The organism is Mesorhizobium ciceri biovar biserrulae WSM1271 (assembly GCF_000185905.1).
Lineage (GTDB): Bacteria > Pseudomonadota > Alphaproteobacteria > Rhizobiales > Rhizobiaceae > Mesorhizobium > Mesorhizobium ciceri.
This window is the reverse complement of sequence record NC_014923.1, coordinates 678,269-793,611: the sequence shown is the minus strand read 5'-3', so window position 1 is coordinate 793,611 and position 115,343 is coordinate 678,269. Positions and strand designations below refer to the sequence as shown.

105 protein-coding genes (2 of these 105 running past the window's edge) are annotated in these 115,343 nt (G+C 64.2%); 58 read left to right on the top strand and 47 right to left on the bottom strand.

The window, feature by feature from the left end; translation table 11 throughout:
• From cysK to MESCI_RS03680, 7 genes are all read left to right on the top strand, one after another.
• Positions 1-814: the 3' portion of a cysteine synthase A gene (gene cysK, locus MESCI_RS03710; RefSeq protein ID WP_013528610.1), read on the top strand. 275 nt of this gene lie to the left of the window's left edge; 814 of the gene's 1,089 nt are visible here — the last part of the coding sequence; the start codon falls outside the window, past its left edge; its stop codon occupies positions 812-814.
• A 13-nt stretch (positions 815-827) separates the two neighbouring features.
• On the top strand, positions 828-2,315 hold the full coding sequence (locus MESCI_RS03705) for a pyridoxal phosphate-dependent decarboxylase family protein (RefSeq protein WP_013528609.1): 1,488 nt from the start codon (positions 828-830) through the stop codon (positions 2,313-2,315).
• 49 nt (positions 2,316-2,364) lie between these two features.
• On the top strand, positions 2,365-2,721 hold the full coding sequence (locus tag MESCI_RS03700; RefSeq protein WP_013528608.1) for a hypothetical protein: 357 nt from the start codon (positions 2,365-2,367) through the stop codon (positions 2,719-2,721).
• A 127-nt stretch (positions 2,722-2,848) separates the two neighbouring features.
• Complete coding sequence (locus tag MESCI_RS03695) at positions 2,849-3,220, top strand: hypothetical protein (RefSeq protein WP_013528607.1); 372 nt, start codon at positions 2,849-2,851, stop codon at positions 3,218-3,220.
• A gap of 114 nt (positions 3,221-3,334) precedes the next feature.
• Positions 3,335-3,961, top strand: coding sequence for a CDGSH iron-sulfur domain-containing protein (locus MESCI_RS03690; RefSeq protein WP_013528606.1), 627 nt, complete (start codon positions 3,335-3,337; stop codon positions 3,959-3,961).
• A gap of 121 nt (positions 3,962-4,082) precedes the next feature.
• Positions 4,083-6,125, top strand: coding sequence for a hydantoinase/oxoprolinase family protein (locus MESCI_RS03685; RefSeq protein ID WP_013528605.1), 2,043 nt, complete (start codon positions 4,083-4,085; stop codon positions 6,123-6,125).
• A 98-nt stretch (positions 6,126-6,223) separates the two neighbouring features.
• Positions 6,224-8,392, top strand: a complete 2,169-nt coding sequence (locus MESCI_RS03680) for a malate synthase G (RefSeq protein ID WP_013528604.1) — start codon at positions 6,224-6,226, stop codon at positions 8,390-8,392.
• A 66-nt stretch (positions 8,393-8,458) separates the two neighbouring features.
• On the opposite strand, the gene MESCI_RS03675 is transcribed toward MESCI_RS03680, so the two are convergent.
• From MESCI_RS03675 to gshB, 3 genes are all read right to left on the bottom strand, one after another.
• Positions 8,459-8,998 carry a J domain-containing protein gene (locus MESCI_RS03675; protein WP_013528603.1) on the bottom strand — a complete coding sequence of 180 codons (540 nt, stop codon included), beginning with the start codon at positions 8,996-8,998 and terminating at the stop codon, positions 8,459-8,461.
• A gap of 273 nt (positions 8,999-9,271) precedes the next feature.
• Positions 9,272-10,804, bottom strand: a complete 1,533-nt coding sequence (locus MESCI_RS03670; protein WP_013528602.1) for a YifB family Mg chelatase-like AAA ATPase — start codon at positions 10,802-10,804, stop codon at positions 9,272-9,274.
• A 174-nt stretch (positions 10,805-10,978) separates the two neighbouring features.
• On the bottom strand, positions 10,979-11,920 hold the full coding sequence (gene gshB, locus MESCI_RS03665) for a glutathione synthase (protein WP_013528601.1): 942 nt from the start codon (positions 11,918-11,920) through the stop codon (positions 10,979-10,981).
• Between the two features lie 300 nt (positions 11,921-12,220).
• On the opposite strand from gshB, the gene MESCI_RS03660 reads away from it, so the two are divergent.
• The 6 genes from MESCI_RS03660 to MESCI_RS03635 all read left to right on the top strand — a co-directional run bounded on the left by MESCI_RS03660 (position 12,221) and on the right by MESCI_RS03635 (position 18,272).
• On the top strand, positions 12,221-13,570 hold the full coding sequence (locus MESCI_RS03660; protein WP_013528600.1) for a putative bifunctional diguanylate cyclase/phosphodiesterase: 1,350 nt from the start codon (positions 12,221-12,223) through the stop codon (positions 13,568-13,570).
• A gap of 267 nt (positions 13,571-13,837) precedes the next feature.
• Positions 13,838-14,605, top strand: coding sequence for an SDR family NAD(P)-dependent oxidoreductase (locus MESCI_RS03655; protein ID WP_013528599.1), 768 nt, complete (start codon positions 13,838-13,840; stop codon positions 14,603-14,605).
• A complete protein-coding gene (locus tag MESCI_RS03650; protein WP_013528598.1) occupies positions 14,602-15,555 on the top strand; it encodes a 2-dehydro-3-deoxygalactonokinase in 954 nt (317 codons plus the stop codon). The genes MESCI_RS03655 and MESCI_RS03650 overlap by 4 nt, the downstream gene beginning before the upstream one ends.
• Entirely contained in the window at positions 15,552-16,193 is a 642-nt protein-coding gene (locus tag MESCI_RS03645; protein WP_013528597.1) for a 2-dehydro-3-deoxy-6-phosphogalactonate aldolase, read from the top strand. The genes MESCI_RS03650 and MESCI_RS03645 overlap by 4 nt, the downstream gene beginning before the upstream one ends.
• Positions 16,190-17,071 carry an SMP-30/gluconolactonase/LRE family protein gene (locus MESCI_RS03640; protein ID WP_013528596.1) on the top strand — a complete coding sequence of 294 codons (882 nt, stop codon included), beginning with the start codon at positions 16,190-16,192 and terminating at the stop codon, positions 17,069-17,071. Before MESCI_RS03645 ends, MESCI_RS03640 begins: the two co-directional genes overlap by 4 nt.
• Positions 17,072-17,198: 127 nt before the next feature.
• The gene (locus tag MESCI_RS03635) at positions 17,199-18,272 is read left to right on the top strand and encodes a D-alanine--D-alanine ligase family protein (protein WP_013528595.1); all 1,074 of its coding nucleotides are present in this window, start codon (positions 17,199-17,201) and stop codon (positions 18,270-18,272) included.
• A 43-nt stretch (positions 18,273-18,315) separates the two neighbouring features.
• Here the strand turns inward: MESCI_RS03635 and MESCI_RS03630 are convergent, their stop codons facing one another.
• The 9 genes from MESCI_RS03630 to dnaK all read right to left on the bottom strand — a co-directional run bounded on the left by MESCI_RS03630 (position 18,316) and on the right by dnaK (position 25,592).
• Complete coding sequence (locus MESCI_RS03630) at positions 18,316-18,726, bottom strand: GFA family protein (protein WP_013528594.1); 411 nt, start codon at positions 18,724-18,726, stop codon at positions 18,316-18,318.
• A gap of 41 nt (positions 18,727-18,767) precedes the next feature.
• Entirely contained in the window at positions 18,768-19,232 is a 465-nt protein-coding gene (locus MESCI_RS03625) for an SRPBCC family protein (protein ID WP_013528593.1), read from the bottom strand.
• Positions 19,229-19,549: an ArsR/SmtB family transcription factor gene (locus MESCI_RS03620; RefSeq protein ID WP_013528592.1), complete on the bottom strand. Its 321-nt coding sequence runs from the start codon at positions 19,547-19,549 to the stop codon at positions 19,229-19,231. The genes MESCI_RS03625 and MESCI_RS03620 overlap by 4 nt, the downstream gene beginning before the upstream one ends.
• A 246-nt stretch (positions 19,550-19,795) precedes the next feature.
• On the bottom strand, positions 19,796-20,083 hold the full coding sequence (locus MESCI_RS03615) for a DUF1330 domain-containing protein (RefSeq protein WP_013528591.1): 288 nt from the start codon (positions 20,081-20,083) through the stop codon (positions 19,796-19,798).
• Between the two features lie 32 nt (positions 20,084-20,115).
• Positions 20,116-20,814 carry an orotidine-5'-phosphate decarboxylase gene (gene pyrF / locus MESCI_RS03610; RefSeq protein WP_013528590.1) on the bottom strand — a complete coding sequence of 233 codons (699 nt, stop codon included), beginning with the start codon at positions 20,812-20,814 and terminating at the stop codon, positions 20,116-20,118.
• Positions 20,811-21,407: an NADPH-dependent FMN reductase gene (locus MESCI_RS03605; RefSeq protein WP_013528589.1), complete on the bottom strand. Its 597-nt coding sequence runs from the start codon at positions 21,405-21,407 to the stop codon at positions 20,811-20,813. The genes pyrF and MESCI_RS03605 overlap by 4 nt, the downstream gene beginning before the upstream one ends.
• Positions 21,408-21,559: 152 nt before the next feature.
• Positions 21,560-22,165 carry a phospholipid N-methyltransferase PmtA gene (gene pmtA / locus MESCI_RS03600; RefSeq protein WP_013528588.1) on the bottom strand — a complete coding sequence of 202 codons (606 nt, stop codon included), beginning with the start codon at positions 22,163-22,165 and terminating at the stop codon, positions 21,560-21,562.
• Between the two features lie 167 nt (positions 22,166-22,332).
• The gene (gene dnaJ, locus MESCI_RS03595) at positions 22,333-23,463 is read right to left on the bottom strand and encodes a molecular chaperone DnaJ (RefSeq protein WP_013528587.1); all 1,131 of its coding nucleotides are present in this window, start codon (positions 23,461-23,463) and stop codon (positions 22,333-22,335) included.
• 212 nt (positions 23,464-23,675) lie between these two features.
• A complete protein-coding gene (dnaK, locus tag MESCI_RS03590) occupies positions 23,676-25,592 on the bottom strand; it encodes a molecular chaperone DnaK (protein ID WP_024502156.1) in 1,917 nt (638 codons plus the stop codon).
• Positions 25,593-25,805: 213 nt separating this feature from the next.
• On the opposite strand from dnaK, the gene MESCI_RS03585 reads away from it, so the two are divergent.
• The 5 genes from MESCI_RS03585 to MESCI_RS03565 all read left to right on the top strand — a co-directional run bounded on the left by MESCI_RS03585 (position 25,806) and on the right by MESCI_RS03565 (position 35,646).
• Entirely contained in the window at positions 25,806-28,049 is a 2,244-nt protein-coding gene (locus MESCI_RS03585; RefSeq protein ID WP_164919845.1) for an NHL repeat-containing protein, read from the top strand.
• A gap of 10 nt (positions 28,050-28,059) precedes the next feature.
• Entirely contained in the window at positions 28,060-31,905 is a 3,846-nt protein-coding gene (locus tag MESCI_RS03580; RefSeq protein WP_013528584.1) for a DUF7929 domain-containing protein, read from the top strand.
• A gap of 222 nt (positions 31,906-32,127) precedes the next feature.
• Entirely contained in the window at positions 32,128-32,805 is a 678-nt protein-coding gene (rpe, locus tag MESCI_RS03575; protein ID WP_013528583.1) for a ribulose-phosphate 3-epimerase, read from the top strand.
• Positions 32,806-33,213: 408 nt separating this feature from the next.
• On the top strand, positions 33,214-33,954 hold the full coding sequence (locus MESCI_RS03570; RefSeq protein ID WP_013528582.1) for a GntR family transcriptional regulator: 741 nt from the start codon (positions 33,214-33,216) through the stop codon (positions 33,952-33,954).
• 177 nt (positions 33,955-34,131) lie between these two features.
• Positions 34,132-35,646 (top strand): malonate--CoA ligase, encoded by a 1,515-nt coding sequence (locus MESCI_RS03565; protein WP_013528581.1) that lies wholly within the window; start codon positions 34,132-34,134, stop codon positions 35,644-35,646.
• Between the two features lie 27 nt (positions 35,647-35,673).
• On the opposite strand, the gene MESCI_RS03560 is transcribed toward MESCI_RS03565, so the two are convergent.
• Genes MESCI_RS03560 through MESCI_RS03540 form a run of 5 tightly spaced genes read right to left on the bottom strand, consistent with a single transcriptional unit; the run spans position 35,674 to position 41,652 of the window.
• Positions 35,674-37,713 (bottom strand): ABC transporter ATP-binding protein/permease, encoded by a 2,040-nt coding sequence (locus MESCI_RS03560; RefSeq protein ID WP_013528580.1) that lies wholly within the window; start codon positions 37,711-37,713, stop codon positions 35,674-35,676.
• Positions 37,714-37,764: 51 nt separating this feature from the next.
• The gene (nagA, locus tag MESCI_RS03555; protein WP_013528579.1) at positions 37,765-38,943 is read right to left on the bottom strand and encodes an N-acetylglucosamine-6-phosphate deacetylase; all 1,179 of its coding nucleotides are present in this window, start codon (positions 38,941-38,943) and stop codon (positions 37,765-37,767) included.
• A complete protein-coding gene (locus tag MESCI_RS03550) occupies positions 38,940-39,974 on the bottom strand; it encodes an SIS domain-containing protein (protein WP_024502148.1) in 1,035 nt (344 codons plus the stop codon). Before MESCI_RS03550 ends, nagA begins: the two co-directional genes overlap by 4 nt.
• A gap of 17 nt (positions 39,975-39,991) precedes the next feature.
• A complete protein-coding gene (locus MESCI_RS03545) occupies positions 39,992-40,774 on the bottom strand; it encodes a GntR family transcriptional regulator (protein WP_013528577.1) in 783 nt (260 codons plus the stop codon).
• Positions 40,771-41,652, bottom strand: coding sequence for a glucosamine kinase nucleotide-binding domain-containing protein (locus MESCI_RS03540; RefSeq protein WP_013528576.1), 882 nt, complete (start codon positions 41,650-41,652; stop codon positions 40,771-40,773). Before MESCI_RS03540 ends, MESCI_RS03545 begins: the two co-directional genes overlap by 4 nt.
• Positions 41,653-41,851: 199 nt before the next feature.
• On the opposite strand from MESCI_RS03540, the gene MESCI_RS03535 reads away from it, so the two are divergent.
• The 7 genes from MESCI_RS03535 to MESCI_RS03505 all read left to right on the top strand — a co-directional run bounded on the left by MESCI_RS03535 (position 41,852) and on the right by MESCI_RS03505 (position 48,632).
• Positions 41,852-42,811 (top strand): N-acetylmuramic acid 6-phosphate etherase, encoded by a 960-nt coding sequence (locus MESCI_RS03535; protein ID WP_013528575.1) that lies wholly within the window; start codon positions 41,852-41,854, stop codon positions 42,809-42,811.
• A 2-nt stretch (positions 42,812-42,813) separates the two neighbouring features.
• Positions 42,814-44,073 carry an ABC transporter substrate-binding protein gene (locus MESCI_RS03530; protein ID WP_013528574.1) on the top strand — a complete coding sequence of 420 codons (1,260 nt, stop codon included), beginning with the start codon at positions 42,814-42,816 and terminating at the stop codon, positions 44,071-44,073.
• 244 nt (positions 44,074-44,317) lie between these two features.
• Positions 44,318-45,247, top strand: a complete 930-nt coding sequence (locus tag MESCI_RS03525; RefSeq protein WP_013528573.1) for a carbohydrate ABC transporter permease — start codon at positions 44,318-44,320, stop codon at positions 45,245-45,247.
• Positions 45,248-45,257: 10 nt separating this feature from the next.
• Entirely contained in the window at positions 45,258-46,097 is an 840-nt protein-coding gene (locus tag MESCI_RS03520) for a carbohydrate ABC transporter permease (RefSeq protein ID WP_013528572.1), read from the top strand.
• A complete protein-coding gene (locus MESCI_RS03515; protein WP_013528571.1) occupies positions 46,094-46,561 on the top strand; it encodes a DUF4304 domain-containing protein in 468 nt (155 codons plus the stop codon). The genes MESCI_RS03520 and MESCI_RS03515 overlap by 4 nt, the downstream gene beginning before the upstream one ends.
• 1 nt (position 46,562) lies before the next feature.
• Entirely contained in the window at positions 46,563-47,618 is a 1,056-nt protein-coding gene (locus MESCI_RS03510) for a Gfo/Idh/MocA family protein (RefSeq protein ID WP_013528570.1), read from the top strand.
• 15 nt (positions 47,619-47,633) lie between these two features.
• A complete protein-coding gene (locus MESCI_RS03505; protein ID WP_013528569.1) occupies positions 47,634-48,632 on the top strand; it encodes an ABC transporter ATP-binding protein in 999 nt (332 codons plus the stop codon).
• A gap of 166 nt (positions 48,633-48,798) precedes the next feature.
• Here the strand turns inward: MESCI_RS03505 and MESCI_RS03500 are convergent, their stop codons facing one another.
• The 5 genes from MESCI_RS03500 to MESCI_RS03480 all read right to left on the bottom strand — a co-directional run bounded on the left by MESCI_RS03500 (position 48,799) and on the right by MESCI_RS03480 (position 55,255).
• Positions 48,799-49,644 (bottom strand): fumarylacetoacetate hydrolase family protein, encoded by an 846-nt coding sequence (locus tag MESCI_RS03500; protein WP_013528568.1) that lies wholly within the window; start codon positions 49,642-49,644, stop codon positions 48,799-48,801.
• Between the two features lie 219 nt (positions 49,645-49,863).
• Positions 49,864-50,595 carry an SDR family oxidoreductase gene (locus tag MESCI_RS03495; RefSeq protein ID WP_013528567.1) on the bottom strand — a complete coding sequence of 244 codons (732 nt, stop codon included), beginning with the start codon at positions 50,593-50,595 and terminating at the stop codon, positions 49,864-49,866.
• Positions 50,596-50,781: 186 nt separating this feature from the next.
• Positions 50,782-53,154, bottom strand: a complete 2,373-nt coding sequence (locus MESCI_RS03490; protein WP_013528566.1) for an aldehyde dehydrogenase family protein — start codon at positions 53,152-53,154, stop codon at positions 50,782-50,784.
• A gap of 72 nt (positions 53,155-53,226) precedes the next feature.
• Positions 53,227-54,276: a deoxyribose-phosphate aldolase gene (gene deoC, locus MESCI_RS03485; RefSeq protein WP_013528565.1), complete on the bottom strand. Its 1,050-nt coding sequence runs from the start codon at positions 54,274-54,276 to the stop codon at positions 53,227-53,229.
• 151 nt (positions 54,277-54,427) lie between these two features.
• Entirely contained in the window at positions 54,428-55,255 is an 828-nt protein-coding gene (locus MESCI_RS03480; protein ID WP_013528564.1) for a ferredoxin--NADP reductase, read from the bottom strand.
• Positions 55,256-55,476: 221 nt separating this feature from the next.
• On the opposite strand from MESCI_RS03480, the gene MESCI_RS03475 reads away from it, so the two are divergent.
• The 4 genes from MESCI_RS03475 to MESCI_RS03460 all read left to right on the top strand — a co-directional run bounded on the left by MESCI_RS03475 (position 55,477) and on the right by MESCI_RS03460 (position 61,490).
• The gene (locus MESCI_RS03475) at positions 55,477-57,561 is read left to right on the top strand and encodes a hydantoinase/oxoprolinase family protein (protein WP_013528563.1); all 2,085 of its coding nucleotides are present in this window, start codon (positions 55,477-55,479) and stop codon (positions 57,559-57,561) included.
• A 1-nt stretch (position 57,562) separates the two neighbouring features.
• Complete coding sequence (locus tag MESCI_RS03470) at positions 57,563-59,305, top strand: hydantoinase B/oxoprolinase family protein (RefSeq protein WP_013528562.1); 1,743 nt, start codon at positions 57,563-57,565, stop codon at positions 59,303-59,305.
• Positions 59,306-59,428: 123 nt separating this feature from the next.
• Complete coding sequence (locus MESCI_RS03465; protein WP_013528561.1) at positions 59,429-60,205, top strand: ABC transporter substrate-binding protein; 777 nt, start codon at positions 59,429-59,431, stop codon at positions 60,203-60,205.
• A gap of 154 nt (positions 60,206-60,359) precedes the next feature.
• Positions 60,360-61,490 (top strand): aminomethyl transferase family protein, encoded by a 1,131-nt coding sequence (locus tag MESCI_RS03460; protein ID WP_013528560.1) that lies wholly within the window; start codon positions 60,360-60,362, stop codon positions 61,488-61,490.
• Between the two features lie 34 nt (positions 61,491-61,524).
• On the opposite strand, the gene MESCI_RS33145 is transcribed toward MESCI_RS03460, so the two are convergent.
• Complete coding sequence (locus MESCI_RS33145) at positions 61,525-61,944, bottom strand: hypothetical protein (protein ID WP_338048503.1); 420 nt, start codon at positions 61,942-61,944, stop codon at positions 61,525-61,527.
• Between the two features lie 10 nt (positions 61,945-61,954).
• Between MESCI_RS33145 and MESCI_RS33140 the strand changes: the two genes are divergently transcribed.
• On the top strand, positions 61,955-62,269 hold the full coding sequence (locus MESCI_RS33140) for a Fic family protein (protein WP_338048502.1): 315 nt from the start codon (positions 61,955-61,957) through the stop codon (positions 62,267-62,269).
• Between the two features lie 78 nt (positions 62,270-62,347).
• On the opposite strand, the gene MESCI_RS03450 is transcribed toward MESCI_RS33140, so the two are convergent.
• The 6 genes from MESCI_RS03450 to MESCI_RS03425 all read right to left on the bottom strand — a co-directional run bounded on the left by MESCI_RS03450 (position 62,348) and on the right by MESCI_RS03425 (position 69,457).
• Positions 62,348-63,004: a methionine ABC transporter permease gene (locus tag MESCI_RS03450; protein WP_013528559.1), complete on the bottom strand. Its 657-nt coding sequence runs from the start codon at positions 63,002-63,004 to the stop codon at positions 62,348-62,350.
• The gene (locus MESCI_RS03445; RefSeq protein WP_013528558.1) at positions 62,985-64,082 is read right to left on the bottom strand and encodes a methionine ABC transporter ATP-binding protein; all 1,098 of its coding nucleotides are present in this window, start codon (positions 64,080-64,082) and stop codon (positions 62,985-62,987) included. Before MESCI_RS03445 ends, MESCI_RS03450 begins: the two co-directional genes overlap by 20 nt.
• A gap of 91 nt (positions 64,083-64,173) precedes the next feature.
• Positions 64,174-65,028: a MetQ/NlpA family lipoprotein gene (locus MESCI_RS03440; protein WP_013528557.1), complete on the bottom strand. Its 855-nt coding sequence runs from the start codon at positions 65,026-65,028 to the stop codon at positions 64,174-64,176.
• Between the two features lie 244 nt (positions 65,029-65,272).
• On the bottom strand, positions 65,273-66,760 hold the full coding sequence (locus tag MESCI_RS03435) for an aldehyde dehydrogenase (RefSeq protein ID WP_013528556.1): 1,488 nt from the start codon (positions 66,758-66,760) through the stop codon (positions 65,273-65,275).
• Entirely contained in the window at positions 66,757-67,959 is a 1,203-nt protein-coding gene (locus MESCI_RS03430) for a cytochrome P450 (RefSeq protein ID WP_245268585.1), read from the bottom strand. Before MESCI_RS03430 ends, MESCI_RS03435 begins: the two co-directional genes overlap by 4 nt.
• Positions 67,960-68,008: 49 nt before the next feature.
• Positions 68,009-69,457, bottom strand: a complete 1,449-nt coding sequence (locus tag MESCI_RS03425; protein ID WP_013528554.1) for an APC family permease — start codon at positions 69,455-69,457, stop codon at positions 68,009-68,011.
• Between the two features lie 172 nt (positions 69,458-69,629).
• Here MESCI_RS03425 and MESCI_RS03420 point away from each other — a divergent pair, with 172 nt between their 5' ends.
• The 6 genes from MESCI_RS03420 to MESCI_RS03395 are packed head-to-tail and all read left to right on the top strand — an operon-like array spanning position 69,630 to position 76,060.
• Positions 69,630-70,400, top strand: coding sequence for an IclR family transcriptional regulator (locus tag MESCI_RS03420; RefSeq protein ID WP_013528553.1), 771 nt, complete (start codon positions 69,630-69,632; stop codon positions 70,398-70,400).
• Positions 70,400-71,680 carry a Tm-1-like ATP-binding domain-containing protein gene (locus MESCI_RS03415; protein ID WP_013528552.1) on the top strand — a complete coding sequence of 427 codons (1,281 nt, stop codon included), beginning with the start codon at positions 70,400-70,402 and terminating at the stop codon, positions 71,678-71,680. The genes MESCI_RS03420 and MESCI_RS03415 overlap by 1 nt, the downstream gene beginning before the upstream one ends.
• Complete coding sequence (locus MESCI_RS03410) at positions 71,677-72,345, top strand: HAD family hydrolase (protein WP_013528551.1); 669 nt, start codon at positions 71,677-71,679, stop codon at positions 72,343-72,345. The genes MESCI_RS03415 and MESCI_RS03410 overlap by 4 nt, the downstream gene beginning before the upstream one ends.
• A gap of 19 nt (positions 72,346-72,364) precedes the next feature.
• A complete protein-coding gene (locus MESCI_RS03405) occupies positions 72,365-73,714 on the top strand; it encodes an aminotransferase class III-fold pyridoxal phosphate-dependent enzyme (protein ID WP_013528550.1) in 1,350 nt (449 codons plus the stop codon).
• Positions 73,715-73,748: 34 nt separating this feature from the next.
• Positions 73,749-75,041, top strand: a complete 1,293-nt coding sequence (locus MESCI_RS03400) for an aminotransferase class III-fold pyridoxal phosphate-dependent enzyme (protein WP_013528549.1) — start codon at positions 73,749-73,751, stop codon at positions 75,039-75,041.
• A complete protein-coding gene (locus MESCI_RS03395; RefSeq protein WP_013528548.1) occupies positions 75,038-76,060 on the top strand; it encodes a phosphotransferase enzyme family protein in 1,023 nt (340 codons plus the stop codon). The genes MESCI_RS03400 and MESCI_RS03395 overlap by 4 nt, the downstream gene beginning before the upstream one ends.
• A 28-nt stretch (positions 76,061-76,088) precedes the next feature.
• Here the strand turns inward: MESCI_RS03395 and hpaH are convergent, their stop codons facing one another.
• From hpaH to MESCI_RS03370, 5 genes are all read right to left on the bottom strand, one after another.
• Positions 76,089-76,895: a 2-oxo-hept-4-ene-1,7-dioate hydratase gene (gene hpaH / locus MESCI_RS03390; protein ID WP_013528547.1), complete on the bottom strand. Its 807-nt coding sequence runs from the start codon at positions 76,893-76,895 to the stop codon at positions 76,089-76,091.
• Complete coding sequence (locus MESCI_RS03385) at positions 76,892-77,764, bottom strand: fumarylacetoacetate hydrolase family protein (protein WP_013528546.1); 873 nt, start codon at positions 77,762-77,764, stop codon at positions 76,892-76,894. The genes hpaH and MESCI_RS03385 overlap by 4 nt, the downstream gene beginning before the upstream one ends.
• 235 nt (positions 77,765-77,999) lie before the next feature.
• Positions 78,000-78,980 (bottom strand): 3,4-dihydroxyphenylacetate 2,3-dioxygenase, encoded by a 981-nt coding sequence (gene hpaD, locus MESCI_RS03380; RefSeq protein WP_013528545.1) that lies wholly within the window; start codon positions 78,978-78,980, stop codon positions 78,000-78,002.
• 14 nt (positions 78,981-78,994) lie between these two features.
• The gene (gene hpaE, locus MESCI_RS03375; protein ID WP_013528544.1) at positions 78,995-80,512 is read right to left on the bottom strand and encodes a 5-carboxymethyl-2-hydroxymuconate semialdehyde dehydrogenase; all 1,518 of its coding nucleotides are present in this window, start codon (positions 80,510-80,512) and stop codon (positions 78,995-78,997) included.
• A gap of 11 nt (positions 80,513-80,523) precedes the next feature.
• Entirely contained in the window at positions 80,524-80,910 is a 387-nt protein-coding gene (locus tag MESCI_RS03370) for a 5-carboxymethyl-2-hydroxymuconate Delta-isomerase (RefSeq protein WP_013528543.1), read from the bottom strand.
• Positions 80,911-81,125: 215 nt separating this feature from the next.
• Between MESCI_RS03370 and hpaR the strand changes: the two genes are divergently transcribed.
• Entirely contained in the window at positions 81,126-81,521 is a 396-nt protein-coding gene (hpaR, locus tag MESCI_RS03365; protein WP_224620863.1) for a homoprotocatechuate degradation operon regulator HpaR, read from the top strand.
• A gap of 29 nt (positions 81,522-81,550) precedes the next feature.
• Here the strand turns inward: hpaR and MESCI_RS03360 are convergent, their stop codons facing one another.
• Both MESCI_RS03360 and MESCI_RS03355 read right to left on the bottom strand, forming a co-directional pair.
• Entirely contained in the window at positions 81,551-82,060 is a 510-nt protein-coding gene (locus tag MESCI_RS03360) for a flavin reductase (RefSeq protein ID WP_013528541.1), read from the bottom strand.
• Positions 82,061-82,066: 6 nt separating this feature from the next.
• Entirely contained in the window at positions 82,067-83,611 is a 1,545-nt protein-coding gene (locus MESCI_RS03355; protein WP_013528540.1) for a 4-hydroxyphenylacetate 3-hydroxylase N-terminal domain-containing protein, read from the bottom strand.
• A gap of 92 nt (positions 83,612-83,703) precedes the next feature.
• On the opposite strand from MESCI_RS03355, the gene MESCI_RS03350 reads away from it, so the two are divergent.
• The 16 genes from MESCI_RS03350 (at position 83,704) to MESCI_RS03275 (ending at position 100,003) form a co-directional block, all read left to right on the top strand.
• Positions 83,704-84,573, top strand: a complete 870-nt coding sequence (locus tag MESCI_RS03350; RefSeq protein ID WP_013528539.1) for a helix-turn-helix domain-containing protein — start codon at positions 83,704-83,706, stop codon at positions 84,571-84,573.
• A gap of 206 nt (positions 84,574-84,779) precedes the next feature.
• Positions 84,780-85,268, top strand: coding sequence for a hypothetical protein (locus MESCI_RS03345; protein WP_013528538.1), 489 nt, complete (start codon positions 84,780-84,782; stop codon positions 85,266-85,268).
• Between the two features lie 178 nt (positions 85,269-85,446).
• On the top strand, positions 85,447-86,541 hold the full coding sequence (locus MESCI_RS03340) for a transporter substrate-binding protein (RefSeq protein ID WP_013528537.1): 1,095 nt from the start codon (positions 85,447-85,449) through the stop codon (positions 86,539-86,541).
• Entirely contained in the window at positions 86,538-87,155 is a 618-nt protein-coding gene (locus MESCI_RS03335) for an ANTAR domain-containing response regulator (protein WP_013528536.1), read from the top strand. Before MESCI_RS03340 ends, MESCI_RS03335 begins: the two co-directional genes overlap by 4 nt.
• A gap of 19 nt (positions 87,156-87,174) precedes the next feature.
• Positions 87,175-88,041 carry an ABC transporter permease gene (locus MESCI_RS03330; protein WP_128278528.1) on the top strand — a complete coding sequence of 289 codons (867 nt, stop codon included), beginning with the start codon at positions 87,175-87,177 and terminating at the stop codon, positions 88,039-88,041.
• Positions 88,038-88,958 carry an ABC transporter permease gene (locus tag MESCI_RS03325; protein WP_013528534.1) on the top strand — a complete coding sequence of 307 codons (921 nt, stop codon included), beginning with the start codon at positions 88,038-88,040 and terminating at the stop codon, positions 88,956-88,958. Before MESCI_RS03330 ends, MESCI_RS03325 begins: the two co-directional genes overlap by 4 nt.
• Positions 88,959-88,991: 33 nt before the next feature.
• Entirely contained in the window at positions 88,992-90,635 is a 1,644-nt protein-coding gene (locus MESCI_RS03320; RefSeq protein ID WP_013528533.1) for an ABC transporter substrate-binding protein, read from the top strand.
• A complete protein-coding gene (locus MESCI_RS03315) occupies positions 90,625-91,569 on the top strand; it encodes an acetamidase/formamidase family protein (RefSeq protein WP_013528532.1) in 945 nt (314 codons plus the stop codon). Before MESCI_RS03320 ends, MESCI_RS03315 begins: the two co-directional genes overlap by 11 nt.
• Positions 91,570-91,615: 46 nt before the next feature.
• Positions 91,616-93,379, top strand: a complete 1,764-nt coding sequence (locus MESCI_RS03310) for an ABC transporter ATP-binding protein (RefSeq protein WP_013528531.1) — start codon at positions 91,616-91,618, stop codon at positions 93,377-93,379.
• A gap of 206 nt (positions 93,380-93,585) precedes the next feature.
• Positions 93,586-94,794, top strand: coding sequence for an ABC transporter substrate-binding protein (locus MESCI_RS03305; RefSeq protein ID WP_013528530.1), 1,209 nt, complete (start codon positions 93,586-93,588; stop codon positions 94,792-94,794).
• 12 nt (positions 94,795-94,806) lie between these two features.
• Positions 94,807-95,586 (top strand): ABC transporter ATP-binding protein, encoded by a 780-nt coding sequence (locus MESCI_RS03300; RefSeq protein ID WP_013528529.1) that lies wholly within the window; start codon positions 94,807-94,809, stop codon positions 95,584-95,586.
• On the top strand, positions 95,579-96,289 hold the full coding sequence (locus tag MESCI_RS03295; RefSeq protein ID WP_013528528.1) for an ABC transporter ATP-binding protein: 711 nt from the start codon (positions 95,579-95,581) through the stop codon (positions 96,287-96,289). The genes MESCI_RS03300 and MESCI_RS03295 overlap by 8 nt, the downstream gene beginning before the upstream one ends.
• A gap of 7 nt (positions 96,290-96,296) precedes the next feature.
• A complete protein-coding gene (locus tag MESCI_RS03290) occupies positions 96,297-97,184 on the top strand; it encodes a branched-chain amino acid ABC transporter permease (RefSeq protein ID WP_013528527.1) in 888 nt (295 codons plus the stop codon).
• Positions 97,185-97,206: 22 nt separating this feature from the next.
• A complete protein-coding gene (locus MESCI_RS03285; protein ID WP_013528526.1) occupies positions 97,207-98,178 on the top strand; it encodes a branched-chain amino acid ABC transporter permease in 972 nt (323 codons plus the stop codon).
• A 27-nt stretch (positions 98,179-98,205) separates the two neighbouring features.
• Complete coding sequence (locus MESCI_RS03280) at positions 98,206-98,853, top strand: class I SAM-dependent methyltransferase (protein WP_013528525.1); 648 nt, start codon at positions 98,206-98,208, stop codon at positions 98,851-98,853.
• A gap of 91 nt (positions 98,854-98,944) precedes the next feature.
• Positions 98,945-100,003 (top strand): aminopeptidase, encoded by a 1,059-nt coding sequence (locus tag MESCI_RS03275; RefSeq protein ID WP_013528524.1) that lies wholly within the window; start codon positions 98,945-98,947, stop codon positions 100,001-100,003.
• An 82-nt stretch (positions 100,004-100,085) separates the two neighbouring features.
• On the opposite strand, the gene MESCI_RS03270 is transcribed toward MESCI_RS03275, so the two are convergent.
• The 9 genes from MESCI_RS03270 to MESCI_RS03230 all read right to left on the bottom strand — a co-directional run bounded on the left by MESCI_RS03270 (position 100,086) and on the right by MESCI_RS03230 (position 109,079).
• The gene (locus MESCI_RS03270) at positions 100,086-100,319 is read right to left on the bottom strand and encodes a hypothetical protein (protein ID WP_013528523.1); all 234 of its coding nucleotides are present in this window, start codon (positions 100,317-100,319) and stop codon (positions 100,086-100,088) included.
• Positions 100,320-100,422: 103 nt separating this feature from the next.
• On the bottom strand, positions 100,423-100,806 hold the full coding sequence (gene gloA2, locus MESCI_RS03265; RefSeq protein ID WP_013528522.1) for an SMU1112c/YaeR family gloxylase I-like metalloprotein: 384 nt from the start codon (positions 100,804-100,806) through the stop codon (positions 100,423-100,425).
• Positions 100,807-100,901: 95 nt separating this feature from the next.
• Positions 100,902-101,882, bottom strand: a complete 981-nt coding sequence (locus MESCI_RS03260; RefSeq protein ID WP_013528521.1) for a 2-dehydropantoate 2-reductase — start codon at positions 101,880-101,882, stop codon at positions 100,902-100,904.
• Between the two features lie 2 nt (positions 101,883-101,884).
• Positions 101,885-103,411 (bottom strand): acyl--CoA ligase, encoded by a 1,527-nt coding sequence (locus MESCI_RS03255; RefSeq protein ID WP_013528520.1) that lies wholly within the window; start codon positions 103,409-103,411, stop codon positions 101,885-101,887.
• An 88-nt stretch (positions 103,412-103,499) separates the two neighbouring features.
• Positions 103,500-105,086, bottom strand: coding sequence for a gamma-glutamyltransferase (ggt, locus tag MESCI_RS03250; RefSeq protein ID WP_013528519.1), 1,587 nt, complete (start codon positions 105,084-105,086; stop codon positions 103,500-103,502).
• Between the two features lie 64 nt (positions 105,087-105,150).
• Positions 105,151-105,951: an ABC transporter permease gene (locus tag MESCI_RS03245; RefSeq protein WP_013528518.1), complete on the bottom strand. Its 801-nt coding sequence runs from the start codon at positions 105,949-105,951 to the stop codon at positions 105,151-105,153.
• Positions 105,948-106,874, bottom strand: a complete 927-nt coding sequence (locus tag MESCI_RS03240) for an ABC transporter permease (RefSeq protein WP_013528517.1) — start codon at positions 106,872-106,874, stop codon at positions 105,948-105,950. Before MESCI_RS03240 ends, MESCI_RS03245 begins: the two co-directional genes overlap by 4 nt.
• A complete protein-coding gene (locus tag MESCI_RS03235; protein ID WP_013528516.1) occupies positions 106,874-107,956 on the bottom strand; it encodes an ABC transporter ATP-binding protein in 1,083 nt (360 codons plus the stop codon). The genes MESCI_RS03240 and MESCI_RS03235 overlap by 1 nt, the downstream gene beginning before the upstream one ends.
• An 82-nt stretch (positions 107,957-108,038) precedes the next feature.
• Positions 108,039-109,079 (bottom strand): ABC transporter substrate-binding protein, encoded by a 1,041-nt coding sequence (locus tag MESCI_RS03230; RefSeq protein WP_013528515.1) that lies wholly within the window; start codon positions 109,077-109,079, stop codon positions 108,039-108,041.
• A gap of 230 nt (positions 109,080-109,309) precedes the next feature.
• Between MESCI_RS03230 and MESCI_RS03225 the strand changes: the two genes are divergently transcribed.
• Positions 109,310-110,011 carry a GntR family transcriptional regulator gene (locus MESCI_RS03225; protein WP_164745804.1) on the top strand — a complete coding sequence of 234 codons (702 nt, stop codon included), beginning with the start codon at positions 109,310-109,312 and terminating at the stop codon, positions 110,009-110,011.
• Positions 110,012-110,135: 124 nt separating this feature from the next.
• The gene (locus tag MESCI_RS03220; protein WP_164919844.1) at positions 110,136-110,705 is read left to right on the top strand and encodes a TMEM175 family protein; all 570 of its coding nucleotides are present in this window, start codon (positions 110,136-110,138) and stop codon (positions 110,703-110,705) included.
• A 28-nt stretch (positions 110,706-110,733) separates the two neighbouring features.
• Here the strand turns inward: MESCI_RS03220 and MESCI_RS03215 are convergent, their stop codons facing one another.
• Both MESCI_RS03215 and MESCI_RS03210 read right to left on the bottom strand, forming a co-directional pair.
• Positions 110,734-111,492: an SDR family NAD(P)-dependent oxidoreductase gene (locus tag MESCI_RS03215; protein WP_013528511.1), complete on the bottom strand. Its 759-nt coding sequence runs from the start codon at positions 111,490-111,492 to the stop codon at positions 110,734-110,736.
• A 277-nt stretch (positions 111,493-111,769) separates the two neighbouring features.
• Positions 111,770-112,663, bottom strand: coding sequence for a LysR family transcriptional regulator (locus MESCI_RS03210; RefSeq protein ID WP_013528510.1), 894 nt, complete (start codon positions 112,661-112,663; stop codon positions 111,770-111,772).
• Positions 112,664-112,796: 133 nt separating this feature from the next.
• Here MESCI_RS03210 and MESCI_RS03205 point away from each other — a divergent pair, with 133 nt between their 5' ends.
• From MESCI_RS03205 to MESCI_RS03195, 3 genes are all read left to right on the top strand, one after another.
• Positions 112,797-114,056, top strand: coding sequence for an MFS transporter (locus tag MESCI_RS03205; protein ID WP_013528509.1), 1,260 nt, complete (start codon positions 112,797-112,799; stop codon positions 114,054-114,056).
• Positions 114,047-115,141, top strand: coding sequence for an alpha/beta hydrolase (locus MESCI_RS03200; RefSeq protein WP_013528508.1), 1,095 nt, complete (start codon positions 114,047-114,049; stop codon positions 115,139-115,141). Before MESCI_RS03205 ends, MESCI_RS03200 begins: the two co-directional genes overlap by 10 nt.
• A 74-nt stretch (positions 115,142-115,215) precedes the next feature.
• Positions 115,216-115,343, top strand: the start of a protein-coding gene (locus MESCI_RS03195; RefSeq protein ID WP_024502099.1) for a cyclophilin-like fold protein. Its footprint extends 343 nt past the window's final position; only the first 128 of its 471 coding nucleotides appear in the window; the start codon lies at positions 115,216-115,218; the stop codon falls past the right edge of the window.

Here is a 115,343-nt window from a genome sequence, read left to right as displayed (position 1 = left end):
CATGGTCTGCGCGCAAAAGGGCTATCCGCTGGTCGTCACGATGGCCGACAGTTTTTCGGTCGAGCGCCGCAAACTGATGCGCATGCTGGGCGCCAAGGTGGTGCTGACGCCGCGCGCAGAAAAAGGTTTCGGCATGTACAAGAAGGCGGTGGAACTGGCCGAGGCCAATGGCTGGTTCCTTGCCCGCCAGTTCGAGACGGCCGCCAACGCCGCCATCCACGAGGCAACGACGGCGCGCGAGATCGTCAATGATTTCGCCGGCTCGCGGCTTGATTGCTTCGTCACCGGCTATGGCACCGGCGGCACGGTGGTGGGCGTGGCGCGCGTGCTGCGCCGCGAGCGGCCGGAAACCCGCATCGTGCTGTCCGAGCCGGCCAACGCGCAGCTCATCGGCAGCGGCAAGGTCCAGCAGCGCGGCGCCGATGGTGCTCCCGCCGCCAGCCATCCAGCCTTCGAGCCGCACCCGATCCAGGGCTGGACGCCGGATTTCATCCCCAACGTGCTGCAGGAGGCGATCGACACCAGCCTCTATGACGAGGTGATGCCGATCGCCGGGCCCGAGGGCATCAAATGGGCGAGGGAATTGGCGCGCAAAGAGGGCATCTTCACCGGCATTTCCGGCGGCGCGACCTTCGCCGTGGCGCGGCAGGTCGCTGAGAAGGCGCCGGCTGGCGCGGTGATCCTGTGCATGCTGCCCGACACCGGCGAACGCTACATGTCGACGCCGCTGTTCGACGGCATCGAGGCCGAGATGGATGCCGACGAGACCGTCCTGTCGCGCTCGACGCCCGGCTGCCAGTTCCCGGCGGCTTGACGGGAGATCTGGTATGGACGCCGTGCAAGAAAACCTCGGCCTTTTGGCCGAGGAAACGCTCGACCCCCTGGATTGGGCCGATGTGCAGGCCCTGTCGCACCGGGTCATCGACGATGCGGTCGATTACCTCCGCGATGTGCGCGACCGCCCGGTCTGGCGGGAGATGCCGGCCGATGTGAGAGGGGCCTTCTCGGCGCCGCTGCCGCGCTCGCCGGCGCCGCTGGATGCGGTCTATTCTGAGGTGTCCCGCACGGTGATGTCCTATCCAATGGGCAACATCCATCCGCGCTTCTGGTCCTGGTATATGGGGTCGAGCAATTTCACCGGTGCGCTCGGCGATTTCCTGGCGGCAATCCAGGGCTCGAACCTCGGCGGCGGCAACCACGCCGCCGGGCTGATGGACAGCCAGGTGGTGAACTGGTGCAAGGAGATGCTGGGCTTTCCCGCTTCTGCCGGCGGCACGCTGGTCAGCGGCGGCTCGATGGCCAACATCATCGGGCTGACCGTGGCGCGCAACGTCAAGGCCGGCATCGACGTGCGCGAGCATGGTGTCGCCGCCATCGAAAAGCCGCTGCGCTTCTACGGCTCGGAGCAGATCCACTCGTGCCACCGCAAGGCGATGGAGGCACTTGGCCTCGGCAACCGGGCACTGCGCCGCATCCCGACCGATGCCGGGCTGCGCATCGATATCGCCGCCTTGCGTGCCGCGATCACAGAGGACCGCGCGGCAGGGTTCAAGCCGGCCTGCGTCATCGGTACGGCGGGCACCGTCAACACCGGGGCGATCGACGATTTGCAGGCGCTTGCGAAGCTGTCACATGAGGAAGGCCTCTGGTTCCATGTCGACGGCTGCATCGGCGCGCTGATCGCCATTGCGCCTGAGAATGCCCATCGCGTCGCCGGCATCGAACGGGCGGATTCGGTCGCGCTCGATCCCCACAAATGGCTGCACGCGCCGTTCGAAGTCGGCTGCGCCCTGGTCAGGGATGCCGCCGCGCATCGCGGGACCTTCGCGGTGACGCCGGAATATCTGGAATCGACGCCGCGCGGCCTCGCTTCCGGCGAATGGCTGCACGACTACGGCCTTCAGACGTCGCGCGGTTTTCGCGCGCTGAAGGTGTGGATGGCGCTGAAGGAGCACGGTGTCGAGAAATTCGGCCGCCTGATCGACCAGAACATTGCCCAGGCCGTCTATCTTGCCGGCTTGATCGAGGCCGCGCCTGGGCTGCAGCTGGCGGCATCGCCGACCGTCAACATCGTCTGCTTCCGCTATCAGCCCGGTCTGACAGGCGAGGCTCTGAAGGCGCTCAACACGGAGATCATGCTGCGGCTGCAGGAACAGGGCATTGCGGCCCTTTCGGACACCACGGTGCATGGCGAGCACTGGTTGCGCGTGGCGATCACCAATCATCGCACACGGCGCGAGGATCTCGACCTGCTGGTGCGTGAAACGGTGCGGCTGGGGCATGAGATCGCGACGCAGGGTTCCGCACCTTCCTAGTTGCGGGCAGGCATGCGATTCTGCCGCGGTGATTCGGGAGATCCAGGCCGTGACGCTGTTTCGTATGGTTGCACTGGCGGCGCTGGTCTTCACCGCCTCGGCGCAGGCCGCCGACATGGCCTTCTTCGTCAAGAACCTGCGCAAGGAAGCAGTCGCGGTCGAGCTGTTCAGCCGCGACCGCGAGACGGTCTGGCCGGGCAACGACAAGGTGTTCCTGATCGCCCCTCGGTCGCAGAAATCTGTGCCGTTCTCCTGCAATCAGGGCGAACATATCTGCTATGGCGCCTGGGCCGACGGCAATGACAGCCTCTCGGCCGGCGTCGGGCCGGACAATGACCAGCCTTGCGACACCTGCTGCTTCATCTGCGTGGAACACTCGACAGAGACGATCGATCTGGTGCCGTAGAGCGCGCAAGTTTTCGTTGGACCCAAATTAAGTCAGGGATCGGCTCGTCCGGTCCACTTCCGCGATTCAGCGCTGCGTGCGATGGTCGCCACGCGGCCGGGTGGGCCGCTTATTCAGGGGGTCACTCATGTTTCATGTCTATGCGCGCCGCGTGCTGGCCGCGCTGTCTCTCCTCATGCTGCTCGTGCCGGCGGCGCGTGCCGACGATGTCACCTTTGCCATCAAGAACGGCCACCCCAACGCCATGCGCGTCGAACTCTACAGCCAGGACCGCGACTATGTCTGGCCGGGCGATGACAAGGACTTCTACCTCGACGACGGCGAGACCAAGCAGCTGCCGATATCCTGCAACGCCGGGGAATCGATCTGTTACGGCGCCTGGGTCGATGGTGACGAGGGCACCTATTGGGGCGTCGGCCCCGGCAACAAGGAAAAATGCGAGGATTGCTGCTACACCTGCAGCGGCGGCGAGACCGAGGAGATCGAACTGGTCCCCTGACCGGTTTGCCAGCTTGACGGTCTTCGGGCTGGAGCCATAGCCTGTGCAAATACGCAGCGCGCGCCGCCTCGAACTGTTCAGACGCGACGTGCTTCAGGCAAAAGGAGCTCAGCTATGGCCGGCATGGTCGAAAGCGACAAGATCGACGTCGGGTTTTCCGGCAAGCGCTGCATCCATTCGCGCAACTGCGTGCTCGGCGATCCGCACGTCTTCGTGCCCAACGCGCCGGGTCAATGGATCCATCCCGAGGCGGCCAGCGTCGAGAAGATCGTCGCCATCGCCGAAAGCTGCCCGTCGGGCGCCATCACCTATGTCAGGAAGGATGGCGGGCCGCAGGAGCAAGCACCAGTGGTCAACACGGTGCGGCTGCGGGAAAACGGCCCGCTGGCAGTACACGCCGAGATCGTTCTCGACGGCGAGACTTCTTATCGTGCCACGCTCTGCCGCTGCGGCGCTTCGGAAAACAAGCCGTTCTGCGACGGCAGCCACAACAAATCCGGTTTTGCCGCCACCGGCGAGCCGCAGCTGAAGGACACGCCGGCGCTCGAAGCGAGAAATGGTCCGCTGAAAGTGACGCCGACCACCAATGGCCCGCTCAAGCTTGAGGGCAATCTCGAGATCGTCACCGGAACCGGCCATACGGTCGACCGTACACAACGCGCCTTCCTCTGCCGCTGCGGCCATTCCGCCAACAAGCCGTTCTGCGATGGCACGCACAAGAAAGTGGGGTTTGTCGGGTAGGTTGGCGCTTCGGCCAACGCTGCCAATCTCCGCCTTGGCCCAGCGCTCGCAGCTTTATCGACCGGCCCGCATCGGCTAAAGGCAGGGGCAGACAGACTCCCCAGCCGGACCGCCGCCAAAAATGACACCTAAGACCAAGCCAAAACCGTTGTTCCTCGGGATCGACACCGGCGGCACCTATACCGATGCCGTGTTGTGGTCTGAAACGGAAGGCCCGCAAGAAGGGCCGAACAAGGGCAAGGTGCTGGCCAAGGCCAAGGCGCTGACCACCAGGCATGATCTTGCCGTCGGCATTTCCGGCGCCGTCGACGCGGTGCTGCAGAAAGCCGGAACCGATCCGGCTGATATCAAGCTGGTGTCGATGTCGACGACGCTTGCCACCAACGCGCTCGTCGAGGGCCAGGGCGGCCGCGTCGCGCTGGTGATGATCGGCTTTTCCGAGGGCGATCTCGCCCGCGACGGGCTGAAGGCCGCGCTCGGCACCGATCCGGTGGTTTTTTGTCCGGGCGGCCACGACGTGCATGGCAATGCCGCCAAGCTCGATCTGTCCGGACTGGAAGCGGCGCTGCCGGAACTCGGCGCCTCGGTGTCCGGCTTTGCCGTCTGCGCCTACTTCGCCACCCGCAATCCGGCGCATGAGATCGCCGCCCGCGAGTTGATCCGCGACAAGTCCGGCCTGCCGGTCACATCGAGCCACGAGCTGTCGGCCAAGCTCGGCGGCCCGCGCCGGGCGCTGACCACTTTGCTCAACGCCAGGCTGATCTCGATGATCGACCGGCTGGTGGCAGCGACCGAAGGCTTCCTCGAGGCGCGCAACATCGCAGCACCGCTGATGGTGGTGCGCGGCGATGGCGCGCTGGTTTCAGCCGCTTTTGCCCGCCAGCGACCGATCGAGACCATCCTGTCCGGCCCGGCCGCCAGCCTGGTCGGCGCCCGCCACATGACCGGGCTCGACAATGCTGTGGTGTCCGACATCGGCGGCACCACCACCGACGTCGCCGTGCTCGACGGCGGCCGTCCCAGGCTAGATCCGGAAGGCGCCACCGTCGGCGGCTTCCGCACCATGGTCGAGGCCGTCGCCATGCGCACCTTCGGCCTCGGCGGCGATTCCGAAGTGGCGCTGGAGGATGGCGCGCTCAACCCGAAGATCCTGCTCGGGCCGCGCCGCCTGGTGCCGCTGGCGCTGGCCGGCATGGCGCATGGCGTAGCGGTGATTTCAGAGCTGGAGCGCCATCTGCGGGCACCCAATCCCGGCCGCATGGACGGCCGCTTCGCGGTGCGCACCGGCGTGCCGGACCGGCTCGCCGCCGGCCTGACCGGCGCCGAAGCCAGGCTCTACGAGGCCATCGGTGCCGTGCCGCTCGCCGTCGACAGGCTTTTGACCTCGAATGCGCAGAACGCGACGCTGAACCGGCTGGTGTCGCGCGGGCTGGTGCATGTCGCCGGCTTCACCCCGTCGGACGCCGCCCACGTGCTGGGCAAGCAGGCGAACTGGGACCCCATCGCGGCGCGCCTCGGCGCCGAACTGTTCGCCCGCAAGCGTGACGGCCGTGGCCAGAACATTGCCGCTTCGCCGGAAGCGATCTCGGAACGGGTGCTGGTGACGCTGACGCGCTGGTCGGCCGAATATATCCTCGAGACCGCCTTTGCCGAGGATGGGCTCGACGGCGCCGCGACGGTGGCGCACGCCCTGGTGCAGCGCGCAGTCGACGCGCATCCCGGCATCGCCCGCCTGAGCGTTGCGCTCGACCGCCCGGTCATCGGCCTCGGCGCCTCGGCGCCGCTGCACTATGCCGGCTTGGCCGAGCTGATCGGCAATGACTGCGTGGTGCCCAGGGATACCGATGTCGCCAACGCGCTCGGCGCCGTCGTCGGCCAGGTCAGGGTTTCGGCCGAGGCGCGGGTCAGCCAGCCCATAGAAGGGCTGTTTCGTCTCGCCTCGGGCGAGACCGTACGCGATTTCCTCGACGAGGCAGCGGCGATCGCGGCGGCCGAGGCCGATGTCCGCGCCATCGTCGCGGAGCGCGCCAGGGATGCCGGCACCGACAGCGCCGAGATCGACGTCGCCACCGAATTCCGGGTCTCGACCGTCGAGGCCCAGCGCATGTTCATCGAGGCGCATGTCGTGGCCGTGGCCTCGGGAAGGCCGCGCATTGCGGTTTGAGCGACGCGGCGAAATACGCCACCTTCACCCTAAGCTGAATTGACCCGGCAAACCTGACATGCCAAAGGCCCGCAAAGCCTTTCATCTGGAGTAGCCTGATGACCGACCGCATCGAGATCGCCGGATTGCGGATTGCCCGCGAGCTGCATGAGTTCGTGGCCAGGGAAGCGCTGCCGGGCACGGGGATCGAAGCGGACGCCTTCTGGAACGGTTTTTCGGCCATCGTCCATGATCTGGCGCCGAAGAACCGGGAGCTGCTGGCAAAGCGTGACGCCATCCAGGAACAGATAGACGGCTGGTATCGCGATCACGGCGCGCCGGTCGACATGGAGGCCTACAAGGGCTTCCTGAAAGGGATCGGCTACCTCGTTCCCGAAGGCCCGGCCTTCAGCGTGTCGACCGACAATGTCGACCCGGAAATTGCTGATGTTGCCGGACCGCAGCTGGTCGTGCCGGTGATGAATGCGCGCTATGCGCTCAACGCTGCCAATGCGCGCTGGGGTTCGCTCTACGATGCGCTCTACGGCACCGATGCCATCCCCGAAACGGATGGCGCCGAAAAGGGCAAAGCCTTCAATCCGGCACGCGGCGCCAAGGTCGTCGCCTGGACGAAGACCTTTCTCGACGAGGCTGCCCCGCTCACGTCCGGCAAATGGGCCGGCGTCAATGGCCTGTCGCTGGCGCAAGGTGCCTTGCGGCTGAGCGCCGGCGCCGGCTCGACGACGCTGGCCGACCCCAGGCAATTCGTCGGCTATCGCGGCGATGCCGCCAATCCCGATGCCGTGCTGCTTGTGCGCAACGGCCTGCACATCGAGATCGTGATCGACCGCAACAACCAGATCGGCCGCACCGATCCGGCGGGCATCGCCGATGTGATCCTGGAATCGGCGCTGACCACCATCCAGGACTGCGAGGATTCGGTCGCGGCGGTGGATGCGCCAGACAAGGTCGTCGTCTACCGCAACTGGCTCGGCCTGATGAAGGGTGACCTGGCGGAAGAGATCACCAAGGGCGGCAAGAGTTTTGTCCGCAAGCTCAATCCCGACCGCGCCTACACCGCGCCCGCCGGTGGCACGCTGACCGTGCCCGGCCGCTCGCTGATGCTGGTCAGGAATGTCGGCCACCTGATGACCAGCCCGGCGATCCTCGACCGCGACGGCAATGAGGTTCCGGAAGGCATCATGGATGCGGCGATGACGGCGCTGATCGCGCTGCACGATGTCGGGCCGAACGGCCGCCGCGCCAATTCCCGAGCCGGCTCGATGTATGTCGTGAAACCCAAGATGCATGGGCCCGACGAAGTCGCTTTCGCCGTCGAGATGTTCGACCGCGTCGAAGCGCTGCTCGGCATGGCGAAAAATACCATCAAGATGGGCATCATGGACGAGGAGCGGCGCACCACCGTCAACCTCAAGGAGGCAATCCGCGCCGCAAAGGAGCGCGTCGTGTTCATCAACACCGGCTTTCTCGACCGCACCGGCGACGAGATCCACACCTCGATGGAAGCCGGCCCGATGATCCGCAAGGGCGACATGAAGCAGGCCGCCTGGATTTCCGCCTACGAGGCGTGGAATGTCGACATCGGGCTGGAATGCGGCTTGGCCGGCCACGCCCAGATCGGCAAGGGCATGTGGGCGATGCCGGATCTGATGGCTGCGATGCTGGTCGAGAAGATCGCCCACCCCAAGGCCGGCGCCAACACTGCCTGGGTGCCGTCGCCGACGGCGGCGACGCTGCATGCCACGCACTATCACAAGGTCGATGTTCACGCCGTGCAGGCGGCGCTGAAGAACCGGCCCAAGGCCAGGCTCGACGACATCCTGTCGGTGCCCGTCGCGGTGCGGCCGAACTGGTCGCCGGATGATATCCAGAAGGAACTCGACAACAACGCGCAGGGCATTCTTGGCTATGTCGTGCGCTGGATCGACCAGGGCGTCGGCTGCTCGAAAGTGCCTGACATCAACGATGTCGGCCTGATGGAAGACCGCGCCACGCTGCGGATTTCCTCACAGCACATCGCCAACTGGCTGCACCACGGCGTGTGCAGCGAGGACCAGGTGATGGCGACGATGAAGCGCATGGCTGACATCGTCGACCGCCAGAACGAGGGCGACCCGCTCTACGAGCCGATGGCGGCCGACTTTGACAAGTCGATAGCCTTCCTCGCCGCCTGCGACCTGGTATTCAAGGGCCGCGCCCAGCCCAACGGCTACACCGAGCCGGTGTTGCACGCGCGGCGGCTGGAACTGAAGGCGCAGCAGGGCTGAAGAGGCCAGTCCCTGCCGTGAATGGGCCGGCAGGTCTTCGGCCTGACTTCCTCCGGAGGTGAGGCGTCAGGAAGCTGTATGGTCCAGGAGCCGGATGGTGGGATCGCGACGGTGTTCGGAGTTGACCCTATCGACGCCTTCCACCGTAATCGCGATCGTCCCGTTTTCCACTCTTGCTATCCAGCCCTTCGCTTTCAGATACCAGAGATGAAACTCGAGATGCTCTCGCGGACAGTCTGACAGGCGTTCGAGCTCCACATCCCCGATCCCGGGATTGCTGACGTCGTGCCGGCGCTTCGCGTAAAGCAGCGACAGCAGCCTGGCCTGGATCACGACATCCCGCTCGATGCCTTTGCTGTTGCTGGCTTCCTCGGTCAATTCGCGGCGAAGGCCGGCATGGTCCCTATACGCGATGTCGTATTGAGCGCGTTTGACCGGATCCTTGAGCGTGTTGTGGGCTTCCACGATTTCACTGAAGCGGGCTTCATCGCCGGTTTCGCGATTGTCGGGATGATAGCGCATCGCAAAATAGCGAAATATGCGCTCCAGCGTTTCCGAGTTGGCGTTCGGGCTGACTTCCAAAACTTCGTAGTAGTCAACGAACATAGCGGGCTCCCCGACCGCAATCATATTCACATTATCTAAATAAGGAATTCCCAATGCGGAGACCAAGACTTTGGTCCGATGCGATGACGTCCACGCCCCCGAAGACGGAGAAACGGCCGGCGCCCGGTCGGTGGGGGCCGTTGGGTGGTGAGGACGTCGACCAAGCGGACAATCAGGTCCGCCGCAGTGCGGAGATGGCCGATTCGTCGGATGACGGTTATGGCGTGATCGCGGAAGGCAATTTGGCGAGGTGGGCTTGTCGGGCGGCGAGACCTACGCCGCCTGTGCTACCCGCTCCGAACTCATGCGGTAGGAAATCGCTTCGGCCAGATGGATGCGGCCGACGGTTTCGCTGGCGTCGAGATCGGCGAGTGTCCGCGCCACCTTCAGCACCCGGTGATAGGCTCGCGCCGAAAAGGCGAGCTTTTCGCTGGCGTCCTTGAGCAGCGACAGGCCGGCGGCGTCCGGCATGGCGATCTCCTCGATGACCGAGGGCGCGCAATGCGCGTTGGTGGTGGCGCGGGTGGCGCCGAGCCGCTCGAAGCGCTCGCGCTGGATGGTGCGGGCGCGTGCCACACGCATCGCCACATCGGCACTTTTCTCCGCCCGGTCGGGCCGGATCAGGTCGCTGGCCGAGACCGCCGGCACTTCGATCCTGAGATCGATGCGGTCGAGCAGCGGGCCCGAAATGCGCGCCTGGTAGTCGGTGCGGCAGCGCTCGCCGCGCAGGCAGCGATAGCCCGGCTCGCCGGCCATGCCGCAACGGCACGGGTTCATCGCCGCCACCAGCTGGATACGCGCTGGATAGGTGACGCGATGGTTGGCCCGCGCGATCATGCAGTCGCCGGTCTCTAACGGCTGGCGCAGCGCATCGAGCGTCTGCGGCGTGAACTCGGGAAACTCGTCGAGGAACAGCACGCCGTGATGGGCCAGCGACACCTCGCCCGGCCGCGCGCGAATGCCGCCGCCGACCATCGCCGCCATCGAGGCCGAGTGGTGCGGAGCGCGGAACGGCCGCCGGTCGGTCAATTTGCCTTCGCCGAGCTCTCCCGCCACCGACGCGATCATCGAGACTTCGAGCAATTCCTTCGGCGCCAGCGGCGGCAGGATCGACGGCAGCCGCTGCGCCAGCATCGATTTGCCCGAGCCCGGCGGCCCGATCATGAGAAGATTATGCCCGCCGGCGGCCGCCACTTCCAGCGCCCGCTTGGCGGTCTCCTGGCCCTTGATGTCGGCGAGGTCGGGCAAATCCGGCGCGGCGGCGTGGATGCCGGCCTCGGGGCGCGACAGCACCTGCGTGCCGCGAAAATGATTGGCGATGGCAATCAGGCTGCGCGGTGCCAGAATGTCGAAATCCTTTCCAGCCCAGGCCGCCTCAGGTCCGCAGGCGAACGGGCAGATCAGGCCTTTGCCCTCGGCATTGGCGGCGATCGCCGCCGGCAAGGCGCCGGCGACCGCGGCAATCGTGCCGTCGAGCGACAATTCTCCAAGTACGACATAGCCGGCCAGCATGTCGCCCGGAATGGCGCCAAGGGCAGCCATCAGGCCAAGCGCGATCGGCAGGTCGTAGTGACTGCCTTCCTTCGGCAGGTCGGCCGGCGCCAGATTGACCGTGACCTTCTTCGACGGCATCGACAGGCCTGAAGCATGCAGTGCGGCCTGCACCCGCTCGCGGCTTTCGGCCACCGCCTTGTCGCCCAGGCCGACGATGTGCATGTTGACCTTGCCGGGCGCGATCATCACCTGCACATCGACCGGCACGGCCTCGATGCCTTGGAAAGCGACCGTGCGAACCCGCGCCACCATTTCTTTGCCCCCAGGCCACAACCCACGCGATGGCCAAGAAATGGCCCCACGGGCAGACAATCACAAATCCTCGGTCAAATCAAGAACATTACGGGAACATGTGAGCGCGTGGGTTGCAGCCGAATTGAGCGCGGTTGCAAAAACGGAACATGGTTAAGACAAAATGAAAACGGCTTACCCGCGCTTGTCCTCGACCGCGTCCCAGAACAGGCTGGCGATGTCGGCGCCGCCGAAGCGTTTGACCTCGCGCACGCCGGTCGGCGAGGTGACATTGATCTCGGTCATGTAGTCACCGATGACGTCGATGCCGACCAGGATGAAGCCACGCTCCTTCAGCGACGGCCCGATGCGGGCGCAGATCTCGCGTTCGCGCGCCGTCAGCTCGGTCTTTTCGGCGCGGCCGCCGACATGCATATTGGAGCGGGAATCATGTTCGGCGGGCACCCGGTTGATGGCGCCGACCGGCTCGCCGTCGATCAGGATGATGCGCTTGTCGCCCTTGCGCACGTCCTTGAGATAGCGCTGCACGATATAGGGTTCGCGAAACATCTGGCCGAACATTTCCAGCAGCGAGGCCAGGTTGCGGTCGCCCTCCAGCAGATGGAAGATGCCGGCGCCGCCATTGCCGTAGAGCGGCTTGACGATGATGTCGCCGAACTCCTTGCGGAAGGCGGCAACTTCGAGTGGATCCTTGGTGATCAGCGTGTCCGGCATCAGGTCGGCAAATTCGGTGACGAAGATCTTTTCCGGGCTGTTGCGCACCCAGGCCGGGTCGTTGACCACGAGCGTCTTCGGGTGGATGCGCTCCAGGATGTGCGTGGTGGTGATGTAGTTCATGTCGAAGGGCGGATCCTGGCGCAGCAGGACGACGTCCATCTCCGACAGATCGGTGCGCACCTTCTCGCCCAGCGAATAGTGGCTGCCTTTCTCGTCGCGCACCTGCATCTCCTCAATGCGGGCAAACACCTTGCCGTCGCGCAACGACAGCCGATCCGGCGTGTAGTGGAACAGCTCATGGCCACGCCGCTGCGCTTCCAGCGACAGCGCGAACGAGGTGTCGCCGGCGATCGACACGGTGGAGATGTGGTCCATCTGGACGGCGATTTTCAGCTTCATGGCGGGTCTCCGGCGGCTCTGATGGGCGACTGTCCTGCCTGTACAGGCTCACTGCCCGTCTGCCAATCGCGACCTTTTGAAGATTGGCATCAGCAAGTCGCAAGCTCGGCCCTGCCGGTCATTCCGTGACAGGAGCCAGGCTGCGCGTCCTCGTTGTTCCTTGAGCCCGAATGCACACCTCACATCGATCCTTCGAAACAGGTCGCGGTTGCCCATGGAAAATCGATTTCGCGATACGTTTCCTAAAGGGTTTGCTGCCAGTCTGAAAATAAATTCCGAAGTCACAAAACAGGGACACCGATGCAAACTTCGTTTGGCACCGGTCAGGCAAACAGGGAGAGCACGGATCTGGCATTCACCGATCCGTTGACCGGGCTTGGCAACCATCGCCGCTTCTTCGACAAGGTCGATCGGCTGATCGCCGACCGAGCCGACGATCCCGCGCCCTTTACCGTCGGGATTCTCGACCTCGACGGCTTCAAGCCGATCAACGATCTGTTCGGCCACAAGGCCGGCGACGACATCCTGATCCAGGTCGCGATGCGGCTGCGCGCCTCTATGGACGGCTATTCCACGGTCTGCCGCATCGGCGCCGACGAATTCGCTTTTCTCTATCCGATGGTATTCAGCGAGGACGCTGCGGCCGAAAAGTCGCGCATGCTGATCGAGATCCTGTCGGCGCCCTACGATGTCGGCGAACGCACCGCCAGGCTTTCGGCCTCGGTCGGCTGCTCGTTGTTCTATTCGGGCGACGAGACCACGGAAATCCTCATCAACAAGGCAGAGACGGCACTCTACCACGCCAAGCGTTCCGGCCGTGGCCGCGTCGTCGTCTACACCCGTGAGATGGAAGAAGCGGCCAAGCGCGTCACCCGCATCGAACAGGCGCTGCGCCGGGCTGTCTCGGCCGGCGAGGTGGAGCCGCATTTCCAACCCATCGTCGATCTCGCCACGCGCCGCACCATCGGCTTCGAGACGCTGGCGCGCTGGACCGACCGCGACCTGGGTTCCGTGCCGCCGACCGTCTTCATTCCCATCGCCGAGGAGCGCGGCATCATCGGCCCGTTGTCGCAGCTGGTGCTGCGCAAGGCGACGGAGGCCGCCAGAAGCTGGCCGAAGGACCTGTTCCTGTCGTTCAACCTGTCACCCTCGCAGCTCGTCGACCAGAACACCGGCCTGCACATACTGGCGATCCTCGACCGCACCGGCTTCGATCCGCGCCGGCTGGAGATCGAGATCACCGAGACCGGCCTGATGAACGACCCGGCCTCGGCCGCTCAGATCGTCGAGGATCTGCGCCGCGTCGGCATCCGCGTCTCGCTCGACGATTTCGGCACCGGCCAATCCTCGCTCGGCCGCTTGCGCGAATTCCATTTCGACAAGCTCAAGATCGACCGCGCCTTCGTCTCCTCCATTCTCGACGACAGGCCGTCGGAACACATCATCCGCGCCATTCTGGCCATGTGCGAAGGGCTCGGCATGGACGTCGTCGCCGAAGGAATCGAGCAGGAAGCGCAGGCCGATCGCCTGGTCCAGTTTGGCTGCGCCGGCGGACAGGGCTATCTGTTCGGCAAGCCGGTCGATGCCGACGCCACGCTCGGCTATCTCCGCGATTCCTTCCGCGGCGCCCTGCGCGCCAAGGCGATCTGACCGGCGATCCTCCGCAATCCCCAACCCCGACGGTGCTGCCGTGCGCATCCGGTGCGGCGCATTGTCGTTTTGTCTGACATAAGCCCTGAAATTCGGCGGTTCGCCCTTGCCCGCGCGCCTTGCGTGGCTAGGATGCGCGCCGATCACGCTACGGCGCCGTGCGTCTTTCAAGACGCGCAAAGGACGCTGTAGCATTTAACATTTGCGCATGATCCCTTTCCGAAAATCGACCCGATTTTCGGGGTCATGCGCTGGGAGACAAGAACGATGATGCCATCGGCGCATTTTGCCGACCTCGAAGGAGCCTCGGTGCTGATCACCGGCGGCGGCTCCGGAATTGGCGCGGCACTGACCGAGGGTTTTGTGCGCCAGGGCGCCAATGTCGCCTTCATCGACATCGCCGACGGCCCAAGCACAGTTCTTGCCGACCGCATCGAGAAAGAATTCGGCCGCCGGCCGCTCTATCTCAAGACCGATTTGCGCGATGTCGAGGCCCTGCGGGCGTCCGCCGCGAAGGCTGCCGAGGCGCATGGCGATGTCACCGTGCTGGTCAACAATGCGGCCTGGGACGAACGCCACGCCGTCGAAGACGTGACGGTCGAGTTCTGGGACAACAACCAAGCCATTAATCTGAGGCCGCATTTCTTCACCGCGCAAGCGGTGGCGCCGGGCATGAAGCGGGCCGGCGGCGGCTCGATCATCAACTTCACCTCGACGTCCTATCTGATCAACCACCCCGACATGCCGTCCTACACGGCCGCCAAGGCCGGTATCCTCGGTCTGACCAAGGGGCTGGCCGGCAAGCTCGGTGTGGACGGCATCCGCGTCAACGCCATCGCGCCCGGCTGGGTGATCACCGAGCGGCAGAAGGAGCTCTGGGTGACCGAACAGGGGCTTGCCGCCCATGTCGCCAAGCAGTGCATAAAACAGGTGATGCAGCCCGACGACATCGTCGGCACCGTGCTGTTCCTGGCCTCGGACGCCTCGCGCATGCTGACAGCGCAGATGCTGGTCGTCGATGGAGGCTTCCTGTGAGCCAAGCCGGCAACGCACCGGCGGTCGCCGCCGTCGACTGGGGCACGACCCGTATGCGGGTTTGGCTGATCGACGGGCAAGGCAAGATGCTTGCCGAACGCCGCGGCGATGACGGCCTGATCACCGCGCAGCAAAAGGGCTTTTCGACCATCCTCGAAGGGCATCTGGCGGCGATGGGAGCACCAGCGGCGCTGCCCGTCATCATCTGCGGCATGGCCGGGTCCCGCCAGGGCTGGCTCGAAGCGCCCTATGTCACCGTGCCGGCGCCGCTTACCGCCATCCTTGCGGGTGCCGCCAGCGTGCCCGGCCAGAGCCGTGACATCCGCATCGTTCCGGGTCTGGCCCAGCGGCTGACCGACGCGCCCGACGTCATGCGCGGCGAGGAAACCCAGCTTGCCGGCGCCGGCCTGCCGGCCAGGGGGCGCCAGCTGGTCTGCATGCCCGGCACCCATTCGAAATGGGTGCTGGTCGAGGATGGCGCCGTTACCGGCTTCGGCACCTGGCCGACCGGTGAGCTGTTTTCCGTGCTTGCCGCGCATTCGATCCTGCGCCACTCGCTCGGCGAGCACCCCAAGCCGGTCACATCGGACAATCCGTTCTTCCGCCGCTGGTGCGAAACCGCATTGGGCGAAGGCGGCGATGTCACCTCGCGGCTGTTTTCGATCCGCGCCGCCGGCCTGCTGCAGGATCTGAAAGCCGACGATGCCGCCGCCTGCCTGTCCGGCCTTTTGATCGGCGGCGAGATCGCCTCCGCCAGCCGCCGGCATGGCGCCGGTGCCGAACCCGTGGTGCTGATTGCCTCCGGCGCGCTGGCCGCACTCTACCAGGCCGCACTTGGTCTTGCTGGGCTTGAGGTCCGGGCCGTCGACGCCGACGAGGCAGTGCGTGCCGGTCTCGTCGAGGCGGCGCGCGAGAACGGCATGATCGCCAGAATTGGAGCAGCCCGATGAGCCAGACCGCACCGTTTCCAAAACTCAAGCGCGGCCTGGTTGCCATCCTTCGCGGGCTCAAGCCCACCGAGGCGATGGCCATGGGCCAGGCGCTGTTCGACGCCGGCATCGAGGCGATCGAAGTGCCGCTCAACTCGCCGCAACCGTTCTCGTCGATCGCCCGCATCGTCCAAGTGCTGCCGAAAACGGCGCTGGTCGGCGCCGGCACGGTGCTGACCCCGGCCGATGTCGATGGCTTGCACCAGGCCGGAGGGCGGCTGCTGGTCAGTCCCAACATCGATGCCGAGGTGATGGCGCGCGCCATGCATTACGGCATGGTGACGATGCCCGGCGTGTTCACGCCGACCGAAGCCTTCCTGGCGATCAAGCTCGGCGCCTCGGCCCTGAAATTCTTCCCGGCGAGCGTGCTGGGCGCCGGCGGCATTTCCGCGATGCGCGCGGTGTTGCCGGCGCAGACATTGGTCGGCGCCGTCGGCGGTGTCTCTGAAAAAGATTTTGCCGGCTACAAGGCTGCCGGCGTGACCGCCTTTGGTCTGGGCTCCAGCCTGTTCAAGCCGGGCATGAGCGTCGACGAGGTGGCCGCGCGTGCGCAAGCTGCCGTCGCGGCCTGGGATGCGGTGTTCGGAGAAGCAGGATGAGCGAAGCGATCGTTTCGGTTTTTTCCGATCACGTCTGCCAGCTCGGCGAGGGGCCGAGCTACGATCCCGCCACCGATACGCTCTACTGGTTTGACATCGTCAACAGCCAGCTTCTGCAAAAGCAACTGTCCGGCGGCGCGACCACCGTCCATGAGCTTGGCCAAATGGCGAGCGCCATCGCCGTCATCGACGACAAGCGCCAGCTGATCGCCGCCGAGACGGGCCTTTATGTCCGCGACGTCGCGACCGGCAAGCTGACGCTGCACACGCCTGTCGAGGCCGACAATCCGGTCACGCGCTCCAACGATTCCCGCGTCCATCCCTGCGGCGCCCTGTGGATGGGCACCATGGGCAAGGGCGAGGAAAAAGGCGCGGGTTCGATCTACTGGTTTTTCAAGGGCGAACTGCGCCAGCTGTTTTCGGACATCACCGTCTCCAATTCGATCTGTTTTACCGAGGATGGCGCGATCGCTTACTACACCGACACCTCGACCGGGATGCTGATGCGCGTCGCCTGCGACCCGGCGACCGGTCTGCCTGCCGGTGAGCCCAAGCTGTTCGTCGACCACCGCTCGGCCAAAGGCTATATCGACGGATCCGTGCTCGACCGCGACGGCATCCTGTGGAACGCCGTCTGGGGCGGCAGCGTCATCGAAGCCTACGGACCCGACGGCAAGCTCGTCCGCACGGTCGCCATGCCGGTGACGCAGCCATCCTGCCCAGCCTTCGTCGGCGCCAAGGCCGACCGGCTGGCGGTCACCTCCGCCTGGTCGGGCAAGGATGAGAAGCAGCGTCTGCTGGATCTGCAGGGCGGCATGACCTTTCTGCTCGATATTCCCGTCAACGGCCGCTTCGAGCCGCGCGTGCTGATCGCCTGATCGAACTGGATTCTACGGTCGGACGGTGCGTTGTCACGCCACCGCCCGCACCGTGTCGGTTTCGCGAGAGCCTGACGTCTCGACCATGCGATGGTAGGTGATCGTACCGCCGGGGATCGTTCATCTCATGCCAAGCCGTAAGCCGAAACTGATACTCGTCCATGAGCCGGAAAAGGCTTGTTTCGACCGTCTGGTCGCCGACGGCCATGCGCCGCAGCGCGCAACCGAAATCGCGTCCTATCTGGCGCAGTCGACCGATCTCGCTCCTGAATTCGACGTGCTTGGCCGTGCCTGCCAGGCACGCGGCCTGTCGTTCGCGCCGGTGGCGCTCGACGACGCTGCCAGCGTGCTCGCCGGCGAGCATCCCAGCACAACGCTGGTCTGGACGCTGACCGACGGCATCGCCTATTTCCGCGGCGGCGCGGCGCCCGCTTTGGCGCGACTGGGCGGTTTCAAGACAATCGGCGCCGACGATGCGTTGTTCGCGCTCTGCCAGGACAAGTTCCGCTCCGGCGCCGTGCTCGGCGCGCTCGGCCTGCCGGTGCCACAGGCTGGGCTCGCGCGTGACGGCCAATGGCTGGTCGAGCCGCCGGCCTCGCCCGCCGGCTGGTTCGTCAAGCCCAACCGGCTCGGCGCCAAGATCGGCATCTGGCCGGAGTCGCGCTGCAGCGATCTCGCCCACGCTTTGGAGCTCAGCCGGCGCGTCTTTTCGGCCTATCGCGACGATGTCGTCGTCCAGCCCTACGTCGCCGGCCGCAACGTGCGCGCCAGTTTCCTTAGCCTGATGCCGGGCGCGGGAGTCGAAGTGCTTGGCGTGGCCTTTGTCGATTCAGGCGCCGATTTCCAGACCATGGCCGACAGTCTGGCGCTCTACGGCGACACTGGCGAGGCAGCGAAAGCGGCGGGACATTACGCCGAGCCGGAGCTCGTCGCGGTCGCCGACAGCCAGCCGGCCGCCGACGCCAGGATTCGTGCGATCGCCGGGCGGCTGATGAGCGGGCTCGGCCTGCGCGACGTGTTTTCCATCGATCTCAGGGTCGAGGCCGACGACACCGTCCACCTCATCGAGTTCGAGGTCTGCCCCGGCCTGCCCTGCTTCGATTTCCGCGCCTATTGCCGCCAGCAATGGGGCCTCGAGCTTGCCGATGCCATAGCCGAGACAGCGGCGAGCCGGCTGATCGGCCAAGAGCATCGCGCCTGAAGGCGCCACGGCAGATCGCGGGCCGACCGGCGGACGCGTTTCACTACGGCATTCGCTCGACCGCCTGCAAGGCCGGATCCATCTTGTCCCAGGCATGGCCGTGGCTCGTGTAAGTCACCATCTGTGGGCTGAACTGTTCCGGATCGTCGAGGCTGGCCGCATGGACCGCTATGAATTCCGGCATGGCGACGGATATCAGAAAGACCGGCGTTCCGCAGGTTGGACAGAAGGTGTGGATTTTTTCATTGCCGCTGGCGCCCGCCACGCGCCAGGTGCTCACCTCCCCGGTAATGGCCATATCGGCACGCTGGCCGAAGGTCAGGTAGGATCCGTGGCCGGTGCCTGAGCGCTTCTGGCAATCGCTGCATTGGCAGTGGTTCTGGAAGATAGGCTCGTCATTGGTCTCGTAACGGATCGCGCCGCATGCGCAGCCGCCGGTATAGCGCTTGGTCATTGTCATTCTCCACGGGTCTGATTCTGCTCGAGGCCGCAACATCAGGCCGATTTCGGCTTGGCGAAAATATCGATGCCGCTGCCGGTTTCGAGGAAGGATTTCAGGCTGGACAGCACCGCCGGCCAACCCTGGCTGACGCCCTTCGCCATGCCGCTGCCGGCCTCGAGCTCGTCATGGCTGACGGTCAGCCGCACCATGGTGTCGTATTCCTCGATGGCGAACGTCACGCGGCTGGTTTTTGACGGATCGTCCGCCTGCGAAGCGTTCGCCCAGGTGATGACGAGGCGGGTCGGCGGCGAAATCTCGACGACTTTGCCGACGAGTTCGACAGTCCGTTCGTCATTGGCGCGGATGTGCTCCCATTTCGAGCCCGGCGTCCATTCGGAGACGTTCTCGTGGCCCCAGTAGCGCTTTGCGATCTCGGGCTTGATTATGGCCTCGAACACCTTCTGCGGCGTCGAGCGGATATAGGTCACGTAGACAAAGCTGGTCGTTTCCCTGGTCATTGGTCTTCTCCTTCGAGTTCTTGCTTCAGGTCGTGCAGCAGGCTGAGCCGCTGCCGTTCGAATTTCCGTACCCAGCGCTCGTAGACTTCGTGCAGCGGCACGGGATTGATGAAATGCAGCTTTTCGCGGCCACGCTTGACCGTGCTCACCAGATTGGCCGCCTCCAGCAGGTCGAGGTGCTGGGTGGCGGATTGCCTGGCCATGTCCAGATGATCGCAAAGCTGACCGAGCGTCTGCCCGTTCTGCTCGCACAGAAGGTCAAGCAGCCTTCTGCGTGTCGGGTCGCCCAGCGCTTTGAAAACCTTGTCGGCGTCCATCGGCCTCACTCTGTTGTAAGGCATAATATGCAGGTAAATACCTGCATGTCAACCGGCAATCCGACCGGCGTTGAATGACCGCTCGTCGGCACGGCTCCGCACCTGGCAACTGCGCCAGGCAGATCACCGTGAAATCGCGGAGCAAAGATATGTAAAAATGAGCCTGCGGGGCTTCAAACGCCGCCAGGCTCTATCCGATTTTGAGCACGTCTCCGGCTAAAACCGGAACTATGCTTGCAAGGGACCTCAGGCGCCCTCGACCAGGACGATCTCGCCATCGGCGACCTTCTGGCGGATGGCGGCGGCGCGCTGGTATTCCGGCGAGTGGTAGCAATCGTGTGCGGCAGCCAGCGATTCGAACTCGATGATGACATTGCGTGCGCGGCCGGGGCCTTCGGCCTTTTCATGCTCGCCGCCGCGCGCCAGGAATTTCGCGCCGAAGCGCTCGAAGGCGGGTTTGGCGGCGGCCACGTAGTCCTTGTAGCCTTCCGCGTCGCGCACATCGACACGAGCGATCCAGTATCCTTTGGGCATTTTCTTGGTCTCCGAACTTGTTCCTGGAAATCTCAGGCCGAGCGCATCTCGTCGAGGATGGCTTCGGCCGCTTCCCGTTTGTTGGCCGCAGCAATGATCGGACGGCCGACGACGAGGTGGCTGGCGCCATTGCGAATCGCCTGGCCCGGCGTCACCACGCGCTTCTGGTCGCCATGGTCGCTGCCCGCCGGCCGGATGCCGGGCGTCACCACCGCCATGTCGGGTCCCACGATCCGGCGCACCGCCTCGGCCTCCGCGGCCGAGCAGACGATGCCGCCCATGCCGGCATGCAGCGCCTGTTCCGAGCGCCTAAGCACCAGCGTATGCGGATCGTACTCATAGCCGACGTCGATCATGTCCTGCTCGTCCATCGAGGTCAGAACGCTGACGGCAAGCAGGCAAAGGTCGCTGCCTCTGGCCGCCTCTACGGCGGCCTGCATGGCCTTGGGATAGGCGTGGATGGTCAGCATGGTCACGCCCATCTTGACGATGTTCTCGACACCCTTGGCCACCGTGTGGTCGATGTCGAGCAGCTTCATGTCTAGGAAGACGTTGGTGCCGCCGCTGGCCAGCTCCCTGGCGAAGTCGAGCCCGCCGGCGAAGGCAAGCTGGTAGCCGATCTTGTAGAAGGAGACGATGCCGTCGAGTTCGCGCACTGCCTGCTCGGCTTGCTTCACTGTCGGCACGTCGAGGCCGACGATGAGCCGGTCGCGCATGCTATTGGCGATCATGCCTCGATCCGGGTGGACAGCAGGCGCGAGGTCTCGATCAGCGTGCGGCATAGGTGCTCCATCGATTTGTGCAGTCTTTCGTCACGGAAATTTCCATCCTCGTCGAAGGCGTCACCGCCGTCGGGCACCGAGCATTCCGGCGTCACCACCTCCATCTGGCAACGCACCAGCACCGCGCGCAGATGGTTGATGCAGCGGATGCCGGCAAAGTGCCCGTTGGAGGACGAGCAGAGGCCAACGACCTTGCCGGCCAGCGGCCTGATTGGCCGGCCACCATCCCTGCGCACCCGGCTCACCCAGTCGATCGTGTTCTTGAGCAGCGGCGGAATGGAGCCGTTATATTCGGGTGTGGCGATCAGCAGCCCGTCGTAGGCGATGATGAGACGGCCGAGTTTCTGGGCGTTTTCGGGAACGCCTTTTTCCTTTTCCAGATCCTCGTCCATGATCGGCAGGGGGTATTCGGCGAGCGAGACGCGGGTCACCTCGGCACCTTGCATGGCGAGTTCCTTTTGCGCCACGTCGGCGGCCCTGCCGCTGTAGGCGCCGCTGCGCACCGAGCCGGCGAAGACGAGGATTTTCGGGATCACTGCCATTGGCCACCCTTGTTCCCGGACAGGTACAGCCAAGGACGGCTCAAATCAACGGCTGGATAGGGGAATAGGGCAGTAGGGGAATATGGGAGTAGAAAATAGCCTGGAAATGGAACCCTTCATCCCTACTCCCTTACCCCCTACTCCCTTCTCACTTAGTGCGCCTCGCGGCGATAGATCCACAGCTGCGTCGGCGGGATGTTGCGGAGGATGAAATCGAAATGTTTGACCGTATAATTGCCGCGGCCGGGTGGGATCGGCGACATCGGGCCATAGGTCAACTGCACGATCGGCCGTCCGGCCGGGATGCGGTCGAGCAGGCTCTCGATATAGGCGATGCGCTGGGCGACCGGAAAGTTGAGCAGCGGCACGCCCGAAACGACGGAATCGAAGATCATCCCGCTCTTGTCGCCAAGCGTGGCGTTGAGGTTGAAGGCGTCGCCCTCGATGACGTTGACGCCGGGATAGAGCCGCCGCAGGTGACGAACGAAATCCGTGGAATATTCGACAGCGTAGAGGTTTTCGGGGCGTACGCCCTGGGCGAGGATAGCGCGGGTGATGACGCCGGTACCGGGACCGACCTCGAGCACTGGCAGGCCGGATTTAGGATTGACGATCGAGGCCATCTTGCGCGCGGTGATCGAACTGGTCGGCACGATCGAGCCAACCGTCTTCGGCTTGTCGATCCAGCCCTTGAAGAATTTGAGTTCGTCGTCGAACTTTTCGACAAGCGCCTTCCGCAGTCCAGGGCCACGTGTCATGCAAGCTCTCCTCAGCGCTCCCCGCAAAGTTACTTAGCACCTGAGCGGTGCTAGGCAAGGCGCGGCCGGACGCATGTCGTGGATAAGATAATTTTCGTCGCGTCTCAAGGGGTGACGCGATTCAAGGATTTACGCGTGGCAAATCGGCTTACGCGGGCCAAAGTGCATCAACGCTCGCCGAAAGACTCGAAGAAATCCTTCATACGGGCGAAAAAGCCGCTCGATTGAGGCGAATTGTCCTGCGAGGAGAGCTGTTCGAACTCCTCCAGAAGTTCGCGCTGGCGCCGGGTCAGGTTCTGCGGCGTCTCCACCGCGGTCTGGATGTAGAGGTCGCCGACATTAGGCTGGCGCAGCACAGGCATGCCCTTGCCCTTGAGGCGGAACTGGCGCCCGTTCTGTGTGCCTTCGGTCACCTTGACCTTGGTCTGCGTGCCGTCCAGCGTCGTCACCTCGAAGGAGCCGCCAAGGGCTGCCGTCGTCATCGAGATCGGCACCTTGCAATAGAGATCGGCGCCGTCGCGCTGGAAGAACTCGTGCGGTTTGACCGCCAGGAAAATATAGAGGTCGCCCGAGGGCCCGCCGCGCAGGCCGGCTTCGCCCTCATTGGCAAGGCGGATGCGGGTGCCGTCCTCGATGCCGGCCGGGATGTTGACCGACAGCGAACGCTCCTCGGTGACGCGGCCCTGGCCGGCGCATTTCGGGCACGGATCCTTGATCGTCTGGCCGCGCCCCTGGCATTGCGGGCAGGTCCGCTCGATCGAGAAGAAACCTTGCGTGGCGCGCACCTTGCCGTGGCCGTTGCACATCGAGCAGGTGACGGGCTGGGTGCCGGGCTTGGCGCCGCTGCCCGAACATTCAGAGCACGAGATCGACGCCGGCACCCGGATCTGTGCGGTCTTGCCGGCAAAAGCCTCTTCCAGGGTGATTTCCATGTTGTAGCGCAGGTCGGCGCCGCGCTCGCGGCCGCCCGACGAGCGGCGCTGGCGCCCGCCCATCATGTCGCCGAAAATGTCCTCAAAAATGTCGGCGAAGCCGCCGGCGCCAAAGCCCTGGGCCCCGCCATTCATGCCGCCCTGTTCGAAGGCGGCGTGACCGAAGCGGTCATAGGCCGCGCGCTTCTGCGGGTCTTTCAGCGTCTCGTAGGCTTCGTTGATTTCCTTGAACTTGTGCTCGCAGGAATGGTCGCCGGGGTTGCGATCGGGATGGAATTGCATGGCGAGCTTGCGGAAAGCGCTCTTGAGCTCCTTCTCATCGGCGCCTTTTTGCACGCCCAGCGTCTCGTAGAAATCAGCTTTCATTTTTTCCCGCTGTCCGGATGCTCAACGTCTTGAAGCATTGTTGCGTCTCTTGCCGGCACTGACGCTTCGATTTAGGTGCGATGGAAGGGGGATGCCAGTGTCGACGCGGCTTTGCCTGCATTTTTTCAGCAAGGCCCGCTGTTTTTCTGCAAGGGGTTGCAAAAAAGCCCGGCCTTCGCCGGGCTTTTCGCTTTATCTTGCCGTCAAACGGTTCAGGCCGACTTCTTCTTGTCGTCGTCTTCGTCGATTTCCTCGAAATCGGCGTCGACAACGTCACTGTCCTTGGCGGCGTCCGCCTTGGCGTCGGCTTCCGCCGCTTCCTTCTGCGAAGCCTCGTACATGGCCTGGCCAAGCTTCATAGAAGCCTCGGCCAGCGCCTGGCTCTTGGCTTCGATGTCGGCCGCGTCGTCGCCTTCGGTCGCGGTCTTCAGCGCCGCGATCGCGTCGGAGATCGCCGTGCGCTCGCCTTCCGAAACCTTGTCGCCATATTCCTTCAGCGACTTCTCCGAGGAATGCAGCAGCGCTTCGGCCTGGTTGCGGGCCTCGACCAGCGCACGCCGCTTCTTGTCGGTCTCGGCATTGGCCTCGGCGTCCTTGACCATCTTCTCGATGTCGGCGTCCGAAAGACCGCCCGATGCCTGGATGCGGATCTGGTGCTCCTTGCCGGTGCCCTTGTCCTTGGCCGAAACGTTGACGATGCCGTTGGCGTCGATGTCGAAGGTGACCTCGATCTGCGGTACGCCGCGCGGCGCCGGCGGAATGCCGACCAGGTCGAACTGGCCGAGCGCCTTGTTGTCGGCGGCCATTTCGCGCTCACCCTGGAAGACCCGGATGGTCACTGCCGACTGTGAGTCCTCGGCCGTCGAGAACACCTGGCTCTTCTTGGTCGGGATCGTCGTGTTGCGTTCGATCAGGCGGGTGAACACGCCACCCAGCGTCTCGATGCCGAGCGACAGCGGCGTCACGTCGAGCAACAGCACGTCCTTGACGTCGCCCTGCAGCACGCCGGCCTGGATGGCGGCGCCGAGAGCGACGACCTCATCCGGATTGACGCCCTTGTGCGGCTCCTTGCCGAAGAACTGCTTCACGATTTCCTGGATCTTGGGCATGCGGGTCATGCCGCCGACCAGGACGACTTCGTCGATCTCGCCCGCCTTCAGGCCGGCATCCTTCAACGCCGCCTTGCAAGGGGCAATCGTGCGCTGGACGAGGTCGTCGACCAACTGCTCGAACTTGGCGCGCGTCAGCTTCAGCGTCAGGTGCTTCGGCCCGGTCGCGTCGGCGGTGATGAAGGGCAGGTTGATTTCGGTCTGGGTGGTCGACGACAGCTCGATCTTGGCCTTTTCAGCCGCCTCCTTGAGGCGCTGCAGGGCAAGCTTGTCGTTCTTCAGGTCGATGCCCTGTTCCTTCTTGAACTCGGCCGCCAGGTATTCGACCAGGCGCATGTCGAAATCCTCGCCGCCGAGGAAGGTGTCGCCATTGGTCGACTTGACCTCGAACACGCCGTCGCCGATTTCGAGCACCGAAATGTCGAACGTGCCGCCGCCAAGGTCATAGACGGCAATGGTCTTGCCTTCCTTCTTGTCGAGGCCATAGGCAAGCGCTGCCGCGGTCGGCTCGTTGATGATGCGCAGCACTTCAAGGCCGGCGATCTTGCCGGCATCCTTGGTCGCCTGGCGCTGGGCGTCGTTGAAATAGGCCGGAACGGTGATGACCGCCTTCTCGACCTTTTCGCCGAGATAGGCTTCCGCCGTCTCTTTCATCTTCTGCAGGATCATGGCCGAAATCTGCGAGGGCGACTGCTTCCTGCCGCCGGCTTCGACCCAGGCATCGCCATTGTCGCCCTTGACGATCTTGTAGGGGACAAGCTTCTTGTCCTTCTCCGTCACCGGATCGTCATAGCGGCGGCCGATCAGGCGCTTGACCGCGAAGATGGTGTTTTCAGGATTGGTGACCGCCTGGCGCTTGGCCGGCTGGCCGACCAGACGTTCGTCGTCGCCCGAGATGGCGACGATGGAAGGCGTCGTGCGCGCGCCTTCCGCATTCTCGATTACCTTGGGCTCCTTGCCATCCATGATGGCGATGCAGGAGTTGGTGGTGCCGAGATCGATACCGATTACTTTTGCCATTTCTCTAGTCTCTCCGCTAAGCAGGCTCTCAGGACCCGTACAGGCGTTCCGACGAAAGCCCCTGTTCACAAGAAATCCCGTTCCGGCAACCGGCATTCCGGCGCCGAACGGCTTGGCGCGTATATAAGAACAGGCGGCATCGCGCGCAAGCATTCTGCGCAGGCCTTCCATGAACCTTTCCATCTCCGCCCGCGACTGATCTCCAGGTGCCGCATGGTGCGGCCCGGAAAGGAAGCCCCCATGACCAATAACCCAGAGGCTCTGAGGTCTCCGGGAACAACAGGAGCTCGGCGCGACCACCGCCTTCGGGACGGGGTCGATGCGCTGGGCTTTCCGCTGATTCCGTTGACCCTGCGTAAGACCAGGCGTATCGTCGTCTTGAGGAAAGCAGACAATTCGATCAGGGAAGAACGAGCCGGACCGCCGCGCCTTGCCCTGATTTGCGCGGCCAGCCCCGACGTTCTCCCGTCGACTACGGGGGGTAGTGTCATGTCTCGCATCCGCGGCTCGTTCGTGTCGTCTCTTGATGGCGGCTTGCGCCGTGCTGTGCATCCAGGCGGGTTGCTGGCGCTGGCACTCGGCCTGTGGCTGGGCGCCGCGCAGGCGCAGGAAACCCGGATCATCTATCCCGGCTCGATGGCGGTGACCGGATTCTCCGGCACCATCATTCCCAATTTCGACCCCCCTGATTCCGAAAAAGAGGGCCTGCCGCCCGGCGTCGATCCGGTCGACGAAACCTTCATCGACCCCACGCGCGCCACCTTGCGCGTGTTCGACGTTTCGCATCTGGGCGGCCCAGCCTCCGGCCAGCTGGTCAACACGCCGCCGCCCTTCGAGGTGACGGCGGAGCAGATCGGCCAGGTGTTCGGCGTCACCTATGATGACGGCGTGCGCGACGGCGTTCCATCGGGCATTCCCAATCTCTATGCCGGCGCCACCTCGCTGCACGGCATCCGTATCGTCACCCCGGATGCCGACGATGACGGCCGCCCCGAGAGGCAGCGCCGCGGCGCTGCCGGCGCCACCTTCATGGATGGCCAGTTCGGCACCGAAAACGGTGGCGGGCCGGGCACCGTCTGGAAGATCGACGGCATCACCGGCCAGGTCTCCAAATTCGCCGACATCGACACCAACAGCGGTCCCGGCATCGGCAATCTCACTTTCGACGCCACTCACCGCGAGTTCTTTGCGTCCGATCTCGACACCGGCCTGATCCATCGCATCGACGCCGAAGGCAGACTGATCGACAGCTTCGATCACGGCGTTGCCGGCCGGCCCACGCATGGGCTCGCTCCCGTCGCCGACGATGGTTCGGTGACGGACATACAAGGTGCCGCCTTCGATAGCGAAGACCCCGACAGCTGGGGCTACACGCAGGACGAGCGCCGCGTCTGGGGTGTCTCCTACCATGGCGGCCGGCTCTACTATTCGGTCGGCGAAAAGTCGGAAATCTGGTCGGTGGGCATCGCTCGCGACGGCAGTTTTGCCGGTGACCCGCGCTGGGAACTGACGGTCAGGGCCGACAAGGACTACGCCGTCACCGACATCGCCTTCGACAATAGCGGCTTCATGTACCTGGCCCAGCGCGGTCCGGTCGAGAACCGTTACGATTACAGCCAGTTCGCCGATTCCGGTAAAGGCGAGGTCATCCGCTATTTCCGGGAGAACCCGGACGATCCGGAAACGGAATCGGTCTGGGTCGAAGTGCCGCAGGAATATGCGGTCGGCTTCCCCCAAGGCAACCGGCAGTCGGCCGGCGGTCTTGATCTGCAATATGGCTATGATGCCGACGGCAATCTCGACAGCTCCGTCTGCACGCAGACGCTGGTCAACACGGGCGACAAGCTGCGCGACAATCCTTCACTCGCCGAACAGCTCGCAGCCGGCGGGCCGCTGGCCGTACACGGTGTGCAGATCACGCCGAAAGAGCTGGTCAAGCCGGCCAATGTGCCGCCCTTCGGCTCATGGTTCGTCGACTTCGACGGTTATTTGGAAGACCCGGAGGTCGAGGGCCATGTCGGCGATGTTGCCGTCTGGCACCCTTGCGAGGGCCGCGCCGGCTATTACGAGGAAATCCCGGGCGGCTACCTGCCCCCCTTCTACCCGCCGGATTTCCCACCACCCGGCAACCTGCCTCCATGTCTCGACGTCGACGACGTCCAGTATTACTGCACGCCTTCCGGCCTCGAGGCCGATCTCTATCTCCATGACCATGCCGGCTTCGGCGGCGATTCGATCAAGGTCCAGTCCAGGACGCCAGGCGTCGGGGTGACATCATCCCAGTCGCATGCGCCCGGCAAGCCCTACACGATCGACATCACCGGCCACTATCCGGGCGACACAGTCGATGTCGGGCTCTGCTTCTACAGGAAGTCCGACAAGGACAAGGGTGGCTATTACCCTTGCTGCAAGATGACTTTGCCGCTCAGAACCCCAGCCGCCAGCTGCGAACGTTGAGGAGGGGAAGATGAAAAATCTCGCACTCTCCCCGCTCGCAACGAACGCCCAAACAACCGTCATGGAGACGATCATGAAACCCCTGTCATACGCCAGGCGCGGCGCGCGCTGGCTGATGGCGGCCGGTATCGCGGTCGCCATGTTCACCCCGGTGCAAGGCTTTGCAGAAGACGCTGCCTCGATCACCCCGGAGCTGAAGCTCGATCTTGACAGTTCGCGCGTCGTCACTCCGAGGCCTGACCAGGTGGTGCCTTTCTTCACCAAGACAGGCACTCAAAGAGGCTGCGATTACGTCGTCTACTCGCTGAGCTTCGGCTTGCGCGGCGATCCGCAGGGCCTTGCCGACCCGAGCCTCGAGGCCAGGCTGAAGAAGGTCAGGATCGACTTCAAGGACCAGCTTCCGCACGGCCTTGCGATCATCAACGTCAACGTGTCCGGCGACGGCACGGATTCGTCCGGCGGATCACTGCCGGGTGCAACGATCAGCACTTCGGCTGACCCGAACGATACTGCCACGGTTTCGGACTTCCGGATCTCCACGTCCGATGTCGACGGCGTCGGCGCTGCCAACGAGCGTGTGATCAACTTCGCGATCACGGCCAAGATCGATCGTGCGGCATTTCCCGCGCCGATGATCGTCGACAACCAGGGCATGATCAAGGTGACGGCCGGACCGGGCACCGGGACTATCATCCCGTCGCAGGATCCGGGCAAGCCCGACGACGGTGACTTCAAGACCGGCGTGAAGACCTCGATCAAGATCGACGTCACCAAGTGCAATCCGCCACCGCCACCTCCCGGCAAGGAATGCTTCAAGGTGGAACGCGGCACGGTCGACTGCGTGCCCGGCGGCGGCGCCTTCATCTACCACATGCCGGTCGGCCCGGAGATGGGCGGCAAGTGGGTGCAGGTGTCGACGAGCACGCCCGGCATCAACATCATCCCCGATACCCAATTGGTGCCGGCGGGCGGCGGTGTGCTCAACTGGAAGATCGTCGGTGCCTCGCCCGGCGACGTCATCCACCTCATCGTCACCGGCATCGAAACCTATGCCGGTCCGAAGGAAGGCTGGGGCCTGTGCTGCACGCAGACGATCGACATCGTCATCCCGCGAGACCAGAGGTGCCCGCCCAGGGACAAGGAGCCGGACCTCAAGGTCGAGAAACGCGCCGACGTGACGCGTTGCACGATGGGCGGCGGCTGCGACTTCACCATCAGGGTCACCAATGTCGGCACCGGTGCCTACCACGGCAAGATCGTGCTCGACGAGGTGACGCTGCCGGCCGGCTCGACGCTCGATTCAGGGCCAAATCCGCCCTGGGTCTGCGTACCCGGAACCACCCCGATGACCTGCACCTATCCGGTGACCACGCTCAATCCGGGGGCCTCCGTCGACCTCAAGCTTGGTTTCAAGCCGGCCGGAGGCTGGCAAGGCGGTGCTTTACGCAACTGCGCCACCTATAACTATGGCGCCAGCGGCAAGCCGCTGTTCGGCAGCCAGTCGAACGATCGCGGCTGTGCCTCGATCCCGATCTGCCGGCGCGGCGACCGTGACCGCGACTGCCGGCCGCCGGTGGAGAAGAAGGTCGACCTGATCCTGAAGAAGCGTGCCCGCGTCCCGGTCTGCTCGGCCGACGGCATCTGCACCTTCGTGATCGACATCATCAACAACGGCAGCGCCACCTACAATGGACCGCTGACGGTGATCGACAGCTATCCGGGCGGCGCGCCGTCGTCCTCGACCTTCGGGCCGAGCCCGCCCTGGACATGCGGACCGAACGGCCCCGGCCAGTTCCGCTGCGACAATGCCGGCATCTCGCTGCCTGCGGGCGCCTCGACGCCGATCTTCGTGAAGGCGGTCATGCCGGCCGGCTACCAGTCGGACACTGTCGAGAATTGCGCTGAGGTGAAGCCCATCGCCGGTGAAAACGACCTCACCAACAACAAGGCCTGCGCCAAGGAACGCTTCCGTCATCCCAATGGCGGCAAGCCGACCCTGCGCATCACCAAGGTGTGCAACGGCTCGCTCGCCGGTGCCGCGGTCGTCTCTTGCCGCATCACCGTCATCAGCCTTGGCACCGCTGCCCCCACCGGTCCGGTGCGGGTCAACGATGCCGCCACGCTGGTGGCCGGCGGCGCGCCCGTCCAGATCCAGACCGTCACCCCCGACGGCGCGGAATGGGCGTGCGGACCGGTTCCGGCCAATGCGCTGTCGTGCCAGATTCCCGGTGCCGTCATGACACCTGGAACCAGCCGCCACTTCGACGTGACGGTCTCGGCGAATGGCGCGTTCGAAAACTGCGCGCGCGGCTCCTATGGGCCTGCGCCGGGCGACGACGTCGTCTATCCCTTTGGCCAGGCCTGCGCCAAGGGCGGCGGTTCTTCGACCATCCGTGTCGAAAAGACCGGCGACCGCGAATGCAGGCTCGGCCAACCCTGCTCGTTCGAGATCACCATCACCAATGACGGAGCGACCGCCTTCTCCGGGCCGGTCCGCATCGGCGATGCGATCGGCGTGGAGGGGCTCGGCAGGCTGGAAGGCGTTGAGATCACCTCGATCGATCCGCCCTTCGGCTGCTCGCCGGAACCGGCAACCTTGCCTGCGTCCTGCATTGCCAACCTGACGCTCGGCGCCGGCGAAAGCCGGGTACACCATGTCACCGTGGTCATTCCCGACGACGGCCGCCTGGCCAATCTGCAGGGCAATGTCAGCGGCCAGAATTGCGTCGGCGTGCTGTCTCCCGACACACGGGTGCAGGGCGGTGGCGACGTGCTTGGCGGCGATCAGATCAATGTGCAGGGCGATCGCGGCAAGGCCTATGCCTGCCATCCCTTCACCATTAGCCAGGAGACGAGGAAGGAATGCTCGCAAGGCTTCGTCATGAACGATGCCGGCCGCTGCGTTTGCCCCGAAGGCACCACCTACCGCAACGGCCAGTGCTCGCCGGGCGGTGGTATCGTGCCGAAGCCGGAACAGCCGAAACGCTGTGTGCTGCTCGAGGGCCAGATCCGCACCGAGGACGGCCGCTGCGTCTGCCCACGCGGAACCGGGCTCGAGAACGGCAGGTGCGTCAGGACCGACAAGCCCGAGCAGTGCACTATCCGTGGCCAGGTCCACAATGCGGATGGCGATTGTGTTTGCCCCAGGGGAACCGAGATCAGGGGCAATGGCTGCCGCCCGATCCAGCCAAAGCCGGAGCAGTGCACGATCCGTGGCCAGGTCCACGATGCCGATGGAGACTGTGTCTGCCCGCGAGGGACCGAGGTGCGCAATGGCGCCTGCCGTCCGATCCGGCCGAAGCCTGAGCAGTGCATCATCCGTGGCCAGGTCCACGACGCGGACGGAGACTGCGTCTGCCCGCAAGGCAACGAGGTCAGAAACGGCGCCTGCCGCCCGATCCGGCCAAGGCCTGACCAGTGCACCATCCGTGGCCAGGTCCACGACGCCGACGGCAATTGTGTCTGCCCGAGGGGTACCGAGGTGCGGGGCAATGCCTGCCGGCGCAAGCAGCCGACGCAGGAGCAGTGCGACATACGCGGCCAGGTCCACAACAAGCGCGGCGAATGTGTCTGCCCGCGCGGCACCGAGGTGATCAACGGCGCATGCCGCAGGCAGGAGGTGGAATGCGCACCGGGCTCGCAGATGATCGATGGCCAGTGCCAGCCGATCATCAGGAGGCGCTGCCCGGAAGGCACGATCGGGCGCTATCCGAACTGCCGGGCGGTCCGCGGACAACCGTCGCTGGAGCTGAACCCCGGCCTGCTGCTGCAGCAGGTGCTGCCACGGCGCAGGCCGCAAGTCGAACAGCGGCAGGACCAGGTTCCAGACAGAATCCTGAAGCTCCAGCAGCAATAACCACCTGCTCGACACGAGACCAGAAACCCCGCCGGAGCAATCCGGCGGGTTTTTCTTCGCAGCTGTGGGGACAAGCGGGAATTGGCCGCAGCATGATCGCGGATAACGGCACGCGTCCCAGCCTGCGCGTCGACCGCGCCTGCACCCTCGACAAGTCGGCTGCGGCGCATTAGGCAGTCGATAGGGTGGCCAACGAGAAGGACACTCGGAAAGGCCGCATCCATGAGCAGAAAGACCCTGATTGCACCATCGGTGCTGGCATCGGATTTTTCCAAACTCGGCGATGAGGTCGAAGCGGTAGCGGCAGCCGGCGCCGATTGGATACATCTCGATGTTATGGACGGGCATTTCGTGCCCAACATCACCTTTGGCCCGCCAGTGATCAAGGCGATCCGCAACCGCACCAAGGCCTTCTTCGACTGCCATCTGATGATTGCCCCGGCCGACCCCTATTTGGCCGCTTTCGCCGAGGCCGGCTGCGACGGTTTGACCGTCCATGCCGAGGCCGGCCCGCATCTTGACCGCTCGCTGCAGACCATCAGGAATCTTGGCAAGAAGGCCGGTGTGTCGCTCAATCCGGCGACGCCGGAAAGCGTGGTCGAATACGTGCTCGACCGGCTCGACCTGATCCTGATCATGACCGTCAATCCGGGCTTCGGCGGCCAGGCCTTCATCCCAGCGATCGTCGACAAGGTGACGCGGGTCAAGGCCCTCGTCGGAGGCCGGCCGATCCGCATCGAGATCGACGGCGGTGTTTCAGCCGAAACCGCGCCGCTGGTCACCGCTGCCGGCGCCGATGTGCTGGTGGCGGGCGCCGCCATCTTCAAAGGCGGCAGCGTCGAGGCTTATCGGCAGAACATCCAGGCGATCAGGACGGCAGCCGATAAGGCAGCCGGTTGACCAGCAGTGTTCCCGCGTCAGTCCTGCATGCCGGCTAAGGTTCTGGTGCCGGGCGGGTTTGTGAAGCTTTTGGGGCAACGGCATCGGATGTGAGCGATTGCCTGATTCGGTTTTCAGCTCCGTCGTCTATGCCCAAGGCAGACAGTTGATCTCGCGCGAATACAAAAGAACAAAAAGAACAGATTCTCCTGCGTGCATACAAAACATGTTAAGTGCCCGCAGGTTGTGAAAAAGCGCGGAATTACAGCACTGAACTCCGAAATGCCACATATTCCTTTGTGCTAAAGTACAATAACGTGATCTTCTGCTTGAGCAGGCGAATCTTCGCGCTGTATGGTACAAGTACGAGAAGGCGAATGCTTTCGGACTCGAATCGCCCGGGACAAGTCCTGGGGACAAGGAGTCGCTTTGACATACGGAGCTGCCAATCTGAACGACGACGCTGCCGGACCGAAGAGCACGCTTGCCACTACGGTCTATCAGCAATTGCGGGACGATCTTCTCGGCGGTGTCCTTGAAGCCGAGAGCAAGCTGCGGGTCGAGTGGGTGGTCTCCAAATATGGAGCCGGCGCGTCGCCTGTCCGCGAAGCCCTCAATCGCCTCGCCTCGGAAGGGCTTCTCGGCCGGCACGACCAGCGCGGCTTCTTCATCATGCCGGTCAGCGCCTCGGAACTCGAGGAGCTGACGCGCACCCGCTGCTGGCTCGAGGAGCGAGCGCTTCGCGAATCCATCACCCACCGCACCGCCGAATGGGAAGAACAGCTCGTGCTGGCGCTGCATCGCCTGGGACGCGCGTCACGTCTGGCACCGCAGAATCTCTTCTCGCTCAATCCCGATTGGGAGAGGCTGCATCGCATCTTCCACAGGGTGCTGATTTCGGCCTGCCGGTCGCAATGGCTGGTGGGGTTTTGCGACCAGCTCTCCGATCACGCCTATCGCTACCGGCAAATGGCCAATGATGGCGAAGGCGTCCAGCGCGACGATTTCGGCGAGCATCGTCTGATCGCCGAATATGCCCTGGACGGCAATGCCGACGGTGCCGTCGAGGCCCTGCTCAACCACTACCGGTTGACTGCGGCCATGTGCATGAAGCGCTTCGAGCAGGACGAGGAAACGAAAGAAATCGCCGGCAAACGCGCTCGGCGATAGCAGTCGTTTCCTGGCGGGTCTCTTGTGCTCGTTTCTTGCACGCAACCTGCGTCGGCGCGGCCGGCGTGAACCGCTGTCGGCGGGCTTGACGGCGCGGCCAAGAACCGCGAACTCTCGCCGCCGAGGCATGCCGCGACAGGCGCATGCTCAGCGCCGCAGCACCCCAGGGAAGTCTTCATGAGCAATCATCTGTTCGATGCGTTCTGGTCCCGGATGCCTGCGCCAGCGCGCTTGCTGATGGAAACCGATGATGGCCGCTCGATCACCTATGGCGATATGCTGGCCCGCTCGGCGCAGTTTGCGCATGCGCTCCTGCAACTGGATGTCGAACCCGGTGACCGCGTTGCCGTGCAGGTCGAGAAGAGCCCGGAAGCGGTCATGCTCTATCTCGCCTGCCTGCGCGCCGGCGCCGTCTTCCTGCCGCTCAACACCGCCTACACGCTGGCTGAGCTGGAGTATTTCTTCGGCGACGCGGAACCACGCCTGGTCGTCTGCGATCCGGCAAGAGCGGCCGACATCGGCGCGCTGGCGGAAAAGACGGGCGCCGTCACCGTCACGCTCGGCCGCGATGGCCGGGGATCGCTGACCGACCAGGCCTCGCGGCTGCCGACGGATTTTCATGACGTGGCGCGCGGGCCGGATGACCTCGCGGCAATCCTCTACACGTCGGGAACCACCGGCCGTTCGAAAGGCGCCATGCTCAGCCACGAGAACCTTGCTTCGAACGCGCGCGTGCTGGTCGAGCACTGGCGTTTCACCGGAGACGACGTGCTGATCCACGCATTGCCGATCTTCCACACGCACGGCCTGTTCGTCGCCACCAACGTCGTCCTGATGGCCGGCGCCTCGATGCTGTTCGAGCAGAAGTTCGATCCGGCCCGCATCGCCTCGCTGCTGCCGCGTGCCACGGCCCTGATGGGGGTGCCGACCTTCTACGTGCGCCTGCTGCAGCATGAGGGACTGGACCATGAGGCGGCGAAAAACATCCGTGTGTTCATTTCCGGGTCGGCGCCGCTGCTGGCCGAGACGCACAAGGCCTGGCGCGAGCGCACCGGCCACGCGATCCTCGAACGCTACGGCATGACCGAGACCAACATGAACACCTCGAACCCCTATGAGGGCGAGCGGCGCGCCGGCACCGTCGGTTTCCCCTTGCCCGGCGTCACGCTTCGCATCGCCGATCCAGACAGCGGCGCAGCGCTTGCGCAGGGCGAGGTCGGCATGATCGAGGTGAAGGGCCCAAATGTTTTCGGCGGCTATTGGCGCATGCCGGAGAAGACCAAGGCGGAATTCCGCGCCGACGGTTTTTTCATCACCGGCGATCTCGGCATGACCGACGCCGACGGTTATGTCCACATCATCGGCCGCGGCAAGGACCTGATCATATCGGGCGGTTACAACATCTACCCGAAGGAGCTCGAAAGCGAGATCGATGCGCTCGACGGGGTTAGCGAAAGCGCCGTCATCGGCGTTGCCCATCCGGATTTCGGCGAAGGCGTCACCGCCGTCGTCGTGCGGGCGCCGTCATCGCGGATCACCGGTGCCGAAATTCTCGGCGCTATCGCCGGACGGGTGGCGAAATACAAGCATCCGAAGCGCGTGATCTTCGTCGATGAACTGCCGCGCAACACCATGGGCAAGGTACAGAAGAACCTGCTGCGCGACACCTACAAGGACATATACGCATCATAGTTGCGCGGAGCCCGGGGCAGCGGCGCCTTACTCCTTGCGCGCCCTTTCGACCCGACTGCCGGAGCCCCACAAGGCGCGCTTCAGCAGGTTGCGCTTGCGCGGCACGAGGTTGATGTCGCTGACAAGCTTGGCGCCGCCCTCGCGCCGTTCGAGGGTGATCTTGCGGCTGTGGAAGGCTTCCAGCTCGGCACGGTGCGCCACGCTGATGATGGTGACATCGGGCAATTCGCGGATCACCGTCGCCATCATGGCGTCCTGGCTCTTCTCGTCGAGCGCCGAGGTTGCTTCATCCAGCACGACGATATCGGGGCGGTGCAGCAGCAGGCGCGCGAAAGCGAGACGCTGCTTTTCGCCGCCCGACAGCGTCTGGTCCCATGGCGCTTCTTCCTTGATCCTTTCGGCAAGATAGGCCAAGCCGACCTTGTCCAGGGCGGCCTTGATCTGTTTGATCGTCCACTTGTCCGCGGCCGCGGGATAGGCGACCGCGCGGCGAAGCGTGCCCGAGGGGATGTAGGGACGTTGCGGCAGCATGAACAGTCGCCTGTCGGCATGAAAATTGACGCTGCCGCCGCCCCACGGCCACAGGCCGGCAACGGCCCGCACCAGCGTCGACTTGCCGGAGCCGGATTCGCCAGCCACCAGCACACGCTCGCCCGGTTCGATCGCAACCTCGGTTTCCTTGACCACGGAGGTGCCGTCGTCGAGCGTGACGGAGAGATCGTCGAGGCTGAGCATCGCACCGTCTTCGGTTTCGCCGTGCTGGATGCGTCCGAGCGCGTCGCTCTGCTCCGCACGCTCGAGCCCGTCGAGCGACATCATCAGCGAGGCGATGCGCCGCGCCGAGGCGTTCCAGTCGGCAAGACGCGGGTAGTTGTCGACCAGCCATCCGAACGCGCCCTGCACGATGGCGAAGGCGGAGGCAGCCTGCATCACCTGTCCGAGCGACATCGAGCCTTCGAGGAATTTCGGCGCGCAAAGCAGGACCGGCACGACCGGCGCAAACAGGCTCGATCCCTGCGACACCAGCGCCGTGCGCATGTGCTGGCCCGTCAGCAGCGCCCATTGCCTGAGCACATGACCGAAATTCCTGTCGATGCCGCTGCGCTCCTCCTCCTCGCCGCCGAGCAATGCGATGCTCTCGCCGTTTTCGCGTACCCGCGTCAGCGTGTAGCGGAATTCGGCTTCCGCCTGGTTCTTCTGCTCGGAGAGGCGGACGAAATGCCGGCCGATGACCACCATCGACGTGGAGGTGATGGCGGCATAGATGACCGCGGTGATGACGAGGAAGCCGGGAATGGTCAGGTTTTCGCCACCGATCGGCAAAGTGAGCGCGCCGCCGATCGTCCACAGCACCACGATGAAGGTCGAGGCCGACAGGAACGCATTGAGGACGCCGGAGATGAAATCGACCGGTGACTCGGTGGCGATCCGCAGATCCTCCGTGAGGCGGGCTTCGGGGTTCGAGTGGTCGCCGGCGACGAGGTTCAACTGGTAGTAGCGGCCATTGGCAAGCCAGCGTGCGATGACGGCGGTGGTCAGCCAGGAACGCCAGCGGCGCTGGATCGTCATGCGCAGATAGACCTGCGCGACCACAAGGCCCGCGCTTCCAGCGACGAGCGGCAGGAATATGGCGCTAAGCACATAGACGGTGTGGACGTTGCGTTGCTCGATGGCGTCGAAGAAGGAGCGGTTCCAGACGTTGATCCCGTACTGAAAGCCGACATTGACGCAGATCAGGATCAACAGCCCGATCGTGAGCGGCCAGGCAAGCCCATCGCCCCGCCTGGCCCAGTAGCCGCGCCCGCTGATCCAGAAACGCCGCAGCAGGTATTTCCGGCGCGCCTGCTCGGCTTCTTCGGGCGTCAGTTGCGGATCCGGCTCGACAGCCTCCGGTGGCGGTCCCGGCTGGCCGTCGACCTCGGGGGCAGCTTCGGCAGTCGGCGGTTTTTTTTCGCGCAGATCCTCGTGGCGCGGCCTGTGGTCACGCGGCGCTTGCTGTCGCGGCTTCAAGGCACCGCGCGGTTTGATGCCGTCGGCCTGTTTCAATTTGGGTTTCGCCTCGGACATACGCTCCGACAACGACCTCAAAATCAAAAGGTTTCACGACGACAGCCGATATCAATGCGCAGTGCCGTAGCCGGCTCCAAAAACCTTTTCGCCGCCGATCCAGACGCCCTTCGGGTCGAGATCGTCCGACAGCGCGACAATATCCGCAGCCGTGCCGTTGGCGAATCGGCCAAGCCGGTGCGACTGGCCGATTGCTTGCGCCGGATAGAGCGAAGCCATGCGCAAGGCCTCGGAAAGCTCGACCCCGATGACGCGGTGGGTGAAACGAATGGCCGAGATCATGTCGAGATCGGCGCCCGCCAGCGTTCCGTCGCCGAGCCGCAGGCTGCCATGCCTGCGATAGATGGTACGGCCGTTGAGCGTGAACGACGTCATGTCGGTGCCGATTGTCGCCATGGCGTCGGTGACCAGAACAATCCTGGCCGGCCCCTGCTTGGCGCGCAGTGCGATCTTGATGGTGGCCGGATCGACATGGATGCCGTCGGCGATGAGACCGGCCGACAAGGTGCCGATGTCGATGGCGGCGCCAGCCAGGCCAGGCTCGCGATTGCCGATCTGGCTCATCGCATTGAACAGGTGGGTAACCATCGAGGCACCCGCCGCGGCAAAGGCGCTGGCGGTGGCGTAGCCGGTGTCGGAATGGCCAAGGCTGACGATGACGCCGGCCTTAGTCAGCGCCGCGACGCGAGCCGGCTCGACGGATTCGGGCGCGATGGTGGTCAGCAGCACCGGCAGCTTTTGCCGAGCCGCGATCAGCATCGCCTGGTCGGCATCCGTCATCGGCCGGATCAGCGCCGGATCATGCGCGCCCTTGCGGGCGACCGACAAATGCGGGCCTTCGAGATGCAGCCCGAGAAACCCAGGCACCTTCTGGCGCGCCGCCGCCTCGCCGGCGGCGACAGCGGCGGCCGTGATTGCAGGCGTGTCGGTGATCAGCGTCGGCAGCAGCGCCGTCGTGCCGAAGGGCGCGTGCGCGCGGCAGATGGTCTCGATGGAAGCGACATCGGGATGGTCGTTGAGCATGACGCCGCCGCCGCCATTGACCTGCAGGTCCACGAAGCCCGGCACCAGCAGGCCGTCACCGGCATCGACGAGGGCGATGTCCGAGGGGACGGCGCCCGTGGGCAAAATGGCCTCGACGAGACCGTCGCGCACGACCAGCGCGTGGCCTTCGTGCCAATCGTCGCCGTCGAAAATCCGGGCGCCAGTCAGGGCAAAGCGATTGCTCATACGGTCTCCGTCACCTTGCGAAGATTGCGCGGCGTGTCCGGGTCGAGACCGCGATGGCGGGCAAACGCCTCGACGAACATGTAGAAGGAGACGATCAGCGTCAGCGGATCGGTCAGCGGATGGCCTGTGGCGACATGCGGCAGGCGCACGGCGCGTTGGGCAAGTGCCGAGGTGACGAACACCGGCGCGCCCTTGGCCGCCAGGCTGTCGGCGGCCTCGGCAATCGACGGTTCGGACGCGTCGCGCGCGGCCAGCGCCAGCACCGGAAAATCAGGGCCGACCAGCGCCAGCGGGCCATGCATGACCTCGGCGGCGCTGTAGGCTTCCGCATGCATGCCGCAGGTCTCCTTGAATTTCAGCGCAGCCTCATTGGCCATCGCCGCCGACGGTCCGCGGCCGAGGATGAACAACGACTTCTGCTTCTCGATCGTCTCAGAGAGCACGCTCATCCAGTCGCAGGCGATCGCCTTGCCGAAATGCTCCGGCAGGCGGGCAAGCGCCGCCAGCAGCGCATCGTCGCCGGTGGCATGCGCCATCAGAGCGAGGCCGGCGACGGCCGAATTGATGAAGGTCTTGGTGGCCGCGACGCTGCGCTCGGGGCCGGCCAGGATGTCGATCGCATAGTCCGAGGCACGCGCCAGCGGCGAATCGGCGGTGTTGGTGATGGCGACGGTCAGCGCGCCTCCCGCCCGCGCGGTTTCGGCCATGGCGACGATGTCGGGGCTCTTGCCCGACTGCGAGATCGCCAGGCAGGCCGAGCCGGCGAGCCTGAGCTTGCGGCCATAGATCGAGGCGATCGACGGCCCGACCGATGCGACGGCCAGGCCCGCGGTCAGCTCGACGGCGTATTTCATGAAGGTGGCGGCATGGTCGGACGAGCCGCGCGCCACGGTGACGACGAACTGCGGGTCGCGTTCCCGGATGCCGCGCCCGGCTTCGGTCAGCACGGCGCCGGAGCCGTCGAGCAGGCGGGCGACGGCCTGCGGGACCTCCTCGATCTCGCGCCGCATATGGGTCATCTCTGTCGACATGGTCGGCTCTGTCGTGCTCATGGTCGGCCCTCTTCGCTCGGCCCTGTCAGCCGCAGTTCGGCGACGAAATCATAGGCGTCGCCCCGGTAGATAGAGCGGGTGAATTCGATCACCTTGCCGCTCGCCAGATAGGAAATACGTTCGATGTGCAGGCCGGCAATGCCTGGCGGCACTTCGAGCAGGCGCGCGTCGCTGTCGCCGAGATTGGCGGCGGAAATGCGCTGCACCGCCCGCACCGGCCGATTGCCGGTCAATTCCAGCGCGGCATAGAGCGAGGAGCCTATGTCGGCCGGGTCGGGCAACACGCTGGCCGACAGCGAGGCCCGCTCGATCGCCAGCGGCGTGTCGTTGGCAATGCGCAGGCGCGCCACGCGCGCCACCAGTTCGTCCGACGACAGGCCGAGCACCATCATTTCGTCGGGCGAAGGTGCGTAAAGGCCGCGGTCGAGCCATGCCGAACGCACCACCATGCCGCGCCGCGCCATGTCCTCGGTAAACGAGGTCAGCCGCGACAGCGACTGTTCGACACGCTCCATGCGCGGCGCCACGAAGGTGCCGGAGCCGTGGCGCTGCACCAGGATGCCGCCCTTGACCAGGTCCTGCACCGCCTTGCGCACGGTGACCCGCGAAATATCGGCCTTGGTGGCGATGTCGCGCTCGGAGGGCAGCGCGTCGCCCGGCCCGATCAGGCCGCGATTGACCGCGTCCTCGATGCTCTTGCGCAACTGCAGATAAAGCGGCGCGCCGCTTTGCGCCTGATGTTTCAGCGTGGCGAAGATCTGGTCGGCGGCCTCGCTCATCGAGTTGCCTCCGCGTGTCCGGCGAAAAGGCGAACCGCCATCTGCACCGCGCCGCCCAGCGCGTCGTCGAGCGGCGGCTTCAGCAGCGCCCGGTAGCGGGCAGACAGGCGCGGCGCGTAGAGCGGCGCCAGCCCGCCGAGCAGGCACAGCGGCGCGTCGTCGGCGAGATCGAGCGCGCCGAGCGAGGCTTCGACATCGGCAACCACCCTGTCGAGGATCCAGTTGGCGACGCTGTCGCCCTTCTCGGCGTGTTCGAACACCTTGGGTGCGAAGCCGCCGAAATCGCCGGGCTTGGCATTGGTGGTGAATTCGACGACATCCTCCGGGTTGTTGCGGAAGACGGCCAGCATGCTCTGCGTCAGCGGCGAGCCCGCGCGGACGCCGTCATAGGCAAGCAGTGTCTGTTCGAGCAGGTCGCGGCCGATACGGGCGCCGCTGCCCTGGTCGCCAACCTGGAAGCCCCAGCCGCCGATGGCGCGCGATTTGCCTTGTCTGCGCGCCATATAGGCGGTGCCGGTGCCGAGGATCGCCATGGCGCCGTCACCGGCGCCGACAGCGCCTTCCAGCGCGATTTCGGCGTCGGTCTCGACGCGGCTGATGCTGAATGGCAGGATCGCCTCAAGCTGCTGCCGGTAGGTGCCGACATTGGCGCCGGCAAGGCCGAGAATTGCGGGCGTTCGCGGGATCAGTTCCGGATCCTGCCCGGCGACGAGGAACGCCTGCCTGGCGGCCTCGACGATGTTCGAGCGAGCGCCGGTCAGGTCGGTGCGGATGTTGGCGGCGCCGCTTTTGGCGCGGCCGATCACCGTGCCGTCCGCCGTTGCCAGGGCGGCCCTGCAGCTGGTGCCGCCGCCATCGATTCCGAGCACGAAATTCACGTTGATTTCTCCTCCGGGCGGATAATACCAATAAAATACCAATAGCCAAGAGTTAATTTCCGTTTCAAAAAGTTTAAGCCGTATTTTATTGAAAAATCTGCGTATTTCGGCCGCTCAGCGATTTCCAGCCCGCGAATTCGTTAATGCGTGTGGACAAGTGGTATTTTTTTGGTATTGTTCTGGTATTGGAGGAACCGGGATGGCCGAAACGCGCACCGAAGCGCTTCACAAAAATGCCGAGGGGCTGGATATCCAGCCTCCGGACGCCATCCTTTCCTATTTGGCCGATGCGCAGATCGAAGCCGCCAAGGTGGTGCGCCATGCCATTCCATCCATCGCCAGGGCCGCCGAGATCATCGCCGGCAGGCTGAAGAGCGGGGGCAAGCTTGCCTACGCCGCGGCCGGCAGCTCAGGCCTTATGGCACTGGCCGATGCGCTGGAGCTGCCGGGCACCTTCGGCATTCACCGCGACCGCATCGCCATCCTGATCGCCGGCGGCGACGACGCTTTCCGCACGCTGGCCGGCGGGCCGGAAGACGATACCGAGGAAGCCGCGGCAGCGGTCGCCGAGGCCAGCCTCGGCAAGGGCGACTGCCTGATCGCCATTTCCGCCAGCGGCACGACGCCCTATGCCGTGCGGGCCATCCAGGAGGCTGCCCGCCGCGGCGCTGCCACCATCGGCATCGCCAACAACAGGGACTCTGCGCTGCTGCGCCAGGCACAAACCGCCATCCTGCTCGAAACGCCGCCGGAACTGATCGCCGGCTCCACCCGCATGGGCGCCGGCACTGCCCAGAAGATCGCGCTCAACATGCTGTCGACGCTGACCGCCATCCATCTCGGCCATGTGCATGACGGCTACATGGTCAATCTCATGGCCGACAACATCAAGCTGCGCGACCGCGCGGCGCGCATCGTCGCCGCCGTCAGCGGGCGCGGCACGGACGAAGCGGCCCGCCTGCTCGAAAAGAGCGGCGGCGCGGTCAAGACCGCCATTCTGCTCGCCGCCGGCGCCGACAGCACTGACGCGGCGCAGAAGATACTGGAAGAGGCCGGCCAGAAGTTGCGGCCGGCCCTTTCCGCTATAGAGGGGAGCAAGGGCTCAAAAGCCTCTGTTCTCATCAAAACCGAACCTGAAAAAGGTCAACAGGGAGACTGAGCATGACAACGAAACTACTGACGGCACTGCTTTTGGGCACCAGCATTCTCGGCTCGGCCGGGTTGGCTCACGCCGACGACGTAACGCTCAACATCGAAAGCTGGCGCGGCGACGACCTTGCCATCTGGAAGGACAAGCTGATCCCGGCTTTCGAAGCCAAGAACCCGGGCATCAAGGTCGTGTTCGCACCGTCGGCTCCGACCGAATATGACGCCGCGCTCGGCGCCAAGCTCGCCGCCGGCTCGGCGGGCGACCTGATCACCTGCCGCCCGTTCGACAAGTCGCTTGAGCTGTTCAAGAAGGGCAACCTTGCCGATCTCTCGGCGCTGCCCGGCATGGAGAACTTTTCGCCGGTGGCCAAGTCCGCCTGGCAGACCGACGACGGCAAGGCGAGCTTCTGCGTGCCGATGGCTTCGGTCATCCACGGCTTCATCTACAACAAGGACGCCTTTGACAAGCTCGGCATCAAGGTGCCGGAGACCCGCGACGAGTTCTTCGCCGCGCTCGACAAGATCAAGGCCGACGGCACCTACATCCCGATGGCGATGGGCACCAAGGATCTCTGGGAAGCCGCGACCATGGGCTACCAGAACATCGGCCCCAACTACTGGAAGGGCGAAGATGGCCGCGCAGCACTGATCAAGGGCGATCAGAAGCTGACCGACAAGGACTGGGTCGCGCCGTATGAGGAACTGGCCAAGTGGAAGCCTTATCTCGGCGATGGCTTCGAGGCGCAGACCTATCCGGACAGCCAGAACCTGTTTACGCTCGGCCGCGCCGCCATCTACCCGGCCGGCTCGTGGGAGATCGGCCTGTTCAACACCCAGGCGCAGTTCAAGATGGGCGCCTTCCCGCCGCCGGTCGAGAAGGCCGGCGACACCTGCTACATCTCCGACCATACCGATATCGGCATGGGCCTGAATGCGGCTTCGAAGAACGCCGATGCGGCCAAGACCTTCCTGTCCTGGGTCGCCTCGCCGGATTTCGCCACCATCTACGCCAACGCACTGCCGGGCTTCTTCAGCCTGAACTCCTCGCCGGTGAAGATGGAAGACCCGCTGGCGCAGGAATTCGTCTCCTGGCGCGGCAAGTGCAAGTCGACGATCCGCTCGACCTACCAGATCCTGTCGCGCGGCACGCCGAACCTCGAGAACGAGACCTGGGTTGAATCGGCCAACGTCATCAACGGCACCGATACGCCGGAAGCGGCGGCCAAGAAGCTGCAGACCGGCCTCGACAGCTGGTACCATCCGGCCAAGTAAGAGCTCAGGTGATGGAACCGGCCGGCGCACGCCTGGCCGGTTCCGGACTACCTCATTCAAAGTGCGCCTATTCAGATTGCGATTGTCGGCACCGCCTCCCGGCCTTACCCTCTCTTCGGGGAAGGCTAGCTGATCAGTCGCAGGCCTTTGTTCCTGCCGCATCGGCAGGAATGGTCGGGCCGTGCATCGAGGCATCATCTAGATCGATACCCTTTGGAACCGAGAGACGGCGGGGACCGAACTCATGGCCGCAGATATCAGACCGAAAAGACCGTTCCGCTGGCATATAGGCGTCTTCCTGGCGCCGGCGGTGCTTGTCTACACGGCAATCATGATCCTGCCGCTCGCCGGCACGCTGCAGCTCTCGCTGTTCCGCAACATCGAGCAGCACCAGGTCTTCGTCGGGCTGGAAAACTTCCGCATGCTGTTCGGCGATCCCAACTGGTCGGTGGGTTTCTGGAACGCGCTGAGGAACAACACCTGGTTCTTTATCATCCACATGCTGGTGCAGAACCCGATCGGCGTCATGCTGGCGGCTTTGCTGTCCAGCCCGAGGCTGAGGTTCGCGGCCTTCTACCGCACGGCGATCTTCGTGCCGACCATCCTGTCCTTCGTCATCGTTGGTTTCGCCTGGAAGCTGATCCTGTCCCCGTTGTGGGGCGTGGCGCCGCATCTGATGGATCTCGTCGGCCTGAAAAGCCTGTTCACGCCATGGCTCGGCAAGGAGCAATATGCGCTCACCGCACTCAGCCTGATTTCGGTGTGGCAGTTCGTCGGCATCCCGATGATGCTGATCTACGCTGCCCTGCTGTCGATCCCCGAAGAGGTGATCGAGGCCGCCGAATGCGATGGCATCACCGGCCTGGCGCAGTTCTGGAAGATCAAGCTGCCGCTGATCCTGCCGTCGATCGGCATCATCTCGATCCTCACCTTCGTCGGCAATTTCAACGCCTTCGACCTGATCTACACCGCGCAAGGCGCGCTCGCCGGGCCGAACTATTCGACCGACATTCTCGGTACCTTCCTCTACCGCGCCTTCTTCGGCTTCCAGCTGCAGGTCGGCGACCCCAATATGGGCGCAGCGATCGCCACGATGATGTTCCTGATCATCCTCGGCGGTGTCTGCGTCTATCTCTTCCTCGTCCAGACGCGCCTGCGTCGCTACCAGTTCTGAGGGCCGAGAGATGAGCACCGCCACCCGTTCCGTGCCCCGCACCATCGGCGCCCATGCGATCCTGTTGACCTACACGGTGATCGCGCTGTTTCCGGTGATCCTGGTGATCATGAACTCGTTCAAGTCCCGCGCCGGCATCTTCGGCGCGCCGCTGACGCCGCCGACGCCCAAAACCTTCGACCTGATCGGCTACACCACCGTCATCGGCCAGGGCGACTTCATCCACTATTTCCAGAACAGCCTCGTCGTCACCGTCGCCTCGCTGTTCCTCGTGCTCCTGTTCGGCGCCATGGCGGCGTTCGCGCTGTCGGAATACCGCTTCCGCGGCAACTCGCTGATGGGCCTCTATCTGGCGCTCGGCATCATGATCCCGATCCGGCTGGGCACCGTCGCCATCCTGCAATTGATGGTGGCGAGCGGGCTGGTCAACACGCTGACGGCGCTGATCCTGGTCTACACCGCGCAAGGCCTGCCGCTTGCCGTCTTCATCCTGTCGGAATTCATGAAGCAGGTGTCCGACGATCTGAAGAATGCCGGCCGCATCGACGGCCTGTCCGAATACACCATCTTCTTCCGCCTGGTGCTGCCGCTGGTCAGGCCGTCGATGGCAACCGTCGCCGTCTTCACCATGATCCCGATCTGGAATGACCTGTGGTTCCCGCTGATCCTGGCGCCGTCGGAAGAAACCAAGACGGTGACGCTCGGCGCGCAGCTCTTCCTCGGCCAGTTCGTCACCAACTGGAACGCTATCCTGGCGGCGCTGTCGCTGGCGATCATGCCGGTGCTGATCCTCTACGTCATCTTCTCGCGGCAGCTGATCCGCGGCATTACTTCCGGAGCGGTGAAGTGAGCGGCGGGGAAGAAGCTATCGTACAGGCCCTCGTCGAGACAGCGAGCCACTATGGATTCCGGGGCGTTCGCGCCAAAAATTTCTACCGAGAGTGGCCGGAGACGATCTGTGTGCTGAACCTTCAGAAGTCTTCCTGGGGTCCGCAATTCTATATCAACGCTGCTGTCTGGTTTGCACGGCTTGGGCCGGAGCGCCGGCCGAAGGAATACAATTGTCACATTCGTTGGCGCGTCAATTCCCAGATGGAAGACGAGCAGTCGAAAGCGTTCGAGCAGGCGCTCAACCTTGAGCATCCCTTGCCTGATGATCAGAGGCTTTCACTGATCAAGGACGGAGTTGATGCCTATGGCTTTCGACTTTTGTCCCGGTGTGACAGCGAAGAAGCAGCCCTGCGGGTCGCAGATGAATGTGAGCCACAGGTGATGGTGGCTCTCGCAGCCCGCAGTCAAGAAAAGGCGAATTGAAATGGCCCAACCCCTGCGTGTCGTCGTCGCCGGCCTCGGCAATATGGGCCGCAGCCATGCGCTGGCCTACCATACCAATCCAGGTTTCCAGATCGCGGCGCTGATCAATCGCTCCGACGTGCCGCTGCCGGACGGGCTGTCGGGTTACGGCATCAGGCGCTCCTTCGACGGGGCATTGCGTGACGAAAAGCCCGATGTCGCCTGCATCGCCACCTATTCCGACAGCCATGCCGACTATGCGGTGAAGGCGTTCGAGGCCGGTTGCCACGTCTTCGTCGAAAAGCCGCTGGCAACGACGGTGGCCGATGCCAGGCGCGTCGTCGCGGCGGCCAAGGCCAACGGCAGGAAGCTGGTGATCGGCTACATCCTGCGCCATCACCCGTCCTGGATCCGGTTGATCGCCGAAGCGCGCAAGCTCGGCGGCCCCTACGTCTTCCGCATGAACCTCAACCAGCAATCCTCGGGCCATACCTGGGAGACGCACAAGCAGTTGATGCAGACGACCTCGCCGATCGTCGATTGCGGCGTGCACTATCTCGACGTCATGCTGCAGATCACCGATGCGAAGCCCGTGGAAGTGCGCGGCATGGGCGTGCGGCTGACCGACGAGGTCGCGCCCTCGATGTACAATTACGGCCACTTGCAGGTGCTGTTCGATGACGGTTCGGTCGGCTGGTATGAGGCCGGCTGGGGGCCGATGATTTCGGAAACCGCCTTCTTCGTGAAGGACGTCATCTCGCCCAATGGCTGCGTGTCGATCGTCATGAAGGAAGGTGTGAAGTCCGATGACATCGACACCCACACCAAGACCTCGACCATCCGCCTGCACAATGCGGCGACCGACGCGGACGGCAAGTTTCTCAAGGCCGACGAAATGCTGTCGATGGCAGGCGAACCCGGCCATCAGGACCTCTGCGACCTCGAACAGGCCTTCGTGCTGAAGGCAATCCGTGAGGATCTGGACCTCGCCAAACACATGGACGACGCGGTCAAATCGCTCGCCGTCTGCCTTGCAGCCGACGAGAGCGTGCGCAGCGGCGCCGCCGTCAAACTCTAGAACAGGGACGAAGCCGTGGGCTCGCTGAACATCGAGAATGTGAAGAAGGCCTTTGGGCCGGTCGAGGTGCTGAAGGGCATCAACCTCGAAGTGAACGACGGCGAGTTCGTCGTTTTCGTCGGGCCGTCCGGCTGCGGCAAGTCGACCCTGCTCAGGGTCATCGCCGGACTGGAGGACTCGACTTCGGGCCGCGTCGTCATCGACGGCGCGGACGTCTCGGCCACGCCGCCGGCCAAGCGCGGCATCGCCATGGTGTTCCAGACCTATGCGCTCTATCCGCATCTGACGGTGAAGAACAATATGGGCCTCGGCCTCAAGCAGGCCGGCACGCCGGCGGCCGAGATCGAGCGCCGCATCGGCATCGCCTCGTCGATGCTGTCGCTGGAGCCCTATCTCGAAAGGCGGCCGGCCGAACTCTCCGGCGGCCAGCGTCAGCGCGTCGCCATCGGCCGCGCCGTGGTGCGCGAGCCGAAGCTGTTTCTGTTCGACGAGCCGCTGTCGAACCTCGATGCCGCGCTGCGTGTCAACACGCGGCTCGAGATCGCGCAATTGCACCGCCGGCTGAAGGCGACGATGATCTACGTCACCCACGACCAGGTCGAGGCGATGACCCTGGCCGACAAGATCGTGGTGCTCAACGCAGGGAAAATCGAGCAGATCGGTGGCCCGATGGAGCTCTACAATTCGCCGGCAAATGAATTTGTCGCCGGCTTCATCGGCTCGCCGAAGATGAATTTCGTCGACGGCGCCCGTCTCGGCGAAACTGCCAAGACAATCGGCGTGCGGCCGGAACATCTGACCGTCGATCCGAAATCCGGCTCCTGGAAGGGAACGGTGGTGCACGCCGAGCATCTCGGCGCCGACACCAATCTCTATCTTGACTGCGAGAAGGCCGGGCTGATCACCGTGCGGATTTTTGGTGTTTACGATGCCGAGCCGGGTGCCACGCTGTATGCGACGCCGGATCCGGCGAAGACGTATCGGTTTGGTGCGGATGGGAAGGTGCTGAAATAGATACGCCGGCGCAGCCCCCTCACCCAGCCTCCGCTTCGCTCGGCTGACCTCTCCCCAAGGGGAGAGGAGATTGTCAGCGCCGACGCCAGCCTCTTCTCCCCAGCGGGGAGAAGGTGGCCGCGAAGCGGCCGGATGAGGGGGCAGCGCTGACCCCGAAATGTACTGCCTAAACGTCCGCCTTGAACGTCTGCTTCTGTTGCCCCAGGCCTTCAATGCCCAGCTCCACCACATCGCCGGCCTTCAAGAACACCGGCGGCTTCATGCCCAGCCCGACGCCGGGCGGCGTGCCGGTGGAGATGATGTCGCCGGGATGCAGCGACATGAACTGGCTGAGATAGGACACCAGATACTTGACGCCATAGACCATGGTCTTGGTCGAGCCGTTCTGCATCGTCTTGCCGTTGACGGTCAGCCACATTTTGAGGTTCTGCGGGTCGGCCACTTCGTCTTTGGTCACCAGCCATGGGCCGGTCGGGCCGAATGTGTCGCAGCTCTTGCCCTTGGTCCACTGGCCCTGGCGCTCGGCCTGGAAGGCGCGCTCTGAGACGTCGTGGGCGACGCTATAGCCGGCGACATAGTCGAGCGCATCGGCCTCGCTGACATATTTGGCGGTTTTGCCGATGATCACGGCCAGCTCGACTTCCCAGTCGGTCTTCTCCGAGCCGCGAGGGATCAGCACGTCGTCATCCGGCCCGACAATGGCCGAGCTCGCCTTCATGAAGATGATCGGCTCCGGCGGCACGGTGGCGCCGGTCTCGGCGGCGTGGTCGGAATAGTTCAGGCCGATACAGATGAACTTGCCCGTGCCGGCAACGCAGGCGCCGAGGCGCGGGCTGCCGGAAACCGCCGGCAGCGACTTCGGATCTAGCTTGGCGAGTGCTGCCAGCGATGCCGGATCGAGTGCCTTGCCGCCGATATCGGTGACGTGAGCGGAGAGATCACGGATCGTTCCATCCGCATCGAGCAGGCCGGGACGTTCGCTTCCCACCTCGCCATAGCGCAGCAGTTTCATCTAAATCCTTCTCCTGATTGCGGCCTCGTGGCCTTTTGCAAACTTTCCGCCAAGGCGATTGCTCCTTCAAGGAACCGGCGGACCGTACCCATCGACCTGACTACGGACAAGCGCGATCGCCATACAAGATAGCCGGCGCGCGGGATTTTCAGACTGTTCGATCCCCTGTTAAACGCCGGCAACGGGCCAGATCGTCCGGCCCACGCAAGATTTCCGCAGTCAGATCGACCAGCCGCCGTCGATATTGTAGGCCTGCCCGGACGTGTACGTGGCGCCGGCCAGGTAGACGGCCAGATCGGCGATTTCCTCCGGCGTGCCGAGCCGGCCCATCGGCTGGCGGGCGATGAAGGCGGCGCGGGCGGCATCATAGTCGCCTTGCGCGTGCATGCGGTCCTGCAGCGACGGGCTCTCGACCGTGCCGGGGCAGATGGCGTTGCAGCGTATGCCCTTGCCGACATAGTCGGCGGCTATCGCCTTGGTCAGGCCGATGACCGCGGCCTTGGTCAGGCCATAGACGAAGCGGTTGGGCACGCCCTTGGTGGAACTGGCCAGCGAGGCCATGTTGATGATCGATCCGTCGCCACGTTCCAGCATGCCGGGCAGCACGGCCCGGCTGGTGCGGATCATGGCGCGCACATTGAGGTTCAGCGCAAAATCGAGGTCGCCGTCCTTCATCTCCAGAATCGAGCCCGAATGGACGAAACCGGCGCAATTGAACAGCACGTCGACGACACCGATCTCGGCAAAGGCGGCGTTGACGGCTTCGTCGTTGAGTACGTCCAGCTTGCGGGTCTTGATCCCTGGCGTCTTGGCGAGTTCCGCCAGCAGCGTCTCGTTGATGTCGGTGGCGTAGACGATGGCGCCGGCTTTTGCGAAGGCCAGTGCGCTCGCCTTGCCGATCCCTTGCGCCGCTGCCGTGACGACAACGACCTTGCCTGCCAGATCCGCCATGCTGTTCTCCTCGTCCGCTGGGATAGTCCGGGTCTACCTGCGGCTGGCCAAGGCGTCATGTGCCAGTCACGCGTGATCGTGCAGCCTGCGCCGTTGACCGTTCACTGATAAAGATGTTTTTTCTCGTTAAAGAACATCTGTCCGGGCGTCAAGCCCGAACACGATCTGAACAGTACCGGCAGGCCATCAATCGCCGTAAGGCACCCAGACATTCTTGACCTCGACGGCGCGGCGCAGGAAGGCGTCGCCGGCGGCTCGGTCGGATGCCCAGTCGATGCCGCGGCCATTGCCGCTCCAGACGCGCTTGAGGTTGCCGATGGACGCGGCCTCCGCCTTGGCGCAGGTCTCGGCATCGGCGAACACCCAAAGCCCGTCGACATCGTCATGCTTGGCCAGCACGCCGGCGAGTTCGGCGCTGCGACCGGTGACGATGTTGATGGCGCCTGAGGGAATGTCGGAATATTCGATGACCTGGTAGAGATCGGTCGCCAGCAGCGGGTAGCGCTCCGACGGCACTGCGACCACGGTGTTGCCCATCGCGAGTGCGGGTGCAATCAGCGAGATCAGGCCGAGCAGCGGCGAGGCATCCGGCGCGACGATGCCGACGACGCCGACCGGCTCGTGCAGCGCCAATGTCACGGCACGCGCGGGCGGTTGGTGCACGCGGCCCTCGAATTTGTCAGCCAGACCGGCATAGAGGAACAGCCGCTCGATGGATTGTTCTACCTCTTCCCGCGCGGCCTTGGGCGTAGCGCCGGTCAATTCGGTGAGACGGGCGGCGAACTCGCCGGCGCGGCCGGAAAGGTTCTCGGCCAGATAATAGAGCACCTGGGACCTGTTATAGGCGGTCGCCTCCGGCCAGGCCTTGGCACCGCGGGCGGCGGAGACGGCATCGCGGATATCCTTGCGGCTACCAAGCCCAACTTCGCCGGCAAGCTTGCCCTTGGCGGTGGCGACAGCCAGCGAATAATTGCCGTCCGGCCGTACCTGCTTGCCGCCGATGAACAGCTTTGCCGTACGGTCGATTGCCGCGCCATCGGCCTGCTCGACCGGTTGCGCCGACATCGTCGCCGGCTTGATGACCGGGCCGAGCGGCAATTTTGCCGTGAGATATTCGAACATGCCCTCGCGCCCGCCCTCACGACCGAAACCACTCTCGCGGTAGCCGCCGAAGCCACAGGCGGCGTCGAACATGTTGGTGCCGTTGACCCAGACCACGCCGGCCTTCAATTGCGGCGCGACGTGCAGGGCAAGGTTGACGTTCTCGCTCCACACCGAGGCGGCGAGGCCATAGCGCGTGTTGTTGGCGAGCTCGATCGCTTCCTCGGTGTTGCGGAAGGTCATGGTCGCCAGAACAGGGCCGAACACCTCTTCTTGCGCCAATATGTTAGCCGGCGAAACACCTGTGGCGAGCGTCGGCAGATGGTAGTAGCCGGAGGACGGCAGCGCGGCATCCGGCTGCCAGCAGACGGCGCCCTGTCTGGCGCCTTCGGCAACCAGGCCCTTGACGCGCTCGAGCTGGGTCAGATCGACGAGCGGACCGATATCGGTGTTCTTGTCCAGCGGGCTGCCGACGCGCAGCCGGCTCATCCGCGTCTTGACCTTGGCGATCAGGGCGTCGGCTATGCCTTCCTGCACCAGGAGCCGCGAACCGGCGCAGCAGACCTGGCCCTGGTTGAACCAGATGCCGTCGACCAGGCCTTCGACGGCGCTGTCGAGATCGGCATCCTCGAAGACGATGAAAGCCGATTTGCCGCCGAGCTCCAGCGACAGTTTCTTGCCCGAGCCGGCGGTGGCCTTGCGGATGATCTTGCCGACCTCGGAAGAGCCGGTAAAGGCGATCTTCTGGACGCCGGGATGGTTGACGATGGCGACGCCGGCCTCAGGGCCGCCCTGGACGATGTTGACGACGCCCTTCGGCACGCCGGCACGCTCGCAAATCTCGGCGAACAGGATGGCGGTCAGCGGCGTGAACTCGGCCGGCTTCAGCACCACGGTGCAGCCGGCGGCGAGCGCCGGCGCGATCTTCCAGGCCAGCATCAGCAACGGAAAGTTCCACGGGATGATCTGGCCGACGACGCCGACACCCCTATGGCCGGGGAAATCCCTGTCCAGCGCCTGCGCCCAGCCGGCATGGTGGATGAAATGGCGGATCGCCAGCGGCACGTCGATATCGCGGCTTTCGCGGATCGGCTTGCCGTTGTCGATGGTCTCAAGCACCGCGAACAGGCGCTGATGCCGCTGCATGGCGCGGCCGATGGCATAGAGTACTTTGGCACGCTGATAGCCTGAGGCTGCCGACCACTTCGGCAGCGCCTTGGCGGCGGCCGCAACCGCCGCGTCGATATCGGCGGCATTGGCGTCCGAGACCTCGGCCAGCAGCTTGCCGGAAGACGGCTCGCTGGTCTCGAAGGTCTTGCCGCCGGCAGCGGCTTTCCAGTCGCCGCCGATGAACAGCGCCTTGCCGAAATCGCGCGCGGCAAGCCAGGCGTCGGCCTCGTTGCGGGCCTCCGGTGCCGGGCCGTATTCCATGGCGTGATAGCGATCGAGAATGTTCATTGGGCGCCTCCTTCACCCTCCCACTTGTGGGGAGGGTCGATCGGCTTGCCGATCGGGGTGGGGGTAAATCTCTCAAGCCATCGCGTGGCGATGATTGGCCGAATAGTGTCCCGTCAGATGGTGCTCGAGCTGGCGCTCGATGTCGGTCAAGAGGCTCGACGCTCCGAAGCGGAACAGGTCCGGCTCCAGCCATGGCCGGCCGAGCTCTTCCTTCATCAGCACCAGCCAGTCGAGCGAGGCCTTGGCCGTGGAAATGCCGCCGGCCGGCTTGAAGCCGATGAGATAGCCGGTTTCCTCGAAATAGGCCCTGATGGCACGCACCATGGCGAGGCCGACGGGCAGCGTCGCGTTGACGCTTTCCTTGCCGGTCGAGGTCTTGATGAAATCGGCGCCCGCCATCATCGCCACCATCGAGGCCAGCATGACATTGCGCAGCGTGGCGAGGTCGCCGGTGCCGAGGATGACCTTCAGATGCGCATCACCGCAGGCGGCGCGCATCGAGACGATCTCATTGTAAAGCTCCCGCCACTTGGCGCCGAACACCAGGCCGCGCGGGATGACGACGTCGATCTCGTCGGCGCCGTCACGGACCGAGGCCTCGATCTCCTGCAAACGGGTCGACAGCGGCGCCAGGCCATGCGGAAAGGCGGTGGAGACGGCGGCGACATGGATGCCAGTGCCGCGCACCGCATCGACGGCGGTGGCAACGAAGGGGTGGTAGACGCAGACGGCGGCCGGGCGGATGGTTTCACCTGATATGCCGAGGCCCTCGACAATGTCGCGGCGGAACGGATTGATCGCCTTGGCGCAGAGCCGGCGCACGCGCTCCTCGGTGTCGTTGGAATTCAGCGTCGTCAGATCCATGCAGGCGACGGCGCGCAGCAGCCAGGCCGCCTGGTTGTCCGCCTTGATCGAACGCCGCTTGGTCAGGCTGGCGACGCGCCGTTCCAGCGCCGAGCGATTGACGCTGCGCACCGATTCCATGAAGCCAAGGTCGAGCTTCATGCCGGGGTTGCGCGCAATGCGATGGTCCGGTGGAACGGCTGTATTGGCGGCGGCACGCGCCGGCAGCGGCGTCACCTTGGACGGGCCGACATCGGCTTCGCGGATTGTGCTGCTCATCTCCTGCCCTTTCATTCAGCGACGTGTGCCGAAGATAGCCCGTGAAGCCGTACTTCACGAGTCCTGCGGGCGGTCATAACCGAAAAAGGCGGCGAAAGCAGCAATTTTTGACCGTGCGGTCAAAAGCGTAGACTCGAGATGTTGGTGCGGCTCAGCCGACGAAGGCGCGCTCGACGACAAAAGTCGCCGGATGGCTCAGCGAGCCTTCCTCGAAGCCGAGGCTTTCGGCCAGTTCCTTGACGTCCTTCAGCATATGCATCGAGCCGCAGATCATGATCCGATCGGTTGCCGGGTTGAGCTTGTCGATGCCGAGATCGCTGTAGAACTTGCCGGAGCCGATCAGCGCGGTGATGCGGCCCATGCGTGCCGATTCCTCGCGGGTCGTCGAATTGTAGAGCGTGACGCGCCCAGTGGTCAGTTCACCGATCAGCGGGTCGCTTTCAAGTGCTGCGACCAGCTCCTGGCCATAGGTCAGCTCGGCATTGTCGCGGCAGGTATGGGTCAGGATCAGTTGATCGAATTTTTCGTAGGTGTCGGGGTCGCGCAGCAGGCTGGCGAAGGGCGCGATGCCGGTGCCGGTCGAGATCATGAACAGCCGCTTGGCCGGCGTCAGCGCGTCGACCACCAGCGTGCCGGTCGACTTCTGGCGCATGATGACGGTGTCGCCGACCTGGATCTTCTGCAGCTCCGAAGTCAGCGGGCCGTCCGGCACCTTGATCGAGAAGAATTCCAGCTCTTCGTCCCAAGCCGGGCTCGCCACCGAATAGGCGCGGTACACCGGCTTCTCTGCATTGGGCAGGCCGATCATGACGAACTCGCCGGAGCGGAAGCGCAGCGACTGCGGACGGGTGATGCGGAACGAGAACAGCCGGTCGGTGTAGTGCTTCACCGAGACCACGGTTTCGGCATAGACATTGGCCGGAATCGGGAACTGCAGCGGTCGGGCGCCGACGGTGTTGAGAGCGGATGTGGTGTTCATCAAATCCAACCTTCTGGCCCAGCTCACGGACGCGGGCGCCAAACCTTCACCTGCGCGCCCGGACCATTCAGGTCCCGGCGTGCTGTTCGCACACTCCAAAGCGGCAAGCTCTTGTGTCCGGAATTTATTAGTATACAAACGATATTTGCGTCAAGATGCTCCCTTAAAACAGCTTTCCAAACTGACGCATATCCGTAGTCCGCGCATTTCGGGTTTCGACGATGGAAGAGAATATTTCGGCGCAAGCGCGCGATCCCCAGGGAAATGTCGTTGCCGGTATCGATGTCGGCGGCACCTTCACCGACCTGCTCCTGATCGACGGAAGCGATGGCGGCAGGGTGTATCTGGCCAAGACGCCGACCACGGTCGACAACCAGGCCTTCGGTGTCGTTTCGGCGCTCGGCGCCACCGGATTTCCGATCGACGGCATCGACCTCATCGTGCATGGCACGACCACCACCACCAATGCGGTGCTCGAACGCCGGCTGGCGAAAACCGGCATGATCACCACGCGCGGTTTTCGCGACGTGATCGAGCTTGGCCGGCGCACGCGGCCGCAGGCCTATGGCATGACCGGCAGCTTCGTGCCGATCATCCCGCGCAATCTCAGGCTCGAAGTGTCGGAGCGCGTCGAGGCGTCGGGTGCGATACGCACACCGCTCGACGAGGCCGAAATGCGCGAGGCGGTGCAGACGCTGATCGCGGCCGGTTGCGAATCCCTCGTCATCCATTTCCTGCATTCCTACGCCAATCCGGCGCACGAGCGGCGCGCCACCGAAATTGCCGCCGAGCTCTGGCCGAACGGCTACATCACGGCAGGCCATGCGCTGCTGTCGGAGGCGCGCGAGTTCGAGCGCGGCGTCACCGCTTCGGTCAACGCCTCGGTGCAGCCGATCCTCGAGCGCTATGTCGAGCGGCTGCGCAAGGAACTGGCTGCAAAAGGCTATGCCCGCGACTTCCTGATCATGAACGGCAATGGCGGCATGATCTCTGCCCGCTTCGTCACACGTGAATCGGCCAAGACCGTCATGTCCGGTCCGGCCTCGGGCGTCATCGCCGCCGCCTACACCGGAAAACGTGCCGGCTTCGAAAACCTCGTCACCTACGACATGGGCGGCACTTCGACCGACGTGGCGCTGATCCGCAATGCCGAGCCGGCCGTCTCGAGCGAGATCGAGATCGAATATGCCATGCCGATCCATGTGCCGATGGTGGCGGTGCACACGGTCGGCGCCGGCGGCGGCTCGATCGCCCGCGTCGACGCGGCCGGCCTGATCCAGATCGGCCCGGAAAGTGCGGGCGCCAATCCCGGCCCGATCTGCTACGGGCGCGGCGGCCTCGAGCCGACCATCACCGACGCCAATCTGGTGCTCGGCCGGCTGGCGCCGAAGAAGCTGCTGGCAGTCGAAAACCCGGTCACATCAGAGCGCGTCACCGGCATCTTCGAGGAGAAAATCGGCAAGCCGACCGGCCTTTCCGGCGTCGAGGCGGCGGGCGCGGTGCTGCGGCTCGGCAACATGAAGATGGCCGGCGCCATCCGCATGGTCTCGGTGTCACGCGGTCATGACCCCCGCGATTTCGCGCTGTTCGCCTTCGGCGGCGCCGGGCCGCTGCATGCGACTGCCCTGGCGCGCGAACTCGGCCTGCCCAAGGTGTTGGTGCCGGCGCGTCCAGGCATCACCAACGCGCTCGGCTGCGTCGTTGCCGACCTGCGCCACGACTTCGTCAACACCATCAACCAGCCGGTGTCGGTACTCGACGAAACGCATCTTTACGCAGTATTGGAACGGCACCGAAACGAAGGCAAGGAGCTGATCGGCAAGGAAGCGGTAAAGCCGGAGACGATCCGCGTCACCCACTCCGCCGACATGCAGTTCGTCGGCCAGACCCACATCATCAACGTGGCGCTGCCGTCCTCCTCGGTGACCCGGGCAACGCTGCAGCAGCTTTTCGAAAAGGCCTATTTCGCCCGCTTCAAGGTCGAGCTGCCGGAAATCCGAGCCAATCTCGTCAATCTCAATACATCGGTCACCGGCGTGCGTCTGGCGATCGATCTGTCGCGCCTGATCGATCCGGCGGGGCGCGCAGCAACGCTGGACGAGGCGCGGCGCGAAATCCGGCCGGTCTGGTATGCCGGCCGTTGGCACGACACGCCCGTATATGCGCGTGAAAAGCTGCCGCTCGATGCTATCATCGAAGGCCCGGCGATCCTCGAACAGATGGATGCCACCACCGTGCTCGAACCCGGCGACCGCGCACGCAGCGACGCTGACGGCAACATCATCATCGACATTGGCGAGGCCTGATATGGCAAAGCTCGACGCCATCACCCTTTCGGTCCTCCAGGCGGCCCTGCAGCAGGTCTGCGACGAGATGGACCTTACGTTCTCTCGCGCCGCTTTCTCGCCGGTCATCGCCGAGGCCAATGACCGTTCCGACGGCATCTATTCGGCTGTCGACGGTTCGCTGATCGCGCAAGGCAGCCAGGGCCTGCCGGTGTTCGTCGGCGTCATGCAGTATTCGACCAGGACGGTGATCGAGATGATCGCCGACGGCCGTTGCCTGCCGCCGGAACCAGGCGACATCTACGTCGTCAACGACCCCTATCTCGGCGGCACCCATCTGATGGATGTGCGCTTCGCCATGCCGGTCTACCGGGACGGCAAGATTTTCTGCTGGCTATCCAACACCGGCCATTGGCCCGACATTGGCGGCTCGGTGCCGGGCGGATTTTCAGCCTCGGCGACTGCCGTGGAGCAGGAAGGCCTGCGGCTGCCGCCGGTCAAACTGTTCAAGAAGGGCGTGCTCGACCCGGAAATCTACGCCATCATCTGCTCCAACATCCGCGTCGCCGACCAGCGCATCGGCGACATCCGCGCCCAAGCTGCCGCACTGCTGATCGGTCGGGACAGGCTGAATGGAATCCTGGATCGTTACGGGGATGAAACGGTTGTAGAGGCGATCGCCGAACTGCGCCGCCGCGCGGCCGAGCAGATGCGCGCCAACATCTCAGCCATTCCCGACGGCACCTACCATTCGAAGGCCTTTGTCGATTCCGATGGGGTGGTCAACGAGCCGCTGATCATCGCGCTCGCCGTCGAAAAACAGGGCGACACGCTGACCTTCGATTTCACCGGTTCGTCAAAGCCCTGCGCCGGGCCGATGAACAGCGTGCTGGCGACGACCCTATCCTCGGTCTATCTCGCCATGCGCCACATTTTCCCGGATGTACCGATCAGCGCCGGCGCGTTTGAACCCCTGATCGTCAAACGGCCGGAAGGCACGTTCCTCGACGCCAAATATCCGCGGCCCGTCTCGGGCTGCGCCGCCGAGGTGTCGCAGCGCATCGCCGAGGCGGTATTCGCGGCGATGGTGCAGGCATTGCCGGACAAGGTGACCGCCGCACCCGCCGGTTCCAGCGGCAATTTCGCACTCGGCGGCAACGACCCGACACGCGGCCGCGACTACGTCATGTATCAGATCTCCGGCGGCGGTTATGGCGGCAATTCAGGCCATGACGGCCTGACCAATGGCTGCTCGACCATCGGCATCTCCAAGTCGCCGCCGGTCGAGATCATGGAACAGGCATTCCCGGTGCTCTACCGCCACTACGCCTTGCGTGAAGGCTCCGGCGGCGCCGGCAAGCATCGCGGCGGTTTCGGCCTCGCCTATGAGGTGGAAATCCTGCGCGGCGACGCCCGCGCTTCCTTCGTCATGGACCATGGCCGGTTCGGCCCGCAGGGCGCGCTTGGCGGCAAGGACGGCGCCGTCAACACGGTGACCGTCTTCCGCAACGGCGAGGAACACGTGCCGCCGCATTTGTCCAAAGAACAGGACATTGCGCTCAAGGCCGGCGACCGCGTGCGCGTCGGCACGCCGGGCGGCGGCGGCTATGGCGATCCGCTGCAGCGCGATGCCGATCTTGTGCTGCGCGACGTGGCGCTGGGGTACTACACATCAGAGGAAGCCACCGAAAAGTTTGGCGTTGTCCTCTCGGCCGGGGAGTTGGCCATCGACCAGATGGCCACCGACAAGCAGCGCGTCGGCTAACACATCACCGATCGCTCGCCTGGTCTGCTCGCCGCGCCGTGATCGCCGCAGCGCATGTCGTTTCCGTCTCCGCCGCGCGCCTGGAAGACCGTAGACTTCCCGCTTTCAACGGGGATCTCGAACATGCGTCTTTTCGGTCGTTTCGTGCTTGCCGCTTCCGTCGCCCTCACCCTTGCCACGGGTGCCGCCTCCGCCCAGGACAAAAAACTCAGGATCGGCACCGAAGGCGCTTATCCGCCCTTCAACTACGCCAGTGCCGACGGCACGCTGGGCGGCTTCGACATCGACTTGGGGAAGGCGCTGTGTGCCGAGATGAAGGCTGAGTGTGAGTTCAGCGTGCAGGATTTCGATGGTTCCATACCGGCGCTGCAGGCCGGCAAGTTCGACGCGATCATCAACATCACCATCACACCCGAGCGGGCCGAGAAGGTCGAGTTCACCCACAAATACTACCAGACGCCGCCGGCCATCGCCGTGCCGAAGGATTCGACCATCGCGGGCACGTCGCCTGAAGACCTGAAAGGCAAGGCGCTCGGCGTGCAGACCGCGACCATCCACCAGAAATTCGCCGACCAGAAATATGCAGGCTCGACGGTCAAGGCCTATCCGACGGGCGACGATGCCCGCACCGACATGGCCAATGGCCGCCTCGACGCGATCATGGACGGCTCGATCATCCTGACCGAGTGGTTGAAGAAGCCAGACGGCGCCTGCTGCAAGCTGCTCGGCACGCTGACCGCCGATCCGGCCATACACGGCCCCGGCGTCGGCATCGCGCTGCAAAAGGGCAACAAGGAACTGGCCGACAAGCTCAATGCGGCCATCGACGCGCTGCGCGCCAATGGCAAGTACAAGGAAATCAACGACAAGTATTTCTCGTTCGACGTCTACGGCAGCTGAGACCGTTTGGAAACTCTACTCTGGCGGCCATCTGAAGGCGTTTTCTGCGCTTCCGGTGCTCACGGACCTGAATGTCCGCTGCGCTCCGGTTCTCGAAACCACCATCATATGACTCGCCAGAGCGAATTTCGAAACGGTCTCTGGATCGCAATTCATGATGGAGACTTCCTTGGCTGAGCGGCGTTCCCCTTTCTACAGCAGCATCGTCGGGCTGGGCGCGACCATGGGTCGTGTCGGGGGCGATTTCATCTCGGCCAAAACCTATTCCGGCATTGCCGACGAGCACCTGAACACCCGCAAAAATGTCGGCGTGCAGGATCTCAGCACCATGGGCAAGATGGACATCAAGGGGCCGGACGCCGAGGCGCTGGTCAACCATGTCATCGTCAATAATGCCGCTGCCATGAAACCGGGCCAGGTCCGCTATTCCACGGTCTGCCGCGAGGATGGCGGCATCATGGACGACCTCACCGTGTTTCGGTTGGGTCCGGAGCACTTCATGCTGGTAACCGGCTCGGTCAACCGCCTGAAGATGCTGCCCTGGCTGTTGCATCACGCGCAGGGTCGCAAGGCCTATGTCACCGACATAACCGCAGCCATCGCCTTCCCGACCATCCAGGGTCCGCGCTCGCGCGAACTGTTGAAGGCGATGATCTCGGATGCCGATCTGGACGGGCTGAAACGCTGGTCGTTCACGTCAGGCCACATCAACGGCACGCGGGTGCTGATCTCGCGCACCGGGGTCACCGGTGAGCTCGGCTTCGAATTGTTCGTGCCGGCCGACGAGGCCGCTTCGGTCTGGGATGCGCTGATGCGGACCGGCCGGGACTTTGGCCTGAAACCCTATGGCGTGCTGGCAATGTTCACGCTGGGCCTGGAAAAGGCCTATCCGGCGCACGGCATCGACATGGACGAGAGCCGCACCCCGTTCCATGTCGGGCTCGACCGCTGGATCAAGTTCGACAAGGGCGATTTCGTCGGCCGGCAAGCTTTGCTCAAGGTCCGCGACAAGGGCCTCGACGAGCAATGGGTCGGCCTGATCCTCGACGGCGACAAACCGGCCGCCACCGATGCCAGGGTCCTGGCCGATGGCGAGGACGCCGGCATCGTCACCTACAGCGATCACGGCTATTCCCTGGGCAAGGTGCTGGCCACGGCGCACCTGCGGCTGCCTTTCACCGCGATTGGCACCGAACTCAGCATCGACATCGACGGCAGGCCGACCCGTGCGGTCGTGGCGCCGATACCGTTCTTCGATCCCGAGGGGGGGAGGTTGCGCGGCTAACTGGGCTTACCCTGGAAATCATTTTGGTCTCTCCTCAATGGTTATGATATTGTCTCGAAATGAAGTCTCCTAGCTCACGAGCCAGCCGTTCAGCCAAGACCGGCCAGTTCGTGCTGACCAGCGAGCGCGGCGAGAAAATCAGCGCCGTGGAAGGCATGGCCTTATCGCCTCGCATGGCGAAATTACTCGCCCTAGGCGTACGACACGGACTGTCCGGTGATGAGCGGCGTTCGCTCATCAAGGAAGAATCCGCAAGAAGAAATAGACGTTGGTCTACGCCGCTGAGTTCGATCCGCTGTGCTACCCCGGCACGACGGTGCTCATTAACCTGTTGGACATCCGCGACCAGGCTGAGCTTGATGAAGTCGAGCTCGCGCTGTTCCTGACTCGCGCTGACGAGCCATTGCCGGCAGGCGAACTCGACTACCGTCACTATCTCGGCCTGCACCGGCACCTGTTCCAGGATGTGTGGCTGGGCCGGTCAGCCGCGCACCATCCGCATCGGCAAGGCCGGCAATTGGTTCTGCTATCCCGAACACATCGCCACCGAGATGGCGCGGGTCTTTCGCGAACTCGGCAATCCCGACCGCTTAGCTCATCTCGACGGCACCAGCTTTGCGAAGCATCTGGCGCACATCGTCGCGGAGATCAACGCCGTGCATCCGTTTCGCGAAGGCAACGGCCGAACCCAGCTCACCTTCCTTGCGATGCTCGCCGAGCACGCGGGCCTGACATTCAATGACGACATCCTTGAACGGATCGCGTCATTCAAGCCATGATCGACAGTTTCAGCGGTTCAGAAGCGTCATTGCAAGCACTGATAGAAGACATCATCGCCTAGTTCGTCGGCCTAACAATCACCCCCGTCTATCCAGCCTCGCCACCAACCAATCCCCCACCCATTGGATGCCGCAGACCAGGATGATCAGCACGATGACCACTGCGATCATCACCGACGTCTCAAAACGCTGGTAGCCGTAGCGGATGGCGAGGTCGCCGAGGCCGCCGGCGCCGATCGCGCCGGCCATGGCTGACGCACCGATCAGCGTCACCAGCGTCACCGTGAAGCCGGCGACGATGCCGGGCAGGGCTTCTGGCACCAGCACCTCGCGGATGATCGTCCAGCGGTTGCCGCCCATGGCGCGCGCCGCCTCGATCAGCCCGCGATCGACTTCGCGCAGCGACACTTCGGCGATGCGCGCATAGTAGGGCGTGGCGGCGATCGACAGCGGCACGATGGCTGCCCATGTGCCGATCGAGGTGCCGACGATCAGCCGCGTCACCGGGATCAGCGCCACCAGAAGGATGATGAAGGGCACCGAGCGGAAGCCGTTGATGATGGCGCCGAGCGCCCGGTTCACCCAAAGGCTTTCGGCAATGCCGCCGCGTTCGGTAGCAATCAGCGCCAGGCCGAGCGGCAGGCCGAAGACCAGCGAGATGAGGCCGGAGGCGGCCGTCATCAGCACCGTCTCCCAGATCGAACGCAGCAGAAGTTCAAACAGGATTGGCGACATGGCCAAGCACCTCCACCCGCGCCTGGCGGGCCTTCAGGAATGTGATGATGTCAGCAAGATGATTTGCATCGCTGCCGGGAACCGAAAGGAACAGCGTGCCGACCGGCTGCTGCTGGATATGGTCGATGCCGCCATGGACGAGGCGGAAGGCGCCTGGAACAGCCGTGGCAAGGTCGGACAGCAATGGCCTGCTTGCCGCTTCGCCGGCCACATCCACGCGCAGGATCGTCTCCGGGCCGGCCGCCGGCAGCAGCCGGGCCGCCAGTTCGGCTGGCAGCTGCGGCCGGATGGCGCCGAGCAGGCTTTTGGTGATGTCTGATTGTGGGTCGGCAAACACCGACCAGACCGGCCCTTGCTCGACGATGCGTCCGGCGTCGATCACCGCCACGCGGTCGGCGATGGAACGGATCACCTCCATCTCATGGGTGATCAAAAGGATGGTCAGGCCAAGCTGCCGGTTGATGTCCTTGAGCAGTGCGAGGATGGAGCGCGTCGTCTCCGGATCGAGCGCCGAGGTGGCTTCGTCCGACAGGAGCAGCGCCGGGCGCGCGGCAAGCGCCCTGGCGATGCCGACCCGTTGCTTCTGGCCGCCCGACAGCGACGCCGGATAGGCCTTGGCTTTCTCCGACAGGCCGACAAGATCGAGCAGTTCGGCGGCGCGCTTCAGCCTCTCGGCTTTCGGCCGGCCCTCGATCTTCAGCGGCAGCGCCACATTGTCCTCGACGGTCTTGGCCGACAGCAGGTTGAAATGCTGGAAGATCATGCCGATGCGCCGCCGCAGCGGCTGCAGGTCGCGCTCGCCGAGCCGGCTGATCTCGCGGCCCTCGATGAACACCTCGCCGGAGTCAGGCCGTTCCAGCCCGTTCAGGCAGCGGATCAGCGTCGATTTGCCGGCGCCGCTGCGGCCGATGATACCGAGGATCTCGCCCTTGCGCACGGTCAGCGAAATGCCGTCGAGCGCCGCCGTCACACCGAAATGGCGCTTCAGGTCGACAAGGCGCACGACATCCTGAGATGCGTCGGGCCGGGTCTGGGTCGGATCGGCGGTCTTCCCGGATGCCGTGATATGCTGGTTCATGAATATTCCTGTTCCCGAAAACGCAATCGCGGCCCGCGCCTGAGCGCGGACCGCTGTTGCTCTCGAACCGGGCTTCCGGCCGAGGACCGGATCAATAGGCGCTGAGGCCGGTGCCCTTGTAGACCTTGTCGAACTCGGCCTTCACCGCCTCGTTCTGATAGGAAGCCACCAGCGTCTTCACCCAGGCCTCGTTCTCGTTACCGGTCTTCACCGCGATGAAGTTGCGGTAGGGATTGTCGGCGATAGGCTCCTGCGCGATGCGGTTTTCCGGCGACAGGCCGCTTTTCAGCGCCCAGTCGGTGTTGACTACGGCCGCATCGAGATCCTCGACCGAGCGGCCGACGATACCGGCGTCAAGTTCCTTGATCACCACCTTCTTCGCGTTCTCGGCGATGTCGGCGGTGGTGGCCAGAATGCCGGTGCCATCCCTGAGCTTGATCACGCCCTCGTTCTGCAGCACGCGCAGCGCCCGGCCTTCATTGGATGGGTCGTTGGGCACGCCAATGACGGCGCCCTCGGGCAGGTCGGCAACCTTGCTGAACTTCTTAGAGTAGAGGCCGATCGGCCAGACGCCGGTATAGCCGACACGGACGATGTGGTAGCCTTGCGTCTTGATCTGGTTGTCGAGATAGGGCTGGTGCTGGAAGGCGTTGGCGTCGATCTCGCCGCGCTCCAGCGCCTCGTTGGGCTGGGTGTAGTCGTTGAATACCACCGTCTCGATGGCAAGGCCCTTTTCGGCGGCTTGCGCGACGACGACGCGCCAGACGTCCTCGTCCTCGCCGCTGATGATGCCGACCTTGATCGCCTTCTTGTCCTCGGCAAACGACGCATGCGGTGCAATCAGGCTGCCGATCGCGACGACCGAGGCGAACAGCAGAGCAAGGCCACTGCGCCGGTTGACGGTTGACCCAGGGGAAGATGGCAAAGTGTTCTTGAAGTCAGTCATGATTGATCTCTGCGGTTGTGAAGTCATGGCAGCGAGGCGGATTGCCTAGCCTTGGTCGCATCCTCAGAAATTCTATCAAGTTTATCAAAGAACGCGTTTCGCCATTCTCGCCAAAGCCGGGAATATCCTCTCAAAATTTTCAAGAGCGTGAGCAAAAGCCGCCGCTTGACCGGCCGCAGCGGATCGCGGCGCGATCTTGCGCGCGTCTGGAGGTCGTCAGATTCTCAGAGAGCTCAGCGTGCCGTCAAAGCGCGATCCAGGCCGTCTTCAGTTCCAAATATTTCTCCAGCGCGTGCAGCGACTTGTCGCGGCCGAAGCCGGACTGCTTGACGCCGCCGAGCGGCACGGTGATGTCGGCGCCGCCATAGGTGTTGACGTGGACGACGCCGGCATTGATGGCGCGCACCATGCGATGCGCGGTGGAGAGATTGGCGGTCCACACCGCGGAGGCAAGCCCGTAGACGGTCGAATTGGCAAGCCGAACCGCCTCCTCCTCGGTCTCGAAGCGCATGACGCCGAGCACCGGCCCGAACACCTCCTCACGCGCCAACTGCATGTCCTGCATGACATTCTCGAAGATCGTTGGCGCCATGTAGCTGCCACCGGTCTCGGTCAGCATCCGCTGGCCGCCGGTGACGAGACGGGCACCTTCTTCCGTGGCCCTGGCGACGAAACCGAGGTTCTTGTCCAGCTGTTCGGCGCTCGATACCGCGCCGACATCGCTGGTGAGATCAAGCGGATCGCCGACTTTGAGCCGCATGGTTGCCGAGAGCAGTTCGTCCATGAAGCGGTCGTAGACCGCTGACTGGACGAGAAGCCGCGAGCCGGCGACGCAGACCTGGCCGGAATTGCGGAAGATGCCATTGGCCGAGACGACCGCTGCCTGTTTCAGGTCCGGGGCGTCGGCAAAGACGATGTTCGGCGACTTGCCGCCGAGTTCGAGGAAGACGCGCTTCAGATTGGAGCGAGCGGAATATTCGAGCAGCCGCCGGCCGACCGGGCCGGAACCGGTGAAGGCGATGGCGTCGACATCCATATGCAGGCCGAGCGCCTCGCCGGTGACCGCGCCAAGCCCGGTGACGACGTTGAGCACACCGGCGGGCAAGCCGGCCTCGCTTGCCAGTTCGGCCAGCCGCAGCAGCGTCAGCGAGGCGATCTCCGGCGGCTTGACCACCACGCAATTGCCGGCGGCAAGTGCAGGCGCGATCTTCCAGGCACCGATCATCAGCGGGAAATTCCACGGCACGATGACGCCGACGACGCCGAGCGGCTCCTTGTGGATCAGTCCGAGCACATTCTCGGCCGTCGGCGCGATCTCGCCATAGACCTTGTCGATGGCCTCGGCATAGTAGCGGATGGTGCCTGCCGCCGACAGCGGTTCTGCCTTGTAGGCCATGCCGATCTCGGTGCCGTTGTCGCGCACACCGAGCACGGCGAGCTCATCGGCGTGTTTCTCGACCAGATCGGCGAATTTCGTCAGCACCTTCTTGCGAAAGGCGGGTGTGGCGCGCGACCACGAGCCCTTCTCGAACGCCTTGCGCGCCGACTTCACGGCGCGGTCGATATCGGCGGCGTTGCCGTCGGCGATGCTGGCGAAAGGTCGGCCGTCGATCGGCGACGTCACCGGCAGGCTTGCGCCGCTTGTTGCCTCGACCTGCACGCCATCGATGAACAGGCCCTGCGCGCCGATCTCCGTCTTGCGCAGCGTTTCGATGGCATTCTGACTGATCATTGGTGACGGACTCCAAGGGAAACATGCAATGTGGTTGGCGCGCGGAATTCCCAGCCGCGAAACACCGGTTCCCTGCTCGGCACAAGGCTGAGATCGGGGAAGCGTTGGAGCAACAGCCTCACCGCAAGGCACATCTGCTCGCGTGCGAAGAACCGGCCCGAACAGAAATGATGGCCGAAGCCGAAGGCGGCATGGTTGCCTTCGTTGCGGTTGATGTCGAAGCGGTCGGGATCGGCAAAGCGACTCTCGTCGCGGCTTGCCGAAGCGACGAGGGCGGCGACGGCAGCGCCGGCCGGGATCGTCACGCCGCCAAGCTCGACTGCCCGCGTCGTCTGCCGCGTCTGCGTGCCGATCGGCGCCACCCAGCGCAGGCCCTCGTCGACCGCCCTCGGCACGAAAGTCTCGGGATCGGCGAGCACCTGCCGCAATTGCTTGGGATGGGCCAGCAGGCCGGCGAGGATCGAGCCGGCGCCATGTCCGGGCTCCTGCATGCCGCCAAGCAGGATGACCTTGATGCTGGGCATCAGAAAGTCGATCGGCCGCGTCGTGCCCTCCGGCATGCCGTCATGCAGCATGTGCGACAGCGCCGAGTCATCTGGCTGGCGCGCAAGTCTTTCCAGCGTCGGCAGGATGGCGTCGCCGACCTCGGCACTGATTGCGTCGGCGATCTCCTGCCGTTTCGGATCGTTCTCGAAATTGATGGCGCCCTGGGCAAGGCCGTAGAACCAGCGGCGCAGCGTCGGCATATCGATGCCGGCAAGGCCGAGCGAGCGCGCCAGGCTGAGCGTCGACACCGGCTCGAAATAATCGGCCATCAGCTCGGCGGAGCCCTGGTTGGCGATCCGGTCCAGAAAAGGTTCGGCAATCGACCGCACGAGGTCGCCGGCATAGGCGGCGACGGTGCGCGGCCGGTATTTCGGGTCGACGCCTTGGCGCAGTTGCTTGTGCGTCTCGCCATCGGTGGTCAGGATGGTCGGCTTGCCGAAGGAGCGCTCAACTGGTGACGAGCCGACGACGGCGGAGAAGATCTCGGGCGACTTGGCGACGCTCTCGACATCCTTCCAGCGGGTGACGAACCAAAGATTGACCGCCGGCACGAAAGCGACCGGCGCACTGCGCCTAAGCTCTGCATAGATCGGGTAGGGATCGGCTTCCAATGCCTCGACGGTGATATTTTCGGCAAAGCTCAAATCCGCCACTCCCCTTGTGGTGTAAGGGGCGGCGTGGCATGCCGCCCCTTTGCTTTTCTCAATCTTTCAGCGGCTGGCCGAGGTTTTTGAACGCGACCGGATCGCGGCTCTTCAGCGCGCTGGCCAGCAGCAGGCCGACGATCGCGGCGATCAGCACCAGCCCCGGCAGGAACACGCCAAGGAAACCGCCGGCTCCCGACAGGCTGCCGAAATTGATGACGATCAAATAGATGATGATGACGAAGGCGATGAAGGTCAGCCCGGGCAGGATGGTGGTCTTCAGCGCATTCTCGTGGGCCGCCGGGTTGGCGCGGAAGAACATCACCACGGCAAGCGATGCCACCGCCATCATCACGATGACGCCGAGCGTCGCGACATTGGTCAGCCACGAAAACAGCGCCAGCACCGGATCGAGGCCGAGCACGGCGAACAGGCCGACAACGACCGCGGCGAGCACGCTCTGGATGACGGAAGCGACATGTGGGCTCTGGTGCACCGGATGCGTCACGCCGATCGTCTGCGGCAACAGCTTCTCGCGGCCCGAGACGTAGATGTAGCGCGCAACCGCATTGTGGAACGCCAGCACGCCGGCAAACAGGCTCGACACGAACAGGATGCTCATCGCCTGCGAAAGCATCGTGCCGGCGTAGCGGTCGGACAGGCCGAACAGGAAGGTCGTCGGATCCTGCAATCCCTGCAGCGTCGGCAGCAATTTGTCGACACCGGCGCCGACCGCCATCAGCCATGCCGTGAGCATGTAGAAGACGCCGATCAGCACGACCGAGAAATAGGTGGCGCGCGGAATGGTGACCTTTGGGTCGCGGGCTTCCTCGGCATAGATCGTCGTCGCCTCGAAACCGATGAAGGCGGCGAAGCAGAACAGGATGGCGATGGCCGGCGAGCCGCTGACGATCTGGCTCCAGCTGAATGGCGCCGCCGACAGGCCGCTATCGCCGCCGGTCTTGAGGATGGCGATATCGAGGATCAGCACCACAAGATATTCGCACAGCACCAGCACCGTCAGGATCTTGGCGGAGAGGTCGACCTGCCGATAGCCGAGCACGGCGACCAGCGCGATGGCGATGAAGCTCCACACCCACCAGGGCAGGTTGATGCCCCAGGCGGCGAACAGGCCGGCGGTTGCGGCGCCCAGCAGGCCCATGACGCCGATCTGCATGGCGTTGTAGGACAGGATGGCGATCAGCGCCGTGGCGCCGCCGGCCATGCTGCCGAGGCCGCGTGCGGCATAGGCATAGAAGGCGCCGGCATTGCCGACATGGCGTGACATGGCGACATAGCCGACCGCGAACAAAAGCAGCAGCACGGTCACGATGAGATAGGTGCCGGCAAAGCCGGCGCCATTGCCCATCAGCATGCCAAGCGGCGTGCCGCCGGCGACTGCCGTGAGTGGGGCGGCCGCAGAAATCACCATGAAGGTGATGGCGCCGACGCCAAGACTGTTCTTGCGCAGCCTGTTGGCCGGCGCCTGTTCCGAGACTGCTGTCATTGATCCCTCCTGTTTGCCAACCCTTGAGTTCGCCGGCCGAATGGCCTGTCCCATGCACTCTGGTGGTTGGTTCATTATTTGAACCGTTATTTTGAATATAGACTTGCAAACAATGCTGATGCCTGTCAAGTTAATTCACACGTTAAATGATTGTCCGAACCGGGAGGCAAATTTGAGTACGGTCGGAAAAGCGATCTTGCTTCTGGAGCTGTTCAACGTCGACGAGCCCGAGCTCGGCCTGTCCGATCTGGCGCGCCGCTCGGGCTTCGACAAGGCGACGACAAGGCGGCTGCTGGTAGCGCTGGCCGGCCGTGGTTTCGTCGAGCAGGATGCGGGTACGCGGCACTATCGCCTCGGCGCCGGGCTGTCGCGGCTGGCGCGCATCCGCGAGGCGCGCTTTCCCTTCCTGCAGACGGCCGTTCCGCTGGTGCGGGACCTGGCCGCATCGACGGCCGAGACCGTGCATTTGTCGGAATTCGGCGTCGATAGGCTGGTCACCGTCAACGTCGAGCATCCAGCATGGGCAAACCGGGTCAACATCGACATCGGTCAGTTGCTGCCTTTGCATTCGACCGCGTCGGGCATCGCCTATCTGGCCTTCGCCCGCGACGAGACCGTCAAGGCGTGCCTGACGGGTTCGCTCGATGCCTTCACGGCCCATACGCTGATCGAGCCGGCCGCCATCTCAAGATCCATGGGCGAGGCGCGCGAGCGCGGCTATTCGATCTGCGACCAGGGCTATGAGGAAGGTGTGATCAGCGTCGCGGCGGCAATCCGCGGGGCGGATGGCTTTGCGCTCGGCACCATCGCGGTGGCGGCGCCAAAGGCCAGAACCACGGCAGCCGCGATCGCGGAACGGGGACTTGCGGTGATGGAAGCGGCACGGGAAATTTCGATGCGCCTCAACGGCGAGAACCTGCAAACCCTGAGGAGGCAGGCCTGATGCCCTCGGAGACAGCACCCCGCATCTTGGTCATCGGCACGGGCGACACAAAGGCCGAAGAGCTGTTGTTCATGAAACAGTGCATCGAGCAGTCGGGCGGCAGCGCCGTGATGATGGATGTCAGTGTGCTCGGCGACCCGCCCTACAGCCCGGACCACGATAAGCACGCCGTGGCGCGGGCGGTGGATGTGACGATCGCCGAGATCGTTTCGAGCGGTGACGAGAACACCGCCATGACGCTGATGGCCGGCGGCGCCGTGCAACTGGTGCGCAAGCTCCATCAAAACGGCGAGATTGACGCCTTCATCGCCATCGGCGGTTCGATGGGAACCGATCTGGCGCTCGACGTGGCGCTTTGCCTGCCGCTCGGCGTGCCGAAATTCGTCGTCTCGACCATCGCCTATTCGCACCTCATCCCACCCGAGCGCGTCGCGCCCGACCTGATGATGATCCTCTGGGCGGGCGGGCTGTACGGCCTCAACTCGATCTGCAGGCTGGTCCTGTCACAGGCCTGTGGTGCGGTCGTCGGCGCGGCGAAAATCGTGCTGGCGTCGCGCGTGTCGGCGCGGGCAACAGGCCCGACCATCGGCATGACCTCGCTCGGCAGCAGCTGCCTGCGCTACATGAAGACGCTGAAGCCGGCGCTGGAACAGCGCGGCTATGACGTTGCCGTCTTCCACACCACCGGAATGGGCGGCCGCGCCTTCGAATCGATTGCCGGCCAAGACCATTTCTGCGCGGTGTTCGACTTCAGCCTGCAGGAAATCACCAACCATCTCGCGGGCTCCGTCGTCAGTTCCGGCACCGACCGGCTGGAGAATGCCGGCGCTCGCGGCGTTCCGCAGATCGCAGCACCCGGCGCGGTCGACATGGTCGACCTGCCGACCTGGCAGGATTTGCCGGCTAAATTCTCGACGCGACCGTTTCATGCCCACAACAGGCTGATCGCTTCGATCACCGTCGATGCCGACGATCGCCGCCAGGTCGCCAGGACCATCGCCGCCAAGCTCGGTGCCGCCAGAGGCCGCTCCGCCTTCATCCTGCCCTCCCAAGGCATCCAGGAATGGGACGTGGAGGGCGAGCCGCTCTATGAGCCGGAAGCCCTGGCCGCCTTCACTGACGAAATTCGCAAGGTCATTCCCGTCGGCGTCGAGTTCCACGAGATCGACGCTCACATCAACAGCGACGACTTCGTCGGCAAGGCGCTCGAGATCTTCGACCGCTGGGTCGAGGAAGGCATCGTCCCGCGTGGCAAGCCGGCCAAGGGAGTGGCGGCGTGAGTGCTGTTCCCGCCCAGGCGCTTGTCCTCGATTTCGGCGGCGTCGTCACCCGCACGCTGTTCGAGACCCACGCCTTGACCGAACAGGCGCTCGGCCTCGCGCCGGGGACGCTGCAATGGCGCGGGCCGTTCGATCCGGGCAGCGATCCGCTGTGGCGCGCCATGCAGGCCGACGAGATCAGCGAGCGTGACTATTGGCGCACACGCACAAGCGAGGTCGGCCGTCTGGTGGGCGAGGACTGGCAGGCGATGGAGACCTTCGTCCGGCGCGCGCGAGGGGCCGAGCCGGAAAAGGTGGTGCGGCCGGAGGCTGACAGCACCATTCGCACGGTGCATGCCGCCGGTTTTCGACTGGCCATCCTGTCCAATGAACTCGACCTGTTCTACGGCGCCGACTTCCGCCAGCGGCTGCCGTTGCTCGGCCTCTTCGATGTGATCATCGACGCCACTTACACCGGCATCCTCAAGCCCGACCCGCGTGCCTATGCCTTCGTCACCGAGGCGCTTGGCCTGCCGGCCAGCGCTTGCGTCTTCGTCGACGACCAGCGGCGCAATGTCGATGGCGGCTGTGCTGCCGGCATGCGCACGGTGCATTTCGACGTCGCCCGCCCGGCTCATTCCTATGCCGAGGCCCTCGGCCATTTCGACCTCGTCCCAGTTGCCTGAGATTTTTGCGGAGTCCATTATGCGCGACATCAATTTTCTCACCGAAACCAACGCCAAGCCGATCTGGCATCCGATGGCGCATCCGGCCGAGATGCGGGCCAACCCGCCAAAGGTGATCATGAAAGGCGAGGGTGTGATGGTCACCGACATCGCCGGCAACACCGTGCTCGACGCCGTCGGCGGCCTGTGGAACGTCAATCTCGGCTACAGCTGCGACCCGATCAAGAAAGCGATCGCCGACCAGCTTGGCGCGCTGCCCTATTATTCCGGCTTTCGCGGCACCTCGACCGGCCCGTCGATCGAGCTCGCCTACGAACTCTGCGAATGGTTCGAGCCAGAAGGCATGGTGCGGACGTTTTTCACTTCGGGCGGCTCGGATTCGGTCGAAACGGCACTTCGGCTGGCGCGGCAGTACTGGAAGATCCGCGGCCAGGCCGACCGGACCAAGTTCCTGGCGCTGAAGAAAGGCTACCACGGCACGCATTTCGGCGGCGCGTCGGTCAACGGCAATGCCAATTTCCGCCGCAACTACGAGCCGCTGCTGCCGGGCGTCTTCCACATTCCCGCGCCCTGGACCTTCCGCAACCCGTTCGACGAGACCGACCCAGTGCGGCTGGCAAAACTCTGCGCCAAGGCGCTGGAGGACGAAATCGCCTTCCAGGGCGGCGACACCATCGCCGCTTTCATCATGGAGCCGGTTCTCGGCGCCGGCGGCGTCATCGTTCCGCATGAGAGCTTCATGCCGCTGGTGCGCGAGATCTGCGACCGCCACGAGATCCTTTTGATCGCCGATGAAGTTGTCACCGGCTTCGGCCGCACCGGCGCCTGGTCGGGCTCGCGGCTGTCCGGCGTGAAGCCGGATTTCATGACCATCGCCAAGGCGATCACTTCGGGTTATTTCCCGCTCGGCGCCACTTTGATCGGCGCCAAGGTCGCCGATGTCTTCGAGGCCGACAAGACCAGCTTCGGCGCCATCGGCCATGGCTATACCTATTCCGGCCATCCTGTCGGCTGCGCCGCGGGTCTGGCGGCGCTTGCCGAGACCAAACGGCTGCGCCTGAACGAGAACGCGGCCGCGCGTGGTGTCGAACTCGCAGCCGTGCTGGAGGGGCTGAAGGCGAAGCATGCGATCGTCGGCGATGTCCGGTACAAGGGCCTGATGGCGGCGCTGGAGCTGGTCTCGGACCGCGCGACGAAAAAGCCCGCCGACAAGAAGACCATGGCATTGGTTTCGGAGGCGGCCTACGAGGCCGGCGTCATGCTGCGCGTCTCCGGTAACGCCATCATCCTGTCGCCGCCGCTTATCGTCAGCGCCGCGGATGTCGCGAGGATCGGCGAAGCATTGGATGCAGGCCTGTCGAAGGTCTGACGGTTTATTGGAGAGAACGGAGTTTCGAGACGCAATGACTCAACCGCAAGAAGCGCTGGTTAGCCGGCGTTCGCGCCTGCTCGGCGCAAAATCGCAATTGTTCTATGACGAGCCGGTGCACCTGGTGCGCGGCGAAGGCGTCTGGCTCTACGATGCCGACGGCCGCAAATATCTCGACGCGTACAACAATGTCGCCCATGTCGGCCACTGCCACCCCTATGTGGTCGAGGCCCTGTGCCGGCAGGCAAGCCTGCTCAACACCCACACGCGCTATCTTCACACCGCCATCCTCGACTATGTCGAGCGGCTGACCGCGACCTTCGATGCCAGCCTGTCGACCGCCATCCTGACCTGCACCGGCAGCGAGGCCAACGACATCGCGCTGCGCATGGCGCAGGCCGCCACCGGCCGCATGGGTATCATCGCCACCGACGCCACCTATCATGGCAACACCGCGGCGGTTTCGCAGCTCAGCACCCGCATGCCGCCGGTCGGCGGCCGCGCCCGCAATGTCAGGCTGGTGCCGGCGCCTGACAGCTATCGCCATCCGGATGCGATGGCCAACGGCAAAGCCTTTGGCGACGCGGTGCGCGAAGCCATCGCCGCGCTGGCAAAGGACGGTATCGGCCTGTCCGGCATCATCCTTTGTCCGCTGCTCGCCAATGAAGGCTTTCCGACGCTCCCATCCGGCTTTTTCGACGACGCGATGCGCGCGGTGCGTGACGCCGCCGGACTGGTCATCGCCGACGAGGTGCAGCCTGGTTTCGGCCGCACCGGCAGTCATTTCTGGGGCCACCAGCGCCCAGGCTTCGTTCCCGACATCGTCACCATGGGCAAGCCGATGGGCAACGGCCATCCAATCGCCGCCGTGGTCACATCAAGGGAGATATTGGCGACCTTCCGCAACGCCTTCCGTTATTTCAACACCTTCGGCGGCAATCCGGTTTCCTGCGCGGTGGCCAATGCCGTTCTCGACGTCATCGAGCAGGAAGATCTCGTTGCCAACGCGCGTGACGTCGGCGCCTATGCACTCAACCTGCTGCGCCCGCTCGCCGATCGCCATGAATGTATCGGCGAGGTCAGGGGCGCTGGCCTGTTCTTCGGCGCCGAACTGGTTCACGACCGCAAGACGCGCGAACCGGCGCCCGACATTGCCGAGCAGGTCGCCAACCGGATGCGCCAGCGCGGCGTGCTGATGGGCAAGACCGGCATCCACGGCAATGTGTTGAAGATCCGCCCGCCAATGCCGTTCTCCCGCGACAATGCCGACTTCCTGATCGGCGTCCTCGAAGAAGTGCTTGGCGAAGTCGGCGGAGTGAAGGCGTGAGCGCAGTCTCCGCGCAATCCGAACCCGAGACGGCAGCCGACGTCACGGCGCTGGCCAGGCGCGCGCTCGCCCATTGGGGCATTGATGAGGGTGAGCCGGAGCTGCTGAAATTCCGCGAGAACGCGGTCTTCCGGATCCGTCTGCCCGATGGCCAGCCGGCCGCCATGCGCATTCACCGGTTTGGCTATCACACGGACGCCGCCCTGCGCTCGGAACTGCAATGGATGGGTTTTCTGCAATCGGCCGGCATCGCCACGCCATCTGCGGTCGCCACGCCGGCTGGCGATCTGTTCGTGCTTGTCAGCGCGAACGCCTCAATGCAACCCCGGCAAGTCGATTGCCTGAGCTGGCTGGAAGGCCGCGCCGTCGGCGCGCGAGGCGTGCCGCTGGATTTTACGCCCGAGCAGGCAAGACAGATCTTTACCGAGATCGGGCGAACCATCGCCCACATGCACAATGTCACAGCAGCCTGGACGCCTCCGTCCGGCTTTGCCCGCCATGCCTGGGATTTCGACGGCTTCTTCGGCGCGAACCCGAATTGGGGGCGTTTCGAGACCTCGCCCTTCCTCGACGGTCCTCGCCGGGAGTTGGTTTTGCGGGCGCGCGAAAAGGCCGTGCGCGCGCTATTGACGTATGAACGCAGTGCCCGCAATTTCGGCATCATCCACGCCGACCTGGTGCGCGAGAATGTGCTCGTCCATGATGGTGCGATCCGCATCATCGACTTCGACGATTGCGGCCATGGCTGGCACATGTACGACCTTGCCGTCGCGCTTTACCAGAACCGCGATGAGGCGATCTATCCGCTGATCGAGGCCGCTTTGCTCAAGGGCTATCGGCAGGAGCGCGAACTGACGGCGCGCGACATCGCCGCGCTGCCGCTGTTCTCTGCCTTGCGGGCCTTCGCCTTCCTCGGCTGGGTGCAGAGCCGCGTCGAAGGCGAAATCACCAGGGAGGTCGGCCTGCGCATGTCGGCCATCGCAGCCGATGTGGTGATTGCCTATCTGCATGGCGAATAGGGCCGATTGATAAGAACTGGCGGAACCGTCAGCCCTTCGCGAAATGGATGCTGACCGTGCCCGAACTGCCGAAATCGGCGACGATCGTGTCGCCGGGTCGCGCCTCGACCGGACGCACGAACGACCCGGAGAGAACGACCTCGCCGGCAGCGATCGACATGCCGTAGCGGGCGAGCCTGTCGGCCAGCCAGGCAATGCCCATCGCCGGATGGTTGAGCACGCCGGCGCCAAGCCCGGTCTCCTCGACCTCGGCATTGCGCGAGACGATGGCGCCCATCCAGCGCATGTCGGCTTCATCAGGCCGCTGCGGCCGGCCGCCGATGACGATGCCGGCATTGGCGGCATTGTCCGAAATCGTGTCGAAGAAGGTGCGTACCTTCTTGGTCTCGGCATTGACGCGCTCGATGCGCGTATCGAGGATTTCCAGCGCCGGTGTGATGTAGTCGGTGGCGTTGAGCACGTCGGAGATCGTCACGCCGGGGCCTTTCAGAGGCGCCTTCATGATGAAGGCGATCTCGGCCTCGACACGCGGCTGGATGAAGCTGCCGGCGGGAATGGTCGCGCCATCGTCGAAGAACATGTCGTCGAACAGCACGCCCGAATCCGGCGTGTCGATGGCGAGCGCATATTGCATCGCCTTGGAGGTCAGGCCGATCTTCCAGCCCTTCGGCTTCAGCCCGGCATCGATCTTGCGCGTCACCAGCGCTGCCTGCACGCGATAGGCATCCTCCATCGTCGCCTCGGGAAAATCGAGGCTGAGCAGCCGGATCTGGCGGCGTGAACGCTCGGCCTCGAACAGCCGTGCCGCGGCGTCTTCCACTTGCTCCGGGGTCATGCTGCTTCCTCGTCGACGACGCCGTTTTGAAGCATGCCAATGCCATCGGCCTCCACCTCGATCACATCGTCCGGCTTCAGCCAGATCGGCGGCACGAAGCGGGCGCCGGCGCCCGTCGGCGTGCCGGTGACGATGATGTCGCCCGGCACCAGCGTGGTGAAGGTCGAGACATAGGCGATAATCTTGCGAAACGAGAAGATCATCCGGCTGGTGCGGTCCTGCTGGCGGATTTCGCCATTGACGCGGGCGGTCAGCGCGATGTCGGCGATCTGCGCCTCGTGGGTGAACGGCACCAGCCATGGGCCGATTGAACCGCTGCGGTCGAAATTCTTGCCTTGCGTGACGTTGAACTTGGCATGCCGCACCCAGTCGCGGATGGTGCCTTCATTGCACAGCGACAGTGCCGCAATATGGCTGAGCGCGTTGGCCTCGGCAATGCGCCGTCCCGCCTTACCGATGACGATGACGATTTCGCCCTCATAGTCGAGCTGCGGGGATTCCGGCGGCCGCACCAGCGGCGCGCCATGGCCGACGAAGGAGCGGGGAAAACGGACGAACAGCGACGGATTCGAGGGTGCTGCCTGGCCGTCCTTGTACTCCTCGTTGCGGTCCGGATAGTTGACGCCGACGCAGATGATCTTTTCCGGCGAAGGGATCGGAATTTCGTAGGCAATGGCGTCGAGCGGGAAATCGATCGGGAAGGCCTCGGCCTCTTCCGCCAGCCGCCGCAAGGCGCCGGCCTCGATCACTTCCCGCAGCGTCGGCCACTGGCCGTGGCGCGCCGACAGGTCGACGACACCCTTGCTGGTGACCGCGCCATAGCGCGCCTTGCCGCCGACGGTGAAGGTGGCGAGCCGTGCGTGCTTCATGCTGCGGCTCCGGCAATGGTGGTGGGCGAGGATGGCGCTCTACGGCGCCCCCCTCTGTCCTGCCGGACATCTCCCCCTCTTGGGGGGAGATCGGATGTCATCTCTGCCTTCGCCAATTTCCAACGCTGCAAGAGAGGCGCTGACCATGGGCCTAGCCAATCTCCCCCCTTGAGGGGGAGATGTCCGGCAGGACAGAGGGGGGCGCCACGGAACGCTGACATCTCCAAAATCCCACTCACGGCGCAATGATCGGCGAAGCCGCCAAATCCGGCTGGCGCGCCTCCGCCCCGGCAAACGCACTGCCCTCCTCGAACCAGCTTTTCGGCGCCGGTGCGCCCCACAGCGTCTGGCGCTGCGGGTCCTCGAGGTCCCACTTGATCGGCTCCAGGTCGGGATCGACCGTCTGGTAGTCCGAGCAGTAGATCTCGATGCGGTGGTTGTCCGGGTCGCGGACATAAAGGAAGAAGGCGTTGGAGATGCCGTGCCGGCCGGGGCCGCGTTCGATGTTCGGCAAATAGCCCGTGGTCGCCATCAGGTCGAGCAGGTCGATGATGTTGAGCGGCGTCGGCACCCAGAAGGCGACATGATGCAGGCGCGGGCCGATGCCGTTGGTGAACGCGATGTCGTGGACGCCGCCCTTGCGGTGCGTCCAAGCTGCCCAAAGCTTCCCGGTTGCGGCATCCTCGGTGTATTCGGTGACGCGAAAACCGAGCTCGTTGTAGAAGGCGACGGACTCGTCGACATTGGGCGAGAAGCAGTTGAAGTGGTCGATGCGCAGCGGCTTGACGCCCTTGTAGAGCGCATATTTCTGATGGATCGGCGGCAGCCTTTCCATCTGGGCATAGAACTCCAGCGGAATCCCGTGCGGGTCGCGCGTCCGAAAAGTGCGCGACTGGTAGGGCCGCTCGACCCATTCCACCGGCATGCCCTTGCCCTTGAAGAAATACTCGGCCTTGTCGAGGTCCTCGTCCGAAAAGACCTTGAAGCCGAGATCGCGCGCCTCGGCTGCGGCCGCCTTCTTCAGCACGATGCAATGGTGCCCGCGCTCCTCCAGCGCCCTGAGATAAATGGTGTCCGATGTCTCGTCGGTAACCTGCAGGCCGAGCGTGTCGACATAGAAGGCGCGGGATTTGGCGAGGTCGGTGACGGCCAACTCGACATGGCTGAGGCGCACGATGTTGAAGGCGGGGTAGAGATTGGGTTTGGGCAAGGGCATCCGATTTCCTCCGGTCAGCCGCCGAGTTTCTGGATCGCGTGCGCCGTCGTCGCGAAGGCGACGTTCTTCGTCTCCATGTAGAAGTCGAAGGAATGGTCGCCGCCGTCGCGGCCGATGCCGGAATTCTTGACGCCGCCGAAGGGGGTCGGCAAATGCCGCACGTTCTCGGAGTTAACCCAGATCATGCCGGCCTCCAGCGCATCGGTGAAACGGAAGGCGCGGGTGACGTCAGAGGTCCAGAGATAGCCGGTCAGGCCGTATTGCGTGTCGTTGGCCAGCGCCAGCGCTTCCGCCTCGTCGTTGAACGGAATGGCGCTCAGCACCGGCCCGAAAATCTCCTCCTGCGCGATGCGCATGCCGTTGGTCACGTTGGTGAACAGGGTCGGGCCGACATAACAGCCGTCTCCCGGTCCATCGACCTTGCCGCCGCCGACGGCCAGCGTCGCCCCCTCCGACCTGCCGATGTCGATATAGGACAGCACCTTCTTTTCATGCACCGGATGGATCAGCGGCCCGACCACCGTTTTCGGATCGAGCGGGTGGCCGACGACGATGCGCTTCGCCCTCTCCGCGACTTTGGCGGTGAAGCTTTCATAGATCGAGGCTTCGACCAGAAGCCGCGACGACGAGGTGCAGCGCTCGCCATTCAGCGAATAGATCATGAATACGGCGGCGTCGGCGGCGCGCTCGAGATCGGCGTCGGCAAAGACGATCACAGGGTTCTTGCCGCCAAGCTCGAAATGCACGCGCTTCAGCGTGCCGGCGCCTTGCTTCATGATCATCGAACCGGTGCGGCTTTCGCCGACAAAACCGATCGCCCTGATGTCGGGATGCTCGGTCAGCGCCTTGCCGGCGTCTTCACCAAGGCCGTTGACCAGGTTCCATACGCCTTTCGGCAGGCCGGCCTCCTCGGCGATCTCGACCAGCAGGCGGGCGGTCAGCGGCGAGAATTCAGCCGGCTTATGAACCACGGTGCATCCGGCCGCCAGCGCTGGCGCAATCTTCCACGTCGACAGCATGAACGGTGTGTTCCACGGCGTGATGATGCCGACCGGGCCGATCGGAACGCGCGTCGTCATATTGACCTGGCCTGTCGTACGCAGCGTCTCGCCGTCGCGCGCTTCGGGCGCGCGGTCGGCGAAGAAACGGAAATTCTCGGCACCGCGCAGCGCTGCCTTGGCCATGAACTTCAGCGCCTGGCCGGTATCCATGCATTCGACAAAAGCGATCTCCTCGGCGCGCGCTTCGATTGCGTCGGCGATTTTGTGCAGCAGCTTCTTGCGTGCCTCGCCAGGCATGGCCGCCCAGGCTGGGAACGCCGCCTTCGCCGCCTTGGCGGCGCGGTCGATGTCGGCGGCGCCGCCGCGCGCGACGCTTGCCAGCGGCTTGAGGTCGACCGGCGACAGCGTTTCGAACGTCGCGCCATCGAGGGCCGGCACCGCCTCGCCGCCGATCTGGTTCAAAACGCCATCGCGCTTGAAGCGGGCCAGATAGGCCTCGGCCTTTTTCAGATTGCCTTGCAGGTCGGACATGTCGGGTTCCGTCACTTGCCGCGCAGCCGCGGGTGGATTGCGTTTTTCTTCCAGCTGAGCACCGGGTCGATTTCCCGGATTTCGAGCGACAGGGCGAAATGCGGGGTCTCGAACAGGGTGGCAAGGTATTCGCTCACCGCCGCGAAGACAGCCTCGCCGGTCCGCTTCTTCTCGTCCGGGCTGCGGCCGGTGCCGATGCGAAACGACATGTCGAGAAAAGCGTTTTCCGGCAGGCTGTCGGCCATCGCGTAGGCCTCGGCGCGAAAGGCCCGCACCCGCACGGCGCCGGTCTCGAACAGCCCGGTGTCCAGCACTGTGCGCAACACCAGCGCGCACAATTCGTCCATATCGACCTTGGCATCGAGATTGGCCGAATACTCGATGGAGAAGTGAGGCACGGCGCTTCGTTTCCCTGGGTTATTGCTTTGTTGTAGTTAACGCGTTAATTACATGCGGCATCCGCGAAGTCAAGTCTTGCATCGGCCTTGGCGCAACGATACGGGATGGCAGGAACGGGCCCCGGCAGGCGGATTCGACCGAGGGAAGGCCTGTTTCGATCGCAAGCGTGGGAGGCTCTTTTTTGCTGCCTGAAAACACCCGTCGTTCCCTGCCGATGGCGCTGCTTCATGCCCGCGAAGCGGTGATGGCGCGGTTTCGGCCGATGCTTGCGGCGCATGACGTGACCGAACAGCAATGGCGCGTGCTGCGTGTGCTCAGCGAAGCCGGCCCGGTCGAGGCGACGGAACTTGCCGATCGCGCCTCGGTTTTGCCGCCCAGCCTGACGCGCATCATCAAGGCCCTCGAGGGACGCAAATTCATCACCCGCAACAAGGCCGAAGGCGACGGCCGCCGCGTCGTGCTGACCATTGCGCCTGCCGGCTCCGCCCTGATCGACGCCCTGTCGCCCGAGCGTCGCGTCATCTATGACGACATCGAACAGCGTTTTGGGCATGAGAAGCTGGAGCAGCTCCTCGACCTCTTGGAGAGCTTGATCGACGGCGAGAGCTGAGCGGTCGGTCCTGGCCGTTTCGCCCAGGCTCACCCGCCAAAGCTGCCCAACCGTGTCGGCTGCGTATAATTCCGGTCGACATAGAGCAGGGCCGAGCCGCCGCTGCCGTGCCGGACATCGATGACGCGGCCGATCATGACATTGTGCGTGCCGACGACATGCACGGTCTCGATCTCGCAATCGAAGTTGACGATCGCATCCGACAGCGCCGGCGTGCCGGAGGTCAGCGTCTGCCAGCGCGCCGAGGCGTAGCGCGCCTCCATGTCCCTGGTCGCGCCGGCGAACTTTCCCGCCAGATGCATGTGGTCATGCGTCAGCACGTTGACGCAGAAGCGCCGGTTGGACAGGAACATGGCGGCCTGCGTCGAGCGCCCGTTCATGCACACGAGCAGCGTCGGCGGCTCGTCCGAGACGCTGCACATGGCGGTGGCGGTGAAGCCGCCGCGTCCTGCCGGCCCGTCTGTGGTGACGATGTTGACCGGCGCGCAGACCCTCGCCATGGCGTCGCGGAAATCGGCTTTCGAAATCTGCGTGGCCATGTGATTTCACTCGGCCGTTGAGACAAGCGGATGGAACCAGGTATCGCCGGTCCAGCCATTCTCGTCATAATCGGCCATGCAGGTGTCGACCAGCTCTTCCATCGCCTTCAGCCGCCCGCCGCGCTCGGCGCCTTTCAGCACCTGCAGCCGTACCTCTTCCGGCGCACCGGCATAGTTGAGCTCATAGAGCGCGTGGCGGCCGCCGAACTCGGTGCCGGTCGCATCCCACAACAGCTTCATGATCTTGATGCGTTCGATGTGGCCCATATCGTTGGAGCCGCGCACATATTGCGACAGATATTTGTCGATCTCGGGGTTGTTGAAGTCGCGCACCGACGACGGCAGGTAGATCAGCCCCGAGGCGATCACCCGGCGCACGGTGTCGATGACGCGCGGATAGGCTTCCGACATGAAGGTGCGGTAGGCAAGCGCGGCTTCCAGGTTGGGCAGGACGGCGCCATTCGCCCATGGGATCGGGTTGTAGGCCATGGCGTTGGAAAAGCTCCAGAACATGTGCCTGAGCGCAATGACCTCGCCCAGTGCCGCCTGGTTGCCGCGGAAAGCATCGCCGCCGGTGACGCGCAGCGCCTTGGCCAGCAGGCCGGCGAGAAAGTCGAGCTTGACGGCGAAACGCGTGCAGCCCTGGAAGCAGTAGCCATGCATGAAGCCGGAGGCCGGATGGAAGGACAGGATTTTTTGCGCATCGCGCAGCACCAGCACGTCCTCCCAGGGGATGAAGACATTGTCGAGCACCAGGATCGCGTCGTTCTCGTCGAAGCGCGACGACAGCGGATAGTCGAAGGGTGCCGCCACCGTGTTGGCCGTCTGCTCGTAGGAGACGCGGCAGAACATCTTTATCCCCGGCGCATTCATCGGCACGATGAACATCACCGACAGCGACGGATCCTCGGTCACCGTCGCCGACCCTTGCGCCAGGAAATTGTAGTGCGTCAGCGCCGAGGACGTCGCCACCACCTTGGCGCCGGACACGTAGATGCCGGCGTCCGTCTCCCTGGTGATGTGGACGAAGACATCCTTCACCTGTTCGGCCGGCTTGTGGCGGTCGATCGGCGGGTTGACGATGGCGTGGTTCATGAACAACGCGGCTTCCTGCGCGCGTTTGTGCCAGGACAGGGCATTGTCCTTGAACGGCCCGTACCAGTCGGCATTGGCGCCGAGCGTGTTCATCAGCGCCGCCTTGTAGTCGGGCGTGCGGCCCATCCAGCCATAGGACATGCGCGACCACTCCGCGATCGCCGTCTGCTGGGCAACAAGCTCGGCGGAAGACTTGGCAACGCGGAAATATTTGTGGGTGTAGCCGCCCGAGCCGGTGTCGGTTGGTGACGTCAGCGCGTCCCGCCGCTTTGGATCATGCAGGGCGTCGTAGAGGCGCGCCAGCGACCGCGCCGAATTGCGCATCGCCGGATGCGTGGTGACGTCGGCAATGCGTTCGCCGTTGATATAGACCTCGCGGCGATCGCGCAGGCTCTCCAGATACTCGGCCCCGGTGAATGGGCGTGCCTTATCGGTGCGGAAGTCTTCTGATCGCATGATGGTCCTCCTCTTAAGCCGTAACCCTAGCGCCCTGGGCATCGATCGGTTATGGACGGAACGGCAAAACCGATTGGACTTTTTCCGGCGTCATGAGCCAGAGATCCATCCCCGACTTCTTCGTCTATGGCGAGCCGGTGCGGCCGCTCGATGTCGGTTTTCTGCATGTCGAGACGGTGCTTGCGCGCGGCAATATCCATCTTGGTGAGGTCGCCGCGCACAAGCACCCGCAGATGGGTCAGATCACCTTCTGGACCAGCGGCTCCGGTACCTACCGCATCGAAGACCGATCCTGGGACTTTTCGGCGCCTGCCGTGAGTTTCGTGCCGAGCACTATCGTGCACGGCTTCTCGATCGGCCCCGGCACCGACGCCATCGTCGTCTCGGTCGCCGACGGCGCGCTTGCGGCCATCGCGGCTCACAGCCTGCTGCCGCTGGACCGGCCGGTCTTTGCCGACGGCATGCCGCAGCACGCAGCGTGGGCCAGATTGGCGGCGGTGCTGGAGATGATCGCCGCCGAATACGCCGAGGCGCAAGCCGGCAAAGACAGGGTCCTGCAGGCGCTGATCGCCGTCGCGCTCTCCCACATCGCGCGCCTCAGTCCCGAGACAAAGGATGCCACGGCGTCTTCTGATGCCTCACTGGCGTTGGGGCTGCGCCGGCTCGCCGATGCGCATTTCCGCGACAACTGGCCTGTTGATCGCTACGTCGAGGCGCTGGCCACGACGCCGCATCTTCTCGACAAGGCCAGCCGCGCGGTGCTGGGCAGCGGCGTCAAACGCGTCGTCGGTGAGCGACGGCTGCTGGAGGCCAAGCGGCTGCTGTTGTTCACCGTACGCTCGGTCGAGGACATCGCCTACGAGATCGGCTTCGACGACCCGGCGTATTTTTCACGATTCTTTCGCGCGCGGGTCGGCGAAGCGCCCGCGTCCTGGCGGCGGAAACAGTTGCAGGGTCATTGATGGGTGACCATGGATGCGGACCTTGGCGCGCCGTTCCGGCGCGAGCCCGCTTCCGCCAGGGCGTTGGCTTCCCGACCGGCCATGATGCAGCCACAGCCACTTTTTCGTGAAGCTGAACGGGTTGATCCGCTCGCCTGTCTGCCTAGGTAGAAAGGAGCGGCGGGCGCCACGCAAAATCTGACAATCGGGCAAATCTGACAGTCGGCATGATATTTTCCTGCATTCGAAAGCTTGGCCTCGCTGCTCTCTGTGTCGCCATCCAGTCTTCCTGCGTCGTTCCCGACGACACGTCGCGTATCGCCAAGGTTGATCCAACGGCGGCGGCTGCCCGCAAGGAGATGGTCGGCCTCAGCGAAGCCGATGTTCGAATGTGCGCCGGGTTTCCGACCGCCACCGCCGACGCCGGCCAATCGGGCCAGATCTGGACCTACAAGCGCATCGTCCAGCGCGGCAATCTCAGCATTGTGGTTCCGACGTTGGCGGTCGGCGCGATCCCGGCGGTCGGCGGCTCCGTCAATGTCGCTCCCGGCGGCTATTGCGATACGCAAATTCGCATGGTCGATGGCCGCGTCGCCGAAGTTGCCTATGCCGGCGACAACAATTTGCCGAACAGGCGCGACGCGCTTTGTGTCAGCACGGTGGACGCCTGTGTGACCTATGCCCGCCAACTCGGCCAGAGGCCGGCGGCCAAATAGCCGGCGGCAGCGAAACGGCGATGGCAGGTCATGCAAATGTCATTGAGGGCTTGACTGACCCGCCGGACCGAATACGCTAGCGCAAAATACCGGCTCTGATTGCCGGGCGGCAAAAATGCCTCGTATGCCTCGCCCTTCCGGCGCAGGCTGCGAGGCATTGTCATTTCTGGGGTCCTGTTTGAAACGGCGCATCGAGATCGGCATCCTGTATTCCCGCTCGGGGAGCTATCAGCTCGTCTCCGATGCGTGCCGCATCGGCGCCATGCGCGCCATAGCCGACATCAACGCCGATCGCAGCTCAGGCATCGAACTGGTGCCGGTGGAGCGCGATCCGCAAAGCAATGCGGACCGCTACGCAACGCTTTGCGAAGATATCTTCAAGACCAGCAGCGCACGCCATGTCATCGGCTGCGTCACCTCCTGGAGCCGCAAGGAAACCATTCCGGTCTTGGAGAAAGCCGGCGGCATGCTCTGGTACGCCTGCCCCTATGAGGGCTTCGAAGCCAATGAGCATGTCGTCTACATGCACGCCTGCCCCAACCAGCATCTGGTGCCGCTGATGGCGCATGTCGTGCCGCGTTTCGGCGCCAACGGCTTCCTGCTCGGCTCGAACTACATCTGGGGCTGGGAGATGAATCGCGTCGCGCGCGACCTGATCGCGGATGCCGGCGGCAAGGTGCTGGGCGAACGCTATCTGCGCATCGGCGAGACCGACGTGTCGCGGCTGATCGCGGAGATCCGCGCCACGCGGCCGAACTTCATCCTCAACAATTTGATCGGCACCTCGTCCTACGCCTTCCTCGCGGCCTATCGCGACCTGGGTCACGAGGATGCCGCCTTCAGTCCCGGGACTTGCCCCGTCATCTCCTGCAACCTGACCGAAGGTGAGCTGCCGGCGATCGGTGAATCCGGCAAGGGACATCTGTCGGTCGGGCCGTATTTCGCGCCGCGCCCGGCTGCCTTCGCCTCATCCTTCGAGGCCTCCGCCTATGCCTCGGTGCAGGTGATGGCCGACGTGCTCTCCAGCAATCCCGACGCCGGTCCGGCGGAATTCTCCAAAGCCTTCGCCGAACGCCGCTTCTCCACCCGGCTCGGTCCGATCGCCATCGACGCCCACTCGCAGCACGCGACACTGCCGGTGATCATCGGGCGCATCGCGGACGGCTTCTTCGAGGTCGTCAGCCGCGAAGACGAAGTCGCGCCGGATCCGTATCTGTCGCGCTACGACCCGGCAAAAACATTCGGCCGCCCGCGCCTGAGGGTGGTGTCGTGACCAGAGCCCCACGCATCCCCAATCTCGGCGGCGCCAGGGCGTTTATCCTGCATCGCCCGCATCCGACGGTGCAGGCGATCACCAGGCAATTGTCGGCCATCGGGCTGATCACGCTGGATTGCTGGCCGGAACTGCCGCCCGAGGCGCTGGCCGCCGATTTCGTCTTCTTCGACGCCGATCTCGGCTTTGACGAGCAGTTTCCGTGGAAGCCGGGCGAAGCGCCGATGCCGCTGGTGGCGCTGATCGGTTCCGAGGCGCCGGGCCGCATCGAATGGGCGCTGTCGCATAAGGCCGATGCGCAGCTGCTGAAGCCGGTCGGCAATGCCGGCGTCTACAGCGCGCTGCTGATCGCGCGCCAGAGTTTCGAGGCGCGAAAACACCTGGCCAGCGAGATCGCCTCGCTTCGCCAGCGCGTTGCCGAGCGCCAGACCATCGTGCGCGCGGTGACGGCACTGGCGAAAGGCGCCGATGACGGCCGCGCCTATGCGCAGCTGCGCTCGCTGGCGATGAGCTGGCAGATCAGCGTCGAGGATGCCGCGCGGCGGATCGTGGCAATGACAAGCGAAGAAGCAACAGGGGAAGAAGGCGGCGATGACCAGTCCCATCGCGCCTGATCTCACCGCGCCAGGGCGCATGCCGGTCAAGCCGCGCGCCGGCGTCTGGCGCCGGCTGGTCAGGCGCCGTCTGGCTCTGCTCGGGCTGGTCATCGTCGCCATCGTCGTTGCCGGCGCCGTGCTGGCGCCATGGCTGACCGGCTATGATCCCAACGAGCAGATGTTCGACGGCCTGACCATCGAGGGCTCGCCCTTGCCGCCGGATGCAAAATTCTGGCTGGGCACCGACTTGCTCGGCCGCGACCTCCTGACCCGCATCCTCTACGGCGCCCGCACCTCGCTGATCATCGGCATCGTCGCCAATGGCGTGGCGCTGTTCATTGGCACGCTGGTCGGTGTTGTCGCCGGCTATTTCCGTGGCTGGATCGGCAGCGCGCTGATGCGTTTCACCGATTTGATGATGGCGTTTCCGGCACTGCTGCTCGCCATTTGCTTGGCCGCGGTGTTCGAGCCCAGCCTGTGGATCGTCGCCATGGTCATCGCTTTGGTCAACTGGGTGCAGACCGCCCGCGTCATCTACACCGAGACCTCATCGCTGGCGGAGCGTGAGTTCATCGATGCCGAACGCACCATCGGCGCGAGCGCGCCGCGCATCCTGTTTCGCCACATCCTGCCGCATCTCTTACCGACCATCATCGTCTGGGGCACGCTCGGCATCTCGACCACCGTGCTGCTCGAGGCGACGCTCTCTTTCCTCGGCATCGGCGTCCAGCCGCCCACGGCGTCCTGGGGCAACATCATCTTCGAGAACCAGACCTATTTCCAGGCCGCACCCTGGCTGGTGTTCTTTCCGGGTGCCGCGATCCTGGCGCTGGCGCTCGCCTTCAACCTGATCGGCGATGCGCTGCGCGACATCCTCGATCCGACGCAAAGAGGCCGGGCATGATCGCCTATCTCGGCCGCCGCCTCATCCAGTCGCTGCTGATCCTGCTCGGCGTCTCGCTGATCACCTTCGCTCTGCTCTATCTCCTGCCCGCCGATCCGGTGCGCCAGATCGCCGGCCGCAGTGCCACGCCGCAGACGGTCGAGAACATCCGCCAGCAGCTCGGCCTCGACCAGCCGTTCGTCGTCCAGTACTGGCGCTATCTCAAGAAGCTCGTCAGCGGCGATCTCGGCCGCTCCTACATCCAGCGCTCCGAAGTCACCGAGCTGATCGTCTCGCGGCTGCCGGCCAGCCTGTTGCTGATGGTCGGCGCCATCCTGTGCGAGCTGTTGCTCGGCCTGAGCATGGGCCTGATCGCCGCCGTCAAGCGCGGCACCGCCACTGACCAGACGCTGATGGTCGCCTCCTTCGTCGGCGTCTCGGCACCGCAATTCGTCGTCGGTCTGCTGCTGCTCTACGTCTTTGCCGTGCGGCTCAGCTGGTTCCCGATCGGCGGCTACGGCACCTGGCGTCATCTGGTGCTGCCGTCACTGACCATGGGAATCCTCGGCGCCGGCTGGTACGCGCGCATGATGCGCTCGTCGATGATCGACGTGCTGCGCCAGGATTACGTGCGCACCGCCCGCGCCAAAGGCCTGGCGCGGCGAGCTATCCTGTTCCGCCATGCGCTGCCCAACGCCATCCTGCCGGTGATCGCTATGATCGGCATCGACATAGGCATCTTCATGGGCGGCATCGTCGTCGTCGAAAGCGTGTTCGGCTGGCCCGGCATCGGCCAGCTCGCCTGGCAGGCCATCCAACGCGTCGACATCCCGATCATCATGGGTGTGACGCTGGTGTCGGCCTTCGCCATCGTGCTGGGCAATCTGCTGGCCGACATCATCGCGCCCTTCATCGACCCCCGCATCAAGCTCAGATGAAATGAAAACCAAACAGAGAAAGGGAACATAAAAATGAAAAAGTTTCTCGCATCCACGGTAGCGGCATCGGCGCTGGCGCTGATGCTCGGCATGACGAGCGTTCGCGCCGAGGACGCCGTCGATCCGAACGCCAAGCAGGGCGGCGCCATCACCATCACCTACAAGGACGACGTCGCCACGCTCGATCCGGCGATCGGCTATGACTGGCAGAACTGGTCGATGATCAAGAGCCTGTTCGACGGGTTGATGGACTACGAGCCGGGCACCACCAATCTGAAGCCCGACCTCGCCGAAAGATACGAGATTTCGCCCGACGGCAAGACCTTCACCTTCAAGCTGCGCCATGGCGTGAAATTCCACAATGGCCGCGAGATGACGGCCGACGACGTGAAATATTCGCTCGACCGCGTCACCAATCCGAAGACGCAGAGCCCCGGCGCCGGCTTCTTCGGCTCGATCAAGGGCTATGACGATGTCGCCGCCGGCAAGGCCGAGAGCCTCTCCGGCGTCACCGTCGTCGACACTTACACGATCAAGTTCGAATTGACCCGCCCCGACGCCACCTTCCTGCATGTGATGGCCATCAACTTCGCCCATGTCGTGCCGAAGGAAGAGGTCGAGAAATACGGCGCCGATTTCGGCAAGCATCCGGTCGGCACCGGCGCCTTCAAGCTCGCCGAGTGGACGCTCGGCCAGCGCATCGTCTTCGAGCGCAATGCGGACTACTGGCACAAGGGCCTGCCGCATCTGGACAAGATCACCTTCGAGATCGGCCAGGAGCCGATCGTGGCGCTGCTGCGCCTGCAGAAAGGCGAGATCGACGTCCCCGGCGACGGCATTCCGCCAGCAAAATTCCAGGAGGTGATGGCCGATCCCGAGCAGAAGGCACGCGTCGTCGAAGGCGGCCAGCTGCACACCGGCTATGTCACCATGAACACCACCATGGCGCCGTTCGACAATGTTAAGGTGCGCCAGGCAGTCAACATGGCGATCAACAAGGCGCGCGTCATCCAGATCATCAACGGCCGCGCCGTGCCGGCCAACCAGCCGCTGCCGCCGTCGATGCCGGGCTACGACAAGGAATACAAGGGCTATCCCTATGACGTCGCCAAGGCCAAGGCGCTGCTCGCAGAGGCTGGCCACCCCGACGGCTTCGAGACACAGCTGTTTGCCATGAACACCGATCCCAACCCGCGCATCGCCCAGGCGATCCAGCAGGATCTGGCGGCGATCGGCATCAAGGCCAGCATCCAGTCGCTGGCGCAGGCAAACGTGATTGCCGCCGGCGGCGACAAGGCCGGCGCACCGATGATCTGGTCCGGCGGCATGGCCTGGATCGCCGACTTCCCGGATCCGTCGAACTTCTACGGCCCGATCCTCGGCTGCGCCGGTGCGGTGCCCGGCGGCTGGAACTGGTCGTGGTATTGCAACAAGGATCTCGACGCCAAGGCGGCCGAGGCCGACTCGGTGGTCGACCCGGCTAAATCAGGCGAACGCGACAAGATGTGGAGCGCCATCTACGACAAGGTGATGGAAGACGCGCCCTGGGCGCCGGTCTTCAACGAGCAGCGCTTCACCATGAAATCGGCGCGCATGGGCGGCGCCGACAACCTCTATGTCGACCCGGTTCATATCCCGATCAACTACGACAATGTGTACGTAAAAGATGTGCAATAACTGCGACTACACCATCCACGGGCGCCAACATCATTTCGGCTGGGACAATTCGTTTGCCCCGGCCGAGCGGGTGGCGCCCGGCTCGACGATCGAGTTCCAGTGCCTCGATTCCTCCGGCGGCCAGTTGCAGGCCGGCAGCACGGTCGCCGACGTCGCCAAGCTCGACTTCGCCACCGTCAATCCGGTGACCGGGCCGATCTTCATCGAGGGCGCCGAGCCGGGTGACGCGCTGAAGGTGACGATCGAGATGTTCAAGCCGTCCGGCTTCGGCTGGACGGCCAACATTCCGGGCTTTGGGCTGCTCGCCGACGACTTCAAGGAGCCGGCGCTGAACATCTGGAAATACGACGCTGCCTCGCTCGAGCCGGCGCTGTTCGGCAAGAATGCGCGTGTGCCGTTGAAACCCTTCGCCGGCACCATAGGCAACGCGCTGGCGGAAAAGGGCCACCACTCGGTGGTGCCGCCAAGGCGCGTCGGCGGCAATCTCGACATCCGCGATCTCGCCGCCGGCACCACGCTCTATCTGCCGGTGGAAGTGGCGGGCGCGCTGTTTTCGGTTGGCGACACCCATGCCGCGCAAGGTGACGGCGAGGTCTGCGGCACGGCGATCGAAAGTCCGATGGACGTCGTGCTCAAGCTCGACCTGGTCAAGGATGCCAGGCTGAAGACGCCGCGCTTCACCACGCCAGGCCCGGTGACGCGCCATCTCGACGCCAAGGGCTATGAGGTGACGACCGGCATCGGTCCGGACCTGATGACCGGCGCCAGGGAAGCGGTTGCGCAGATGGTCGACCTGCTCGCCGGTCGTTATCACATCGACCCAGTCGAGGCCTATATGCTGGCCTCGGTCTGCGGCGATCTCCGCATCAGCGAGATCGTCGACATGCCGAACTGGGTGGTGTCGTTCTACTTTCCGCGCTGCGTGTTTGAATGAGGAGGGGGGTGTGCCGGAGTAAATCCCTCTCCGGGTCACGCGCGCAATGATCGCCGCCAGCGAACCCATACTCGGCATCGCCAACCTCTCCGTCAGCGTGCGCGGCGAGGAGGGCGAGCGCGAGGTCGTCTCCGACCTGTCGCTTACGTTGTCTCGTGGCGAGACGCTGTGCATTGCCGGTGAATCCGGCTCCGGCAAATCGATGACCGCTCTGGCCATCATGCAGCTTCTGCCGCAGCCTGCCGCCAGGATTTCATCCGGCAAGGTCCATCTCGGCGACACAGATCTGACGATTCTGGACGAGCGCCGGATGCGGCGCATTCGCGGCAACCGCATCGCCATGATCTTCCAGGAGCCGATGACCTCACTCAACCCGGTGCTGTCGATCGGCCGGCAGCTCACCGAATCCATCGAGGCGCATACCTCCCTGTCGCAGAGCGAGGCTCGCCAGCGTGCCATCGAGGCGCTGAAGGCGGTGCGCATTTCGGAAGCCGAAAGCCGGCTAAAGCAGTTTCCGCACGAACTGTCCGGCGGCATGCGCCAGCGGGTGATGATCGCCATGGCGCTGGCGCTCGAGCCGGACGTGCTGATCGCCGACGAGCCGACGACGGCGCTCGACGTCACCGTGCAAGGCGAGGTGCTGGAACTTTTGCGCGATCTGCAGCGCCAGCATGGCACCAGCGTCATCCTCATCACGCATGACATGGGCGTCGTCGCCGAAATGGCCGACCGCGTCATCATCATGCGGCATGGCCGCATGGTCGAAGAGGGAAAAACCGCTGACATTTTCGCCAGGCCGCAAGCCGGCTACACGCGCGAGCTGCTGGCCGCCGTGCCGCGCATCGGCAGCGGTATCGGTCGCCAGGAATCCAGGAGTGCCGAGACGGCAACGCCGGCCAATGTCGCTGACGTCAAGGACCTGCATGTCCGTTTCGACCTGCATGGCGGCTTCTTCGGCCGGGTCACTCGTCGCGTCCACGCCGTCGAAGGCGTCAGCTTCTCGATCGCGCCCAACGAGACGCTGGCGCTGGTCGGCGAATCCGGTTGTGGCAAGTCGACCACCGCCAAGGCGCTGGCCGGACTGGTGCCCTACAGCGGCGACATCGCCATTGGCGGCCGCAATCTGTCCGGCCTCGGCCGCGACGAGCGCAAGGCGGTGCGCCGCGACGTGCAGATGATTTTCCAGGACCCCTATGCCTCGTTGGACCCACGCATGCGTGTCGGCGACCTCGTCGCCGAGCCGCTGCTGATCCACGGTATCGCCTCGAAGGAAGAGCGCAGCGAGCGTGTCGCAGCGCTGTTCGAGCGCGTCGGCCTGTCGGCCGACCAGATGGAACTCTATCCGCATGAATTCTCCGGCGGCCAGCGCCAGCGCGTCTGCATTGCCCGCGCGCTTGCACTGCGGCCGAAGCTGATCATCGCCGACGAAAGCGTCTCGGCGCTCGACGTCTCGGTGCAGGCGCGCGTACTCGATCTGTTGAAGGAGTTGCAGCGCGAATTCGGCGTCGCCTATCTCTTCATCTCGCATGACATGGCGGTGGTCGAGAACATCTCCGACCGCGTCGCCGTCATGTATCTCGGCCAGATCGTCGAGATGGGCACCCGCGACCAGGTCTTTTCCAACCCGCGCCATCCCTACACCAGGCGCCTGATCGAAGCCGTGCCCGTGCCCGATCCCGCGCAGCGCAGAAGCCGCTTCGCGCGCCTCGACCAGGAAATCCCGAGCGCCACCCGCAGGATCGGCGAGGCGCCGCTGAAACTGGCGCTGAGGGATGTCGGCAACGGCCACCTCGTCGCCGCCGAGGGCTGAGCCGGCACTGCCGCCGGGCGGTTCACATGTTTGTGTCTCTATCTCTCGCCCAAGGCTCGCGTTCCGCCGCCAAACCGTATCGCTTCGAACACTAAATCCCTAACGGCCTCTTGCCCTCTGTCCCTATCTTCCTCATGTTCAATACCATTGCGATGATCGATCGTAGGAGGGTCGGTCGGATTCATCGCTATGGGAGGAAGTCAACCATGAAGGTAAGCCTTTTCGTTTCCGCGGCACTTCTCGCCGCATCCGCGATCCCCGCTTCGGCCGCCGAAATTTCCGACGGCAAGGTCAAGATCGGCATCCTCAACGACCAGTCGGGCGTCTACGCCGACTTCGGCGGCAAGTGGTCGGTCGAGGCGGCCAAGATGGCCGTTGAGGATTTCGGCGGCAAGGTGCAGGGAGCGCCGATAGAAATCATCAGCGCCGACCACCAGAACAAGCCGGATATCGCCTCCAACATCGCCCGGCAGTGGTACGACACCGAGCAAGTCGATGCCATCATGGAACTGACGACCTCTTCGGTAGCGCTCGCCGTCCAGGGGATTTCCAAGGAAAAGAAGAAGATCGACATCGTCACCGGCGCGGCGACCACGGAGCTGACCGGCAAACAGTGCTCGCCCTACGGCTTCCACTGGGCCTATGACACTCACTCGCAGGCGGTGGGTACCGGCGGCTCTCTCGTGCAGCAGGGCGGCGACAGCTGGTTCTTCGTCACCGTCGACTATGCATTCGGCTACTCGCTGAAGGATCAGACCACCAAGTTCGTCGAAAGCCATGGCGGCAAGGTGCTGGGCGAGGTGCGTTATCCCTTGGGGTCGACCGATTATTCGTCCTTCCTGCTGCAGGCGCAATCGTCGGGCGCCAAGGTCATCGGCCTGGCCAATGCCGGCCTCGATACCTCCAACTCCATCAAGCAGGCGGCCGAATTCGGTATCGTGCAGGGCGGCCAGCGTCTTGCCGCACTCCTGTTCACGCTGGCCGAGGTGCATGGGCTTGGCCTTCAAGCGGCGCAGGGCGTCGTGTTGACCGAAGGCTATTACTGGGATCGCGACGACAAGAGCCGCGAATTCGGGCAGCGCTTTTTCAAGCGCACCAACCGCATGCCGAACATGATCCAGGCCGCGACCTATTCGGCGGTGACGCAGTATTTGAAGGCGATCGACAAGGCCGGCACGGACGAGACCGAAGCCGTCGCCAAGCAGCTGCATTCGATGCCTGTGGACGACGCGGTGATAACCAACGGCAAGGTGCAGGCGGACGGCAACATGGTCCACGACATGTACCTCTACCAGGTCAAGTCGCCAGCCGAGAGCACCAAGGATTGGGACTACTACAAATATCTCGCCACCATTCCAGGCAACGAGGCCTTCCTCAGCGAGAAGGAAAGCGGCTGTCCGACGGCCGGCCAGTGATCGGCGCGGCCGATGGCGCCGACTGACCTGGACGCGAACGAGCCGCGGGTTGTGCTTTCCGCCCGCGGGTTGCGACGCGACTTTGCCGGCTTCATCGCCGTCAAAAACGTCGATCTCGATGTCCGCCATGGCAACATCCATGCCCTGATCGGACCCAACGGCGCCGGCAAGACGACCGTCTTCAACCTGCTCACCAAGTTCCTGGCGCCGACCAGCGGCAGGATCGAGCTGCTTGGCCACGACATCACCCGCACCTCGCCGGCCAGGGTTGCGCGGATGGGGCTGGTGCGCTCGTTCCAGATATCGGCGATTTTTCCGCACCTCAGCGTGCTCGACAATGTCCGCGTCGCGCTGCAGCGGCCGGGTGGTCTTGCCGTTCAATTCTGGCGCTCGCTCGCGGCGCTCGACCGGCTGACCCCGCGCGCCGAGGAATTGCTGCGCTCGGTTGGTCTCGACGACGCCAGGAACAGGCTCGCCGGCGATCTTTCCTATGGCAGGAAACGCGTGCTGGAGATCGCCACGACGCTCGCGCTCGATCCGAAAGTGCTGCTGCTGGACGAGCCGATGGCCGGCATGGGGCACGAGGACGTGGCCACGGTTTCCAGCCTCATCCGTTCGGTTGCCAGGGATCGCGCCGTGCTGATGGTCGAGCACAATCTGACCGTGGTGGCCGACCTTTGCGACTGGATAACGGTCATGCAGCGCGGCGAGGTGCTGGCCGCTGGCGACTACGCCACCGTTAGCCGCGACGAGCGCGTCAAGATCGCCTATATGGGCACCGCCGATGACTAGTGCCGCACCTCTGCTTGCCGTCACCGGCCTCAACGCCTGGTATGGCGAGGGCCATGCGCTGCACGGTGTCGATCTGGAAGTGTTTGCCGGCGAGACGGTCACGCTGCTCGGCCGCAACGGCGTCGGCAAGACGACGACGCTGCGCGCCATCATGGGGTTGATCCGCAAGCGGACCGGCCGGATCGCCTTCGACGGCAAGGACCTGATGCGGCTGCCGCTGCACCGCACCGCCCATCAAGGCATCGGCTTCGTGCCGGAGGAGCGCGGCATCTTCGCAACGCTGACCGTGGACGAGAATCTGGTTCTGCCGCCGGTCGTCGCGCAGGGCGGCATGAGCGTCGAGGAGATATTCGATCTGTTCCCCAATCTGAAGGAGCGGCGCAACAGTCCCGGCACCAGGCTGTCGGGCGGCGAACAGCAGATGCTGGCGATCGCGCGCATGCTGCGAACCGGCGTGAAGATGCTGCTTCTCGACGAGCCGACGGAGGGGCTCGCTCCCGTCATCGTGCAGCGCATCGGCGCGTTGCTGGCGACGTTGAAAAAGCGCGGCATGACGATCCTGCTGGTCGAGCAGAACTTCCGCTTCGCCAGTCGCGTCGCCGACCGTTTCTACCTGATGGAGCACGGCAAGGTGGTGGCGGGTTTTCCGGTCGGCGAACTGCCGGACCGCATGGCGCAGCTCCACGAAGTCCTGGGTGTATGATGGCGCCATGACGATGATCTTCGGAATCCCGGTTCAGGCCTTTCTCGGCCAGCTGCTGGTCGGCCTGATCAACGGCTCGTTCTACGCCATGCTGAGCCTGGGCCTGGCTGTCATATTCGGCTTGCTGCGCGTCATCAATTTCGCCCATGGCGCCCAGTATATGTTCGGCGCCTTCGTCGGCTACCTGCTTCTCACCCATCTCGGCATCGGCTATTGGCCCGCTTTGATCCTTGTGCCGCTGATCGTTGGCGTCTTCGGCGTCGTGGTCGAGCGCCTGGCGCTGTCGAGGCTGTACGATCTCGATCCGCTCTACGGGCTGCTCTTCACCTTCGGCCTCGCGCTCGTGCTCGAAGGCATCTTCCGCTATTATTACGGCGTCTCGGGAAACCCCTATGCCGTGCCGCCGCTGCTTGCCGGCGGCACCAATCTCGGCTTCATGTTCCTGCCCAACTATCGCGGCTGGGTCGTGGTCGCCTCGCTGATCGTCTGCTTCGGCACCTGGGCGCTGATCGAGAAGACCAGGCTTGGATCCTATCTGCGCGCGGCAACCGAGAATCCCCGTCTCGTCCAGGCTTTCGGCGTCAACGTGCCGTTGCTGCTGACCCTCACCTACGGCCTTGGCTCCGCGCTGGCCGGGCTTGCCGGCATTCTGGCAGCACCGATCTACCAGGTGAGCCCGCTTATGGGATCGGACCTCATCATCGTCGTCTTCGCGGTGGTGGTGGTCGGCGGCATGGGATCGATCCTCGGTGCGATCATCACCGGCTACATGCTTGGCCTCGCCGAGGGCCTGACCAAGGTCTTCTACCCCGAGGCCTCCAATCTCGTGGTCTTCGTCATCATGGCCATCGTGCTTCTGGTCCGGCCGGCTGGCCTGTTCGGAAGGGACGCTTGACATGTCGGAAGGGACATCTGACATGACCGAACTGACGCTTGGCGAGGCATCGGCCAAAACCTCGGCACGGCTGGAATGGATGCTGGTCGGGCTCGGCATCCTGGCGCTGCTGGTAGCGCCTTTCCTGATCTATCCGATCTTCCTGATGAAGATGCTGTGTTTCGCGCTGTTTGCCTGCGCGTTCAATCTTCTGCTCGGCTATACCGGGCTCTTATCGTTCGGCCACGCCACCTTCTTCGGCGGCGCCGCCTACTTCACCGCGCATGCCGTCAAGGTCTGGGGCTGGCCGCCGGAAGCCGGCATTCTGCTCGGCATGGCGGGTGCGGCCTTGCTCGGCCTTGTCATGGGCTTTTTCGCCATTCGCCGGCAAGGCATCTATTTCGCCATGATCACGCTGGCGCTGTCGCAGATGTTCTTCTTCTTCTGCGTGCAGTCGCCCTTCACGCAAGGCGAGGACGGCATTCAGGGCGTGCCGCGCGGCATGCTGCTTGGCGTCCTCGACCTGAACGTCTCGCTGAACATGTATTACTTCGTGCTGGCGGTGTTCCTGATCGGCGTCTTCGCCATCTGGCGCATCGTCAACTCGCCGTTCGGCATGATCCTGCGCTCGATCCGCGAGAACGAGAACCGCGCCATTTCGCTGGGCTATTCCGTCGCCAACTACAAGCTGGGCGCCTTCGTCATGTCGGCGGCCCTGGCCGGGCTGGCCGGCTCGCTCAAGGCGATCGTTTTCCAGTTCGCCACGCTCACCGACGTCACCTGGCAGATGTCGGGCGAGGTGATCCTGATGACGCTTCTCGGCGGCATCGGCACCATGGTCGGGCCGATCATCGGCGCCAGCCTTGTCATCGGCCTGGAAAACACGCTTGCCACTTCCGGCTTTCCGGTGACCATCGCCACCGGCCTCATCTTCATGGTGTGCGTGCTGATCTTCCGGCGCGGCATCGTCGGCGAATTTTACGCGCGGATTTTCAAGCGGGCGGGCAAGGACTGAGCACCGGAACCTGGGGGCCGCACGCCAATGTTGGACAACTACGCGGTGGACGGGTTTGGCGTGATCCACCAGGTCGACTCCAAACCGATCAAGTATGACAAGCAGTACATTTCCTATTACGAGGACCTGAGTGACCGGACCATCAAGCTCGGATATCAGCGACTCGGCTGGGTGCTGGGGATCACTGGCGAGATTCCCCGGTCCGTGCTGGAGATTGGATATGGCACCGGCACATTCATCGAAGCCGCGAAAATAACCGGGGTCGCCGACTGCGCCGGCTGCGACATAACCAGGTTTCCGCTGCCCAAGGGCGTCCGCTTCGTCGATTGGGATGAGGCGCTCTCCAACTCGTGGGATCTCGTCGCCATGTTCGATGTGCTTGAGCATATCCCGGATCTGGGTTTCCTCGCCCGGCTTAAGGCCCGCTACCTGGCCGTCGCCGTCCCTTATTGCCGCTGGCGCGAGCTCGGCGCCGACGGCGACGCCTGGTTCCGGACGTGGCGTATGCGTCTTCCCGACGAGCACCTCCACCACTTCGATCGTGACTCGCTGGTGGCACTCCTCGCACACAGCGGCTTCGAATGCATGACGCTGAACTGCTTCGAGGACGGGATCAGACTGCGCCCTGGCGAAGTGGGTCCGAATATCCTGTCCGGATTCTTTAGAAAGCTATAGACCTCGATCAAATCGATGCGGCTGCTTGGGACCTGGGGCAATCGCGACAATCGCCCGATCGGTACGGGAGCACTGCTGTGGGCAAATCGTGATGCGCGCATTCTTTCGATTGGTTGCCGTTGTGATCGTGGTGTCCGGCGTGACCGGCTGCACCAGTGTTTCCTACTACGCGCAATCCGTGCAGGGTCATCTGCGGATCATGACGGCGCGCCAGGATGTCGGAAAACTGATCGAGGACCCTTCGACGCCGAAGGCATTGCGCGCTCGAATGGCATCGGCGAGCGCCATACGACAATTCGCAACGGATGAACTGGCGCTGCCCGACAACAACAGCTACCGCAGCTACGTCGATATCGGTCGGGACTCGGTGACATGGGCCGTCTTCGCCGCGCCGGCATTCTCGCTGACGCCGCGAACATGGTGTTTTCCCGTTTTCGGCTGCGTGCCCTACCGGGGATATTTCTCCAGGAAGTCCGCAATTGAAACCGCTGCCGAACTTCAAGGACAGGGCATGGATGTCTATGTGACGGGCATCACCGCATATTCCACGCTTGGCTGGTCGAGTGACCCGCTGCTGAGCACGATGTTCAGCGAGGATAAAACCTATCTTGCAGGGCTGGTGTTCCATGAACTGGCCCACCAGCGCGTCTACGTGCACGACGATTCCGCATTCAACGAGTCGTTCGCTGTCGCCGTCGAAACGACCGGCGTGAAAAAATGGCTGCGCGCGGCTGGCGATACCGCAGCATTGCGCCGTTACGAAGCCGCCCGGAGACGCAAAGCTGAATTTCTTGCGCTGGTGTCGCGGACCCGGGACGAGTTGGCGCAAGTCTATTCCAACGCCGGCACCTCGGAGCAAAAACTGGCCGCGAAGACGGCGGCGATCGAACGGCTGCGGATGCGCTACCGACACATGCGCGACAGGCGCTGGGGCCGATACCGGGGATACGATGCCTGGTTCGCTTCCCCGATCAACAATGCAAAGCTCGCCGCGACTTCCGTCTATAGCGATCGGGTGACCGCGTTTCTCCGCCTGTTCGATCTGTGCTCGGGCGACTATGTCAGGTTCTATGCGTCGGTCCGACGGATTGGCGCACTGGACCAAGCTCACCGTGCCGAAGCCCTTGCGGCGGCGGATAGCTGTTATTGAGCCGGCCAAATGGGAGGGCTCGGAGCGTCGGAGAACATGCGTCCGAAACCAACCAATCACACGGTTGAGATCGCGCGCGGTTCTACTGGTCCGAAAACTTCACGCTCACGCCGCGTTGCCGAAAATAAGCCTGCATCAACTTGCGGCCCGAGCGGTTGTTCTGCGCCAGCTTGGTCGGATCGAACACCGCCTGTTTTATCCCTTCTCGTGCCAGTGCCGCCTTTAGCGCCGCGATATGTGTGTCGATGTCGGCATTGTCCGCCCGGAGCGAGGCATAGATGCTCTCGGTCGCCTCGGCCACGGTCAGTTCGCTCATTGGTGTCGTCCTTTGGTTGGTTGGGCGGCGCTTAGCACAGATTCGCGGTCCGCCGATACCGAGACCGTCAGTACAAAGCGCCCATCGTGAAATCGAACCGTCCTTATGGGGCTTCGTAGAGTTCCAGCGGCAATCCATCCGGGTCCCTGAAAAAGGTAAACCGTTGGTCTGTGTATGGATCGATCCGGATTGGCTCGACGGCAACGCCTGCGGCTTCCAGCCGGATAATCACGGGATCAAGATGAGCCACCGCGAATGCCAGATGTCTCAGGCCTGTAGCCTCTGGGTGGGACGGCCGCATCGCCGGTGCAGGGAAGGAGAACAATTCCAGTTGGGCCGACCCGATCCGCAGATCCGCCTTCCATGACTGCCGCTCCTCCCGATAAACCTCCCGGATCAGATCGAGGCCGAGGAGTTCGACGTAGAACCGTCGCGACCGGTCGTAGTCGGTGCAGATGAGCGCGACGTGGTGAATGGCGTTCAGCATGCTGCTAACCCTGGTCAAGCTGGGAGATGAGGCCAAGGCGCTTCAAGGCCTGGATCGTCGCGCCCTCGCCACGGTGCTGATCAACCCCGAGCCCATTATCCATAACACCCGCGTTCCACCGCCAGCCGCCGCACCAGCGCCAGCACGGCATCGATGGTCGGGGTCGGCTTGTCCGTTAGCCTGCCAAGTTCCTGTACCGCGCTCACCAGCGCGTCGATCTCCATCGGCCGGCCACGCTCCAGGTCCTGCAGCATCGAGGTCTTGTGCTCGCCGACATCGCCGGCGCCCTTGATGCGCCGGTCGACCGCGATGGGAAAACGCACGCCGAGGCTTTCGCCGATCGCCTGCGCCTCCAGCATCATGGTGCGGGCGAGCGTGCGGGTGCCCTCGTCGGCAACGATCGCGGCAAGCGTGCTGCCGGTCAGCGCCGAGATCGGGTTGAAGGAGAGATTGCCCCACAGTTTTACCCAGATCTCGCTGCGGATGTCTTCGCGCACCGGCGCCTGCAAGCCGCCCTTGACCATCTCCTCGGCCAGAAGCGTGACCCGTTCGCTGCGCTCGCCCGAGGGTTCGCCGAGCGAGAAGCGTTTGCCCTCGACATGGCGGATGAGCCCCGGCGCATCTACCTCGACCGCGGGATAGACGACCGAGCCGATGACGCGGTCCGGTCCAATCCGCTGCCAGATCGCGCCGCCGGGATCGACCGCGTTCAGCCTGGTGCCTTCGAGTGGCCCGCCGACGCCGTGGAAATACCACCACGGCACGCCGTTCTGCATGGTGACGACTGATGTGTGGTCCCCAAGCAGCGGTGCGATCTGGTCGAGCGCCGGGGTGAGGGAATGGGCCTTCAGCGCCAGCACGACATAATCCTGCACGCCAAGTTCCTCGGCCTTGGCGGCGGCCCGGACGGGGACGGACGTCTCCTGGCCATCCTCGATCAGGCGCAGGCCATCTGCCTTGATCGCTTCCAGATGGGCGCCGCGCGCGACGATCGAGAGATCGGTGCGGCCGGCGGCGGCAAGCTTGGCAGCGAGATAGCCGCCGATCGCACCGGCGCCGAAGATGGTGATCTTCATCGTCAAAGCCCGAGTTTGGCGGCAAGGCCGATGCGCTGCAATTTGCCGGTCGCGCCCTTGGGGATCTCGTCCAGGATCAGGATCTTGCGCGGCACTTTGAAGTCGGCAAGCCGCGTCGCGGCATAGGTGCGGATGTCGCCCTCAGTGGCGCTGATGCCTTCGCGCAGCACAACCGCCGCCGCCACCTCCTCGCCAAGCTTGTCATGCGGCATGGCGAAGGTGACGACCTGCGCCACCGCCGGATGGTCCATCAGCACATCGTCGACCTCGAGTGGCGAGATCTTTTCGCCGCCGCGATTGATGATCTCCTTGAGCCGACCGGTGACCCTGAGATAGCCATCCCCGTCCAGCACGCCCTGGTCGCCGGTGTGGAACCAGCCATGCGCGAAAGCCGTGGCGTTGGCATCCGGGTTCTTTTCGTAGCCCGTCGTGACATTGGGCCCGCGGATGACGATCTCGCCGGTCTCGCCTGCATCGAGCAGCCGCCCGTCGGGCGCCATCACAGCCACCTCCGGCCCGGCGGAGGCACCAACGCTGCCGGGCTTGCGCTGGCCCGGCGGCAGCCGGTTCGAGGCCATCTGGTGAGCCGCCTCGGTCATCCCGTAGGATTCGATCACTGGGCAGCCGAAGGTCGCTTCCAGCTCGGTCATGACCTGCGCCGGCAGCGACGCCGAGGACGAGCGGATGAAGCGCAGGCGCGCCGCCGCCAGCGCCTCGGTGTTGCGTGCCGCGCGGGCCAGGATCGCCTGATGCATGGTCGGCACCGCCGTGTACCAGCTCGGCTGCGCCTCGCTCAGCCACTGGAAGAAGCGCAGCGCGTTGAAACCCGGCGTGCAGTAGATGCTGCCGCCGGCAGCCAGCGACGACAGCACGGCCGCGATCAGGCCGTGAATGTGGAACAGCGGCATGATATTGAGGCAACGGTCATCGGCCGTCAGGCCAAGGGTGCCGCCGATATGAGCTGCCGAGGCCGCGATGTTGGCATGGCTGAGCGGCACCAGTTTTGGACGCGATGTCGTGCCGGAGGTATGCAGCAGCAGCGCAATGTCGCTGTCTTGCGCCATGTCGGGCGGGGCCTTCGGTCCGATCGCCGCGCCCTCGATAGCAAAACTGCCGGCGGGTGTGCCGGGCTGCACGACAAGCCGCAGCACGCCGATGCCGAGGCGCTCGGCCACCGTCACCGCGGGGCCGGTCTCACCCTCCGCGACAAGGATCGCCTTGGCGCCGATGTCGGTCAGGTAGAAATCGAGCTCGTCGGCCCGGTAGGCGGGGTTGAGCGGCGCCGTCGAGGCGGCGGCCGCCACGGCGACGAAGGCGGTGGCCATCTCGGGCCCGTTCGGCAGCACGATCGCTACCCTGTCGCCGCGGCCGATGCCGCGCGCATGCAGCTGTTTTGCCGTGTCGGCGATCATGCTGCGCAATCCGCCATGGCTGAGCGTTGCCCTATCGAGCGCCAGAATGGCGGGGGCGTCGTCGGCGCCGGCGGCCAGACGGCGGGAGAGATCTGCGTGGGTTTCAGTTTGGGTCATGATCACCGGCTGGATTTCGAACGATTACTGGCGAGAGCCCTTCTGACGGGCTTGCCTCGATATGGGCGCCATTGGACAACGGATCGCCTCAATAGCCAAGCGCCAAACCATCCTTGCGCGGATCGGAAGCGCCGGTCAGCGTCCCCTTCTCCCAGTCGATCAGCACCACTTGCCCGCCGCCAAGCGGATGATGCGGTTCGGCGATGCGGTGGCCGCGCCGGCGCAGGCCCTCGGTTGCATCAGTGGGAACGCCACGCTCGGCTTCCACTGTGTCATCGTTGTAAAACACCCTCGGCGCATCCAGTGCCTGCTGCGGGTCCATGCCGAAATCGATCATGTTGGTGAGCAGGTGGACATGGCCAAACGGCTGGTAACCGCCGCCCATGACGCCGAACGGCATCACCACGCGGCCGTTCTTGGTCGCCATGCCCGGCATGATCGTGTGCATCGGCCGCTTGCCCGGCGCGATCGCGTTCGGATGCGCCGGGTCGAGGCGGAAGCTCGAACCACGGTTCTGCAGCACGATACCGGTCTTCGGGCCGACGACGCCGCTGCCGAACGAATAATAGGTCGAGTTGATGAAGGAGACCGCGTTGCGGTCGCGGTCGACGATGGAGATATAGACCGTGTCGCTGCCGGGCAGCTCGACGCGCGGCAGATGCGTCATGGCGCGGTCGCGGTCGATCTCGGCGCGTAGCCGGTCGGCATAGGCGCCGGACAGGAGCTGCTTCAGGGGCACCGGGACATGGTCCTGGTCGCCGACATAGCGGTCGCGGTCGCGGTAAGCCAGGCGCCCGGCCTCGATCTCCAGATGCAGGCGTTCGGCGCCATTGGGGTCGAGCCCGCCAAGCTCGAAGCCCGACAGCAAATTGAGCATCAAAAGCGCCGTCAGCCCCTGATTGTTCGGCGGCATCTGGTGGATCTCATGGCCGCCATAGGAGGTGCTGACCGGCGCCACATAGTCGCCTCTGGTCGCGGCAAAATCCTCGGCCGTATGAAGTCCGCCCAATTCGTTAAGCCGGCTCACCATATCGTCGGCGACCGCGCCTTCGTAGAAACCGGACCGGCCGTGTTTGGCGATGATGCGCAAGGTCGCCGCCAGTTCCGGCTGCCGATGGACGTCACCCGCCTTCGGCGCCCTGCCGCCGGGCAGGAAGATGCGCGCGGCATGCTCGTCGGCCGACAGGTCGGTCTCCGGCTCGGCCCAGTCGAAGGCGACGCGGTCGTGCACGACATAGCCGTTCTCGGCATAGTGAATGGCCGGCGCCAGCGCCTCGGCAAGGCCCTTGCGGCCATGGTCTTCGAGCAGGCGGCTCCAGGCGTCGACGGCGCCCGGTACGGTGACCGCATGCGGACCCTGCAGCGGGATGCGGTCGAAGCCTTTTTCGAGATACCAGCCGACCGTCGCCCTGGCCGGCGCCCGGCCGGAGCCGTTGAAGGCCAGCACATTGCCTTGTCCTCCGGGAGAATAAAGCACGAAGCAGTCGCCACCGATGCCCGTCGATTGCGGCTCGACCACACCCTGCACGGCGGCGGCGCAGACCGCGGCGTCCATGGCATTGCCGCCGGAGCGCAGCATGTCGATGGCCGCAAGCGTTGCAAGCGGATGCGAGGTCGCGGCAACCGCCTCGGTGGCACGAACCGGCGAGCGGCCGGGAAACTGGAAATCACGCATTCTGTCTGAATATCCCCTAGTCACTTCTGCAAATTGGTCACTTCTGCGAATTGATCTGGTGAAATCAATGCCGCCGGCCGAAGATCTGCGCAACCGACAACAGCACGACCGACAGAACGATCAGGCAGGTCGAGATGGCGGCGATCGTCGGGTCGATCTGGTCGCGCAGCGCATTGAACATGCGGCGCGTCAATGTCGTCGTCTCGCCGCCCGAGATGAACAGCGACACCACCACTTCGTCGAAGGAGGTGATGAAGGCGAACAGCGCGCCCGAGACGATCGAGAAGCGGATCTGCGGCATCGTCACCTGCCAGAAGGCGGCGACGCGGCCGGCGCCAAGGCTGCGCGCCACGCGCTCCTGGTCCATGTCGTAGGAGCGCAATCCAGACAGCACGGTCAGCACCACCAACGGCAGCGCCTGCACCGTATGCGCGATGACCAGGCCGGTCAGCGTGTTGTTGAGGCCGATGCGCGCATAGAGAAAGAAGGTGCCGATGCCGATCAGGATCACAGGGACGATCAGCGACGCCGTCAGCAGCGCGTTGATGGTGCCGTTGAAGCGCAGCGTGCCCCGGTTGATGGCATAGGCGGCCGCGGTGCCGAGCGGCGTCGCCATCAGCACGGTCATGACAGCCACCTTGACCGAGACGATCGTGGCATCGCGCCACTCCAGCGACCCGAAATAGGCCTGGTACCAGCGCAGCGACCATTGCTGCGGCGGGAATTGCAGCAGCGTCGAATCGGAAAACGACATGATGACGATGATGATCGACGGTGCGATCAGGAACAGCAGCACGAGGCCGCCGAGGCAATAGAGCCATAGGCGTTGCCGGTGCGAGATGGGCAGGCCGAGATCCCTACTCATCTCGAACTCCACACGCCGGTGGCACGCGCGCCGAGCAGCCACTGGAACAGGCCGAGAAGCGCCAGCGTCACCACCAGCAGCACCACGCCCAGTGCTGCACCCGCGCCCCAGTTTGAATAGAGGCTGGTGGTCTGTTCCATGCGCATCGCCCACATGATCACCTTGCCGCCGCCCATCAAAGCCGGCGTGACGAAGAAGCCCAGGCAGAGCACGAAGACGATGACCACGCCCGAGGCGAGGCCTGGCAGCGACAGCGGAAAGAAGATCTGCCGGAAGGTGGCAGTCGGGCCGGCGCCGAGATTCATGCCGGCGCGCAGGCAGTCGGTGTCGATGGTCTTCATCGAAGCGTAGAGCGGCAGCACCAAGAACGGCAGCAAGATGTGCGTCATGCCGATGACGACGCCGGAAAAATTGTTGGCGAGCGATAGCGGCTGGCTGATGATTCCGAGATCGATCAGCCAGCTGTTGATCAGTCCCTTGCGCTGCAGGATCACCAGCCAGGCATAGGTGCGCACCAGAACCGATGTCCAGAACGGCAGGATGACGAAGATCAGGCAGATCGACGCCGCCCGCCGCGGCAGTTGCGACAGCATGTAGGCCAAGGGATAGCCGAGCAGCACGCAGGCGCCGGTGACGATGAAGGCGACCTTGAAGGTGGTGATGAAGGTCTTGATGTAGGAGGCCTGCTCGAAGAATCGCGCATAATTGGCGGCGCTGAAGCCGCCCGCTTCGTCGAACAGCGACAGCCAGAACAGCCAGCCGATCGGCACGATGATGATGGCGAAGACCAGAAGCAGGCTTGGCGACAACAGCGCCAGCAGCCGTAGTGATTCACGCCGGGCGTCGGCGTGAAGTCCCTGCGTGTTGAGCTCCCGGCCTGCGGCGCTGCCGATCTCTTCCATGAGGGCGGGCTGCGCGCTCATCAGTCTGCCGCCACCAGGATCGTGTCCTGCGCATCGAGACCGAATGAGACTGGCTGGCCGGGCGCCGGCATTTTGGCCAGCACATCGCTGCGGCAATAGTCGCGCAAAGTCAGCTGGCGGCCGTCGCGCAACGCCGCGTAGCAGACGAAGCTGTCGCCCTGATAGATGATGTCGCTGACTTTCGCCTCGAGCACGTTGACGCCGCTTGTCGGTTCGGCGTCTGCCAGGAGCCGCAGCTTTTCCGGCCGCACCACCATCAGGTGCTGGCCAGCTGCCGGCACTGGTGCCGCGGTATGGATTCTCCGGTCCTCATACCAGACGGAGCCGTTGCGGCACTCGACCGGAATGAAATTCGATTCGCCGATGAAGCCGGCTACAAATCGCGTTTGCGGCCTGGCGTAGAGGGTTTCAGGCTTGTCGAGTTGTTCGATGCGCCCGGCGTTCATGACCGCGATGCGGTCGGACATGGTTATGGCTTCGCGCTGGTCGTGCGTGACATAGACGGTGGTCATGCCGAGCCGGCGATGCAGGGCGCGCAGCTCGATCTGCATGTGCTCGCGCAGGCCCTTGTCGAGCGCCGACAAGGGTTCGTCCATCAGCACGATGCGCGGCTCGAAGACGATGGCGCGTGCCAGCGCCACACGCTGTCGCTGGCCGCCGGAAAGCTGGTCGACCCGGCGTTCGCCCAGGCCCTGCAATTTCACCAGATCGAGCGCCTTCTCGACACGTTCGGCCGTCTCGGCGGCGGCGACGCCGCGCTGCTTCAGCGGAAAGGCGATGTTGTGGAAGACGTTCATGTGCGGAAACAGCGCGTAGTTCTGGAACACCATGCCGATGTTGCGCTTGTGCGGCGGCGTGGTGATGATCTCGTCGCCGCCGACCCTGATCGAGCCGGCATTGGCCCGCACGAAACCGGCCAGGATCATCAGCAGCGTCGTCTTGCCGGAACCGGAAGGGCCGAGCAGCGTCAGGAATTCGCCGGCCTCGACATCGAGGTTAAGGTCGCGCAGCACAGGCACGCTGCCAAATCGTTTCTCGATCCCGCGCATGCCGATGGGCAACGCGGATGGCGCAATGGACAAGATTTTTCGCTCCTTAGCCACAGAGAACAGGTGGCGAGGCAGTGGCTGGTTACGCTGCCCGCCGTAAGCTTGTGTCCGCGGCCTATTGCTGGACCAGATTGTTGAACTTTTCCGTCGCCTCGACCAGATTGTCGCGCCAGAATTCTGCATCCTGCAGCACCTGCTTCTTGACGTTTTCGGGCGCCGAATTGATGTCCTTGATCCTGTCCTGCGGGATCTTGCCGGTCTCGAAAGCCTTCTCGTTTACTGGGCCATTGTCGACGTAGAGCGGCAGATTGGCCTGCAGCTGCGGGCTGACGAACATCGCAAGCGCCTTCATCGCGGCTTCCTTGTTCTTGGCACCCTTGGGGATGACCATGCAGTCGGCGGTCAGCACGCCCTGGTCGAAGGAGAAGCTGACCGGCGCGCCTTCCTTCTTCAAGGTGCCGGCACGGCCGTTCCAGATGCTTGCCATGTCGACCTCGCCATCCTTGACCAATTGCATGGCCTGAGCGCCGGAGGTCCACCAGGCGTCGACATGGCCACGGATCTTGTCGACGGATTTCAGCGCGCCGTCGACATCCACGGGATAGACCTTGTCGATCGGCAGGCCCAAGGCGAGAGCCGCGACGCTCAGCGTTTCGGTCGCCTGGCTGCCGCTCAACGCGCGCCGTCCCGGGAATTTTTCCACGTTCCAGAAGTCGGCCCAGGTCTTGGGGCCTTTGTCGCCGAACACGTCGGTCCGGTAGATCAGCACGACGGAGGTGTAGGAAATGCCGACCCAGTCATCATGGACAAGCTTCGGGTTGATGCCGCTCTTGTCGATAATGCCGTAGTCGAGCTTCTCGAACAGCCCTTCCTTCGAGCCGCGTGCGCATTCGTCGGCGCCAAGCTCGGTGATGTCCCATTTCACCGCATTGCCGGTTACCTGCAGCCGTACGTCGTCGAGGCCGTTGGTGGTGTCCTCCTTGATGGTGATGCCGAGCGCGTCGGCGGTCGGCTTGAAAAACGCCTTGGTCTGCGCCTCCTGGTAGGTGCCGCCCCATGAGGCGACGGTGATGGTGTCGCCCGCCATGGCGGGGGCCGCCAGCGAGGCCATGAGGCCTGCCATCGCGGCAATGCTAACGCTTCTGGTCCTGTTCATTTTCGGCTCTCCAACCGGTGTTCCCATTGTTTTTGATTTCGCATGCTATTTTGTATACAATTTTGAGTGTAGCTTGGGGATCAGCGATGTCAACACCGATCGGCGCGCCTGGGGCCGTCAACCCGGGCTGGGAGATGGGGCGCCGGGGCGTGGCAAACCGCGCCGACTTTGAATACAGCTATGCGTGAGAACATATGCCGGCGGAAAGACCGGAGAACTGGAAACGGAACTTGGCCAAGGAAACCAAAAACACGCTGCGCGACTCGGTCTATTCCGCGCTCAAGGCGATGATCGTGACCGGCCAGATTCCGCCGGGCTCACGCGTCACCGAAAACGACATCGCGGCGAAGCTGACTGTCAGCCGCACGCCGGTGCGCGAGGCCTTCAACCGCCTCGAGCGCGACGGCCTGGTCACCGGCCGGCCGCGCCAGGGCTATGTCGTCACCGAGTTCGACATCAACATGTTCCGCGAGGCCTTCGAGATCCGCGAACTGCTCGACGGCCACGCGACGGCACTGGCCGCCGCTGCTGCGACGGAACAGGACAAGGCGCGGCTGCGTGCCATGCTGGCCGAATGCGAGCGGCTGGCCGCCATTCCGGAGCGCACCACGCGCGAAAAATTCCAGGAGCTCGAAGTCGGCATCGACCTGCACCGCGTCATCGCCGAAATCAGCGGCAATGCGATGCTGCATGGCATGCTGTGCGGCATCCTCGACAAGTGCCAGCACTATGTCTGGACCGAACTGTTGTGGCTCGACGAATGGAAGATCGCCCGCGACGAGCATGCCGAGATCGTCGAGGCGATCTGCGCCGGCGATGCCGCCCGAGCCGGCACGCTGGCCCGCGCCCACGTAAGGGGCTCGCGCGACAATGTGCTGCGCCTGCTGCAGGCGAAATCGGACTACCAGAGTTTTCTGGCCAAGGCGTCCTGAGCGGCGCTGGCGGCGGCGTCAGATGGTCCGAGCGGCCATGGATATTGCTATCGACAGCACTACTATATGTCTCACGAACTGCGACGAGGACGGTCCAGTGCTTCCCTCGACAGGGCTCGATCGGTTGAGCGCATTTTCGGATGGCGTGTTCGCCGTCCTCATCACGGTGCTGGTCCTCGACTTGCGCCCGCCGGAGTTGCCGACGTTCAAGGCGCTTCTGGAGCTCTGGCCGACATGGCTGAGCTACAGCGTCAGCTATCTCTTCATCGCCATCGTCTGGGCGAACCATCATCATCTGTTACGCCACGCCAGGGAGGCGACAGCCAGCCTGATGTGGTACAATTTCGCGCATCTGTTCTCGGTTTCGCTGCTGCCGCTGGCGACCGCGTGGATGGCGGTCAGCGAGCTGGCGCCGCAGCCGGTCGCCTTCTACGCCGCCGTCTTCTTCCTGGTGAACCTGACCTACATTCTTCTGATCCGCGAACTCATCGACCCGATGCCGGAGAACGCGGTTCCGCTCGCGGTGCGCAAGCGCATGCGCATCCGGTCGCTCGCGACGCTCTGCCTATTCGCGCTGGCGGGGCTGGTCGCCCTGAAATATCCAGTCGCGGGCTTGGCGATCTGTTGCTGCTGCTTGGCCGTCTATCTCAGGCCGGAAGCGCCGGGGGTAGGCAAAAGCTCGGGCAAAGGCTGAATTCTCGCACCCGACGCGTTGGACGGCTTCAGCCCTTGCGCTCCTGAAGGCTGTTGCCGCCATCGACCACCAGCAGGGCGCCGTTGACATAGCTGGCGCCTTCCGAGGCCAGGAACACGACCGCGGCGGCCACCTCATCCGGTCGCCCGGCCCGCGCCGGCGGCGTATTCAGGGCGGCTTGCCGCTCCATCTCGCTCGACGATCCCGTTTCGATCCAGCCGGGAGCCACGGCATTGGCTGTGATGCCGCTTTTCGCCACTTCGAGCGCCAGCGTCCGCGTCAGGCCGACCATGCCGGCCTTGGCGGCGGAATAGGCTGATGTGCCTTCGAAAGACACCAGCGGCCCGGTGACCGACGCCACATTGACGATGCGCCCATAGCCCGCTTCGACCATCGCCGGCAGAAACGTCTTGGTGACGAGGAATGCGGTCTTAAGGCTGACGTCGATCCCATGGTCCCAGTCGGCCTCGGTCATGGCGAGAAACGACTTGTCGACCGATGGCGATGCCAGCGAGCCCATGCCGGCATTGTTGACCAGGATGCCGACCGCGCCGACATTGGCCCGCAGCCGCGCGACATCGGCAGCTATGGTGAGATCGGCGACCACGGCCTTGGCGTCGATGCCTTCTGCACGGAGCTCAACGGCGCGATCGAGCACACGCCCACTGGCACCGGTGAGAAAAACGGCATGGCCGGCATGGCCGAGCTGGCGGGCAATGGCGAAACCGATGCCGTCGGCCGCTCCGGCCCCGGTGATCAAAGCGCGCTTGATGGGGGTAGAGGTCATGGTCAAATCAGGCTCCGCTGGTTGCGCCTGTCGCGGTCTTACCACGCACATTGGGGTGATGGCGCTGCGAAGATTTGCTCTGCAACATCCCGCCCCGCTTTGCGTTCTCGACGTGCGAAGACGAGCCGAACGAGGCGTGGCGATAGAGCGGGCGTGGCAAGGACGATCTTGATGCCCGAGATCCGGAAAATACCGTGTCTTCCGCAGGTGGGTTCTATGCGAGCGGGGCGAAACGGGCTCGGCGTGCACCCAATCGCGCGGGTTAGATCCTCTTGTCTCAATTCCGATGTCGTAGCGCGTCGACGATGACCTTGAACGCGGGAAGATTCTGACGACGGCTCGGATAATAGAGGAAATAACCGTCGAAGAAGGGCGACCAATCATCGAGAACCTGCACCAGCAGGCCCGAGGCGATGTGCTGCTCCACGATGTTCTCGGGCACATAGGCGATGCCGTAGCCGTGCACGGCTGCGTCGATCATGGCATAGGAATTGTTGAAGGTCAGCTGGCCGTTTACCCGGACGCGCAACGCCTGCCCATCCTTCTCGAACTCCCATGCATAAAGACCGCCGGCGGTCTCGTGACGCATGTTGATGCAGACGTGGCGGATCAGGTCCTGTGGGTGCTCAGGCACACCACGCGCGGCGAAATAGTCGGGAGAAGCCACGGCCACCAAACGCCAGTCCGGACCAATTCGGACCGCGATCATGTCCTTCTCGACGCTCTCTCCCAACCGGACGCCCGCGTCGAAGCCCTCCTCGACGATGTTGCGGAACGTGCTGTCCAGGATCAGTTCGACACCGATATCGGGATAGGCGCTGAGGATCGGCTTCAGCTTGGGCCAAACCACGCTTTCAAGCGCGTGGTCGGACAGCGTCAGCCTGATCGAGCCCGAGGGTTTTTCACGAAACGCCATCAACGCGGCGATCTCATCCTCGATTTCGCCGATGCGCGGGGCGATCGTCTGTAACAGCCGCTCGCCTGCGGCGGTCGTCGCGACATTGCGCGTGGTGCGGGTCAGGAGGCGTATGCCCATTTGCGCTTCGAGCTGCTTGATCCTGTGACTGAGCGTCGACTGCGCGACGCCGAGCTTTGCCGCCGCCTTGGTGAAGCTGCGCTCCTCGGCGACGGCCTGAAACCACGTCAGTTGATTGAGGTCGGTTTTGGCCATGAGCTTCTCTCGTTTGCCATGCCGCAGCACATTATTCGATGTGGTCGATTAGTTCATGCGAATTTCGATGGCTAATCGCTTTATGGCAAAGCCACTAGTTTTGCGTTGCAACAATTCAGCAGGAGCAAACGACATGGCGATTGCCGCCGCAACCGATGCGGATAGCAAACCGGACGCCGCCTGGGGCGCGGTTCTTTCGATGGCACTGTGTGTGGCAATGCTGATCGCCTCGGAATTCATGCCGGTCAGCCTGCTCACCCCCATGGCCGAAGGATTGCGCGCAACTGAGGGACAGACCGGACAGGCGATCTCGATCAGCGGTCTTTTCGCCATAGCGGCGAGCATGGTCATCACCACTGCCGCTGGAACGCTGAACCGCAAATGGGTTCTGGTCGCGATGACGGCTTTCATGCTGTTGTCACTGGTTCTGGTTGCGGCGGCCCCGAATTTCTCCGTGCTGATGCTCGGTCGAGGCCTGTTGGGCATCTGCATCGGCGGCTTCTGGGCACTGGCCACCGCCGTCATCATGCGGCTGGTCCCTGAAAGGGATGTGCCGCGCGCGCTCGCCTTGATGTATGGCGGACAGGCGATCGCTGCGGCCTTCGCCGCGCCGATCGGCAGCTATCTCGGCGCCGTGTTCGGCTGGCGCGCGGTGTTCTGGGCGCTGACGCCAATCGTCGCCATCAACCTCGTCTGGCACTTGATCGCGCTGCCGTCGTTGCCCGCGCGCCAGCGGCAGGATTTCCGGACGATGTTCGGCCTGCTGAAGCGCCCCCATTTCCTGCGCGGCCTTATTGCCTCGATGTTATCCTGGGGCTCGGCCTTCACCATGTTCACCTATCTGCGCCCCTTCCTGGAGCAGGTGACGGGCGTCAACGTGGGGACGCTCTCGATCCTGTTGCTTGTACTGGGCTGTGCGGGCTTCCTCGGAACATGGGCGGCAGGGCGTTTCGTGAGCGGCAATGTCGCACCGCTGCTGCGGTTGCCCGCGCTGCTGATGGGCGGCTGCACGCTGGGGCTCCTGCTTCTCGGCGGTTCGGTAGCCGCCGCCGGCCTCTTCCTTGCTCTCTGGGGCGCGGCGAACACCGCAATGTCTGTGATCTGGATGACGTGGATGTCCCAAAACGCGGACGATGCGCCGGAAGCCGCCGGAAGCCTGATGGTCGCAGCCATCCAGGCGTCGATCCTGCTCGGTGCCGTGGTCGGCGGGCTGCTGCTGGATGGCATGACGGTCTTCGCGACCTTCGCCGGCAGCGTGGTTCTCGCCGGCCTTGCAATCGCCCTGATCGGCAATGGCCGGCGGTTGCTGAAGCCCGGACGCCCCGCACTGACGTTCGTTCAACGAACTGCCCAATCCCAATTCATACCAACAGGAGATCGGAAATGCCCATGAATACCCCTGACACGAAAAATTCGGCAAGCGTCATCCACCGGCGCGAACTGTTGAAGTTGACCGGCGCAGGCGTCGCCGCCTTCGGTGCAGTTTCAATATCCAACCCCTTCAAAGCAAAGGCTCAGAATATGTCAAAGCAATGGGATAAGGTCTTTCCGCTCAGCGATAAGATCGATCACGAGAAGATCACATTCAAGAACCGCTACGGCATCACACTGTCGGGTGATCTCTATCTGCCGAAGGACCGGGCCGGCGGACGTCTGCCGGCGCTTGCCGTCGGCGGTCCGTTCGGCGCTGTTAAGGAACAATCCTCTGGCCTTTACGCGCAGACGATGGCCGAGCGCGGCTTCGTCGCACTGGCTTTCGATCCGTCCTACACCGGCGAAAGCGGCGGCGAGCCGCGCAATCTCGCTTCGCCGGACATCAACACCGAGGATTTCAGCGCGGCCGTCGACTATCTCGGCCTGCACGCCGCAGTCGACCGTGAGCGCATCGGCGTCATCGGCATCTGCGGCTGGGGCGGCATGGCTTTGAATGCCGTCGCCGCAGACAAGCGCGTCAAGGCCGTGGTGGCGAGCACCATGTACGACATGACCCGTGTTATGTCGAAGGGCTACAACGACAGCGTGACCCCCGAACAGCGCGCACAGACATTGGAGCAACTGGGTCGGCAGCGTTGGACGGATGCGGAAAACGGCGCGCCAGCCTATCAACCACCCTACAACGACCTGCACGGCGGCGAGGCGCAGTTCCTGGTCGACTACCATGACTATTACAGGACGCCGCGCGGCTACCATGCGCGCGCGGTCAACTCAGGCAATTCCTGGACGCAGACCACGCCGCTGTCGTTCATGAATATGCCGATCCTGACCTACATCGCTGAAATCTCGCCGCGCCCGATCCTGTTCATCCATGGCGAAAAGGCCCATTCGCGCTACTTCAGCGAAACCGCCTTCGCGGCAGCGGCGGAGCCGAAGGAACTCATGATCATTCCAGGCGCCAGCCACACCGATCTTTACGACAAGGTGGACGTGATTCCGTTCGACAAGCTGACCAGCTTCTTCAACCAGCATCTCGCTGCCTGACCAGGTCGTATCGTCGAAGGGTGCGGCCGTGTGCAGGAACGATGGACATGGCCGCACCGACCGGGAGACTTTAAATGACACGCGCCGCCGTATGGCTTTCACGCCGCACCTTGCTGGCAGGTGCTGCCAGCCTCGCGCTCCCCTCTTCGGTGCGCTCTCAGACCGACGCAGCCACGGATAGGAAAGGAGCCACCATGCGCCT

Bases quoted from the DNA above. Each gene is read 5' to 3' on its own strand.
- MESCI_RS03310 (WP_013528531.1), top strand. From the start codon at position 91,616: ATGATCGCCGCCAGCGAACCCATACTCGGCATCGCCAACCTCTCCGTC.
- MESCI_RS03580 (WP_013528584.1), top strand. From the start codon at position 28,060: ATGAAAAATCTCGCACTCTCCCCGCTCGCAACGAACGCCCAAACAACC.
- MESCI_RS03680 (WP_013528604.1), top strand. From the start codon at position 6,224: ATGACCGACCGCATCGAGATCGCCGGATTGCGGATTGCCCGCGAGCTG.
- MESCI_RS03670 (WP_013528602.1), bottom strand. From the start codon at position 10,804: ATGGTGGCGCGGGTTCGCACGGTCGCTTTCCAAGGCATCGAGGCCGTG.
- MESCI_RS03655 (WP_013528599.1), top strand. From the start codon at position 13,838: ATGATGCCATCGGCGCATTTTGCCGACCTCGAAGGAGCCTCGGTGCTG.
- gshB (WP_013528601.1), bottom strand. From the start codon at position 11,920: ATGAAGCTGAAAATCGCCGTCCAGATGGACCACATCTCCACCGTGTCG.
- hpaH (WP_013528547.1), bottom strand. From the start codon at position 76,895: ATGACCCCGGAGCAAGTGGAAGACGCCGCGGCACGGCTGTTCGAGGCC.
- MESCI_RS03565 (WP_013528581.1), top strand. From the start codon at position 34,132: ATGAGCAATCATCTGTTCGATGCGTTCTGGTCCCGGATGCCTGCGCCA.
- ggt (WP_013528519.1), bottom strand. From the start codon at position 105,086: ATGCGTGATTTCCAGTTTCCCGGCCGCTCGCCGGTTCGTGCCACCGAG.
- MESCI_RS33140 (WP_338048502.1), top strand. From the start codon at position 61,955: ATGTGTGGCTGGGCCGGTCAGCCGCGCACCATCCGCATCGGCAAGGCC.
- MESCI_RS03385 (WP_013528546.1), bottom strand. From the start codon at position 77,764: ATGAAGCACGCACGGCTCGCCACCTTCACCGTCGGCGGCAAGGCGCGC.
- MESCI_RS03690 (WP_013528606.1), top strand. From the start codon at position 3,335: ATGGCCGGCATGGTCGAAAGCGACAAGATCGACGTCGGGTTTTCCGGC.
- dnaK (WP_024502156.1), bottom strand. From the start codon at position 25,592: ATGGCAAAAGTAATCGGTATCGATCTCGGCACCACCAACTCCTGCATC.
- MESCI_RS03215 (WP_013528511.1), bottom strand. From the start codon at position 111,492: ATGACCTCTACCCCCATCAAGCGCGCTTTGATCACCGGGGCCGGAGCG.
- MESCI_RS03645 (WP_013528597.1), top strand. From the start codon at position 15,552: ATGAGCCAGACCGCACCGTTTCCAAAACTCAAGCGCGGCCTGGTTGCC.
- MESCI_RS03205 (WP_013528509.1), top strand. From the start codon at position 112,797: ATGGCGATTGCCGCCGCAACCGATGCGGATAGCAAACCGGACGCCGCC.
- MESCI_RS03520 (WP_013528572.1), top strand. From the start codon at position 45,258: ATGAGCACCGCCACCCGTTCCGTGCCCCGCACCATCGGCGCCCATGCG.
- MESCI_RS03355 (WP_013528540.1), bottom strand. From the start codon at position 83,611: ATGCGATCAGAAGACTTCCGCACCGATAAGGCACGCCCATTCACCGGG.
- pyrF (WP_013528590.1), bottom strand. From the start codon at position 20,814: ATGATCGCCAATAGCATGCGCGACCGGCTCATCGTCGGCCTCGACGTG.
- MESCI_RS03550 (WP_024502148.1), bottom strand. From the start codon at position 39,974: ATGTCGACAGAGATGACCCATATGCGGCGCGAGATCGAGGAGGTCCCG.
- MESCI_RS03525 (WP_013528573.1), top strand. From the start codon at position 44,318: ATGGCCGCAGATATCAGACCGAAAAGACCGTTCCGCTGGCATATAGGC.
- MESCI_RS03245 (WP_013528518.1), bottom strand. From the start codon at position 105,951: ATGAGTAGGGATCTCGGCCTGCCCATCTCGCACCGGCAACGCCTATGG.
- MESCI_RS03500 (WP_013528568.1), bottom strand. From the start codon at position 49,644: ATGAAACTGCTGCGCTATGGCGAGGTGGGAAGCGAACGTCCCGGCCTG.
- MESCI_RS03325 (WP_013528534.1), top strand. From the start codon at position 88,038: ATGATCGCCTATCTCGGCCGCCGCCTCATCCAGTCGCTGCTGATCCTG.
- MESCI_RS03450 (WP_013528559.1), bottom strand. From the start codon at position 63,004: ATGTCGCCAATCCTGTTTGAACTTCTGCTGCGTTCGATCTGGGAGACG.
- MESCI_RS03705 (WP_013528609.1), top strand. From the start codon at position 828: ATGGACGCCGTGCAAGAAAACCTCGGCCTTTTGGCCGAGGAAACGCTC.
- hpaR (WP_224620863.1), top strand. From the start codon at position 81,126: ATGGCGCTGCTTCATGCCCGCGAAGCGGTGATGGCGCGGTTTCGGCCG.
- MESCI_RS03605 (WP_013528589.1), bottom strand. From the start codon at position 21,407: ATGGCAGTGATCCCGAAAATCCTCGTCTTCGCCGGCTCGGTGCGCAGC.
- MESCI_RS03255 (WP_013528520.1), bottom strand. From the start codon at position 103,411: ATGACCCAAACTGAAACCCACGCAGATCTCTCCCGCCGTCTGGCCGCC.
- MESCI_RS03200 (WP_013528508.1), top strand. From the start codon at position 114,047: ATGCCCATGAATACCCCTGACACGAAAAATTCGGCAAGCGTCATCCAC.
- MESCI_RS03425 (WP_013528554.1), bottom strand. From the start codon at position 69,457: ATGACAGCAGTCTCGGAACAGGCGCCGGCCAACAGGCTGCGCAAGAAC.
- MESCI_RS03535 (WP_013528575.1), top strand. From the start codon at position 41,852: ATGGCCGAAACGCGCACCGAAGCGCTTCACAAAAATGCCGAGGGGCTG.
- MESCI_RS03530 (WP_013528574.1), top strand. From the start codon at position 42,814: ATGACAACGAAACTACTGACGGCACTGCTTTTGGGCACCAGCATTCTC.
- MESCI_RS03510 (WP_013528570.1), top strand. From the start codon at position 46,563: ATGGCCCAACCCCTGCGTGTCGTCGTCGCCGGCCTCGGCAATATGGGC.
- MESCI_RS03230 (WP_013528515.1), bottom strand. From the start codon at position 109,079: ATGAACAGGACCAGAAGCGTTAGCATTGCCGCGATGGCAGGCCTCATG.
- hpaD (WP_013528545.1), bottom strand. From the start codon at position 78,980: ATGCCCTTGCCCAAACCCAATCTCTACCCCGCCTTCAACATCGTGCGC.
- MESCI_RS03620 (WP_013528592.1), bottom strand. From the start codon at position 19,549: ATGGACGCCGACAAGGTTTTCAAAGCGCTGGGCGACCCGACACGCAGA.
- rpe (WP_013528583.1), top strand. From the start codon at position 32,128: ATGAGCAGAAAGACCCTGATTGCACCATCGGTGCTGGCATCGGATTTT.
- MESCI_RS03240 (WP_013528517.1), bottom strand. From the start codon at position 106,874: ATGAGCGCGCAGCCCGCCCTCATGGAAGAGATCGGCAGCGCCGCAGGC.
- MESCI_RS03630 (WP_013528594.1), bottom strand. From the start codon at position 18,726: ATGACCAAGCGCTATACCGGCGGCTGCGCATGCGGCGCGATCCGTTAC.
- MESCI_RS03330 (WP_128278528.1), top strand. From the start codon at position 87,175: ATGCCGGTCAAGCCGCGCGCCGGCGTCTGGCGCCGGCTGGTCAGGCGC.
- MESCI_RS03280 (WP_013528525.1), top strand. From the start codon at position 98,206: ATGTTGGACAACTACGCGGTGGACGGGTTTGGCGTGATCCACCAGGTC.
- MESCI_RS03445 (WP_013528558.1), bottom strand. From the start codon at position 64,082: ATGAACCAGCATATCACGGCATCCGGGAAGACCGCCGATCCGACCCAG.
- MESCI_RS03480 (WP_013528564.1), bottom strand. From the start codon at position 55,255: ATGAACACCACATCCGCTCTCAACACCGTCGGCGCCCGACCGCTGCAG.
- MESCI_RS03625 (WP_013528593.1), bottom strand. From the start codon at position 19,232: ATGACCAGGGAAACGACCAGCTTTGTCTACGTGACCTATATCCGCTCG.
- MESCI_RS03435 (WP_013528556.1), bottom strand. From the start codon at position 66,760: ATGATCAGTCAGAATGCCATCGAAACGCTGCGCAAGACGGAGATCGGC.
- MESCI_RS03545 (WP_013528577.1), bottom strand. From the start codon at position 40,774: ATGAGCGAGGCCGCCGACCAGATCTTCGCCACGCTGAAACATCAGGCG.
- MESCI_RS03275 (WP_013528524.1), top strand. From the start codon at position 98,945: ATGCGCGCATTCTTTCGATTGGTTGCCGTTGTGATCGTGGTGTCCGGC.
- MESCI_RS03640 (WP_013528596.1), top strand. From the start codon at position 16,190: ATGAGCGAAGCGATCGTTTCGGTTTTTTCCGATCACGTCTGCCAGCTC.
- MESCI_RS03345 (WP_013528538.1), top strand. From the start codon at position 84,780: ATGATATTTTCCTGCATTCGAAAGCTTGGCCTCGCTGCTCTCTGTGTC.
- MESCI_RS03295 (WP_013528528.1), top strand. From the start codon at position 95,579: ATGACTAGTGCCGCACCTCTGCTTGCCGTCACCGGCCTCAACGCCTGG.
- MESCI_RS03300 (WP_013528529.1), top strand. From the start codon at position 94,807: ATGGCGCCGACTGACCTGGACGCGAACGAGCCGCGGGTTGTGCTTTCC.
- MESCI_RS03320 (WP_013528533.1), top strand. From the start codon at position 88,992: ATGAAAAAGTTTCTCGCATCCACGGTAGCGGCATCGGCGCTGGCGCTG.
- MESCI_RS03475 (WP_013528563.1), top strand. From the start codon at position 55,477: ATGGAAGAGAATATTTCGGCGCAAGCGCGCGATCCCCAGGGAAATGTC.
- MESCI_RS03495 (WP_013528567.1), bottom strand. From the start codon at position 50,595: ATGGCGGATCTGGCAGGCAAGGTCGTTGTCGTCACGGCAGCGGCGCAA.
- MESCI_RS03635 (WP_013528595.1), top strand. From the start codon at position 17,199: ATGCCAAGCCGTAAGCCGAAACTGATACTCGTCCATGAGCCGGAAAAG.
- MESCI_RS03660 (WP_013528600.1), top strand. From the start codon at position 12,221: ATGCAAACTTCGTTTGGCACCGGTCAGGCAAACAGGGAGAGCACGGAT.
- MESCI_RS03315 (WP_013528532.1), top strand. From the start codon at position 90,625: ATGTGCAATAACTGCGACTACACCATCCACGGGCGCCAACATCATTTC.
- MESCI_RS03585 (WP_164919845.1), top strand. From the start codon at position 25,806: ATGGTGCGGCCCGGAAAGGAAGCCCCCATGACCAATAACCCAGAGGCT.
- MESCI_RS03270 (WP_013528523.1), bottom strand. From the start codon at position 100,319: ATGAGCGAACTGACCGTGGCCGAGGCGACCGAGAGCATCTATGCCTCG.
- MESCI_RS03560 (WP_013528580.1), bottom strand. From the start codon at position 37,713: ATGTCCGAGGCGAAACCCAAATTGAAACAGGCCGACGGCATCAAACCG.
- MESCI_RS03285 (WP_013528526.1), top strand. From the start codon at position 97,207: ATGACCGAACTGACGCTTGGCGAGGCATCGGCCAAAACCTCGGCACGG.
- pmtA (WP_013528588.1), bottom strand. From the start codon at position 22,165: ATGACACGTGGCCCTGGACTGCGGAAGGCGCTTGTCGAAAAGTTCGAC.
- gloA2 (WP_013528522.1), bottom strand. From the start codon at position 100,806: ATGCTGAACGCCATTCACCACGTCGCGCTCATCTGCACCGACTACGAC.
- MESCI_RS03405 (WP_013528550.1), top strand. From the start codon at position 72,365: ATGCGCGACATCAATTTTCTCACCGAAACCAACGCCAAGCCGATCTGG.
- MESCI_RS03260 (WP_013528521.1), bottom strand. From the start codon at position 101,882: ATGAAGATCACCATCTTCGGCGCCGGTGCGATCGGCGGCTATCTCGCT.
- MESCI_RS03440 (WP_013528557.1), bottom strand. From the start codon at position 65,028: ATGACTGACTTCAAGAACACTTTGCCATCTTCCCCTGGGTCAACCGTC.
- MESCI_RS03615 (WP_013528591.1), bottom strand. From the start codon at position 20,083: ATGCCCAAAGGATACTGGATCGCTCGTGTCGATGTGCGCGACGCGGAA.
- MESCI_RS03210 (WP_013528510.1), bottom strand. From the start codon at position 112,663: ATGGCCAAAACCGACCTCAATCAACTGACGTGGTTTCAGGCCGTCGCC.
- MESCI_RS03290 (WP_013528527.1), top strand. From the start codon at position 96,297: ATGACGATGATCTTCGGAATCCCGGTTCAGGCCTTTCTCGGCCAGCTG.
- MESCI_RS03415 (WP_013528552.1), top strand. From the start codon at position 70,400: ATGCCCTCGGAGACAGCACCCCGCATCTTGGTCATCGGCACGGGCGAC.
- dnaJ (WP_013528587.1), bottom strand. From the start codon at position 23,463: ATGAAAGCTGATTTCTACGAGACGCTGGGCGTGCAAAAAGGCGCCGAT.
- MESCI_RS03685 (WP_013528605.1), top strand. From the start codon at position 4,083: ATGACACCTAAGACCAAGCCAAAACCGTTGTTCCTCGGGATCGACACC.
- hpaE (WP_013528544.1), bottom strand. From the start codon at position 80,512: ATGTCCGACCTGCAAGGCAATCTGAAAAAGGCCGAGGCCTATCTGGCC.
- MESCI_RS03695 (WP_013528607.1), top strand. From the start codon at position 2,849: ATGTTTCATGTCTATGCGCGCCGCGTGCTGGCCGCGCTGTCTCTCCTC.
- MESCI_RS03400 (WP_013528549.1), top strand. From the start codon at position 73,749: ATGACTCAACCGCAAGAAGCGCTGGTTAGCCGGCGTTCGCGCCTGCTC.
- MESCI_RS03305 (WP_013528530.1), top strand. From the start codon at position 93,586: ATGAAGGTAAGCCTTTTCGTTTCCGCGGCACTTCTCGCCGCATCCGCG.
- MESCI_RS03350 (WP_013528539.1), top strand. From the start codon at position 83,704: ATGAGCCAGAGATCCATCCCCGACTTCTTCGTCTATGGCGAGCCGGTG.
- nagA (WP_013528579.1), bottom strand. From the start codon at position 38,943: ATGAGCAATCGCTTTGCCCTGACTGGCGCCCGGATTTTCGACGGCGAC.
- MESCI_RS03360 (WP_013528541.1), bottom strand. From the start codon at position 82,060: ATGGCCACGCAGATTTCGAAAGCCGATTTCCGCGACGCCATGGCGAGG.
- MESCI_RS03490 (WP_013528566.1), bottom strand. From the start codon at position 53,154: ATGAACATTCTCGATCGCTATCACGCCATGGAATACGGCCCGGCACCG.
- deoC (WP_013528565.1), bottom strand. From the start codon at position 54,276: ATGAGCAGCACAATCCGCGAAGCCGATGTCGGCCCGTCCAAGGTGACG.
- MESCI_RS03675 (WP_013528603.1), bottom strand. From the start codon at position 8,998: ATGTTCGTTGACTACTACGAAGTTTTGGAAGTCAGCCCGAACGCCAAC.
- MESCI_RS03465 (WP_013528561.1), top strand. From the start codon at position 59,429: ATGCGTCTTTTCGGTCGTTTCGTGCTTGCCGCTTCCGTCGCCCTCACC.
- MESCI_RS03460 (WP_013528560.1), top strand. From the start codon at position 60,360: ATGATGGAGACTTCCTTGGCTGAGCGGCGTTCCCCTTTCTACAGCAGC.
- MESCI_RS03470 (WP_013528562.1), top strand. From the start codon at position 57,563: ATGGCAAAGCTCGACGCCATCACCCTTTCGGTCCTCCAGGCGGCCCTG.